This is a genomic window from Candidatus Bathyarchaeia archaeon (assembly GCA_041447175.1).
Classification (GTDB): Archaea; Thermoproteota; Bathyarchaeia; order Bathyarchaeales; family Bathycorpusculaceae; genus JADGNF01.
Genome location: CP166960.1, coordinates 2,354,961 through 2,470,303 on the forward strand (window position 1 = coordinate 2,354,961; position 115,343 = coordinate 2,470,303).

The 115,343-nt window shown below is 49.0% G+C and carries 115 protein-coding genes and 2 tRNA genes (2 of these 117 cut by a window edge); 54 read left to right on the top strand and 63 right to left on the bottom strand.

Features of this window, described 5'->3' with window-relative positions:
- The 3 genes from cdhD to ACBZ72_12165 form a co-directional block, all read left to right on the top strand.
- Window positions 1-390, top strand: the 3' portion of a protein-coding gene (cdhD, locus tag ACBZ72_12155; protein XES76910.1) for a CO dehydrogenase/acetyl-CoA synthase subunit delta. It extends 846 nt beyond the left edge of the window; only the last 390 of its 1,236 coding nucleotides appear in the window; its start codon lies off the left edge, out of view; it ends in the stop codon at window positions 388-390.
- 13 nt (window positions 391-403) lie between these two features.
- A complete protein-coding gene (gene acsC, locus ACBZ72_12160; protein XES76911.1) occupies window positions 404-1,822 on the top strand; it encodes an acetyl-CoA decarbonylase/synthase complex subunit gamma in 1,419 nt (472 codons plus the stop codon).
- 344 nt (window positions 1,823-2,166) lie between these two features.
- Complete coding sequence (locus tag ACBZ72_12165; GenBank protein XES76912.1) at window positions 2,167-5,007, top strand: PQQ-binding-like beta-propeller repeat protein; 2,841 nt, start codon at window positions 2,167-2,169, stop codon at window positions 5,005-5,007.
- A 306-nt stretch (window positions 5,008-5,313) separates the two neighbouring features.
- On the opposite strand, the gene ACBZ72_12170 is transcribed toward ACBZ72_12165, so the two are convergent.
- Entirely contained in the window at window positions 5,314-6,162 is an 849-nt protein-coding gene (locus ACBZ72_12170; protein ID XES76913.1) for a hypothetical protein, read from the bottom strand.
- Between the two features lie 34 nt (window positions 6,163-6,196).
- Window positions 6,197-6,685: a 4Fe-4S dicluster domain-containing protein gene (locus ACBZ72_12175; protein ID XES76914.1), complete on the bottom strand. Its 489-nt coding sequence runs from the start codon at window positions 6,683-6,685 to the stop codon at window positions 6,197-6,199.
- Between the two features lie 140 nt (window positions 6,686-6,825).
- On the opposite strand from ACBZ72_12175, the gene ACBZ72_12180 reads away from it, so the two are divergent.
- Window positions 6,826-7,008: a CooT family nickel-binding protein gene (locus ACBZ72_12180; GenBank protein XES76915.1), complete on the top strand. Its 183-nt coding sequence runs from the start codon at window positions 6,826-6,828 to the stop codon at window positions 7,006-7,008.
- Window positions 7,009-7,061: 53 nt separating this feature from the next.
- Here ACBZ72_12180 and ACBZ72_12185 read toward each other — a convergent pair whose 3' ends face one another.
- Window positions 7,062-7,676: a DUF116 domain-containing protein gene (locus ACBZ72_12185; protein XES76916.1), complete on the bottom strand. Its 615-nt coding sequence runs from the start codon at window positions 7,674-7,676 to the stop codon at window positions 7,062-7,064.
- Window positions 7,677-7,727: 51 nt separating this feature from the next.
- A complete protein-coding gene (locus ACBZ72_12190; protein XES76917.1) occupies window positions 7,728-7,907 on the bottom strand; it encodes a hypothetical protein in 180 nt (59 codons plus the stop codon).
- Window positions 7,908-8,133: 226 nt separating this feature from the next.
- On the opposite strand from ACBZ72_12190, the gene ACBZ72_12195 reads away from it, so the two are divergent.
- From ACBZ72_12195 to proS, 3 genes are all read left to right on the top strand, one after another.
- Window positions 8,134-8,748 (top strand): methylated-DNA--[protein]-cysteine S-methyltransferase, encoded by a 615-nt coding sequence (locus tag ACBZ72_12195; protein XES76918.1) that lies wholly within the window; start codon window positions 8,134-8,136, stop codon window positions 8,746-8,748.
- A gap of 85 nt (window positions 8,749-8,833) precedes the next feature.
- Window positions 8,834-9,946 carry an ATP-NAD kinase family protein gene (locus ACBZ72_12200; GenBank protein ID XES76919.1) on the top strand — a complete coding sequence of 371 codons (1,113 nt, stop codon included), beginning with the start codon at window positions 8,834-8,836 and terminating at the stop codon, window positions 9,944-9,946.
- A gap of 74 nt (window positions 9,947-10,020) precedes the next feature.
- Window positions 10,021-11,463 (top strand): proline--tRNA ligase, encoded by a 1,443-nt coding sequence (proS, locus tag ACBZ72_12205; GenBank protein XES76920.1) that lies wholly within the window; start codon window positions 10,021-10,023, stop codon window positions 11,461-11,463.
- A gap of 7 nt (window positions 11,464-11,470) precedes the next feature.
- On the opposite strand, the gene ACBZ72_12210 is transcribed toward proS, so the two are convergent.
- Window positions 11,471-13,282, bottom strand: coding sequence for an aldehyde ferredoxin oxidoreductase family protein (locus ACBZ72_12210; protein XES76921.1), 1,812 nt, complete (start codon window positions 13,280-13,282; stop codon window positions 11,471-11,473).
- Window positions 13,283-13,537: 255 nt separating this feature from the next.
- Between ACBZ72_12210 and ACBZ72_12215 the strand changes: the two genes are divergently transcribed.
- Together ACBZ72_12215 and ACBZ72_12220 are read left to right on the top strand one after the other, a co-directional pair.
- Complete coding sequence (locus ACBZ72_12215) at window positions 13,538-13,879, top strand: nascent polypeptide-associated complex protein (protein XES76922.1); 342 nt, start codon at window positions 13,538-13,540, stop codon at window positions 13,877-13,879.
- Window positions 13,880-13,930: 51 nt separating this feature from the next.
- Entirely contained in the window at window positions 13,931-14,866 is a 936-nt protein-coding gene (locus tag ACBZ72_12220; GenBank protein ID XES76923.1) for a carbohydrate kinase family protein, read from the top strand.
- A 23-nt stretch (window positions 14,867-14,889) separates the two neighbouring features.
- On the opposite strand, the gene ACBZ72_12225 is transcribed toward ACBZ72_12220, so the two are convergent.
- Complete coding sequence (locus ACBZ72_12225; protein XES76924.1) at window positions 14,890-15,864, bottom strand: Lrp/AsnC family transcriptional regulator; 975 nt, start codon at window positions 15,862-15,864, stop codon at window positions 14,890-14,892.
- Between the two features lie 501 nt (window positions 15,865-16,365).
- Here ACBZ72_12225 and ACBZ72_12230 point away from each other — a divergent pair.
- The 3 genes from ACBZ72_12230 (at window position 16,366) to ilvE (ending at window position 19,463) form a co-directional block, all read left to right on the top strand.
- Entirely contained in the window at window positions 16,366-16,575 is a 210-nt protein-coding gene (locus ACBZ72_12230) for a hypothetical protein (protein ID XES76925.1), read from the top strand.
- A gap of 14 nt (window positions 16,576-16,589) precedes the next feature.
- Window positions 16,590-18,491, top strand: a complete 1,902-nt coding sequence (locus tag ACBZ72_12235; GenBank protein XES76926.1) for a threonine--tRNA ligase — start codon at window positions 16,590-16,592, stop codon at window positions 18,489-18,491.
- A gap of 84 nt (window positions 18,492-18,575) precedes the next feature.
- Window positions 18,576-19,463: a branched-chain-amino-acid transaminase gene (ilvE, locus tag ACBZ72_12240; protein XES76927.1), complete on the top strand. Its 888-nt coding sequence runs from the start codon at window positions 18,576-18,578 to the stop codon at window positions 19,461-19,463.
- A 32-nt stretch (window positions 19,464-19,495) separates the two neighbouring features.
- Here ilvE and ACBZ72_12245 read toward each other — a convergent pair whose 3' ends face one another.
- From ACBZ72_12245 to ACBZ72_12265, 5 genes are all read right to left on the bottom strand, one after another.
- Window positions 19,496-20,701 (bottom strand): aminotransferase class I/II-fold pyridoxal phosphate-dependent enzyme, encoded by a 1,206-nt coding sequence (locus ACBZ72_12245; GenBank protein XES76928.1) that lies wholly within the window; start codon window positions 20,699-20,701, stop codon window positions 19,496-19,498.
- A gap of 103 nt (window positions 20,702-20,804) precedes the next feature.
- Complete coding sequence (locus tag ACBZ72_12250; protein ID XES76929.1) at window positions 20,805-21,095, bottom strand: hypothetical protein; 291 nt, start codon at window positions 21,093-21,095, stop codon at window positions 20,805-20,807.
- A 3-nt stretch (window positions 21,096-21,098) separates the two neighbouring features.
- Window positions 21,099-21,272, bottom strand: coding sequence for a hypothetical protein (locus tag ACBZ72_12255; protein ID XES76930.1), 174 nt, complete (start codon window positions 21,270-21,272; stop codon window positions 21,099-21,101).
- Window positions 21,273-21,470: 198 nt separating this feature from the next.
- The gene (locus ACBZ72_12260; protein XES76931.1) at window positions 21,471-21,626 is read right to left on the bottom strand and encodes a hypothetical protein; all 156 of its coding nucleotides are present in this window, start codon (window positions 21,624-21,626) and stop codon (window positions 21,471-21,473) included.
- A gap of 228 nt (window positions 21,627-21,854) precedes the next feature.
- Window positions 21,855-22,412 carry a flavodoxin domain-containing protein gene (locus tag ACBZ72_12265; GenBank protein XES76932.1) on the bottom strand — a complete coding sequence of 186 codons (558 nt, stop codon included), beginning with the start codon at window positions 22,410-22,412 and terminating at the stop codon, window positions 21,855-21,857.
- Window positions 22,413-22,534: 122 nt separating this feature from the next.
- Between ACBZ72_12265 and ACBZ72_12270 the strand changes: the two genes are divergently transcribed.
- Together ACBZ72_12270 and ACBZ72_12275 are read left to right on the top strand one after the other, a co-directional pair.
- The gene (locus tag ACBZ72_12270; GenBank protein ID XES76933.1) at window positions 22,535-22,987 is read left to right on the top strand and encodes a bacterioferritin; all 453 of its coding nucleotides are present in this window, start codon (window positions 22,535-22,537) and stop codon (window positions 22,985-22,987) included.
- Window positions 22,988-23,015: 28 nt separating this feature from the next.
- Window positions 23,016-23,201: a hypothetical protein gene (locus ACBZ72_12275; GenBank protein XES76934.1), complete on the top strand. Its 186-nt coding sequence runs from the start codon at window positions 23,016-23,018 to the stop codon at window positions 23,199-23,201.
- Window positions 23,202-23,208: 7 nt separating this feature from the next.
- On the opposite strand, the gene ACBZ72_12280 is transcribed toward ACBZ72_12275, so the two are convergent.
- The 4 genes from ACBZ72_12280 to ACBZ72_12295 all read right to left on the bottom strand — a co-directional run bounded on the left by ACBZ72_12280 (window position 23,209) and on the right by ACBZ72_12295 (window position 27,410).
- Complete coding sequence (locus tag ACBZ72_12280; GenBank protein XES76935.1) at window positions 23,209-24,357, bottom strand: hypothetical protein; 1,149 nt, start codon at window positions 24,355-24,357, stop codon at window positions 23,209-23,211.
- A gap of 110 nt (window positions 24,358-24,467) precedes the next feature.
- Entirely contained in the window at window positions 24,468-25,814 is a 1,347-nt protein-coding gene (locus tag ACBZ72_12285) for an FAD-dependent oxidoreductase (GenBank protein XES76936.1), read from the bottom strand.
- A 14-nt stretch (window positions 25,815-25,828) separates the two neighbouring features.
- Entirely contained in the window at window positions 25,829-26,236 is a 408-nt protein-coding gene (gene gcvH / locus ACBZ72_12290) for a glycine cleavage system protein GcvH (GenBank protein ID XES76937.1), read from the bottom strand.
- Between the two features lie 88 nt (window positions 26,237-26,324).
- Window positions 26,325-27,410: an inositol-3-phosphate synthase gene (locus ACBZ72_12295; protein ID XES76938.1), complete on the bottom strand. Its 1,086-nt coding sequence runs from the start codon at window positions 27,408-27,410 to the stop codon at window positions 26,325-26,327.
- Between the two features lie 506 nt (window positions 27,411-27,916).
- Here ACBZ72_12295 and ACBZ72_12300 point away from each other — a divergent pair.
- Together ACBZ72_12300 and ACBZ72_12305 are read left to right on the top strand one after the other, a co-directional pair.
- On the top strand, window positions 27,917-28,291 hold the full coding sequence (locus ACBZ72_12300; protein XES76939.1) for a hypothetical protein: 375 nt from the start codon (window positions 27,917-27,919) through the stop codon (window positions 28,289-28,291).
- A 9-nt stretch (window positions 28,292-28,300) separates the two neighbouring features.
- On the top strand, window positions 28,301-28,684 hold the full coding sequence (locus ACBZ72_12305; protein XES76940.1) for a DUF120 domain-containing protein: 384 nt from the start codon (window positions 28,301-28,303) through the stop codon (window positions 28,682-28,684).
- Between the two features lie 7 nt (window positions 28,685-28,691).
- Here the strand turns inward: ACBZ72_12305 and ACBZ72_12310 are convergent, their stop codons facing one another.
- Complete coding sequence (locus ACBZ72_12310) at window positions 28,692-30,185, bottom strand: acetate--CoA ligase family protein (protein XES76941.1); 1,494 nt, start codon at window positions 30,183-30,185, stop codon at window positions 28,692-28,694.
- Between the two features lie 89 nt (window positions 30,186-30,274).
- Window positions 30,275-31,150: a coenzyme F420-0:L-glutamate ligase gene (locus tag ACBZ72_12315; GenBank protein ID XES76942.1), complete on the bottom strand. Its 876-nt coding sequence runs from the start codon at window positions 31,148-31,150 to the stop codon at window positions 30,275-30,277.
- A gap of 154 nt (window positions 31,151-31,304) precedes the next feature.
- Between ACBZ72_12315 and ACBZ72_12320 the strand changes: the two genes are divergently transcribed.
- Window positions 31,305-31,652, top strand: coding sequence for a hypothetical protein (locus tag ACBZ72_12320; GenBank protein ID XES76943.1), 348 nt, complete (start codon window positions 31,305-31,307; stop codon window positions 31,650-31,652).
- Between the two features lie 71 nt (window positions 31,653-31,723).
- On the opposite strand, the gene ACBZ72_12325 is transcribed toward ACBZ72_12320, so the two are convergent.
- The 4 genes from ACBZ72_12325 to ACBZ72_12340 form a co-directional block, all read right to left on the bottom strand.
- Complete coding sequence (locus ACBZ72_12325; GenBank protein XES76944.1) at window positions 31,724-32,482, bottom strand: hypothetical protein; 759 nt, start codon at window positions 32,480-32,482, stop codon at window positions 31,724-31,726.
- Between the two features lie 333 nt (window positions 32,483-32,815).
- Window positions 32,816-32,992: a hypothetical protein gene (locus ACBZ72_12330; protein ID XES76945.1), complete on the bottom strand. Its 177-nt coding sequence runs from the start codon at window positions 32,990-32,992 to the stop codon at window positions 32,816-32,818.
- Between the two features lie 197 nt (window positions 32,993-33,189).
- On the bottom strand, window positions 33,190-34,482 hold the full coding sequence (locus ACBZ72_12335) for a deaminase (protein ID XES76946.1): 1,293 nt from the start codon (window positions 34,480-34,482) through the stop codon (window positions 33,190-33,192).
- 149 nt (window positions 34,483-34,631) lie between these two features.
- Window positions 34,632-34,709 (bottom strand) — tRNA-Glu (locus ACBZ72_12340).
- Between the two features lie 428 nt (window positions 34,710-35,137).
- On the opposite strand from ACBZ72_12340, the gene ACBZ72_12345 reads away from it, so the two are divergent.
- Window positions 35,138-37,906, top strand: coding sequence for a PQQ-binding-like beta-propeller repeat protein (locus ACBZ72_12345; protein XES76947.1), 2,769 nt, complete (start codon window positions 35,138-35,140; stop codon window positions 37,904-37,906).
- A 164-nt stretch (window positions 37,907-38,070) separates the two neighbouring features.
- On the opposite strand, the gene ACBZ72_12350 is transcribed toward ACBZ72_12345, so the two are convergent.
- Window positions 38,071-38,580 carry a hypothetical protein gene (locus ACBZ72_12350; protein ID XES76948.1) on the bottom strand — a complete coding sequence of 170 codons (510 nt, stop codon included), beginning with the start codon at window positions 38,578-38,580 and terminating at the stop codon, window positions 38,071-38,073.
- Window positions 38,581-38,665: 85 nt separating this feature from the next.
- Window positions 38,666-39,946, bottom strand: coding sequence for an HD domain-containing protein (locus ACBZ72_12355; protein ID XES76949.1), 1,281 nt, complete (start codon window positions 39,944-39,946; stop codon window positions 38,666-38,668).
- Window positions 39,947-40,026: 80 nt separating this feature from the next.
- On the opposite strand from ACBZ72_12355, the gene tmk reads away from it, so the two are divergent.
- Window positions 40,027-40,626 carry a dTMP kinase gene (gene tmk / locus ACBZ72_12360; protein XES76950.1) on the top strand — a complete coding sequence of 200 codons (600 nt, stop codon included), beginning with the start codon at window positions 40,027-40,029 and terminating at the stop codon, window positions 40,624-40,626.
- Here the strand turns inward: tmk and ACBZ72_12365 are convergent.
- Both ACBZ72_12365 and ACBZ72_12370 read right to left on the bottom strand, forming a co-directional pair.
- Window positions 40,623-41,057, bottom strand: coding sequence for a hypothetical protein (locus ACBZ72_12365; protein ID XES76951.1), 435 nt, complete (start codon window positions 41,055-41,057; stop codon window positions 40,623-40,625). The two genes, tmk and ACBZ72_12365, sit on opposite strands and share 4 nt — an antisense overlap.
- A gap of 82 nt (window positions 41,058-41,139) precedes the next feature.
- Window positions 41,140-41,499 carry an Sjogren's syndrome/scleroderma autoantigen 1 family protein gene (locus tag ACBZ72_12370; GenBank protein ID XES76952.1) on the bottom strand — a complete coding sequence of 120 codons (360 nt, stop codon included), beginning with the start codon at window positions 41,497-41,499 and terminating at the stop codon, window positions 41,140-41,142.
- Window positions 41,500-41,577: 78 nt separating this feature from the next.
- Here ACBZ72_12370 and ACBZ72_12375 point away from each other — a divergent pair, with 78 nt between their 5' ends.
- Complete coding sequence (locus ACBZ72_12375; GenBank protein ID XES76953.1) at window positions 41,578-41,856, top strand: UPF0147 family protein; 279 nt, start codon at window positions 41,578-41,580, stop codon at window positions 41,854-41,856.
- 116 nt (window positions 41,857-41,972) lie between these two features.
- Here ACBZ72_12375 and ACBZ72_12380 read toward each other — a convergent pair whose 3' ends face one another.
- Entirely contained in the window at window positions 41,973-42,365 is a 393-nt protein-coding gene (locus ACBZ72_12380; protein ID XES76954.1) for a hypothetical protein, read from the bottom strand.
- 183 nt (window positions 42,366-42,548) lie between these two features.
- Between ACBZ72_12380 and ACBZ72_12385 the strand changes: the two genes are divergently transcribed.
- The 7 genes from ACBZ72_12385 to lysS all read left to right on the top strand — a co-directional run bounded on the left by ACBZ72_12385 (window position 42,549) and on the right by lysS (window position 49,315).
- Complete coding sequence (locus ACBZ72_12385) at window positions 42,549-43,451, top strand: hypothetical protein (GenBank protein XES76955.1); 903 nt, start codon at window positions 42,549-42,551, stop codon at window positions 43,449-43,451.
- Window positions 43,452-43,549: 98 nt separating this feature from the next.
- Entirely contained in the window at window positions 43,550-44,938 is a 1,389-nt protein-coding gene (locus tag ACBZ72_12390) for an NAD(P)/FAD-dependent oxidoreductase (GenBank protein ID XES76956.1), read from the top strand.
- Between the two features lie 3 nt (window positions 44,939-44,941).
- A complete protein-coding gene (locus ACBZ72_12395; GenBank protein XES76957.1) occupies window positions 44,942-45,688 on the top strand; it encodes a hypothetical protein in 747 nt (248 codons plus the stop codon).
- A 74-nt stretch (window positions 45,689-45,762) separates the two neighbouring features.
- Window positions 45,763-46,299, top strand: a complete 537-nt coding sequence (locus ACBZ72_12400) for a hypothetical protein (GenBank protein XES76958.1) — start codon at window positions 45,763-45,765, stop codon at window positions 46,297-46,299.
- 1 nt (window position 46,300) lies between these two features.
- On the top strand, window positions 46,301-47,281 hold the full coding sequence (locus tag ACBZ72_12405) for an SPFH domain-containing protein (GenBank protein ID XES76959.1): 981 nt from the start codon (window positions 46,301-46,303) through the stop codon (window positions 47,279-47,281).
- A gap of 13 nt (window positions 47,282-47,294) precedes the next feature.
- Window positions 47,295-47,639 (top strand): hypothetical protein, encoded by a 345-nt coding sequence (locus ACBZ72_12410; protein ID XES76960.1) that lies wholly within the window; start codon window positions 47,295-47,297, stop codon window positions 47,637-47,639.
- A gap of 71 nt (window positions 47,640-47,710) precedes the next feature.
- Window positions 47,711-49,315, top strand: a complete 1,605-nt coding sequence (gene lysS / locus ACBZ72_12415) for a lysine--tRNA ligase (protein ID XES76961.1) — start codon at window positions 47,711-47,713, stop codon at window positions 49,313-49,315.
- A 63-nt stretch (window positions 49,316-49,378) separates the two neighbouring features.
- Here the strand turns inward: lysS and ACBZ72_12420 are convergent, their stop codons facing one another.
- The gene (locus ACBZ72_12420; protein XES76962.1) at window positions 49,379-51,982 is read right to left on the bottom strand and encodes a PQQ-binding-like beta-propeller repeat protein; all 2,604 of its coding nucleotides are present in this window, start codon (window positions 51,980-51,982) and stop codon (window positions 49,379-49,381) included.
- Window positions 51,983-52,260: 278 nt separating this feature from the next.
- On the opposite strand from ACBZ72_12420, the gene ACBZ72_12425 reads away from it, so the two are divergent.
- The 3 genes from ACBZ72_12425 (at window position 52,261) to ACBZ72_12435 (ending at window position 56,915) form a co-directional block, all read left to right on the top strand.
- Window positions 52,261-54,735 (top strand): PQQ-binding-like beta-propeller repeat protein, encoded by a 2,475-nt coding sequence (locus ACBZ72_12425; protein XES76963.1) that lies wholly within the window; start codon window positions 52,261-52,263, stop codon window positions 54,733-54,735.
- 186 nt (window positions 54,736-54,921) lie between these two features.
- Window positions 54,922-56,673, top strand: a complete 1,752-nt coding sequence (locus ACBZ72_12430; protein ID XES76964.1) for a hypothetical protein — start codon at window positions 54,922-54,924, stop codon at window positions 56,671-56,673.
- A gap of 62 nt (window positions 56,674-56,735) precedes the next feature.
- Window positions 56,736-56,915, top strand: a complete 180-nt coding sequence (locus ACBZ72_12435) for a 4Fe-4S binding protein (protein ID XES76965.1) — start codon at window positions 56,736-56,738, stop codon at window positions 56,913-56,915.
- A 121-nt stretch (window positions 56,916-57,036) separates the two neighbouring features.
- Here the strand turns inward: ACBZ72_12435 and ACBZ72_12440 are convergent, their stop codons facing one another.
- Entirely contained in the window at window positions 57,037-58,464 is a 1,428-nt protein-coding gene (locus ACBZ72_12440) for an asparagine synthase-related protein (protein ID XES76966.1), read from the bottom strand.
- An 86-nt stretch (window positions 58,465-58,550) separates the two neighbouring features.
- Here ACBZ72_12440 and purB point away from each other — a divergent pair, with 86 nt between their 5' ends.
- Window positions 58,551-59,888, top strand: coding sequence for an adenylosuccinate lyase (purB, locus tag ACBZ72_12445; protein ID XES76967.1), 1,338 nt, complete (start codon window positions 58,551-58,553; stop codon window positions 59,886-59,888).
- Window positions 59,889-59,891: 3 nt separating this feature from the next.
- On the opposite strand, the gene ACBZ72_12450 is transcribed toward purB, so the two are convergent.
- The gene (locus tag ACBZ72_12450) at window positions 59,892-62,123 is read right to left on the bottom strand and encodes a DEAD/DEAH box helicase (GenBank protein XES76968.1); all 2,232 of its coding nucleotides are present in this window, start codon (window positions 62,121-62,123) and stop codon (window positions 59,892-59,894) included.
- Window positions 62,124-62,372: 249 nt separating this feature from the next.
- On the opposite strand from ACBZ72_12450, the gene ACBZ72_12455 reads away from it, so the two are divergent.
- Genes ACBZ72_12455 through ACBZ72_12470 form a run of 4 tightly spaced genes read left to right on the top strand, consistent with a single transcriptional unit; the run spans window position 62,373 to window position 65,614 of the window.
- On the top strand, window positions 62,373-63,596 hold the full coding sequence (locus tag ACBZ72_12455; GenBank protein ID XES76969.1) for a cysteine desulfurase family protein: 1,224 nt from the start codon (window positions 62,373-62,375) through the stop codon (window positions 63,594-63,596).
- Window position 63,597: 1 nt separating this feature from the next.
- Window positions 63,598-64,104: an iron-sulfur cluster assembly scaffold protein gene (locus tag ACBZ72_12460; protein XES76970.1), complete on the top strand. Its 507-nt coding sequence runs from the start codon at window positions 63,598-63,600 to the stop codon at window positions 64,102-64,104.
- Window positions 64,105-64,106: 2 nt separating this feature from the next.
- Window positions 64,107-65,345, top strand: a complete 1,239-nt coding sequence (locus ACBZ72_12465; protein ID XES76971.1) for a cysteine desulfurase — start codon at window positions 64,107-64,109, stop codon at window positions 65,343-65,345.
- The gene (locus ACBZ72_12470) at window positions 65,345-65,614 is read left to right on the top strand and encodes a hypothetical protein (protein XES76972.1); all 270 of its coding nucleotides are present in this window, start codon (window positions 65,345-65,347) and stop codon (window positions 65,612-65,614) included. The genes ACBZ72_12465 and ACBZ72_12470 overlap by 1 nt, the downstream gene beginning before the upstream one ends.
- Window positions 65,615-65,623: 9 nt before the next feature.
- On the opposite strand, the gene ACBZ72_12475 is transcribed toward ACBZ72_12470, so the two are convergent.
- On the bottom strand, window positions 65,624-67,099 hold the full coding sequence (locus ACBZ72_12475) for a GNAT family N-acetyltransferase (protein ID XES76973.1): 1,476 nt from the start codon (window positions 67,097-67,099) through the stop codon (window positions 65,624-65,626).
- A 170-nt stretch (window positions 67,100-67,269) separates the two neighbouring features.
- On the opposite strand from ACBZ72_12475, the gene ACBZ72_12480 reads away from it, so the two are divergent.
- The 4 genes from ACBZ72_12480 (at window position 67,270) to ACBZ72_12495 (ending at window position 71,031) form a co-directional block, all read left to right on the top strand.
- Window positions 67,270-68,721: a hypothetical protein gene (locus ACBZ72_12480; GenBank protein XES76974.1), complete on the top strand. Its 1,452-nt coding sequence runs from the start codon at window positions 67,270-67,272 to the stop codon at window positions 68,719-68,721.
- Between the two features lie 190 nt (window positions 68,722-68,911).
- A complete protein-coding gene (locus ACBZ72_12485) occupies window positions 68,912-69,271 on the top strand; it encodes an acyltransferase (GenBank protein XES76975.1) in 360 nt (119 codons plus the stop codon).
- A gap of 4 nt (window positions 69,272-69,275) precedes the next feature.
- On the top strand, window positions 69,276-70,076 hold the full coding sequence (locus ACBZ72_12490) for a glycosyltransferase family 2 protein (GenBank protein ID XES76976.1): 801 nt from the start codon (window positions 69,276-69,278) through the stop codon (window positions 70,074-70,076).
- 70 nt (window positions 70,077-70,146) lie between these two features.
- Window positions 70,147-71,031, top strand: coding sequence for a glycosyltransferase family 2 protein (locus tag ACBZ72_12495; GenBank protein XES76977.1), 885 nt, complete (start codon window positions 70,147-70,149; stop codon window positions 71,029-71,031).
- Here the strand turns inward: ACBZ72_12495 and ACBZ72_12500 are convergent.
- From ACBZ72_12500 to ACBZ72_12510, 3 genes are all read right to left on the bottom strand, one after another.
- Window positions 71,028-72,068: a DUF354 domain-containing protein gene (locus tag ACBZ72_12500; GenBank protein XES76978.1), complete on the bottom strand. Its 1,041-nt coding sequence runs from the start codon at window positions 72,066-72,068 to the stop codon at window positions 71,028-71,030. The two genes, ACBZ72_12495 and ACBZ72_12500, sit on opposite strands and share 4 nt — an antisense overlap.
- A gap of 184 nt (window positions 72,069-72,252) precedes the next feature.
- Window positions 72,253-72,750, bottom strand: coding sequence for an HAD family hydrolase (locus ACBZ72_12505; GenBank protein ID XES76979.1), 498 nt, complete (start codon window positions 72,748-72,750; stop codon window positions 72,253-72,255).
- The gene (locus tag ACBZ72_12510; GenBank protein XES76980.1) at window positions 72,750-73,823 is read right to left on the bottom strand and encodes an ATP-grasp domain-containing protein; all 1,074 of its coding nucleotides are present in this window, start codon (window positions 73,821-73,823) and stop codon (window positions 72,750-72,752) included. The genes ACBZ72_12505 and ACBZ72_12510 overlap by 1 nt, the downstream gene beginning before the upstream one ends.
- 194 nt (window positions 73,824-74,017) lie before the next feature.
- On the opposite strand from ACBZ72_12510, the gene ACBZ72_12515 reads away from it, so the two are divergent.
- Together ACBZ72_12515 and ACBZ72_12520 are read left to right on the top strand one after the other, a co-directional pair.
- On the top strand, window positions 74,018-74,476 hold the full coding sequence (locus ACBZ72_12515; GenBank protein ID XES76981.1) for a hypothetical protein: 459 nt from the start codon (window positions 74,018-74,020) through the stop codon (window positions 74,474-74,476).
- A gap of 112 nt (window positions 74,477-74,588) precedes the next feature.
- Window positions 74,589-74,666: transfer RNA gene (locus ACBZ72_12520), tRNA-Val, on the top strand.
- Window positions 74,667-74,673: 7 nt separating this feature from the next.
- On the opposite strand, the gene ACBZ72_12525 is transcribed toward ACBZ72_12520, so the two are convergent.
- The 7 genes from ACBZ72_12525 to ACBZ72_12555 all read right to left on the bottom strand — a co-directional run bounded on the left by ACBZ72_12525 (window position 74,674) and on the right by ACBZ72_12555 (window position 81,105).
- The gene (locus ACBZ72_12525; protein XES76982.1) at window positions 74,674-76,737 is read right to left on the bottom strand and encodes a glycoside hydrolase family 99-like domain-containing protein; all 2,064 of its coding nucleotides are present in this window, start codon (window positions 76,735-76,737) and stop codon (window positions 74,674-74,676) included.
- A gap of 105 nt (window positions 76,738-76,842) precedes the next feature.
- Window positions 76,843-77,619 (bottom strand): DUF2110 family protein, encoded by a 777-nt coding sequence (locus ACBZ72_12530; protein ID XES76983.1) that lies wholly within the window; start codon window positions 77,617-77,619, stop codon window positions 76,843-76,845.
- Window positions 77,616-78,149: an HDIG domain-containing metalloprotein gene (locus ACBZ72_12535; protein XES76984.1), complete on the bottom strand. Its 534-nt coding sequence runs from the start codon at window positions 78,147-78,149 to the stop codon at window positions 77,616-77,618. Before ACBZ72_12535 ends, ACBZ72_12530 begins: the two co-directional genes overlap by 4 nt.
- Window positions 78,142-78,654, bottom strand: a complete 513-nt coding sequence (locus tag ACBZ72_12540) for a transcription factor (protein XES76985.1) — start codon at window positions 78,652-78,654, stop codon at window positions 78,142-78,144. The genes ACBZ72_12535 and ACBZ72_12540 overlap by 8 nt, the downstream gene beginning before the upstream one ends.
- Before the next feature lie 91 nt (window positions 78,655-78,745).
- Window positions 78,746-79,288, bottom strand: a complete 543-nt coding sequence (locus tag ACBZ72_12545; GenBank protein ID XES76986.1) for a tRNA (cytidine(56)-2'-O)-methyltransferase — start codon at window positions 79,286-79,288, stop codon at window positions 78,746-78,748.
- Between the two features lie 12 nt (window positions 79,289-79,300).
- Window positions 79,301-80,557, bottom strand: coding sequence for a GTPase HflX (hflX, locus tag ACBZ72_12550; protein XES76987.1), 1,257 nt, complete (start codon window positions 80,555-80,557; stop codon window positions 79,301-79,303).
- A 23-nt stretch (window positions 80,558-80,580) separates the two neighbouring features.
- Entirely contained in the window at window positions 80,581-81,105 is a 525-nt protein-coding gene (locus ACBZ72_12555) for a multiprotein bridging factor aMBF1 (GenBank protein XES76988.1), read from the bottom strand.
- An 84-nt stretch (window positions 81,106-81,189) separates the two neighbouring features.
- Here ACBZ72_12555 and ACBZ72_12560 point away from each other — a divergent pair, with 84 nt between their 5' ends.
- The 5 genes from ACBZ72_12560 to ACBZ72_12580 all read left to right on the top strand — a co-directional run bounded on the left by ACBZ72_12560 (window position 81,190) and on the right by ACBZ72_12580 (window position 85,959).
- On the top strand, window positions 81,190-81,651 hold the full coding sequence (locus ACBZ72_12560) for a PUA domain-containing protein (GenBank protein XES76989.1): 462 nt from the start codon (window positions 81,190-81,192) through the stop codon (window positions 81,649-81,651).
- 334 nt (window positions 81,652-81,985) lie between these two features.
- Window positions 81,986-83,101 carry an ABC transporter substrate-binding protein gene (locus ACBZ72_12565; protein ID XES76990.1) on the top strand — a complete coding sequence of 372 codons (1,116 nt, stop codon included), beginning with the start codon at window positions 81,986-81,988 and terminating at the stop codon, window positions 83,099-83,101.
- Window positions 83,102-83,110: 9 nt separating this feature from the next.
- Window positions 83,111-84,058, top strand: a complete 948-nt coding sequence (locus tag ACBZ72_12570; protein ID XES76991.1) for an ABC transporter substrate-binding protein — start codon at window positions 83,111-83,113, stop codon at window positions 84,056-84,058.
- Between the two features lie 59 nt (window positions 84,059-84,117).
- Window positions 84,118-85,149 (top strand): FecCD family ABC transporter permease, encoded by a 1,032-nt coding sequence (locus ACBZ72_12575; protein ID XES76992.1) that lies wholly within the window; start codon window positions 84,118-84,120, stop codon window positions 85,147-85,149.
- Window positions 85,150-85,959: an ABC transporter ATP-binding protein gene (locus ACBZ72_12580; GenBank protein ID XES76993.1), complete on the top strand. Its 810-nt coding sequence runs from the start codon at window positions 85,150-85,152 to the stop codon at window positions 85,957-85,959. It begins immediately after the preceding gene.
- Window positions 85,960-86,385: 426 nt separating this feature from the next.
- Here ACBZ72_12580 and pgk read toward each other — a convergent pair whose 3' ends face one another.
- The 4 genes from pgk to ACBZ72_12600 all read right to left on the bottom strand — a co-directional run bounded on the left by pgk (window position 86,386) and on the right by ACBZ72_12600 (window position 93,254).
- The gene (gene pgk, locus ACBZ72_12585; GenBank protein XES76994.1) at window positions 86,386-87,618 is read right to left on the bottom strand and encodes a phosphoglycerate kinase; all 1,233 of its coding nucleotides are present in this window, start codon (window positions 87,616-87,618) and stop codon (window positions 86,386-86,388) included.
- 81 nt (window positions 87,619-87,699) lie between these two features.
- Entirely contained in the window at window positions 87,700-88,722 is a 1,023-nt protein-coding gene (gap, locus tag ACBZ72_12590; protein XES76995.1) for a type I glyceraldehyde-3-phosphate dehydrogenase, read from the bottom strand.
- A gap of 349 nt (window positions 88,723-89,071) precedes the next feature.
- On the bottom strand, window positions 89,072-90,346 hold the full coding sequence (locus ACBZ72_12595; GenBank protein XES76996.1) for a cation diffusion facilitator family transporter: 1,275 nt from the start codon (window positions 90,344-90,346) through the stop codon (window positions 89,072-89,074).
- 313 nt (window positions 90,347-90,659) lie between these two features.
- Window positions 90,660-93,254, bottom strand: coding sequence for a PQQ-binding-like beta-propeller repeat protein (locus tag ACBZ72_12600; GenBank protein ID XES76997.1), 2,595 nt, complete (start codon window positions 93,252-93,254; stop codon window positions 90,660-90,662).
- Between the two features lie 134 nt (window positions 93,255-93,388).
- Here ACBZ72_12600 and ACBZ72_12605 point away from each other — a divergent pair, with 134 nt between their 5' ends.
- Window positions 93,389-93,973, top strand: a complete 585-nt coding sequence (locus ACBZ72_12605; GenBank protein ID XES76998.1) for a TrmB family transcriptional regulator — start codon at window positions 93,389-93,391, stop codon at window positions 93,971-93,973.
- Window positions 93,970-94,221 carry a hypothetical protein gene (locus ACBZ72_12610; GenBank protein XES76999.1) on the top strand — a complete coding sequence of 84 codons (252 nt, stop codon included), beginning with the start codon at window positions 93,970-93,972 and terminating at the stop codon, window positions 94,219-94,221. The genes ACBZ72_12605 and ACBZ72_12610 overlap by 4 nt, the downstream gene beginning before the upstream one ends.
- 50 nt (window positions 94,222-94,271) lie before the next feature.
- Here ACBZ72_12610 and ACBZ72_12615 read toward each other — a convergent pair whose 3' ends face one another.
- The 4 genes from ACBZ72_12615 to ACBZ72_12630 all read right to left on the bottom strand — a co-directional run bounded on the left by ACBZ72_12615 (window position 94,272) and on the right by ACBZ72_12630 (window position 97,989).
- Complete coding sequence (locus ACBZ72_12615; GenBank protein ID XES77000.1) at window positions 94,272-95,480, bottom strand: glycosyltransferase family 4 protein; 1,209 nt, start codon at window positions 95,478-95,480, stop codon at window positions 94,272-94,274.
- Window positions 95,480-96,103 (bottom strand): glycosyltransferase, encoded by a 624-nt coding sequence (locus tag ACBZ72_12620; GenBank protein ID XES77001.1) that lies wholly within the window; start codon window positions 96,101-96,103, stop codon window positions 95,480-95,482. The genes ACBZ72_12615 and ACBZ72_12620 overlap by 1 nt, the downstream gene beginning before the upstream one ends.
- Before the next feature lie 13 nt (window positions 96,104-96,116).
- A complete protein-coding gene (locus tag ACBZ72_12625) occupies window positions 96,117-96,368 on the bottom strand; it encodes a hypothetical protein (GenBank protein ID XES77002.1) in 252 nt (83 codons plus the stop codon).
- A gap of 73 nt (window positions 96,369-96,441) precedes the next feature.
- A complete protein-coding gene (locus ACBZ72_12630) occupies window positions 96,442-97,989 on the bottom strand; it encodes a DUF5752 family protein (GenBank protein XES77003.1) in 1,548 nt (515 codons plus the stop codon).
- 337 nt (window positions 97,990-98,326) lie between these two features.
- Here ACBZ72_12630 and ACBZ72_12635 point away from each other — a divergent pair, with 337 nt between their 5' ends.
- The 4 genes from ACBZ72_12635 to ACBZ72_12650 all read left to right on the top strand — a co-directional run bounded on the left by ACBZ72_12635 (window position 98,327) and on the right by ACBZ72_12650 (window position 100,614).
- A complete protein-coding gene (locus tag ACBZ72_12635) occupies window positions 98,327-98,491 on the top strand; it encodes a hypothetical protein (protein ID XES77004.1) in 165 nt (54 codons plus the stop codon).
- A 127-nt stretch (window positions 98,492-98,618) separates the two neighbouring features.
- On the top strand, window positions 98,619-99,095 hold the full coding sequence (locus tag ACBZ72_12640) for a hypothetical protein (GenBank protein ID XES77005.1): 477 nt from the start codon (window positions 98,619-98,621) through the stop codon (window positions 99,093-99,095).
- Between the two features lie 10 nt (window positions 99,096-99,105).
- On the top strand, window positions 99,106-99,582 hold the full coding sequence (locus ACBZ72_12645) for a hypothetical protein (protein ID XES77006.1): 477 nt from the start codon (window positions 99,106-99,108) through the stop codon (window positions 99,580-99,582).
- A gap of 126 nt (window positions 99,583-99,708) precedes the next feature.
- On the top strand, window positions 99,709-100,614 hold the full coding sequence (locus ACBZ72_12650; GenBank protein XES77007.1) for a cation diffusion facilitator family transporter: 906 nt from the start codon (window positions 99,709-99,711) through the stop codon (window positions 100,612-100,614).
- Between the two features lie 4 nt (window positions 100,615-100,618).
- On the opposite strand, the gene ACBZ72_12655 is transcribed toward ACBZ72_12650, so the two are convergent.
- Window positions 100,619-101,980, bottom strand: coding sequence for a TldD/PmbA family protein (locus ACBZ72_12655; GenBank protein ID XES77008.1), 1,362 nt, complete (start codon window positions 101,978-101,980; stop codon window positions 100,619-100,621).
- Window positions 101,967-103,352, bottom strand: a complete 1,386-nt coding sequence (locus ACBZ72_12660; protein ID XES77009.1) for a metallopeptidase TldD-related protein — start codon at window positions 103,350-103,352, stop codon at window positions 101,967-101,969. The genes ACBZ72_12655 and ACBZ72_12660 overlap by 14 nt, the downstream gene beginning before the upstream one ends.
- A gap of 71 nt (window positions 103,353-103,423) precedes the next feature.
- Here ACBZ72_12660 and ACBZ72_12665 point away from each other — a divergent pair, with 71 nt between their 5' ends.
- Entirely contained in the window at window positions 103,424-103,570 is a 147-nt protein-coding gene (locus ACBZ72_12665) for a type II toxin-antitoxin system RelE/ParE family toxin (GenBank protein XES77010.1), read from the top strand.
- A 24-nt stretch (window positions 103,571-103,594) separates the two neighbouring features.
- On the opposite strand, the gene ACBZ72_12670 is transcribed toward ACBZ72_12665, so the two are convergent.
- From ACBZ72_12670 to ACBZ72_12680, 3 genes are all read right to left on the bottom strand, one after another.
- On the bottom strand, window positions 103,595-104,902 hold the full coding sequence (locus ACBZ72_12670) for an endonuclease Q family protein (GenBank protein XES77011.1): 1,308 nt from the start codon (window positions 104,900-104,902) through the stop codon (window positions 103,595-103,597).
- Between the two features lie 138 nt (window positions 104,903-105,040).
- Window positions 105,041-106,225 (bottom strand): hypothetical protein, encoded by a 1,185-nt coding sequence (locus ACBZ72_12675; protein XES77012.1) that lies wholly within the window; start codon window positions 106,223-106,225, stop codon window positions 105,041-105,043.
- Between the two features lie 196 nt (window positions 106,226-106,421).
- Window positions 106,422-106,880 carry a hypothetical protein gene (locus tag ACBZ72_12680; GenBank protein XES77013.1) on the bottom strand — a complete coding sequence of 153 codons (459 nt, stop codon included), beginning with the start codon at window positions 106,878-106,880 and terminating at the stop codon, window positions 106,422-106,424.
- 218 nt (window positions 106,881-107,098) lie between these two features.
- On the opposite strand from ACBZ72_12680, the gene ACBZ72_12685 reads away from it, so the two are divergent.
- Window positions 107,099-107,914, top strand: a complete 816-nt coding sequence (locus ACBZ72_12685; protein ID XES77014.1) for an NAD(P)-binding domain-containing protein — start codon at window positions 107,099-107,101, stop codon at window positions 107,912-107,914.
- Between the two features lie 169 nt (window positions 107,915-108,083).
- On the opposite strand, the gene tsaA is transcribed toward ACBZ72_12685, so the two are convergent.
- From tsaA to hisD, 10 genes are all read right to left on the bottom strand, one after another.
- Window positions 108,084-108,566 (bottom strand): tRNA (N6-threonylcarbamoyladenosine(37)-N6)-methyltransferase TrmO, encoded by a 483-nt coding sequence (tsaA, locus tag ACBZ72_12690; protein ID XES77015.1) that lies wholly within the window; start codon window positions 108,564-108,566, stop codon window positions 108,084-108,086.
- 93 nt (window positions 108,567-108,659) lie between these two features.
- Window positions 108,660-109,688, bottom strand: coding sequence for a radical SAM protein (locus ACBZ72_12695; protein ID XES77016.1), 1,029 nt, complete (start codon window positions 109,686-109,688; stop codon window positions 108,660-108,662).
- Between the two features lie 84 nt (window positions 109,689-109,772).
- The gene (gene amrS, locus ACBZ72_12700; protein ID XES77017.1) at window positions 109,773-110,828 is read right to left on the bottom strand and encodes an AmmeMemoRadiSam system radical SAM enzyme; all 1,056 of its coding nucleotides are present in this window, start codon (window positions 110,826-110,828) and stop codon (window positions 109,773-109,775) included.
- A gap of 84 nt (window positions 110,829-110,912) precedes the next feature.
- Window positions 110,913-111,251, bottom strand: coding sequence for a phosphoribosyl-AMP cyclohydrolase (hisI, locus tag ACBZ72_12705; GenBank protein ID XES77018.1), 339 nt, complete (start codon window positions 111,249-111,251; stop codon window positions 110,913-110,915).
- Complete coding sequence (gene hisF, locus ACBZ72_12710; GenBank protein ID XES77019.1) at window positions 111,248-112,051, bottom strand: imidazole glycerol phosphate synthase subunit HisF; 804 nt, start codon at window positions 112,049-112,051, stop codon at window positions 111,248-111,250. The genes hisI and hisF overlap by 4 nt, the downstream gene beginning before the upstream one ends.
- A 2-nt stretch (window positions 112,052-112,053) precedes the next feature.
- The gene (gene hisA / locus ACBZ72_12715; protein ID XES77020.1) at window positions 112,054-112,779 is read right to left on the bottom strand and encodes a 1-(5-phosphoribosyl)-5-[(5-phosphoribosylamino)methylideneamino]imidazole-4-carboxamide isomerase; all 726 of its coding nucleotides are present in this window, start codon (window positions 112,777-112,779) and stop codon (window positions 112,054-112,056) included.
- Window positions 112,780-112,784: 5 nt separating this feature from the next.
- Window positions 112,785-113,390 (bottom strand): imidazole glycerol phosphate synthase subunit HisH, encoded by a 606-nt coding sequence (gene hisH, locus ACBZ72_12720; GenBank protein ID XES77021.1) that lies wholly within the window; start codon window positions 113,388-113,390, stop codon window positions 112,785-112,787.
- Window positions 113,390-113,965, bottom strand: coding sequence for an imidazoleglycerol-phosphate dehydratase HisB (hisB, locus tag ACBZ72_12725; GenBank protein ID XES77022.1), 576 nt, complete (start codon window positions 113,963-113,965; stop codon window positions 113,390-113,392). The genes hisH and hisB overlap by 1 nt, the downstream gene beginning before the upstream one ends.
- Before the next feature lies 1 nt (window position 113,966).
- The gene (gene hisC / locus ACBZ72_12730; GenBank protein XES77023.1) at window positions 113,967-115,082 is read right to left on the bottom strand and encodes a histidinol-phosphate transaminase; all 1,116 of its coding nucleotides are present in this window, start codon (window positions 115,080-115,082) and stop codon (window positions 113,967-113,969) included.
- Window positions 115,079-115,343: the 3' portion of a histidinol dehydrogenase gene (gene hisD / locus ACBZ72_12735; protein XES77024.1), read on the bottom strand. It continues 1,052 nt past the right edge of the window; the window shows 265 of its 1,317 coding nt (coding positions 1,053-1,317); the start codon falls outside the window, past its right edge; the stop codon is at window positions 115,079-115,081. Before hisD ends, hisC begins: the two co-directional genes overlap by 4 nt.

The window sequence follows — 115,343 nt, forward strand, 5'->3', positions numbered from 1 at the left end:
TTCTTGGGCAAAGAAGACATAGTTATGGACTTAACCACGGCGGCTTTGGGCTACGGTTTGGATTATGCTTTCACAAACATGGAACGCGCTAGGCTCGCAGGTTTGATGGGCGACGTTGAATTGGCTCACCCGATGTCTTCAGGAACCACCAACGCTTGGGCAGCCAGAGAAGCTTGGCTCAAGATGGCTCCTGAATGGGAACCCCGCGAACTTCGAGGTCCCCTCTGGGAAGTCACCACCGCTCTGACGCTTCTGCTAGCAGGTGTGGACCTGTTCATGATGATGCATCCAGCCGCAGTAAAAACCCTCAAAGACGTAACTAAAAACTTGGTAAACGGCGGAAAAGTCGACGCAAGCAAATTTGCCGACTGGCTTTCCGTCAAGGCATAAGGAGATGCAAACGATGAGCAAAAAAGCTTCAATAAAAGAACTCAGCCCAATAGACGTATACAAACTCCTGCCAAAAACCAACTGCAAAGAATGCGGCCAAGAAAACTGCATGGCTTTCGCCACAAAAATGGTCAACCGCGAAGTAACCTTAGACGCCTGCAAACCCCTGCTAAAGAAAGAAAACGAGAAATCCTACCTCAAACTCAAAGACCTGCTTAAACCCGCAGTTAAAGAAGTCATTGTTGGCGTTGGCGAGAAAGCCAAGAAACTCGGCGGCAAACTCGTCATGTACCGACACGAATTCACCTACACAAACCCCACCGCCCTTGCCATCGACGTAACTGACGAAATGCCTGAAGCCGAAGTCATCAAACGCGTCCAAAGCACCGAGAACTTCAGTTTCGAATACATCGGCAACACTCTAAAACTTGACATGATTGCCATCCGATGCACCTCTGGCGACGCAGAAAAATTCAAAGCCACCGTCAAGAAAGTCTCCGAAACCACCGCCCTGCCCTACATCATCTGTACTCTTAGCGCTAACATCGCCGAAGCAGGCTTAATGGCTGCTCCCAAAGCTAACCCGCTTCTGTACGCAGCAAACAGCGAAAACTGGAAAGACATGGCTGAACTCGCGATGATGTACCATTGCCCGCTGGTTGTCTCCGCACCAAACGACCTGAACATGCTTGTCTCTTTGGTGAATACCCTCACTAACTACGGCGTAACTGACTTGGTCTTAGACCCCGGAACCTTTGCAAATGAAGGCTTAGCCACCACTATTAACAACTTTACAATGCTGCGCAGAGCCGCGTGTAAAGCAGGTGAAGCCCTCGCTGGGTACCCCATGATTGGAGTTCCAATGGTTGCTTGGGTTGGCAAAGACGGCGCCGCAGACGAAATCATCAAGTGGAAAGAAGCATACTTGGCTTCCATGTTGGTGGTTCGCTACGCCGATGTAGTCGTAATGCATGGCAACGACGGCTGGTCTCTGCTGCCTACTACAGTGCTGCGTCAAAACATCTACACCGACCCACGCAAACCCGTCGCAGTCGCACCGGGCCTTAAGGTGTTCGGCACCCCCGACGAGAACTCGCCAGTGATGTTCACCAGCAACTTTGCCCTGACCTACTACACTGTTGCCTCAGACATTGAAAGCAGCAAGCTCAACGCTTACCTTATCGTCGTGGAAAGCGAAGGCTCAGCCATTGACAGCGGAGTCGCAGGACGCAAACTCACCGCCGACCGCGTAGCCGAAGCCCTCAAAGAATCAGGCGTCGAAAACAAAGTCAAACACAAGAAACTCATCATCCCTGGCAAAGCATCCAGAATCAGCGGCGAAATCGAAGAGCTCACAGGCTGGAAAGTGCAGGTCGGACCACGCGACAGCAGCGAAATCCCCAAGTACCTCACAGAAAAATGGCAACCCTAAGCCATCTCACCTTTCCTTTTTGTTTTTGTTACTTGTTTGCAGTTTTCAGTTGTTTTTTTCCAACAGATTTAACCGAAATGCGTCCAGTACGGTTGTTTGATGATATGTGCAGCCTTAAAACCGTAAACCTTTTCTTTCTCTGTCTTTAGCGTTCTGCTCTGTAACCTGCTTCTTTTGGTTTGGTGTGCCCCCGATGGTTAATTCACTTTGGTTGGCTAACCTTGATTATTTTTCAAAATGCCGAATGAATATGTTATTCATGCCAAGTGTTAAATTTCTATTACGTTGAATTGTAGTCATCGAAAAATAATTGTCGATGATTTACTGAAGAGAGAGATACTTAAATGAACATAAATAATTTTAGAAAACTGTTGGTGGCGGCAGTAACGGTGTTACTGTTGTCATCAATGTTTGTATTCGCAGCAGACCTAAAGACGGCAAACGCAAGCGACCCGCCACAGAGTATCCAAACATGGACGTTCGTTGCAGTCACAAACGACCCCATCGGTATCGGCCAACAGATGGACATAGTCTTCTGGCTCAACGCTTACCCACCAACCGCTGTAGGACAATCAGGTGACCGCTGGACCTTCAACGTGGACGTCACAAAACCAGACGGTTCAAAGACAACCCTTGGGCCAATCATTTCTGATCCTGTAGGTTCAGGATACGCACACTTTACCCCTGATCAGGTAGGCACATATTCCGTGGTGGCTAGATTTGCAGAAAAAACGATAGATGGAACACCAAACGGCTTTGCACCTGGCTACAACCCAATGAGTTTTGGCTATTCAAGCATAAACGACACCTACCTTGCTAGCACCAGCGACCCCGCAACCTTCGTTTGTCAAGAAGAAGCAATCCAGCCATGGCAGGAACCTCCAATTCCCACTGGCTACTGGACTACACCCGTTAACGCCATGAACCGCGGCTGGGAATCCATAGTCGCCAACTGGCTAGGTGGAGCAGCACAAAACAACGGGCCAACCGCTAACTTTGGCTGGGGCAAAGCGCCTGAAAGCGCCCACGTCCTCTGGACAACACCCATGTGGTCAGGCGGAATTATGGACGCAAGATTTGGCGACTCCATGAACTACGAGACAATCCACTACGAAGGCTTAAGCTTCAGCCCAATCATCCTAGACGGCAGAATCTACTACAACGTACAGTCACTACCCCGAGAAGGCTGGTACTGCCTAAATCTCTACACTGGCGAGACAGAATACTTCCAGAACACCACAGGACCAATAAGCGGAGTAGGCGGAGGATTCGAACTCACAGGAGCAATCCAAGAAGGAGCACTGAGTTTCGGTCAAATACTCAACTATCAGTCGCCAAACCAGATGGGTGGCTACCCATACTTATGGAGCACTCCTTCGTCCAACTCCTTCGGAGGTGCCACCAGCCAAACGGACTGGAGAATGTATGACGCTTACTCTGGTAACTACATCTGCAGCATAGCCAACATTACATCACCACTTATAGTCGACGGACAACCAGTAATGACCATGGGAATGATGGGTCCCACACCAGTAATGGTTGGAGCAACAGGTTTCCAAGTTTACGGCAGTGATGGAAGTATCTGCTACTACAACATCGTCAACGCTGGAACTGCGGCTGAACCACAATACCTCCTGCAAGTCTGGAACAGCACCAAAGCTATCTCGTACAAAGCAGACCAAGATGCACTAGAAAGCGCCAACAACGCGTATTGGATGTGGCGACCGTTCCTTAACTACACCTTCGACGGGTCCCAAGGCTTCACTTTGAACGTACCAACAGTTGATTTGACTGGTGCAGGAAGCTTACAAACAGTCCGTGAAGGCAAATACGTTATAGGCGGAACCGCGGGGATGAACAACGGCACATTCGTTCAGGAAGGACAAATGTGGGCGATAAGCCTTACGCCAGGCGAGGAAGGCAAACTGCTCTGGAACGTAACCTTCACTCCACCAGTGAGCAGCGTACCCTCTAGTGCTACCGGCATGTTCGGAGGTGGTGTCATGTCCCTGGCAGGTGGAGGATTGTTCGGAGGCGCTTCAGGAGTGGACCCCGAAGACGGCGTGTTCCTGTTCCAGCAGACAATGACTAGACAATGGTGGGGCTACAGCCTCGAAACAGGTGAAGAGCTTTGGCATAGTGAACCTGAAGACCAATGGAGCTACTACGGCATGAGTTTTGACATCTACAACGGCATGTTGCTTTCTTCAGGAGGCGGCATGGCTGGCTCAGAACTTAGAGCCTACAACATAACCACCGGCGAAGTTCTTTGGACATATGTACCTCACCAAGTCGGCTTCGAATCACCCTACGGTCTGTACCCAATCAGCATCTCATGCATCGCTGACGGCAAAATTTACCTCTATTCCCGTGAACACCACCAAATCGGCAACCTCTGGAGAGGCACAACCCTACGATGCATCAACGCCACCGACGGGGCAGAACTTTGGCAACTGGCAAGCTGGGGAAGCGGATACGTCTTATCCAACGGCTACCTAGTAGGATGGAACGCCTATGACAATCAAATCTACTGCGTCGGCATTGGACCTAGCGCCACCACAGTCAACGTACAAAACGACGTCGTAAACAAAGGCGCCACAGCCTTCATCAAAGGTACAGTGACAGACCAAAGCCCTGGCGCCGTAAAGGCAGCAACAACATTCGGCTACCTAAATGGCGTCCCAGCAGTTTCCGACGCTGACCAGCAAGGATGGATGGAGTACCTCTACGAGCAACAGGCTTTGCCCGCAGATGCTAAAGGCGTTAAGGTGCACTTGACGGCAATTGACCCCAACGGCAACACCCAAGACATCGGCTACGCAACAACTGACCTCGGCGGCAGCTTCGGCTTCCCGTGGGTTCCCCCAGTGGAAGGCACCTACCAAGTCATGGCAACCTTTGAAGGCAGCAAATCCTACGGTGGTTCATATGCCACAACTCAGTTTGAGGTGTTACCCGCCACTGTTTCGCCAGCAGTCACTGTACAGCCAACACCAACTATGCCTACTCAACCAACTTCAGCACCTACCTCAGCGCCTACACAGCAAACTTCGCCTTCGCCCAGTGAAGCTCCACAACCCGCAACTATCGCAAGCACCCCAACCCTGACCTACATCGCCATCGGCGCAGCAGTCATCATCGTTGTTGCAGCCGCAGCAGTGCTGGTCTTAAGACGCCGAAAATAAACGGTAAAACAAACAACTTCCCTTCTTTCCTTTTTGAAAACATCATTTGTGTCTGATAAAGGGGCTGAGTAGACTCTGGAAAATATTTTCCCATTTGCTTGTTGGGTCTTCACTCTTCTCTTCTAAATTGTTCCAGAGCCCCAGCAACCCCTCTTCAAACTTCCACTATGCATACTTCGACAGAAAAACTGCGGTGTAGAAGGTAGACGAATCTATTTGCCGCCTATTTGGATGCTATTAGTAATTCGATGCAGAAACGATAGAGGGGAGGGGTCTACGCTACTGACAAAGCCACAACAGATGGGGTTATTTGATTTTGTCGCCGATTCTGGTGCGCAGCATAGCTAGACCCAGTCCGATGAAGGGCAGGGTCCAGACGTCAATCTGCATCGCCGAATCCAAGTTGCCGCTGGTAAACGAGTAAGCCACATAAACTGCATAGTAGACTCCAATCATTACCAAAGACAACCCAAACCACCAAACGGACTCACCCTTGTTTTTAGCCAGAAAATACGCCCCTGGAACCGCAAACACAACTGCCAAAGACATAGCCGTTAACGAAACCAGAAAACCCCACGACGTTGCGCCTCGCAAAAGGAATTCGCTGCCGATTACGGCGATTTGGTCAAACCAGCGAAACACGCTGTTAAACCACAACGCCGCAATGTATGCTACGCCTGCGATGCCTATCCACTTGAGCATCTGGGTGCCTTTGCTGTAGTCGCGAACCTTAAAACTCAAAATCAGCAACGCTGACCCCGCAAACGCTGCCTCCAACAGGTACGCCGCGCCCAGAAAGTTCCAGCCTAACCCCAGCCACCACAACCCCGACGGAAACAGCAAAATAAAATATGTTCCCTCCAGGAACAGGGCTGCTTCCACTAGGCGTTCAAGCTGGACCTGTGATAAGTTGATGCCGCCGCCCCAAACTGTGAAGCCGACAGCCATGGCGAAGATAACGGCGCAGAAACGAGAAATGAGCCCTGCAAAGGAGGATATGAACATGCCTAGGTTGCCGTTGTAGATGTCGGGTTTTCCTAAGAGGACATTGTAGAGGTGTTCAAAGTTTGAGGGCAACAGGAAAACCACCCAGATAAGCAGGGAACAAAAGCTTGCGAAGACAAGAATTTTGAGGTTACGGCTTGCGGTGACCACTGGTTAGGTTCTCCAAGTTGTTTATGGTTTTGGGTTATTTTTTGTTTCCGTACCTCTGACAAAAAGCGTCACCAGACGGAAAAACCGAGCATACGCGTTGGGCACGTTTTTTGGCGTTTGCCCCATTAACCAAAACCATAATGTCTCGGATTTTGCTAAACGACTCTGTTTTTCCGTCTTCCCGTTTCCGCGTAACCTTAATGCAGTCATCGACCATGCAGCTTAAAACGCACGCGTCACAGTGCAGGCATAGGTCTTCGATTACTTCCACGCCGCTGTTGCTCCAGTAAAGCGCGTTTGTGGGGCACACTTTTATGCACAGTTTGCATTGACCGCCCACACAGGTGTATTTGTTGATGGTTATGGTGCCTTCGGGGTAGCGGTCTTGGTCTTTGTATTTGGTGGTTTCCAACAGTTCTTGGCGTTGGGTTTTCTGTGGCGTTTGCGGTTTTTCTTCTTCCTTGGCTGGTGTGCTTTCGGAAAGCATGTCAAATATGTCTATGGTGGAAGAATCTTTCGGCATCTTGGTTAATCCTTAGGCTTATCCGTGGTTAGAGTTTATGCGTTTGCCGAATTATAATTACTTATCCCAACAAACTCTTAGGAATCTTCGTGCAAAGCCCTTATACAGCCGTTCGTCCAAATCTAAACGTGGTGAACCTCATGTGCGAGTTTAATGTAGTCCTAAATGGAAAAACCGAGTTTAAAGATGTGGTTTACGCCAAATCTGAAGGCAACAACGTTGTAGTCAAAAACGTGTTAGGCGAAGCCAAAGAATTCCAAAACTGCGTCATAACCGAAGTGGACGTGAACCAAACAAAACTGGTTTTAACCCCAACTCCTTAAAACACTTTTTACCTTTAGCTCAAATCCACGTTTTCTGTTTATTGCTCGTTCGTTCAAAGGGTCTTCTTTAGTGTACTCAAGTTGAAAACGGTGTTGGAGCAACCATTCTTCAACAGCGGAACTGATTGACCCGTCACATCCATACTTGTCAATAACTCCATCGACATCTTCACCTCTTCTCCACACGCCACACCCACAACACCTTCATACTTATGTGTCTTTAGAATTTTGGGCACACAGGAACCCCCAGGCAAAACATAAACGTCGTAGCCTTTCTCCTTGGCGATTTGGCTGGCTTGGTTTACGTCGCAGTCTGGGCTGCATTGTGCACAGACGTAACTGGGTATGCTGCTGTCAAAAGTGGCTTTGCAGCGGCTATCCATGTATTTACGGCTGCAATGCGGTAGGAAAAGTGCCCTCTTTTTAGTTTGAAGAAACTTGGTTCTTTGCATCAGGTTCAATGCTTGAATGTCAATGAGGTCCTGAATGAGAACCAGTGAGTCTTGAAAGTCAAGCCCCGTTGCTTCTTGGATTTTAAATTTGCCGATGATATCTTTGAGGGTATTGATGAAAACCTTGTGAACCCCTCGCTCATAGCTGGCTAAGGCTATTTCTGCAAAAAAGCGATGTGGCGTTTTTGAGATGTCAAAAGTGAACTTGTAGGGCATATTTAAAGAATGATTTCTCGGGTTTAAAAATATCTCTGTAGCTTTGTGTTCTTAATTTGGATTCGTTGAAAGCTGCGTTTTCTGCACATTTTGTAGGGAAACTTTTTCTTTTGGGAGGTCCTCTAAAAGTTCATGCAGTGCCTTTGCTTCTTCCCGCATTTGACCAACTTCCATTTCTAAGGTTGCGAGGCGTGATTCGGCAGTTTTGCGCATTCCTTCAATTTCAACCATTAAACGTGCCCTTTCCGCTTCTAACGCCTTAATTTTTTCCCTCAAATCCCTCAGTGTCAACTTGAGCTCCTCTCTTATGCGTTCTATTCGTTCTATTCGGTTTTTAACGTTTGCTGCTGGCGTTGCTAAAAATCCCCGTTCTTTATGCTTCTTTAGTTTAGGTGGGTTTTAAAATTTGGGGTTTTTCTGCACAAAAGTAATGAACCTGATTTCTGTTTGTTTATGTATGGCTACTATGCCTGTAGACCTAAGCATTCTTGAAATTGATGGCGTCTGGTTTGCGGCGGCACTGGACAGGCAGCATGTTTTAGCCACAAGCTTTAGCCACGACAAAACCAAGACCCTGCAAAAATTGGCTCAAAGTTTACCCAAAAGCACGCAGCTGCACGTTACCTCTGGCGTTTGTGGGTTGGCAGGAAAAGTCTTGGCAGCCATGGAGCAGGTCTACGACGGTAAATCAACCGCAGAAGACCTTGCTTTGTCGTTGGAGCGTTTGCCCGAATACACGCAACGTGTGCTTCGAGCCGTTAACCGAATTCCCGCGGGGTATGTTGCTTCTTATGGTGGTGTGGCTGAGGCTGTGGGTGGAGGTGCACGCGCTGTTGGAAACGTTATGGCTTCAAACCCCTTTGCGCCTCTTATTCCCTGCCACAGAGTTGTAACCTCAAGTTTGGGGCTTGGTGGTTATGGAGGAGGTTTGCGGGCGAAAGTGGAGCTTTTGATGCGGGAAAGGCGCGGGTTTGCCCAGCCGGCTGAGGTTGTGGTTGATGGTGGTGGGGTTTTGAGGGTTTTTCCTGTAGAGTTTGTGCTCCGAAAACTCGAGAAGCAAACTCTTGTTTAAGACTCAACAACCATGCCCCAGAGTTATAGGTTGGTTGGGTCAAAATGGTTAAAAGTTAACTTGCAAATCTTCAAGTGAGCAACAGATGCGTATAGGCTTTATCGTAAACCCCATTGCGGGTATGGGCGGCAGAGTCGGCTTGAAAGGCACCGACGGGGTTCTTCAAAAAGCGCTCGCTAAGGGGGCTCAGCCTGTTGCACCTCAACGGGCAAAGGAGTTTTTGGAGGCGCTCAAACAGCGCATGGGCAACTACCAAATTGATGTGTTCTGCTGTCCCGCAAACATGGGCGCAGACGAAGCTCAAGCCGCAGACTTGTCCTTTCAAATTTTACCTATGACTCTTGGTGAAGAGACCAATGCATGTGACACGGAAACCGCGGTCAAACAGCTACACCTGGCAAACGTAGACCTCATTGTTTTTGTTGGTGGAGACGGAACAGCCCGAGACATCCTAAACGCCTCTCACAACACAGTTCCCGTGCTGGGCGTTCCTTCGGGCGTGAAAATGTACAGCGGCATATTCGCCGTAAACCCAAAAGACGCGGCAGAAGCCGTTGTGGCGTTTGTAGAGCACCGCGCCGAACTTGTGGATTTTGAGATCATGGATGCCGACGAGGAAGCTATCCGCAATGATGTTTTTGACGTGAAACTGTACGGTTATCTGAAGGGGCTTTCGATTCCTGCATTAGTGCAGGGCAGTAAAGAGGTTTCGCCCGAAACGGTTGATGAAAAGGCGCAGCAAAAAGCCATAGCCCGATACATCGCCGAGGAAATGCCCAAAGACGCCATCTTAATTCTTGGACCAGGAACAACCGTGGAATCCATCGCCCAAGAGTTAGGTGTGAAAAAGACGGTTCTGGGCGTAGACATTTACCATGATGGCAAGGTTGTTTTGGATGCTGACGAGAAAACCCTGCTGGAAGCCGTCCCTGATTGGGATAAAACTTGGCTTGTTTTGTCGCCAATAGGGCATCAAGGCATCTTGCTGGGCAGGGGCAACCAGCAAATCAGCCCCCAAGTAATCAAAAAGGTTGGCAAGAACAAGATGCTCGTAGTGGCAACAATAGGCAAATTGCGGGGCATCGAAGGCAAGGCGCTTAGAGTTGACACGGGCAACACAGAAGTGGACAGCCTGCTCAAGGGCAACATTCGCGTGATAACCGATTACCAGATGGGCGTACAAATCCCAATCCAATAACTTATGGCAGCAGTTTGGAGTGTTGCTGCGTTAGGGTTATATTGCTGCTAAACGAATCAACTCTGAGACCTAAAATGTCAGACGTTGGAGTTACAGTCAAAAAAAGCGAAGACTTCTCAGAATGGTACACAGAAGTCATTCTAAAGTCAGGCTTAGCTGACTACGCCCCCATCAAGGGCTGCATGATTATCCGCGAAGACGCCATCGCCATGTGGGAGAACATCCAAGAAATCCTCAACAAAAAAATCCGCGCCACAGGGCACCGCAACGTGTACTTCCCCCTGTTCATCCCTGAGGGCTTCCTTAAAAAAGAAGCCGAACACTTCGAAGGCTTCACACCCGAAGTTGCTTGGGTCACGCAAGGCGGCGACAGCCCACTGGAGGAGAAGCTGGCAGTGCGACCCACGTCTGAAACCATCATGTACGCAACCTTCGCCAAGTGGATCCGTAGCTGGCGTGACCTGCCTCTCAAAATTAATCAATGGTGTAATATTGTGCGGTGGGAAACCAAAGCCACCAAACTGTTTCTGCGCACCCGCGAGTTTCTCTGGCAAGAAGGCCACACTGCCCACGCCAGCAAAGAGGAAGCCGAAGCCGAAGTCCTGTATGCCCTCCAAGAATACCGCGACATCATGGAAAACTACCTTGCAATCCCCGTGCTTGTCGGAGTGAAAAGTGAAAGCGAAAAATTTGCCGGTGCCGACTACACCACCGCATTAGAAGCTATGATGCCCGACGGCAAAGCGTTGCAGATGGGAACCAGCCACAACCTTGGACAGCATTTCGCGCACGTTTTCGACATCAAATACATCGGCGAGGACGAAAACGACCACTTGGTCTGGCAGACTAGCTGGGGCATCACTACTCGAACCATCGGTGCCTTGGTCATGATTCACGGTGATGACCGTGGACTGGTGCTCCCGCCCAAAATCGCCCCTATTCATGTGGTTGTTGTGCCTATCCCCTACAAGGGCGCTGAACCTGCCGCGATAGTGGCTAAAGCCAAAGAAGTCGCCGACAAACTTACCCAAGCTGGCTTAACGGTAATTGTGGATGACCGACAGGAGTACACGCCGGGCTGGAAATTCAACCAGTGGGAACTTAAAGGCGTACCCGTCCGCATCGAGATTGGTCCCCGCGACCTCAAACAAGGCCAAGTTACTCTGGCAAGGCGCGACACCTACCAAAAAAGCTTTGTCAAAGAAGCCGAAGCCATCTCAGCCGTGCAAACCCTGCTACAGGACATCCAGCAAAACCTCTTCGAAAAAGCTCAGGCAAATCTTAAGCAGCAAACCACCGCCGTCAAAACCTACGAGGAATTCAAAGCCACGGTCGCTGGCAAAGGCGGTTTTGTTAAGGCGGCGTGGTGTGGCAACGCAAACTGCGAAGCAAAAATCAAGGAGGAAACAGGCGCCACGGTCAGGGTGATTCCCTTCGAGAAAGAAACGCCCCAGACGGACTGCATATACTGCGGGCAGAAAGCCAAAGATGTAGCTTACTTTGCCCGAAGCTACTAAAACCCTTTTAATGGGTGAGTTGCTGGGCTACCTCCGACAAACCCAGCCTCTCCAAAGTCGCCTCTTTCGGAACCCCCTTTTCGTTCCAGCCCCGTTTGGCATAGTAGTTTTGCAGCAGTGCATCATATTTTTGTCGGTTCAGCTTTTCGCCCGCCAGTTCACCTTCTGTCAAGGCTTCCTCGAACCACCTTGCAGGCGGAACATCCATCTGGCTTGACCATTCCCCGTTGTGTTCGCGTATCCAAAAAGCCCGAACCAAGTTAAAAACCCGCTCCGAAATCAAAATGAACTTCTCCCATGAGTAGTCTTGCCCTGTGGCGGAGTGAAGGAATTTGGGGTACCATTCGCGGTCAAGCCCCAAGTTAATCATCGGAAAACGGCAAACGCCAAGGCACTCAAAGATACCTCGCAGGTTCTGGGTGGCAACTAAATGTTCAGCTTTCTCTTCCCCATAACCCAAACGGTCATGTTGCGTCTCCCAAGCCAAAACCCAAGCGTCCTTGTGGTGCGCTCCGATGGGGCTGGTTCCGTACGCTAAAGCCATCTCAGGCGCGGCGCGGCAGTCATATGCGCTCACTTCTAACCCCTTCACATGCATCGCCCACCGCGCGGAGTCTCCGCCGATTTTTGCTGCGGCTGCCCGCACGCCTTCAGCCAGAACCTCTCCTAAGCCGCGCCGAAATGCTATGTCTTCGCAGAGGGTTTTTGCGTGCTCAAAGTTGCCCCACCTATAATTCTGGGGGATTAAGCCTTTCTGTGAGGCTTCCATGGCAAACCCAATTACGCTGCCCAAAGAAATCGTGTCTAACCCAAACTCATCTGCGATGCGGTTTAAGGCGGAAACCTGCGCCAAGTTGCCTAAACCGATGTTGCTACCCAGCATCGCAATGTTCTCGTAATCCAGCTCGGACTCGCAGTTTTGGGCGTCTTTGACGACGTTGCCACAAGTCATGTTACAATTGGGGCACCCACGATTCGCTACCTTAATTGCTTCAGCGGCGTAACCGTTGATTTTCTCAGCTTCAGCAAACGTGCCCTTTTGGTAGTTGCGGGTTGGCAAGGCACTGTTGATGTTTGCCCAATCCATCGTGCCCAACGTTCCCACGCGTTTCCACGTTTTATAGTTGGGTCTGGTGAGAATTTCCTTAAACCCCGCCCTCCCCTGAGCCTTAAGCTCATCAGGATAAGCCGCCTGAAGCGTCCTTGAGCCTTCTATGACCAGTGCTTTAAGGTTTTTTGAACCCATAACCGCGCCGATGCCCGGTCTGCCGCCAGCCCTGCCCTCCTGCGAAACAACACAGGCAAACTTGACAAGGTTCTCTCCGCCCTGACCAATCGAAACAATGCCCCCTGTCCTACCGTAAGTCTGCCTTAGCTGACCTTCGGTTTCAAAACTGTTCTTTCCCCAAAGCTCTGCGGCATCTAAAAACTCCACATCGTCATCACAGACGTGCAGGATGGTGGGTTTTTCGGCTTTACCCTCGGCGATGATGGCGTCGTAGCCTGCCTTGCGAATTTGAACTGCGGCAAATGTGCCCAAGTTGCCATCGCCGTACCCGCCTGTCAAAGGGCTTTTTGATGCTACAATCAGTTTGCCGCTGTTGGGCAACGGAAACCCCGTTAGGGGTCCAGTGGCGAAGATGAGTTTGTTTGTGGGTGAGAGGGGTGGTGTTCCGGGGGGAAGGGTGTCCCAAAGGATTTTGGCTGCAAAGCCTCTGCCGCCCATGTAGTCAGAAGCAAAGCTGTTGCTGTAAGTTTCCACTAAGTGGGTACTGTTACTTAGGTTGACGCGTAGGAATTTGCCGTTCCATCCAAACATGTACGTTGCCTCAAAAGGTCCCTTGACAGTTAAGGGATGTGGGGAAATAAAAGTGTGCTGAATAACAAAGCGGGTTTCCCCAAAGGGACTCGCTACTTGTCCTTCCACAAACAAGGCATATCTCATGGTGTTTTGTGCTGTTTACGTATTGCTGCCTTAGGAAGTTTGCCGAAACAACAATTGAGTTTACAGCTAAAGTTAAGTATATGAATATCCAAAATACACTTCTGTTGAGGCAACTATATGCAGCGACGCATGAACCCTAGAGACACAAAACGCATGATGCAACGCATGGGCATGAACATGCAGGGTGTCGAAGACGTTGAAGAAGTAATCATCCGTACCCCCTCAAAAGAAATCGTTATCGAAGCCCCGGAAGTTGCCATAGTAAACCTGCAGGGACAAAAAATCTTCCAAGTAGCCGGCGGAAAAGTCTCTGAACGTGCACCCCAACACCAAACCCAAGCTGCTGTAGTCTCTGAAGAAGACGTGCAGCTGGTCTCAGGACAAACGGGCAAAAGCCTTGAGGAAGCCCGCAAAGCCCTCATAGAAAGCGAAGGTGACTTGGCAAAAGCCATACTGCTGCTGCAGTCCTAACCGCTAACGCGGTTTTATCCACAAGCACACGCTGCAAATTTAGGCGAAAACATGACCACAAACAAACCTGAACTTGCAGTTGTTGGACACTTCTCAAACGACCTTCTCAAGCTTCCCTCCAGACTGGAACCTTACACCGTGCTAGGCGGCGCTGTTGCTTACTCTTCTATTGTGGCTCAACGATTAGGCACACAGGTTTTGGTGATTTCTAAGGTAGGCTCAGATTTTCCTCCTGCATATCAAAGCCAACTTCTTAGCGAAGGCATAGACCTCTCAGGAGTCACCACTGCAGAAGAGGCGCGCACAACAAGTTTTGAGCTCACCTACAATGCAGACTTGTCAAGCCGAACGCTAAAACTAACCCGCCAAGGACCCCCCATCACCCTCAATGACCTCCCCCGCGCCTTATACGCGAAAGTGATTCACTTAGCACCCATAGCCGCAGAAATCTCCTACCCCGTCGTGGCGCATCTGAGGCAATGCTGTACCTGCCTATCCATTGACCCGCAAGGCATGACCCGACGCTTTGACCAAAACGGAAACGTCACCTGCGCCGCACAGATAGACCCGCGCATCCTGCCCCTAGTTGATGTTTACAAGTCATCTTTTGAGGAGCTTACGGCTTTGACCCAAGAATCCGACCTTGTAGCCGCCGTAAAAAAGATGCATACCTTAGGTCCCGAACTGGTCGTTGTTACTTTGGGTTCGCAGGGCGCAGTGCTATCAGTACACGGCAGAATCTCGTCTGTTGCAGCGTATGGGTCAAAGTCGGCAGTGGACCCGACAGGAGCGGGAGATGCCTTCATTGGCGCCTTTCTCTCGCAGCACATCCGACAAAAAACCCCGTTTTGGAGCGCATCTGTGGGTTCTGCTGCGTCTTCGCTGGTGGTTGAAGGCGTTGGAACAAACTTTTCCTTAGACCCGACTCAGGTAAATCAACGAGTTCACACAATTCAAGAAAAGAGACCTGCACGTAGTGCCCTGTAAGCTCAATACTGCTTTTATGCGGTTTAGAAGGTTGATATATGTTGCCCGCTTGTTGGCCACTTCGGCGGAACCCGGCGTGTTGCAGTTTCCATTTTGGCGATGTTGGGGATTTTGGCAATTTCTTCTTGGATTTCAAACTGCTGTTTGGTGTCTCTGACCATGGCGGTTACGTGGAGGTCAAAGTCTCCGCTTGTCTTTATGATTATGATAACATCGGGAATTTTAGTTAAGATGTCTATCACGTCGGCGTTTTGTTTTTGGAAGGCAAAGGCTATGCTGAAATCAAGGTTTGCCTGATACCCCAACTTTTCAGGGTTTATCTGGATTGAAACCTTCATGGCTCCGCTTTCAACTAGCTTTTGGTATCTTCGAATTACCGTGTCGGTGGAAAGCCCCAGCGATTGGGCGATTTTTCTAAACGACATTCGGCCGTCTTGAGAAAGTTTGTCTGTTATCTGCTTGTCTATATCGTCAGCGACAAAGGATTTCTGATTGTGGGGGATTTCTTGTGGTGGAGACTCAAAAACGGGTTGCCCCTCCTTTGGGGTGTATAACCGCAGGTTTTCAGGGTTGTTTTTCACATCTAACCAAAGGTCTGAACGCAGTTCAATAACTGAACTATGGAGCCTAACCGTTTCCTTGATTTGGTCTAAATCTTTGAGGTTTTTTAAGCTTGCAATAAGCCTTATGTTATATCTTGAATTATACTGTCGAATGGGCGCCAAATTAGGGATTTTTCTAACCCGCTCAAAAATACTTTCAACATGCTGCGATTCAACATTTAGCAGCACCGTCGTAACTGCGAGGTTTCCAAAAGCCGCAGAGTCAACTTGCGTTGTTGCCCCCGCAATGATGCCTGCTTTCTCCATTTTTGTGTAACATTTCCAAATTTTGTTTTTTGAAACGTCACATTCTTGGGCTATTTCGTCAAAGCTTTTCCGTCCGTCCCTGAGCAGGTCTTTGAGAATTTTGGCGTCTATGTCGTCAATTTTTAACAAAGCTCATCTGGTTAGAAATTTATGTGCACTTGCGATTTAAGCTTTCCGACAATTTAGCCATTTTTGGCTTGATTTTAAACATTTTGTCGGCTACCTGAGTTTTTCTTCACAACCCTTATATTCAAAATTTTATTCATTTTCATTCCACCAAATTTGGAGAGAGACGAGGTGAAAGTCTCCTTTTTTGGCGTAATGCCAGAAAGGGAGACCTAACAGGGGCTGAGTGGGCTCTGGGAGCGGTTACCTGATCTTGCTTGTCGGGTTTTCAATCTCCTATTTAGGGCAGAGCCCCAGCAGACCCTCCATTAGGTTCCAACAAAGAGTCGGGATTCGTCTTCATATCTTTTTGCTTAAAAATTTTAACTATTTATTAGAGTATTCATTGTTTTCCATTTGCCGTGTTTTTTTATCCTGCTTTGGGCGCGGTGGATTCGCAAGACCTATTAGGATTATGGCTATATTGGTAAACAGTCTCACTTATGTTGAGCTAGGTGTTAAACGTTGGGTCGTATCGATAAAGGCATGAAATGCAGCATTGGCGGCTGCAGCCGAGACGCAGAGAGGTCAATTCCGGTTGATAAAGCCAAGTCTGCAGGCTTAAAGGTGAATACAGCCGAAAAACGCGCTTACCTTTGCCACGAACACTATAAAGAATACAAGAAAAAATCAAAGAAAGATAAGACTCTTGAAAAATGGCGCTATGGCGCATAAGGACGTGAACAAAAATGCGCATTTTGCAGTTGCACTCTAATTTTATTACTTACACTCCTGTTCAAAAAGAAATCCAGACCGCTGAAGAAGCTGAAAAAAAAGAAAGCCGCGTGGAAGAAGTCGTAGTGCTTTTCACTGCCATCGAAGAAGGCGACACAGTTGACCTTGGGCAAAAAGCAATCGATGATGTCCGCGCGTTTTTGGGAAAACAGAAAACCAACCGCATCCTGATTTATCCGTTTGCGCACTTAAGCAGCAACTTAAGTAACCCCAACGAAGCCCTCAAAATCATAAAAGCCATGGAAGCCAACGCCAAAGAAAAAGGCATTGAAACTTATCGGGCTCCTTTTGGCTGGAACAAACAATTCACCATCTCAATCAAAGGGCATCCCCTAGCGGAGATGGCGCGGACATACAAAACAACCCCCGCTACGGTGCAAATGCAGCCTGAGAGCGCCCCCGCAACGAAGAAAGAGGAACCCGTTTCAGCAGCGTTGAAAGCCGAAGACAAAATGCAGTCCTTCTGGCATGTTCTCTTGACAGATGGCTCCTTGGTGCCCGTTGAAGAGTTCAAATTCAAAGGACACGCAAACTTGCAAAAATTTGCCACATACGAAATCAAGAAAGCCCGTGCTGTTAGCCAGATGCCTCCTCATGTACCGTTGATGAAGAGGCTGGAAATTGCCGACTATGAGCCAGGCAGTGACCCCGGCAACATCCGCTGGTACCCGAAAGGGCGCATGATAAAGTCACTGTTGGAGATGTACGTGACTCAGCGTGTGGCTGCTTACGGTGGAATGGAAGTGGAAACTCCAATAATGTATGACCTCAACCACCCAAGCCTCGCGAGTTACTTGAACCGTTTCCCCGCCCGCCAGTACATACTCAAATCTGAAGACAAAGAGCTCTTCCTGCGGTTCGCCGCCTGCTTTGGTCAATTCCTCATGGCGCATGACGCCCAGTTCAGCTACAAACAGCTCCCCATCAAACTCTATGAGTTAACTCGCTACAGCTTCCGCCGAGAAAAAAGCGGCGAAATCGTCGGCTTAAAACGCCTCCGAGCCTTCACCATGCCCGACTGTCACGCCATTTGCGCCGACCTCGAGCAAGCCAAACAGGAATTCAAAATCCGCTTTGACTTATGCATGAGCGTGCTAGAAAACATTGGTCTGGTCAAGGACGACTACGAGATCGCCATGCGCTTCACCAAGGACTTCTACGCCGAACACAAAGACTTCATAGCCGAAATCGCCGCTAAGTTCGGCAAACCCATGTTGGCAGAGGTTTGGAACGAGCGGTTCTTCTATTTCGCCCTCAAATGGGACCTCAACTTCGTGGATAATCAAGACAAAGCCGCCGCACTATCCACCGACCAAATCGACGTAGAAAACGCCAAACGCTACGGCATCACTTACGTTGACGAGAAAGGCGAAAAACAGTTCCCGCTGATTTTGCACTGCAGCCCAAGCGGCGCCATCGAACGCGACATCTACGCACTGCTGGAGAAAGCTTACCGCGAACAAATGAAAGGCAAAGCCCCAATGCTGCCCGTGTGGCTATCACCAACACAGGTAAGAATAATCCCCATATCCGACAAGTTCTTAGACAAGGTTGAGGAACTTGCCCAGAAAATCGAAGCAGCCAACGTCCGCGTAGACATTGATGATAGCGCTTCGACGCTGCAGAAGAAAATCCGCGCGGCAGAGCAGGAATGGGTGCCTTACATCGTTGTCGTTGGCGAGAAAGAAGTGGAGTCTGGAAACCTTTCAGTCCGGGACCGCGAAGTGCGGGGCTCCCAGCAGACCTTGACGGTTGAGGAGCTTATCGCAAAAGTTTCGGCGAAGACTACGGATAAGCCGTTTAAGCCTTTGCCGTTGCCACGAAACCTTAGCAAGCGTCCACTGTTTCACGGTTAAGTAAACGATTTCTATAGTTCATTGACAAAAGCTATAAGAAATCAGTATCCCATATGGGAAACCCCCAGTTCCGAGTGAACAACAATGGAGCAAGAATTGCAAATCTACATAGACGGAAAATACTACCCAAAATCCCAAGCAAAAGTCAGCGTCTACGACCACGGCTTCCTCTACGGCGACGGCGTCTTCGAAGGCATCCGCGTCTACAACGGTGTAGTCTTTAAACTAACCGAACACATCCAACGGCTATACGATTCCGCCCACGCCCTCATGTTAAACATTCCGCTATCGCCCCAAGAGATGACGCAAGGAGTGGTTGAGACGGTGCGCAAAAACCAGCTAAAAGACTCCTACATACGGCTGGTCGTCACCCGTGGTATAGGCGACTTAGGCTTAGACCCCCGCAAATGCCCCCACGCCTCTGTAGTAATCATAGCTGACCGTATCGTGCTCCACGACGGCGAAGCCAAAACCAAAGGCATCACAACCATGGCTTCCTGGGTCCGAAGAAACCCCATTGATGGCGCCTCTCACGAAGCAAAATCCCTCAACTACCTCAACAGCATCATGGCCAAAATCGAAGCTAACATGAGCGGAGCCGACGAAGCCATCTGTATCGCTCCCAATGGTTGCGTCGCCGAAGGTGTAGGTGAAAACCTGTTTGTCGTCAAAAACGGCAAAATCTCCACACCCCCCACATCAACTGGTGCATTGGAGGGTATCACAGCAAAAGTTGTTGTGGAGTTGGCTAAAAAACTCGGTTACACCGTAACGGAGGAAAACCTCACGCTTTTTATGCTGTTTAATGCTGACGAGCTGTTCTTCACGGGCACCGCTGCAGAAATCGTACCCATCAGGCAAGTGAACTGGCGCCAAATCGGCAACGGAACCCGCGGCCCAGTCACAGAGAAACTGATGAATGAATTCCGCAACGTAACTCGTGACCCAGCACAGGGCGTAGCCGTCTACTAAACGCTAAATCCACTTCGACAAGCGCAGTTTCTTTATTTCTTCTTTTTCATGAACCGCTCTAACTCGTTAAACGCAAACTCAAGCGTCTCAAGGGGCGGAAGGAACACTAACCGCGCATGTCCTGCACCATAAACCGGGTCAAAACCTGAACCATTCACAATGAGCACACCCGTTTCTCTGAGCAGCTCAATCACAAACTCAAGGTCAGTTTTCCATCTTGTGCCGACGCCCTGGACCTTGGGGAAAATGTAGAAGGCGCCCTGCGGTTTGGTGCAGCTTAGACCTTCAATTTCGTTAAGACGCTTCCACGAATAGTCTCGGCGCTCCCGCAGTTTCTCAACCACACCCTTGATGTGGTCTTGTGGTCCGTTTAGGGCTGCAGCGCCTGCCTTTTGCACGGGCGTGTTGGCGCATAGGCGGATGCGGCATTCTTTTTCGATGCCTTGCCTAAGTTCGTCGAGTTCGCCGTTTTTGCCCTTAAAGTACACGTAGCCTAAGCGAAGACCCGTCATTTGGTAGGCTTTGGAGAAGCCGTTAAACCCGACGACTGGCACATCTTTGGCGAGGCTGGCGGTGCTGACAAAGCTATTCTCGTAGGTTATCATGTCGTAAATTTCGTCTGACAACACCAGCAGGTTATGTTCTGCCGCGACGTCAAGCATGTCTTGGACCATTTTTCTTCCGTAGACGGCGCCTGTGGGGTTGTTGGGGTTGATGATTACTAAGGCGCGAGTTTTCTTAGTGATTTTTTTTCGCAGGTCATCCACGTTAGGCTGCCAGCCCTCCGCCTCGACAGTTTCATACGCCACCGGGGTGCCTTCGAAGAAGCGGGTGTAGGAAATGTATGGTGGGTAAGTGGGGCCTGGGAAGAGAATTTCATCGCCTCTCTCCACGAGGGCTGCCATGGTCATTTGGATGCCTTCGGATATGCCTTCGGTGATGAGGACGTCTTCGGTTGTGATGTCTACCTCATTGACGCGTTTTTCTTTATTGACCACTGCTTCTCTAAGCTCAGGAAGTCCCTCTGACGGTGAGTAATAGTTGTTGTTTTCAAGGACCGTTTGGCATAGGGCTTCTTTGACGTGTAGCGGAACGGTAAAGTCGAATGCGGCGGGGTCACCGATGTTTAATCCATAGATTTTTCTGCCCTCTTTAACTAGTTGCTCCGCGTAAGGCATCACGTCGCGTATGGCATATTCGATGTTTGCGGCTCGACTGGTGACTTTAATGTGCGCCAAATTTTGAACCCTTCAAGAAGCCACAAATAAGCTACTTGCAAAATAAACATTGCGAGAAGAAAAAGCAAATGCCCATCGATATCGAAGGGCACAAAGTGGATAACTATTTGGGTAATTGCGGTTTTTTTCTTACGTTTTCGGTGCGGGTTTTTTTTACTAAGCCAGATTCCTTCTCCAAGGAACAGAACGGTGGCACGCCTTCAAACCAAACTCCGGTCTCACTTGCGTTATCAGGCAAAGCAGGAACGGTGCTGTTGAGTGTTTGGTCTGCGCTAAAGGCGTGTTCCTCATCAGGAGTAAGAGGTCCATGCATAACATTGTCGTATTCCTCGCCATCCCAAGTGGTTGCCCAATAGGTTTGCGTGATGCCAAGCAAGCGATCGGGGTACGGCATAGACTACCATGAGCCATCTATCCAATAGCGACCTTCAGGAATCCAGGTAACGTTTACCCATTTGCCGTCGAGATAAACGCCGTCAACGATGCCGCCGAAGAGGTGAGTGCGGAACCAGCAGTTGTCGGGGTATGTGACTGTGCCGTATATTTCACCTCCCAGAATTGACTGCTGCACCGAGATTTCCTTGGCAGCGGCGAATGCGATATCATATATTGTTGCGGGTTTGTCTGAGAGGTTAGTGAAGTTGAGGACGACGGTGTAGTCAACGTTTTTGGAAGGGTACGTTACGTTTACGAGGTTGCCTAAGTCATATCCTGTTGCGTTGGGATATTCTGTGGTGTTGTGTAGGTAGTCGTAGGGTGTAAAGTTGGCTTAGACGATGTTGACGCTGAAATCCGCCTTGGGGCCTTCTGGAACTCTAGGATAAGTATGCACGTCTATAGGAACTATAAGCATAGGCGAAGCATAAGCTACCCCTATGCCCAACGCTGAAAACGCTACAAGAGTTAATTCCACGCTTGATCTCATGGTCTCACCTGAACTTTACTTCTTAGAAGCTGCTCTTAGCTCTGTTTACCGAACACTTCTGTTCGAATGCCCGAAAACATAACCAACGCCATTAAAACTACGCCTTATCGGCAGAGGGATATACGGTTTTCCTGAAACAAAAACCCAAACATCGTTTTTCCTAACTCTCTTTCTTAAAACTACAAAAGAAACATGATAACCCTAACCGTGTAACATCCGCGCATCAAGTTACTGTTGTGCTTTTTGGGCGAGCTCTTTTGCCCAAACACGAATTTCTTCCCAATCCCGAATTTCATACACGCCCTCAGGCTCCTCTTTAAAGCCGTCCTTCTCTAACTCTGACCGAATCATTCCAAATGTTCGGCGGAAAAGGATGTTCATCTTATTGAAGTCTAATACGCCACCAAAAAAGCCCAAAGCAATCGGCTGCAAACTATACTTGTCCACTTTGTCTTCAAGCCCCATCTTGTGGATTTTTTCGACATCCTCGGTTTTGCCTTCCCGCTCTGACACCATTTTCATTGTGGAAACAAACAAAGCCAGCTTCTTCTCTGCAAGCTCCTTGGCGTGTTTTTTGAGGAAGTCTTCAGCTTCACCGGTCCATTTACCCATCTGCAACCCGCTGCCTACCACGACGAGCTCGTATGATGTAATGTCTTTGATTTTCTCTTTTTTTGCGTTGGCAACTTTGACGTCAAAGCCTTCTTCGTGCAGGATTTTGGCGATTTCCTCGGCGTTTTCGGCTGTGGCTCCGTAGCGGGTGCCATAAACAATTAGCGTTTTCATCTTGCTTCCCTTTTGTTGTATTGGTTTGTTTTGGTTAATTAAATTGCCTGTTGAGCTTGTTTAACTGTTCACTTATATACTGAATTGCGTATTTTTTACCTATACTTCTAAGGTGAATTGTTGTGACTTCTCAAAACCTCTTAGATTTTCTAAACAAAGCAATAGCCCGTGAACTTCAAGTTAGCATCCAGTACATGTGGCAACATGTCCAAGTCACGAGCCTTGATGGAGCCGTCATGGAAGGCATATTCCGCAAAGTTGCCATCGCCGAAATGAAACACGCCGAAAAACTTGCCGAACGCCTAGACTTTCTTGATGGTTTACCGACAACTGAGCCTGAACCCGTTTTTGTAGGCGGCAGCCTTCTAGAGATGCTTACTCAAGACCAGCAGGATGAGGAAGAAGCCATAAACCTCTACAAACAAGCCATACAGGAAGCCGCAAAAGAAGGCGACTACACCACAAGACGCCTGCTGGAGGAAATTCTTGCCGAAGAGGAAGACCACGTAAACACGTTTGGGAAGCTCTTGGTAGGCATGACCGAGCCCTTCACCCAGCCTGGACTCACTCAGTAGGCTAAACCCGCGCAAGGAGAAGACAGCTATGGAAAGCGAATTTGAAAAACAACTCAGCAACCTCCAGCTGGACAACGCAACAAAAACTAAAGTCCTGCAGCTTATTACGACTGCGGGTACTGAGTTCCCCTGCCTTTCTTGTCCCTCCAAGGACGAGTGCGGCAGCTTTAAATGGTTCACAAAATGGTTCGGCGCAGTGCGGCCCCCGCAGTGAAGCTGGCTTAGCGTGTGCTGTTCCACCAAATCAGCGTGTCGTAGTGGTCTCTGCCAAACACCTGCGTCCAAGGTGAGCCGACTAAAATGTCAAAGTCGTCTCCATAGGTCTGCACTAAGCCGTTGACATCCTCCCATATCCGCTGGCTGTCTTCGTCGGCGCTCCAGACGCCCCAGATGGTGTCCTGCGGGGTTCGAAAGCCCCACCCATAATTGTCTGGAACCACATACGCGACCCGTTCAGTGTTTGAGGACGTATTATGAGGGTTAGCCACCACGTAATCCCTAAAGTCCCTGATGACATCCAAGTGTTCTTCCGTCAGCAGTCCATATGGTCCTGTCTGGGGAAAGTTATAGACAAGCACGTATCTGGCGCCTGCATCGTAGGCTGTCACCATATCTTGGTAAAGTTCAGATGGGGACTCAATGTAGGGCGGGTTCTCATAGGTCCAAGTTATCATGGTGCCCCACGTTTTGTTATGCATCTCAGCTGCTCCGCGGCACTGCGCAATGTTAACCGCCCGCGAGTTGTTCCAGCCAAACTGGCACAGCACAACATCGTAGCCTGCCTCATAATCATACCAGTATAATGCGTAATCTGAGGTGAATAGTTTGTCGGTTTTTATGAAGTCCCGCATCTGCAGGTACAGGTAGTAAACGTAGGTGTTGGCGGCGTCGCGGTAATCGTAGGGCATGGTGGTGTTGTCAAACTGTCTAAAGTTGCCCCGGTCCAGCTGGTTGCCGCCTGGTTCATCCCACAGATAGTAGCCCACAAACTTCTCTCCGTATCGGGCTTTAGCTTCAGGCATCCACGTTATCGGGTTGTAGGTGAAGTTTTTGGTGAACGGCGAGGGGTAAACCGTGAAAACCAAAAAACTCAAACCCTGCTGGTAAGCGTAATCGGCAACTACTTCAAGACGGGTCAGGTTCTCGGTAACCGCCAAGTTCGTGAAAGCAATCAAATTGGTATAATCTTTCACTTTGTCGATGAGCAGTTTGGTTTCGGCGACGCTTCCATCCGCGGTGACGCCTAAAAAGAAGTCCTCAGGCAAACGCTCCGACGTTGCCTTGCCAAATAACCCAAAAGAAGCAACCGTGGCTAAGGAGGCAGAAAGCAAAATAACTAAGCAGCCTAAAACAAAGGCAGTGTTATTCAACTTTGGTTGTTTACCTAGCGACATCACTTATAATGCGGTAACCCGCCATAAAAAGTAACCGAAAAACAACAAAAATTGTTTAATAAAAAGAAAAGAAAGAAAAATTTGGTTTATCTAAGTTTCATTAGGACCATTTCTGCGGCGAGAACCATGGGTTCCCAGGTTTCGTTCAGCGGTGGCGCGTAGGCTGTGTCTGCTTTGGCAAGTTCACGCACGGTCATGCCTTTCTGGATGGCAAAGCTTAATGCGTTTATGCGTTGGGTGACTTCTTCTCCGCCGACCACTTGCCCGCCGATGATGCGTTGGCTTTCTTTTTCGACAACAAGTTTGACTTTGATGGGTTTGGCGCCTGGGAAGTAGTCTGCCTTGGTTTTGCTGCTGATGGCTCCGGTGACGACTTCGATGCTGTTGCGTGCTGCGGAGGTTTCGGTTAAGCCTGTGTTGCCTGCTTCAATCTCAAACAGGCGAGTGACGGCTGAGGCTAAGAGACCTGTGAACTGTGAGTAGCCGCCTGCAGCGTTTGTGCCTGCAACTTTGCCGTGGCGAACCGCGATTGTTCCCAATTGGGCACACATGGGGCGGTGCGTGATGATGTTGGGGGCTTCAGCGCAGTCACCTATGGCGTAGACGTCTTTTGCGCTTGTTTCCATTCGACTGTTGGTTTTGATTGCGCGTGTTTCGCCCATAACTATGCCGGCGTCGGCTGCAAGTTTTGTGTTTGCGCGGACACCAAAGGCGCTTATGAATAGGTCAGCTTCAATTTTTTCTCCGCCCGCCATAATTGCCGTGACTTTGTCCTCGCCAAGGAATTCTTCGACGCCTTTGCTGGTTAGGATGCGCATGCCCTTCTCTTCAAGATGTTCCTGTACAAGCTTTGCCATGTCTGCATCAAGCAGTTGGGGCAAAATCTGTGGTAACATTTCAACCAAGGTCACTTTGAGACCCTGTTCAATCAAGCCCACACCGACTTCTAAGCCGATTAAACCTGCGCCCATGATGACGGCGGCTTTTGCACCTGCCTTAACGGCGGCTTGAATTGCTTCTCCATCTTCAATGGTGCGAAGGCTTAGAATGCCTTGTTTTTCGCGTCCTTTGATGGGTGGCAGGAATGGGTCTGCACCTGTGGCTAAAACTAAGCTATCGTAGGTTAGGGTTTCGGTTGAGCCTTCTTTGGTGGTGTAGGTGACAGTTTTCTCTTTGGTGTTTATAGCGGTGACTTTGGTTTCGCATTTGAGTGTGAGCTTTAGCATCTGGAAGTATGCGGGTGGATAAACAGTTAAGTCAGCGAATTTGGCAATTTGTCCCCCGATAACAAAAGGCAAGCCACATCGGCTGTAGCCCGCGTTTTTCTCTTGGTTTATGAGAACGATTTCGGCTGTGCGGTCTTTTTTGCGTGCGGCAGAAGCTGCTTCTACACCTGAAGCATTTGCACCTATGACTATGATGCGTTTAACCATCTAGAAGCCTTCATTTAACTCTGGTTCTTGTGCCACTCAACCGCGGCGTTAAAGTCCATCAGGTTGGCAAGCTCTGCCTGCAAATTCGCGGGCTTCACTACAACCAGCCAGCCTTTTTCGTAGGGGTCTTCGTTGAGCAATTCAGGTTTAGACTGGACTTCCTCGTTAACTTCCTCGATGGTTCCAGTGATTGCTGCAACAAGGTCGGAGACGGCTTTCACGGACTCTACAGTGCCGTAGGGTTCGCCTTGTTTGACGTCGCCACCGGCGCCGGGGAGTTCGGCATAGACGATTTCTCGCAAAGATTTCTGTGCGTAGTCGGTTATGCCCATGCGGACTTTGTCGCCTTCAATTTTGATCCATTCAAAATCTTTTGAGTAGTAGAGGCCTTCTGGCACTTCGTATGCTCCAACTTTAACCATGTATTGCACCTTCTAACTAGTAGATACTCTGGAATGCTTCGACGCTTAAAAGTCTTCACAAGTAAGAAAACGAAAAGAAATCTGGCGTTTAACGTTCTCGTTTGCCTGCTATCCAGTCCTCGGTCATCTGCCGCGCCACGGAGTCAGGCACCTGAATCGGCGGATGCTTAAACGCGTAAGCCGGCATGCTCAGCAGGGCACCGCTGATTTTGCGATCCAACGCAATTTTTGCCGCCCGAATCAAATCAATGACGACGCCAGCGCTGTTTGGAGAATCCTCCACTTCCAGCTTCACGCTGATGTTTATGGGGCGGTCGCCAAACTTTCTGCCCTTAAGGCTAATGTAGCAGATTTTCTTGTTACGCAGAAACGGCACATAATCCGAAGGGCCAATCCTTGTCGGCAACGCATAGGGCACAAGGCTGGTGACGGCTTCGGTTTTACTGATGCGCTTGCTTTTGAGGCGGCCTTCGACAGTCATGTTTTGGAAGTCTGTGTCTCCGCCTAAGTTGAGTTGGTAGGTTTCGTCCACGATGACTCCGCGGTCAAGGCAAAGCCGCACAAGGTTACGGTGCAGGATAGTGGCGCCGACTTGGCTTTTAATATCATCGCCCAACACGGGTAAGCCTGCCTGCTCAAACTTCTTTGGCCACTCCCCCGTTTTGTCTGAGCCAATGAATTCAGGCATGCAGTTCACAAACGCGCATCCCGCGTCTATGGCGCATTGTGCGTAGAAACGGACGGCGTCATGACTGCCGACTGGAAGGTAATTAACTAGGACTTGGGTTTTGGTGTCTTTGAGGGTTTGAACGATGCTTTCTTTGGTGGTTTGGCTGTCGTCGTAGACGTTGAAGGTTTCCCGCATGTGCGGTGCTACCCCATCCAAGATTATGCCCGGCGAAACCGTGACGCCTAAGTGGGGTACGTCGCTGAATTTTTCGCACACGTTTGGCTTCATCCAAATGGCTTCGGAGAGGTCTTTGCCGATTTTATCTTTGTTCACTTCAAAAGCCGCGACGAACTTGAGGTCGCTGATGTGGTAGCCGCCGTAGTTGACGTGCATTAAGCCGGGGACGGTTTCGGACTCTTTAGCGTCTTTGTAGTATTGGGTTCCTTGAGTGAGGGCGCACGCACTGTTGCCTACGCCTATGAGTGCTACGCGGATTTCGGGCAAGGGAGTTTACCTTCTGTGTTGATGGCTAACGTAGGTCTACGCTATAACTTTTTCCTATTGCAGCTTTCTGTTCTCTGTTGTTTCCTCTTTATAGTTGGAACAAAAGTTAGAGTCCATGTGGTTTGGATTTCTTTAATTTGCTTAAAATGCGGGGCATCTGATATGCAGACTGCATTTAACTGGGCTGCGATGGCGGCAATCATGCTGTCGCCCATTGACAGGTTGTATTTCTGTCGTAGCTCGTGGCTCTGTATCTGTACCTATGAAGTGTGTGCTTTTAGCTCTCCCCAAAGAACACATCGTTCTTCCAAAATAACAGTGCTGTCCAACTGCAGGCAGGGGCTTGTCGTTCTTCATTTTTCGGCATTATTCTTGCCGTGTTAAGTCCTTAACCTTAAGTCAGCTAAAGAGGAAAAAGAAACCTGAATTTTGGTTATCTCTCAAAACGCATGACAAGGTTAAAAGGGAGAATCCATTTAACTAGTTTGTAGGTTGATTGGATTCTTATGAGCCTAAACGAAAGCAACGTAACAATCAAGTATGAACCTTTCAAAGAAATTGTGATAATGGAGCAGACCCGTTTCACTTCCCCCGATGACATGGCCCGCTTTACTTCCGTGATTGCAGGCGGCAAACTTGCAGGGCTTTACTGGGCGGAAGGCGTCGTTTTCCTGTATTTTCCCCTGCCCCCCTCCAATACAGCCGTCGCTCGTATGCTCATCGAAAGCGGCAAGGTCTACTGGACCTTTGTAGGTTTCGCTTTGATGCCTCATTACCTTTCAACGATTGAAACCAAAGAGAAAATGATTGTTCCCGTAATCAACATCTCCACCAACCCCCTGCTTAGCAAAGTTGCCCGTTGGCTAAAAGAACAACCATAGGCATCGCTCTTGGGTATTCTCACTTTTAACGGAAAAGCTACCACTGGCGCAGGTGAAGGCAAAAAATACCTCGCCCTTCCCTGGGTTAAAGAACAGATAAATCAAACCTTAGGTTTTTCTCCCTACCTTGGCACCTTAAACCTCACCTTAACAAGGGCAAGTCTCGCAAACAAGAAACTGCTCAAAAGAAGCGAACTCAAAATCCATCCCGCAGAGGGATACTGCTTGGGGTTGCTGTTTCATGCTTCAATCCACGGGACTCCCTGTGCCGTTGTGGTTCCTCAGGTTGACAGTTACCCCGAAAACGTTTTGGAACTTATCGCCCCCGTGAACCTGCGGGAAAAATTAAATCTTAAAGATGGCGACGAGGTCGCCGTGTCTGTTCAGGTTTAAAAAAGAGTTATTTGTTTTTCCTTTGCAGAAACTCTTCTATGTATTCTTCCGCAGCATCGTTTCTTTGCAGGTAGGTGCCGTAGCTGACAAGGGCTCTCATGGCGCGAGCAGCATCCTCAGGAGACGAATACGCGGGTATGCCTAAACGGTCAAATCGACTGCGAGTGTATAGCGCCATTTCTGTTTCGCCGATGTCGCACATAACCAACGGTTTAGTGTATTTGCTGGCAACTTTTGCCACGTCATCAATGTATTTCTCACGCAGCCCCGGCATGTGGTGAAGCCCTAAAAAGATTATACCATCAATTTTGGGGTCTTGGAACATAAGGTCCGCAGAAACCACAAATTGTTCATCAGTGACTGAGCCTGTGAGGTCAACGGGGTTGTGTGTTGCGGCAATTTTTAGAATGGAGCCGTTGGCTTTGAGTTGCTCAAATTTCTCAAGGGTTTCCTCTGAGAAGGTGTCAACTGTTAATCCCTGAATTTCCAGCTCGTCCACCGTCATGACTCCCGGGCCTCCTGCATCGGTAAGTATGCCAATGTTTTTGCCTAATGCCGGTGGCTGCATGGCGAGGACTTTGCCTGCATCGAAAAATTCTTCCATATCTCGGGCGCGAATAACTCCTGCTTGTTCAAAGGCTGCAGCGTATATTTTGTCTGCGCCTGCGATGGCTCCCGTGTGTGAGCTTGCTGCGCGGGCGCCGGCTTCGCTTTTGCCTGATTTAATCACGACCACGGGCTTTTTGGTGGTTACTTTTTTGGCGACTTTGAGGAATTCTCTGCCGTGTTTGATATCTTCCACATATGAAAGGATGACGTGGGTTTCTTTGTCGTGAAGCATGTAGTAGAGAATTTCGTAGTCTGTGACATCGCATTTGTTGCCGAAACTGACAAATTTGCTAACCCCCATTTGGCGCCCTGTTAAATAGTCTAATGCGGCAACACCAAAAGCGCCGCTTTGGGTGAGCATGGCTATGTTGCCTGGCATGGGGCGAGGTGTAGCTACGACGTCTTCGCCGGTGGTGAGGACTTTGGTTTCAGGAAGGAAAAGTGAGTCCACTCCGGTTTTGGAGTAGTAAACGCCCAAACAGTTGGGACCTAAAAGCCGTATGCCGCCTTTTTTTGCTGCAGCGACAACTTGGTCTTCAAGCTCTTTGTTGCCGACCTCTTTGAAGCCTGCACTTACAATGATGGCGGCTTTTACTTTTTTGCTTGCGGCTTCTTCCATGATGCTTGGGACGGCTTTTGCGGGAACGATAACAACAATTAATTCGATGTCACTTGGGATGTGTTTTAGTGTGGGGTAGCACCTAAAGCCCAAGATGGAGTCTTCCCCAGGGTTAACGGGGTATAAGTCTCCTTTGAAAACGCCCCGTAGCTTGTTTGTGGCAAAGTTCTTAAATATGACATGTCCAGCTTTGTCCGCTTTTTTGGTTGCTCCTATAACGGCTACTGAACAAGGGTTGAAAAATGCGTCTAACTTCTTTGTCATTTCTTCCATGGCTATCCCCGCTGGTCGGTTAGAAATTAGGCTCTGTTTTTTATGCTTTACCCTTCAAAAATCTACTATGTTAATGCTTAGTGTTAATTCTACCGATTCTGCTGTCGCTTTATTCTATTCTGACTGCGTGCTAACCTTACAATCACAATCGGCTTATGCTTCACCCGCCCAAGCATATCCCACGTCACGTCGGTCTCAGAAACTTTGAATCTAGCCGCCATATCCCAAACCGTAGCTCCCGAACCAGGACCCCGCGCGCGGTCAGCCACATTCGCAATTGTCAATGCATCCTCAGCCGAAAGCTTCCCTCCAGCAACCGCAAGAGGAGTTGGTCTTCTTCTAAGCCTAAAAAACCTGCCTAAAACATAGGCAACGGTGTCGCCACGGCTTTGGATGCCTTGCATAGGGCTTGGACGAGGGGTGAAATGAAAATTTTTAAACGTGTACGTTTTGTCTGTGTCTGTTATTACCACCGCTACTTTTTTGCCCAGTTTCTGGAAAATTTGCTGCTGAATTTCTTCTGCTACCTGATTGGCGTTTTTCAGGGGCAGACAAACCAAGGAGTAGGGCAGGTTTGAGCCGTCTATTCCGCCTTCTGAGCCAAACATCAACGCTTGAGCAAACCCCCCATATTGAAGGGCGACTTGTTTGTGTCGACTGCCCTCCTCTGACGGATACTCTCGTAGTCTGCGCAATAGCCTCTGCCCAAAGTTGCAGACTACCCCAATGAAGTAACCCCACGCCAAATGCATCCAAACGGTCGCCAAAACTTTCGCGGTGATGCCGGGTTTCACGATGCTTTCGTCTAAAATGTTGTTCGTTGCAGTTGAAACCGCCTTTTCAGAAACCACAACAAAGTCGCCGTCTGAGACTTTATGTTCTAAGGCTTTGATAATTTCTGGCAGGTAGTCGGTGTTCGGTTTCCAATACTTGGTGGTTAAAGGTAGGGCGTAGTATCTGGTCATACGGTCACTTTAAGCTAAAGCTACTTTTTTGGTTTAGTTATTAAAGGTTAAGGCAAAGTTTAACCTGAGCTTAACAGTGGCTTTCCGAGCCGAGTAAACAGCGGAATCGTATGTTTTAAAAGGAAAGAACACCCTGTAATCTGTGGTGGCACCCTTGCTGTTTGGACACAAAAGCAGCAAATTGCAGGTTGACTTAGGCGATTTAGAAGGGCAAAGCGAAAACCTAGCAACGTTTTTGAGGGCACATCTCAAGGTGGACTCTGTCCCCAAACAAAACAAGCTTCTTATCCAGCCAGAAACAACCGAAACCGCAGAGCTGCAGCGTGTAGTGACCAAATTCATTTATCATCAAAACCTAAACGTTTCCCACTGGGTTTCGGTTGACGGGAAAACCGTTAAAATCAACAGGTTCAAAGGAGTCAAAAAACCCGACAAAACAGAGAAGCACGAAAAAAAGAAAAATGCACCCCACCAAACGCTCCCCCAAAGCTGGGGTCTATAGTTCCCCTTCTTGCTTCGCCCTGTCTGTGGCTATTGCTTTGTGTGTTGTGTCTGGCTCTTTAGCTTGGACGTTTACGTTATTAATGTGTGAACTAAAAGCAGCAAGGTGTAGATTCCCGCACCCGCCAAGAAGAGGGCTAAGCTTTGCTTTTTTAAGGCGGATGGGACCTCATTTTTCACTGAATCATACAATATTACCCCCGAGATTAGGGCTAACAGCACGTAGGCTTCCGAGAGCCTTTCTGGGTAGAGCAGCGAAATCGCCCAGCCAATGAAGGGAATCACTGCTGCTACATAACGTCCTCCTTTTAGCTGCAATCGTTTGTAGTGTTCAACCATGGAGTCATTGGCGATAAACAAGTGCAAGGAAACCGCAAACGTGTAAAGCAAACCTCCAACAAGCCCTGCTTGAAACTCAAAAATCAACACAAAACTCAATATGGAATTAAGGAACGCAAAAATTGCAAAGTGAATAACAAAAAGGCTTTTTGTTCCTTGAACTTCTCGAAATTGCTGCTTAGTTGATGCCTGAATTTTTCCACGTGACTGCTTTGCCAAATGCTCCAAGACAAAGAAAATCAAAAAACCCACAAAGACCAAAAGAAAAATCGCATCCTCATAGAAGGCAACCAGTTGACTGCCTCCGGTGATTTGCTTGAGGTATTCTCCAGCTTGTAGCAGGTTAGGTAGTAAGTCTAAGAAAACGTAGGCTGCGGCTATGCCTCCGAAAAAGGATAGTGTTTTTGCGCGGTAGTTTTCGGTGGCGTGGTGAAGTTTGTAGGCGAAAAGGTTAACGAGGGCAAACGCTGTGGCTGCAAGTAACGCGTACAAAGCGTAGGCGGGAATGTTTAGGTAACTGATGCATTCGCCTCCCGTTCATGAAAACAGGAAAAATGAACCCACTTTAACTTTGTTGTCTTCAGCCAAAATGCTGCCAAAAACAAACCCGGATGCAGAGTGTGATTGGAGTGTGGTGCTCCGGCTAGGCTTCGGAGCATAGTCTTTGGCTCGAAAGTCTAGACTACTAGACTGATTCGGAAGTAAAAAACCCTGAGGAAAAAGCAGGAGACAGGTCAACTATAAATCGTACAGAAGTTGAAACTGTAATTTCCATATCAGGAAGCCTAAAACTGTTAATCATAACTTATTTAGTTCTTATTTCTTCTACCGAGTCCTGCTTCTTAATTCGACTGCTTTTATCAATTTTGGAGTTAAATCGTTTATTTCGCGGTACTGTTTTGCAGTGATTTTTGTGACATAACCGCAGGTTAGGCATGTTGCTTTTTCCCGGTTGGGACATAAGTCAAGGGTCCAGCATCCGCATTTTGGGCATTTTTCCATATTTTCCACTCCACTTGTTAAGTATTGTTAGTTGAATTTTTAAGTATTTTCTAGAGTAGTATTAATGAATCAATGATTCTTTAACGAGGAACAAACCGTCTGAAACCCTGAAAAACAAGATTAATTGACAAAAGTATTGTTTTTCATAAATGAAACTTGTGTACTTTAATCTGTTTTGTGTAAATCAGAAACGCCCCTTATTTTTTGGTCTGTGAATTGGCTTTTTTACTTTTTTTCATTTCACTTTCTTTTTCGCTGCGCCACGAACCAAAAAGCTTGAAGTATGCTTTTGCCTTTACTCCTTCAAATTTGTCTGCTAAAATTTCTCTACCTTCCTCTTTTGCACTCTTTAATAGTTTTAGGGCTGCCGTATCGGGATACGATTCTACGTAGCAGAAACTCCCTATTCTTGAGTTAAGAATCTTCTCAGTGCAAGTTAAACATGGAAAAGTCGTAACGTAAAGCATACACCCTGACAAATCCGCTTTCTGGGCGCTCAGCAAGGCTTTTTCCTCAGCATGCAAAGCCGTACATCTTCCCATTGCTCGGTCCTTTATGATTTCTTTGGCTAGGTTCTTTCCGCAGTGAGGACATTTATACGGAAATGTGAGTGGGGCCTCTAGCTTCTTAGTGCACAGCGGACAAGCTTTGAATTTTATCATTACGCTTTCGATATACTGGTCCCTGAAGCAATCTCCGAATTGTATATAGCACGGTTTGAGCGGATCACTATTCTCATTATATCCTATGCTCACAACATTCTCATTCTGGTCAATTATAACTGCCCCAACTTGCCTCTTGAAGCAATTTGATCTAAGAGACGCTGCGTAAGCAATACTCATATACGCTTCTTTTTTGCTTGGTGAACGAAGTTTTTCTTTTTGAAAAAGACTTATAGCATCTTTGAGTTTTCCTTCAAGTCTTTCGGCAAATTCGATCTGGGATTTCTTAGACTCGTTGTCATTCCTGATTAAGAAGTCCGCTTCGTCGACACACATAGCGACTTGTTGTCCATATTCAATATCATTTTGATTTTTGTCTCTCTGATCTAGCATCCTAAACTCGTCATGCGAAATGGTTTTGTTTTTGGGGTTCTTCTTTATTCGTTTCCATCTATCGTCTTCCGTACAGTCAACTGCAATTAGATAGAACTCCCGAAAAGTCTCTCTTAAAAACGCTACTTCTGACAAGTTTCTAATACTATCAAAAACAATGTTCTCGCTCTGTTTATTTTCTCCGACAACTTTTCTGTAAGTCTCTTCGGCTAAAATTTGAAGTGTTTTGGTTTTTCTCAGTTCGTTTCCAAATTCTTGCAGATCATATCGGTTTGCGTTTTCTGCTGCCTTTGGGTCATGTTTCGCTTCATTATATTTTTCTCGTAAGGTTTCTGAAAGAGAATATGATTCGAATCCAAAAGACCTTCTTAGAATTCCAGTCACTGTGCTACAACCACTACCAAATGATCCCGTAATTCCAACTGCAATCTTCATATATTGCAATTATTGCAAAATAACTCTATATTAGTCTTGCCACATCATGTTCAATTCAAACTTAATGGTCAATAAATAGTTCTGTGGAGTCTTTGTGACCCGTTTTAAAAAAAGTTAGTTTTCTTCAAACATTCCTGAAAGAATGTTTGTGGTGCTCCGGCCGGGATTCGGACCCGGGTCTTCGGCTCGAAAGGCCGGAATACTTGACCGGACTATACTACCGGAGCTCATGTTGCCACTGTTACGCCAAGCCTTCAAATGCTACTTTCTCTTTCTATATATAGCTACTGAGTCTTTTTTGTCGGAGTACACATATTCAAATCCTGCTTCTGTTAATTTACCTTCCCCTTCCGTAACGGGAAATTTTGCGGCTCCGTTTTTCTGCCCTTCTCGCTTGACGACTCAGTTTCAACATTGAAACTTCAACTGCGTATTTATACTTCATGCTTTTGCGTACCCCCACCCATATGTTCGGCGGTGAAGTGTTCATTGTAGGTCTTATGACGCTTACTGTTTTAGAAACTATGTTTTGGATAAAACAATTTGTGTTGATTGTTGCTTAATATATGGGGGTTTTGTGGGTAGGGTTTACACTAACAAGATGTTTTAAGCAATAAAAGTAGTCTTTCTAACCATAAGTTAGGAGAGTTAGACGATGAAAATCAAACAAAAAACAATTCCTGTCCTTGCCCTGATATTGCTTCTAACCATCTCGGGCATGATGGCGGGCATACAAACAGCCACCGCGCATGACCCACCCTGGGAAATTCCAACGTACACTTACATTTCTGCAAGTAACAACCCGATTGGTGCAGGACAAACGCTTGTCCTTGTCTTCTGGGCAAATGCTGTTCCAGTGACGGCTCAAGGGACGTACGGAGACTTCTGGACTTTTGACGTGGATGTCACCAAACCTGACGGCTCAATTGAGACTTTGGGGCCATTTGACTCGGACCCCGTGGGTGGTTCTTATGCCCTGTACACCCCTGACCAATTGGGTGAGTACACTTTTGTGGCTAACTTCCTTGAACACACCATTACTGGTCAACCTCTGGATCCAAGGCTCAACACTACTGAGCAGTACAACTATGCTTACTGGGGAGACATTTACTTAGCCAGCCAAAGCAATCCTCTCACTGTTACGGTGCAACAGGAAGAAATCACCTCATGGAGTGAGACACCTCTACCAGACCGTTACTGGACAAGACCAGTTAACAACATAAACCGCGGCTGGAACGTGCTCTTGGGCAACTGGCTCTCAGGCGCAGCCCAAACAAACGGACCAACCACAAACTTCTGCTATGGCTCCGCTACAGAAAGCGCACACGTACTGTGGGCTACTCCTATGTGGTCTGGCGGAATCATGGACCAACGGTTCAACGACGAAGGCTTCAACGGAGGCCACTATGAAGGCATACAATTCAGTCCGCCGATTATCCTCGACGGTAAAATCTTCTACAACGTCAACACCTACCCCAAAGAGGGTTGGGTTGCACTTGACCTATACACTGGCGAGCAGCTATTCTTCCACAACACCACTGGACCCGTAACTGGTATGGGTGGAGGTTTTGACTCTGCGGGGTCGGTTGCGGGCGAATCTTTGGCTTTTGGACAAGTCTATGCGTACGAGTCGCCTAACCAGCACGGGGGCTTTCCCTACCTGTGGAGCACCACCTACTACAACGCTACGACAGGGCAAATTCAGCCTAACACCTGGAGTATGTTTGACGGCTACACTGGTAACTACATCTGCAGCATAAACAACGTGCCCTCTTGGGCTGCAAGCGGAGGCTTCTTTGCCAGCAGCGCAGCAGTCTATGGGCAAGACGGAAGCATACTCCGATACTACATTGCAAATCTTGGCACACCTGCAGACCCCAACCTTTACCTGCAAGTCTGGAACACCAGCCAAGCAATAATTTACCCAACCTACGGTAACACCAGCCAAGTCATCACGGCATCTAACGCTTACTGGATGTGGAGACCCACCTTAAACTTCACTTTCGACGGCAACTATGGCTACACCCTAAACGTGTCAATACCCAACGTGCAAGGCAGCCTAATCACCGTACGCGAAGGCCAATACGTAATCGGTGGAGTTAACGGCAAAGTCAACGACACCTACACTCAGGAAGGCAACCTGTGGGCACTAAACCTTGATCCAACAAAAGGCGAAATCGGCTCTTTGCTATGGAACATAACCTATCTACCACCAAAGAACGTGCCCGATTTAGCTGCAGGCACAGGCTTCTTTGCCTCTGGCGTCAGCTCCCCCACCGTAGACCCTGAAGACGGCGTATTCATCTTTAACAACAGAATCCTGCTGACTTGGTACGTATACAACTTGACGACAGGGGAACCCATCTGGACAAGTGAACCCGAAGGCGACTTCAACTTCTATGGCATGTACAGCAACATATACGAAGGAAAACTCCTCTCTACAGGCTACAGCGGCGTAGTAACCTGCTACAACATCACCAACGGCGACGTCCTCTGGAAGTACACCGCTGAACAGGAAGGCTTTGAATCACCCTACGGCAACTTCCCCTTGTATATTGCTGCAATTGCTGACGGTAAAATCTTCACGGTTTCGGGTGAACACTCGCCTAGTCAGCCTTTGTGGCGCGGCTCCTACATCCGTTGCATTGACGCAGACACTGGTGAGGAGGTTTGGAAGATTCTCCATTGGGGTGCTGGCATCGGCGGAGCACACCTGACTGGTGTATGCGTTTACATGGCAGACAGCTACGTGGTGGGGCTTAACCTCTACGACAACCAGATTTACTGTTACGGCAAAGGTTCCAGTGCGACCTCTGTTAACGTGCAAAACGATGTTGTCAGCTTAGGCAGCAGCGTGCTCATCACAGGTACAGTTACTGACGTGTCGCCTGGAGCCAAGAACAAGATTGCCAGCGGCGAATTTACTACTGTTCCCGCAGTTTCTGACGAAAGCCAAGAAGACTGGATGGAGTACATCTACGCACAGCAGGCTAAACCCAAAGACGCTACTGGTGTTCCAGTGTCTTTGTACACTTTAGACCCTAACGGCAACGATATCCATATAGCAGACGTAATCAGCGACGCCAGCGGCGGCTTCAAATACCTATGGACCCCTGATGTCCCCGGAGAATACACGGTTACAGCAACGTTTTGCGGCTCCGCGGCATACTATGGCTCAGAGGCAACAACATACGTCGGCGTAACTCCCGCATCTGCCGCCCCACTCGTCACCCCAACACCAACAATTCCAGGACAAACGACACCGCCAACTTCAACTCCAACACAACCCGTTTCCCCCTCACCTAGTGAGGCGCCCCAGCCAACAAGTGACGGTGAACCTACAACAACCTACATAGCCATTGGTGTAGCCGTGGTCATAATCGTTGCGTTAGTAGCGGTTCTGGTTCTGCGGCGCCGTAAATAAACACCCTTTTTTTTCCTTTTTTGAAGAAACGTGCCGCCAAAAAGACCGAAAAGGGCTGAACCGGCTATCTTCAACTCATGTTAAGCTTTCTTCTTTCTATGAACGTTTGAGCCCAGAAAACCATTTTTGTACACTACCAACCGCAAAATTAAATCCTAAACAGGTCATTTGGGTGCTTCTTTTTCCTTAAACAGAAACCCTGTTATCTGCTCAACCAACTTGCTTGTTGACTGCAGTTTATCTTCCACGTTGATTACGCGTTTTTCTAAGTCGTTGGATATGATTTTGCCTTCAATGCGGTTGGCGGAGCGGAACATAAGCATCACCCTGTAGACGTCAGTTATGGCTTTTTCCTGCTCTTCGGCTGATGCAGGCTTAATCCCTGCGCAAATTAAAAGTAAATCGACATAGTGTTCTTTGATTTTCAGTTCCTGATTTACAGAGGGATCCGTGGGGAAACCAATTGCCAACGGGTTTTTTTTGCTAAGTTCCGCGGCTGTGGGAAAATGAATAATGATGTCTCCTCTTATCCAGGCGGAAACAAATTCGGTTACGGTGCGGCGCACATCTTTGGGCGAAAACAACGCGGCGGAGCCTTGACTTTGCTTGCTTTTGCGGATTTTTACTCTAATGATTTTATTTTTTTCCACGTTTTCTATGCCTTTTTTTTCCACTTTATGCGCCCCCACGTTGAAGTCTTTGTTCTGGTGTTCTTTCCGTCTAACCGTGAATTAAATGTTTTCGATGCTTAACAACCTGTTAATAGGATATTTTGGCTGTTGAGGGTATTTTTCCCAGAATTTTTGCGGTGGCTTTTTCTACGCGTTCGCGGTTCTGCAGGTCAGTGTAGACCCTCAGGATGTTGATGAATCCTTTCAGTGTTTCAAAAATTTTTGAGATGTCGCTCATGCGGTAAAGTGTTTTTGCTCCTCTGCTATTCCTGCTAAAGACCGGTATTTCCATGTTCTCCATTAACGCGCTGTGATGATAGGGCACCGACGGCACCGTGGGCACATCAATGATAACCGCTTCTGCTTCAACTCCTGCTTCTTGGGCTATCTCTGCTTGAATTTGCTGACGGTACGCGTCGCGGCTAAATATGTTTGAAATCATGGTGTCTTTATCGTAGAAAGTGCGTTCGTAAGCGCATTTAAGCATGCTTCGCCGCTCCAAATTCTCGATTATCCCCTTAGATTTTGCGCATTTCTTGACGGCAGCCCAAACCGTGTAGTCATCCATCGCCAAATACTCTTCAGGCGTTTTAAACGAGGTCAACCCAAGCTCCTCGTTGGCTTTCTCCATGGCGGTGGCTAACATTATCTGTGCTGCTCTGCCTACGCGGTGGAAATATATGCTTTTGAACGATTCAATCCGCGCAATGATGAAGGATTCCAATGCCGAAAGCGCACCAAGCTCCACCGCCAAGTTTTCCCCAAAAACGTCCAAAGCGTGGATGAGCCTGAAAACGTCTATGAAACCGTACTCGGCACCAGTGTGGTAAGTGTCCCGCACGATGAAGTCTTGTTTATCAACGTCGACGGCGCTGCTAATTATTTGGTCTAAAAATGCTTTTCCCTGAGTATGCAGTTTGCCCACGGCCAGTTTGCCGATTTCTTCAGGTCGATAGCCCATCTTGCCAAGTTTGTCGGCTACTTCACTTTTTTCAACAATCCACGAGGTTATGTCTTCGTGAGTTTGGTCTAAGTCCCTGACAAGCAGATGCTCAAACACATGCGAGAATGGTCCATGCCCCACGTCGTGCAGTAACGCAGCTAGCCGTGTGCCCTGCGTGTCCTCGTCGTTTACAACGTGGCCAATGTTGGGGTTCTCCAAAACTTTGCCAGCAAGGTACATAACGCCCACACAGTGCTCAAACCGCGTGTGATTTGCTCCGGGATACACGTATTCGGAGCCAGCAAGCTGTCGCAGTCGACGAAGCCGCTGCATGGGGTAGGAGTCAATTATGTTTTTTTCTGCCTGAGTGATGTAAACGTACCCGTGAACGGGGTCCTTGATTTCGCCCCAGTAAGCCCTAGACATGACTTTTGCTCCCGCTGAGAATATTATTTATGCTTCTACCCATTAATGCTTACCCATAACCCTTAAACAAGCTGACCAAAATGAACCCAAAAGGCGCTTTCATAGTAATCGAAGGTTTAGACGGCTCAGGAAAAACCACCCAAGCAAAACTCCTAACCGCTGAACTCCAAAAAAAGTACCCTGCCATCTACACTGCTGAGCCCAGCCACGGAAAAATCGGCAAATTCATTCGCAACCAAATTCTATACGGGAACAGCCGCCCTCCAACCCATGTGGAAGCTCTGCTTTTCGCCGCTGACCGTCTTGAACACGTGGAAAACGAGGTGGCTCCAGCCATAGAGCAGGGTGTGGTAGTGATTTCTGATCGTTACGTTTACAGTTCTTTGGCTTATCAGGGAAGCGCAGGTTTGAGCATCGAATGGATTGAAACCATAAACCAGCACGCCCTAAAACCTGACCTCGCTTTGTTTATTGATGTGGACCCTGAGGTTGTGCTTAAGCGGCTCAAACGAAAAAAATCCGTCATGGAAAACCTTGAAACTCAACAAAAAGTCCGCGAAGTCTACCGGAAATATGTCCAAAACGGCGCCTTAAAAAGTATAAACGGCGATAAACCTAAAAAAGAAGTTGCCCAGCAAGTTCTTTTGACAGTTCGGTCTTTCTTGGAGAAACGGTTTTAGCTTTTTTCGAGGCGTTTTAGGCTTTTTCTTTTTGCTGTTTTGTTAACTTGGTGGTATATGAATTCACACAGGTCTTGGGGTGTGAGGTATCTTGGTCCGCGTTCATGGAAAACAGTGATGTCTATGGCGTCTTTTTCGGCAAATCCCAATCGCAGCATGTAGTAGTCAAATTTTAGCGGCGTCCTTTTTCCGTTTCCCGTTTTGTAGTACCGTATTGAGCAGAACCAATCCATAATTTGAAGAGTTGTCTTGTTCAGGGCGTTTTGCAGTTTTTGGTTTTCGTCTTCATTAAGGTAGACAAAGCCTGTCTCGTCAGCGATGCCGAACTCAAAAATTACACTGCCGCCAGGAATTGTTGGGTTGCCTGCTTCCTCAAAATTGAAATTGCAACCGTTGACTTCGTGGAAGACTTGGGCAATTTTTTTCTGCATTTTCTTTCTGGAAAATGAGGACGCGAAGGTTTCAGTGTGGTGGATGGTTAGTGGAAAGTTTTCGTATAACCCAAGCATCGGTTTAGCTCTTCATGCGTTTAATCTTCTCAAGGCTGGTGAGAAGTTCGGTGAGTGCGTTTGTGAGTTTTCCCAGTTCGTCTACGTCGTTTGTTTTTTCGATTTTTTCTTGCAGGTCTTGAACTTTTCTTATGAGTGTGGCTTCAAGTTTATCCATAGCCGTTTTGGTGCTGGATGGGGCTGCTGGTTCTTGTCCTTCTTTAACTATGACCACTTTTTTTTCGTCTTTACCGCACCATAATGTGCCGTCTTGTAGCCGAAAAAGTGGTGCAGAACAGTTTGGGCATGCCATGTCTGTTAAGGTTGCGCCTTGTCGAAGCAAATCAGCCATGCGTTTTATGTATGAATCGTTCTGGTTTTGCATTAACCGTAGACCCCAAAGTAAATAGGTACCAATGCTTATATAGCTTGATTACTGCGACATTCCAGTTGGTGCCAGTTTATGGTGCGGAAAAAGAAAACTGAAGAGTACGAGACGCGAATTAATCAGGCTTTAATGGTGCTTGGGGAAGTCTCTGAAGACAGTACAACGCCTCGAAACATTAGGCGTGCTGCGAAAGATTCTATGAATGCTCTGCAAAGCGGAGAATATACGCCTGCCGTGCGGGCCTCAAACGTGATTAGCATATTGGATGAGATTCTGCAGGACCCTAACATGCCCGCTTACACAAGGGTTAAACTGTGGAACATAATGAGCCTCATTGAAGCCATAAAAGACTGAGCCTTTTTTCTCAACCTTTAAAGCAGTTAGTTCCCTTTTCCCTTTGTTTACCCAATCCGCGGTTAGTATTATTGGTGTATGTTTTTGTTTTCTGTTCTTTTTGGAATAGCTGCTGTTTAGCTTGCTTTTTGAAGTGGGTAACTGCTTAACGCAAGTATTCCCCCAATTATCCCCAGTACTAGTCCCGCTATGAAGCCGCCGCCAGCTGAAATGCTTAAGACCGAAAACGCCACAATGGTGATTCCTCCCTGCCTCGCTAACGTAGGACTTTTGGCTAGGAACGCTCCATAGATAACAACCAGACCCACCACGATTGAGTTTATTCCTAAAATTTTGTAGTCCGCTCCTGAGAGGGCATGTTTACGAAATTCGCCTATCCCTAACTCCAATCCCCATTGGCTGCGGATTAATCGTAATGCTCCTTGAATCAGTATCAGAGATCCAGAAGCCGCTGACAGAACAAAAGCTTCCTTTACCTGCCTCTGTCTATGAACTAGCCACCCCTGCATACGCCTCAAACCCACTAGATAATCTAAAAATATGCCTTTTAATCATTTTGAACCACAAATCCTACTCCTAAGGCTATTTAGAGGCGCTTGGGGGGAACAACCAAAGTATAAAAACTCCTTTACCCTCTGGCTATACCCGAATAAGCTGCGTGTTTTGGCGGTTAAATGACTGGGCATTCCAGATTGGGCAAGCGTCTTTTCATTGTTGGCGTTGTAGTGCTGCTTGCTCTCAACTTGTACACTTTCATTGTTGCTTATCCCCAGACCTACACTCCCAGCCCCGGAATTAACACCTCGGGAAGCATACTGGCAAAAGATTTCTCCGCGTATTATGTGAGTTCTTGGAGGCTGTGGCACGCGCCTTCACAAATATACACCAAAGGCGCAATAGGCGAAGGCGAACCCGCCATACAACCATACCCTCAAACTTACAAGTACCTGCCCTCTTTTTCTTTGACGCTTTCCCCTTTGCTTTTGTTAGATTATCAGCAGGCGCTTTTGGTTTTTGATGTTTTCCAGTTCATGCTTCTGCCTTTGGTTGCTTTTTTCCTTTATCATTTACTGAAAAGTAAAGGGCTGCTGATTGCCTTTGCAGTTACAATAATTGCGCTGTTGATGCCTTCGCCGACGCCCAACTGGGGCTTCTCAGCCATCTACTATTGGCAGTGGGGCGAAGGGCAAGCCAAAGTTTTTGGCACCTTCCTACTTTTGCTCAGCCTGTACCTTGGAAGCCGCGGCAAGCCCTATTTGTCGGGGTTTTTTTTGGCGTTTGGTTTTTTTGACCCGCGCTTTGGCTTGTTAGCTTTGCCTCTTTTTGTAATGTACAACCGTAAAAACCTCAAAGCCGCCGCTCTCAGTTTAGTGGCAACTTTATGTATCTCTAATTTGATGCTTCTATATCCCGGTATGGCTGCAGGTTTTTTGCGGATGGTCTGGGATTCAGCAGTAACCACGCCCCTTTACTACTACGCGTTTATTCCCCTATTCACCTTGGTTTCCCTTACCATTTTAAATTTCAGAGAAATCGTTGCTGCTTTTACTTCCTTAGGCTCGCAGTTCAGACTTAAGGCTTCCAAAAAAGTTTAACTCACTGTTTAGTTTGTTATCTTACTTGCTTTTCGTATTTGAGCTTCGTTAAAAATATATGCTAGTGACTGCATCTAAAACAGGGCTCCACGGAGTTAATGCCATTGAAATACGACGTAATAATCGTTGGTGCCGGACCAGCAGGAATATTCTCCGCATTAGAACTAACTCAAAAAAATAACCTCAACGTTCTAGTTGTTGACCGCGGACAGGAAATTGATCAACGAAAATGTCCCTCAAGCCGCGGTTTAGAATGCCACCATTGTGAACCTTGCTCGATTCTTTCAGGTTGGGGTGGCGCTGGCGCTTATAGTGACGGTAAACTTACCTTATCCACTGAAGTTGGTGGGTGGCTTAATCAGTATGTGACTGAGCGAGAACTTCAAGAGCTCGTCAAATACGTTGACGATGTTTACTTGAAATTTGGTGCAAGCAAAGAAGTCTACGGCGGAGACGTGGATGCAGTGGATGAAATTGAACGCCAAGCAGCCGCTGCAAGTTTACGCTTGATTCGGCAAGAAGTTCGCCACATGGGCACCGAAAAATGCGCCGACACCCTGCGTATGATGCGCAGAGAACTTGACGAAAAAATCACGTTCATGCCTAAAACCGACGTGAAAGGGCTCCTCATCGAGAACCACGCCCTTAGAGGCATCGAAACCTCAGACGGCGAAAAAGCCACCGGAAAATACGTGATTGTTGCCCCTGGTCGGGGCGGAGCAGAGTGGCTGCAGACTGAAGCCCAAATCCGCGGCTTAAAAACCGTTAACAACCCCGTTGACGTGGGGGTACGCGTGGAAGTTTCCGCAACCGCCATGGAACGGCTCACCAAAGTGCTTTACGAACCCAAGCTTGTTTACTACAGCAAACTTTTTGACGATATGGTTCGAACCTTCTGTGTTTCACCTTATGGCGAAGTCACAACCGAATCCTACGACGGCGTTTTGACTGTCAACGGCGGAAGCTACGCTGAACGAAAAACCGACAACACAAACTTTGCGGTTCTTGTGAGCACCTCTTTCACGGAGCCCTTCAAAGAACCCATCGCCTACGGCAAATACATTGCCCGCCTTTCTAACTTGCTCAGTGGCGGGGTTATGGTGCAGCGTCTGGGTGATTTGGTTGCTGGACGAAGAAGCACTCCTGAACGATTAGCTCGAAGCGTCGTCACGCCCTCACTAAAGAACGCCACCCCTGGCGACCTGAGTTTCGTTTTGCCCTACCGTTATTTGCAGGACATCCGCGAGATGCTGCAGGCGTTGGACGTTATCGCGCCTGGTGTGCATTCACGGGATACTCTGCTTTATGGGGTTGAAGTGAAATTCTACTCTTCACATCTGCAGTTAACGAACTCTCTGGAAACCAAGATTCCCAACTTGTTCACCATCGGCGACGGCGCAGGCGTTACTCGCGGCTTGATTCAAGCTTCCGCCTCAGGCGTTATCGTAGCAAGGGAAATCCTGAAACGTGAGCATTTGAAGGCATAAACCATGGATGCGGTTGCCCAGTCAATCAGATGCAGCCACTGCGGTGCCCCCGTAAAATTTGACCCCGGCGAGTTAATTGCAACCTGCACTTACTGCGGCTTCACAACCGTCATAGAAACTGGACAAGCCTTCACCTTCGAACACAGCCTCATACTCAACAAGTACGACCCTCAAGCAGTTGAAGCGCCGATTAAGGATTGGATGCGCGGGGGCTTCTTAAAACCCGGCGATTTAGTACGGAAATCCAAGCTGACCGAAAAGAATCTGGTTTACTTGCCGTTTTGGGTGGTTTCGGTTGAAGCCAAAAGCGTCTACAAAGGCATCTTTGAACGCATCACGCCTGCAATAGTTAAAGAAGGTACCTTAACCAAGGAGTATGATTGGCTGGTTTTGGCGCGGGAAGCCTCAGTTTTTCCTACTCGCGAATACAAGGTTCCGCTGGCGGGCAAGATACCTTACGATTTTAGGCGAATCGAAGGTTTCGCTAAGATTTTAAACAGCGAAATTACTCGTGAAGACGCGTTGGAGCTTGCCCGTACTCAAATTGACACACGCCACCGGTTTTTGCTTCAAGAAGATGTTGACCGCGTTATTGAATTAAAAACAGATTTGGACCTTAAACAAATGGTTTACCTCCACGCACCCATCTGGTTTACACAGTACGAATACAAAGGTAAACTCTACCGATTAATTGTTGATGGCGCGACGGGGGCTGTGGTTAAAGGTGACATTCCATCCATAAGATTTTAAGGGTGGTTTCTTTTAAATTACTTCAACAGACTTCCCTTGTTATCAACGTTTATTGAACGGCGGAGGAAAGACAGGTGAGCGAAAAAAAAGAATTATATTCAGACGTAAAAGGCCAGATGCGTCTCTCAGAACGCATAGCCGCATTCATCCCCGGTTTTCGAGGCTATAAGGAAAAGGAGCTGCGTCGGGAAAGCGATAAACTGCTTAGAAATCATCTAAGCCTAAAGCTTTCCACCGCTAAAACGGACCTCAGAGATATATTTCAAAAGTTATCTGACCGCCGTTACTTCGACGTTTTAACCGACATGGACCGGTTAGTAGCTAAAATGGACCGTGTTGTCGGAAAAATCAATCATGCCTCATATGGCTACACGGGCTTTTTTGACGCCGTGAAAGTAAACGAAGAAGCGTTGGACCGCATGATAACCTTTGATGATAATCTTGTTGACGAAATCGAAGCTGTAACTTCAGCAATCGCCGCGTTCAAGGCTGACTTGGCAAGCGGCGAAACCAAAAACATCAAACCCCAAATCCAAAACGTCACGGCTAAACTGGAAGGTTTAGAAAACACGTTTGACCAACGTGAAGAAGTAATTTTAGGAGTGAACTAACATGCCGCAAGTTATTGAATGGCAAAATGCAGGCTCCGAAGACATCGTTTGGCGTTACCCCAAAGAAGACCTCACATGGGGCGCCCAGCTTGTTGTCCAAGAATACCAGATGGCTGTGTTCTTCCGAGACGGCAAAGCCTACGACGTATTTGGTCCTGGAAGACACACACTCACAACGCTAAATCTGCCCCTGCTGACTGGGCTGTTGACTCGGTTGGCTGGGTTTGGCGGAAATAAACCCTTCAAAGCTGCGGTCATCTACATAAGCACCCGTCTCTTCGCTGGCAAATGGGGCACACGCGCACAAACCACCGAATTGGCGCCATTGCAGGTGTTTGGGCAGTTCTGGTTCAAAATCGAAAACGCCTCCCTCTTTGTGAATGAAGTTGTGGGTGGACAAAACGCTTACACAACCGCCGAGGTTAACAATTACCTGCGGGGTTTTCTAAATGAAAAAATCATCGATGAACTTAGCCACTACGACTTGATTACAGTGTTTACGCGGCTGGACGAGACCTCAATTATCGTCAAAAACACGGTGATTGACTACTTCAAACGTGTTGGTATCGAAATGACTGACCTGCGCTTTGAAGGCATAGACACCACGCCCGAATATCGTGAACGTCTTTTTTGGCTTAAAACAGGCAAAACCGCCCCAGAAGATGTCTTGCGTATGGAGACCGTTAAAAACGCCGCTGAATCGCTGGGCAAGTCAGGTGGTGGCGGCGCAGCTCTGGGCACGGGTATGGTGCTTATCCCGCAAATCATGACGCCTACAGGAACACAAGCAGCCCCCGCTGCAGCCTTGGTCATATGCCCCAAATGCGGCAACAAGGTTCCCGCTACCAGCAAGTTCTGTCCTGACTGCGGAACGTCCCTTGCACCTCCAGCAGCAGGCGCAATTAACTGCCCGAAGTGCGGTAAGTCGATTCCTGCAAACTCCAAGTTCTGTCCTGAATGTGGACAGCAAATATCTTCATAACGGAGGCATAACGATGGCTGATGATAAACGGTCGCTGTTAACGGTTGGCACTTTCTTTATTGCATTAGTTGTGGCTCTTGTTCTTTACGCAGCAGGCGCAATGGCTTGGACGCTGATTCCACCCGTGGTTCTGGTGATTTTCGGTGTCTGGGTGGTTGTCTTGGCGGCTATGCAAAACGCAAGCCCCCAAAAGTACGCGCGTGGAGCGTTCAGTACGTTTAGTTTGGGTGTACTGTTAGCTGTGGTTGGCGGCGTCTGGGTGATGATAGGGTATGGCTTAAACTGGGTCTACTCGCTGGCGTTGGTGCTACTGGTAATGGCTGCTTTAGTAATCGCCGCGGCGCTAAAACGGAAATAAAGTTTCTGAGGTTTTTCCTCTAAACATTTTTTTATTTCATCACGTAGTCATTGTGCAGAAGGCTCACACTTATGGCTGAAAAGATTGTCGGACGCGGCACATGGTACGACCTGATGGCAAAAAAAGTAATCGACCGAGAACGCAAACTAGGCAGAAGCACAGAGAAAATCCGCACAGAAATGGGTTTAGGCGCCTCAGGGTTTCCGCACATAGGCAGTTTAGGCGATGCCGCACGTAGCTACGCCGTCACCTTAGCATTGAAAAACATGGGTTACACCTCGGAGTTGGTGGCTTACTGCGACGACAAGGATGGACTGCGCAAGGTTCCCGCGGGTTTATCCAAAGACCTGCTTGAGAAGTATTTAGGGTACCCAGTTTCCAGCATACCTGACCCCTTTGGTTGTCATGAAAGTTTTGGCAAACACATGAGCTCGTTGCTGTTGGAGTCCTTGGACAAATGCGGCATTGAATACCGCTACTACAGCGCAAAAGAGGTTTACGAGAAAGGCATCATCTTGCCCCAGATACGAACCATTCTGGCAAACGCACAGAAGGTGGGTGAAATCGTCAAAGAAGAAGTGGGACAGGAACGCTACACCGAGCGACTGCCGTTTTTCCCTGTCTGCGCCAACTGCGGACGCATATACACCACAAACGCTTACCAGTTCGAACCCGAAACCGACAAGGTCCTCTACAAGTGCGAAGGGCTCGAAATCCGCGGCAAACTTATCAAGGGATGCGGACACGAAGGCGAAGCCGACATAACCAAAGGCGAAGGCAAACTGACTTGGAAAGGCGAATTTGCCGCCCGCTGGAAGGCACTGGACATTCGGTTTGAAGCTTACGGCAAAGACATTGCCGACTCGGTGCGCATCAACGACCGCATCAGCCGTGAAGTGCTCTGCTTTGAGCCGCCCAGCCACGCCAAATACGAAATGTTTCTTGACAAGGGCGGCAAAAAAATCAGCAAATCCGCTGGTAACGTGTTTACGCCGCAGGTCTGGTTCCGTTACGGTAGTCCTCAGTCGCTTTTGCTGCTTATGTTAAAGCGGTTTGTGGGCACCCGTTCGTTGGATGTTTCCGACATCCCCGCATACATGAATGAGCTTGATGGACTGGAGGATGTTTATTTTGGCAAAAAAGCTGTCAGCGAAAAAGACCTTGCTAAGCTGAAGGGGCTTTACGAGTATTGTTGGGTTGCAAATCCGCCTGCCCAGCCCAGCGTGCATGTTCCTTATAATTTGCTGGCGTTTTTGGCGAAGATGGCGCCCAAAGAAAACCCTGACGACTTCATCGCTGAAAAGCTGCAGAGCTACGGTATCCTGCAAAAGAGTCAGTCGCTTGAGGATGGATTAAAACAGCGAATAGCTTATGCGTTTAATTGGGCTGAGGATTTTGAAGAAATCAAGGAGACACAGGTGACTTTTTCAGCGCAGGAAAAGCAAGCCATCACCGCATTAGTTTTAGCCTTGGCAGACAAGGAGGACCCTGACGACATTCAAAACGCCATCTTTACTGCCGCCAAATCCAACGGGCTAAAACCCCGCGACTTCTTTAAGCTGCTCTACACTGTGCTTATGGGGGCGCCTCAGGGACCACGCCTTGGACCTTACGTGTTGGCGATGGGTAAACAGAACGTAGTTTCGGCGTTGCAGCGGGTTCTGAAAAAAAGCTGACCTCCCTTTCTTATTTTAGTGTTCAATGGTTTTAAAACAAAAAAGAAAGGGAAAGTTGTTTGTTTATTTGCGTCTTCTTAAGAGTAGGGCTGCGACTGCAACAACAGCAATAACGACGACAGCGGCGGTTACGATGTAGATTGTTTCATAGGTCGGTACCGCTTGTGTTGCGGGCGCAGGAGACGGGGTCTGTGTTGTTTGCGACGTAGTGGGTGCATTTGTTGGCGCAATGGTTGCTGCTGGGGGCGTGGCAGTTGGTGCGGTTGAAGCTGATGGGGCGGCTTCGGTGACGTGTATTGCGGTTTCAGCGTCGGACATAAAGTAGGCGCCGCTGCCTTCAAACGTGGCAGTTATGATGTAGGTTCCGGGAACTGGCGGTTTATACGGAAGCACAAAGTTGCCTGCTGCATCGCTGGTGACGTAGCCTAAGTCTTGGGTGTTGCAGTTAGGGTCAACTGCGGTGAGGTGTACAGATACTCCTGTGGCGTCGGAGGGTTTGGATTGCTGCTGGTAGAGGTATGCCATCCAGTCGCCCATGTCTTCATCAGAGATTGCAGGGGTTCCCGCGGCGGGTACTCCAAGGCATGTGTTGCCAGGGGATTGGTCGGTGACTGTGCCTTTGATGAGTACAGTGCTGCCTAAGCTGACAACATCGTTTTGCACTTCAACAGAGGTCGCACTGGAACCTTTGCCGTAACAGTAAATCTGTCCGTCATAGCTGTTGTAAAGCGTCATGAAGCCGTCCGCGATGGCGATGCCGTTGTAGACGTAAAAGCCAAGCGAATCCCACACCAAGTCTCCCGTGGAGGCGTTGACACAGTAGACTTTTGCGCCTTTGAAAAGCGGTGGGTTGTAGGCGTGACCGGCAGTCACGTAGACTTTGCCGTCCGCGATGGCGATGGGTGAGTTAAGCGGCCATGAACCATACACGGTGTCTACGCCGCTGTCTCCCGCATAGAACTCCCAGAGTTTGGCTCCCGTCTTCACGTCAAACGCGTACAGGTATCCCCCATAAGACGCAGCGTAAAGTGTACCATCAGCGATTCTTGCCTGCCAAGAGTAACATCCAAAAGCGTTGTGGTATGGTTCGGTGGGGCCCCAAAGTTCGTCGCCAGTGTATATGTCATATCCGTACCAGGTCATAGTTTCAGGATGGAACTCCGCGTACACGCCATCGCCTGCTGGGCTGCCTTGAAGCGTGTTCCATGAGATGGGGCCTGTGCGGTTGACCGCCCACATTTCGTGTCCATCTTTGGTGCTGTAGCCGATTTCCATTTCCCAATCGTAGGGGATGGACCAGGAGCCCACGGTGGTTGCTAGAATGACATCTGGGGTGATTTTCTTTATCGATTGGTAGGTGGTTCCTCCTGAACCGGGGATGGTTTGGTTGTAGGCTGCGATGGTTACGTTCCATTCAATGCCTTTTGTCCAGTCCATGGTGGTTTGCATGAATGGTCGCCACTGCCACACGTTGCCTCTTTGCAAGACGCCTGGCTGCTGATAGTGCATGATGGCTTTGGTTGAGTTCCAAAGTGATAGCCAACCATTCTGGCCATTCATAGTGTATACCAAGAGTTCTCCGTTAGGACCATAAACCGTAGTGCCCGTGGATGCGTTGACTAGGCAGAATATTTGGTTGCCTGTAGCAGGGTCAAAGACGTTATATGTGCTGCCCGTTTGCCATAAGTAGGGTATTATGCCGAACTGGTTGGGCGAATAGTAATCAAATTCTTGGCCAAAGGATATGCTGGTATTGTTCTGCCACCACAGTTGCTCTCCAGTACGTAAATCAATGCATGCAACGCCGCCAATGCTGGCGGAGGTGCTCAAGGGTAGGTTGATGAAGAGTCTTCCGTACATGATTATGGGCGAGCCGAATTTGGTTTCGTATGCTAAGCCCGTGTAGTAATTCCAGTCTGGGCATGTGCCTCCATTGACGCCCCCAAAAGCAAGTGGGTAAGTCCAGACTATGTGTGCGCTGTCTGGTCCGTAGGTGTAGGGGTTGTAGCAGTTGCCATAACCGTCGTAGGTGCTCATTAACCAGTCGCCTGCGATGGTTGTCCATTCTGGGTTCATGCCGCTTATTGGACGTTGCCAGTAATTGTTGGTTGGCAAAGGTGTGGAAGGCCATGGTTCAATTGGGTCTTGTTGGACTACAAGCTCGATTTCTTGGGTTTCGCTGGGCAAGTAGTAGTCGCCGACGGTGGCTGCGTTGTTGGTTCCAGTAGGTGCGGGATTATCGCCTGCTATGACTTGACCGGGGAAGATGAACTGGAACTTGTATGTTCCTAAGGCTTCGGGGTCAAAAGTCATGTAGCTCGCGCCCACATCGTCAGAGCGGAACGGTCCATAATTCTTAACAGAGCCGTCAGGTGCGGTGACTTTGACGGTCATGTTTTCCCATCGGTCACCAAAGGCAACGTTTGCGGTTGGCGGAACCTTGTCTAACCAAAAGGTTACGTACACGGTTTGGTCGATGCCGACTGGGTTGGGTTCAACGTTTAGAAACGCGTATGTGGGTACATTCCATGGAGGGTCATGCGCGGAAACTGTAGGCATTGCAAACATTGTTGTCGAGAGAGTAATCAGCAGAAACAACGTAGCAGCGGCTGCTCCTTTTCTTGAAGATAACTTAAAATTCTTGTTTCTGAGCTTTTGTATATTCATTTTCTTCTCTCCTAATTTCTCGTGGTCGCTATCTGTTGAACGTGCTATATAAGATTTAGCAGAAAATATGTTCCGAACGAAAAATTTTGTATTATTCGCGCTTGAAGTTTGCTTTTTTTGTTTCGTTGGGGGTTTTCGTTCTGGTAAACTGCGCTACAAGGCTCACTTTTCGATGTTTGTTGCTGCAGCTTTTTTGACGCTCCATGAATACAGTGCCAAGTTTTATAAAGTCATCCAAAAATATACGTTAACTACTTTAAATAAAACGGAGAGAGAAAATGAAAAACCTGACTAAACAAACGACAGTTGTTGCTATTTTGATTCTGTCTCTTTCTTTGTCTGCTTGTATGGCTGGAACTTCCGTTACCAACGCCACTCTGGATATCGATACCTATTGCTTCCTAAGTGTTGCTCCTAACCCCACAGGAATTAACCAACAAGTTACCGTTGTAGGCTGGGTTAATTGGGTCACTCCAACAGCATCTGGTGCCCAAGGCGACCGCTTCCGCGACATAACTGTTACAATCACCAAACCCGACGGCAGTACCGAAACTCAGGGTCCCTTCGTGGCTGACCCGATTTCCAACATCGGCTTCTTCTACACTCCCGACCAACTCGGCACATACACTCTGCAAATGCACTATCCTGGTCAACAAATCACTGGTATAGACCGATACGGCAACAACGTTGATAACTACTACAAACCTGGGCAAAGCCAACCTGTTTCTTTGCTGGTTCAGCAAGAACAAATTCAACCTTACCCTGAATTTGAATTACCTTCAGGGTATTGGGAACGCCCCATAAACTCTGAAATGAGAAGCTGGGGAGCAATCGCAGGAAACTGGCTGATGGCGGGCTCTAACAACGCCGCAAGCAACGGGAAATTTAATCCCTACACTACCGCACCACGATCTTCTCACGTACTATGGACACTACCAATTGCTGATGGTGGCCTTGTAGGAGGCGAATTAGGAGACAAAGACTACTACACCGGCGTCCAATACGAACACAAGTTCAACCCGCCCCTGATAATCAATGGGAAACTCTACTACAACACACCTGACCCACCCCGATACGGATACAACTGTGTGGATTTGCGGACAGGCGAAATCCTATGGTTCAAAAACAGCACCTCGGCACAGCAGGTAACCGGCGGCTTCTACAACTACCTCAACCCCGGCGTAAACATGGGTCAAATCCTCGAAGTTGACACCCCCAACCAGCACGGCGCAATCCCCTACCTCTGGCGAACCAGCGGCAGCACTCTGGGACAAACAGCCCCCTCATGGTCTATGTATGACGCATTCACTGGCAACTGGATACTGGACATAAAGAACCCGCCCAGCGGAACAACCGTTTTTGGACCCAACGGCGAAATCTTGGTCTACCAGCTGAACGCAAACGGCAAATGGTTAGCCATGTGGAACTCAACTGCCTGCATCCCACCCCCAGATAACGCAAGCACCGGCGCTTGGCAGTGGAGACCCCCCGTGGGTTCAACCCTTGACGGCAACAACGGCTGGCAATGGAACGTAACCGCAAACGTGATTGCTGGATCAAGCATCCGAAAAATCGGTGAAGGCAGCATCCTAGTGCAGGCCGCGGACACAACAGTGTTTCCAAACTTGATAACTTCCTTTGGCTTTGACACAAACGGAAACATGAAGTGGGGACCAAAAACTCACACCATCGCCAGCTTGACTTCTGGTCCAATGAACGACGGTATATGGGTAGAATACGAGAAGGAAACCCTCACATGGTGTGGATACAGCATGGATACAGGCGACAAGGTTTGGGGACCAAATCTGCCTTTGACTAATGCGTGGGCTATGTACATGTCTGGCACGGGCAACTTAAACGTCGGCGGGTACGGCAAATTCTACTGTATAACCTACGACGGAGCCATCCATTGCTACGACATAAAAACTGGAACCAACCTTTGGAACGCAGAAAGCGACAATCCAGGGCTAGAAACCCCCTATGGCACCTACCCAATGTGGAGCGGCGTAATCCTTGCTGGCGGCGTAGTTTACTCTGGTAACGGTGAACACTCCCCTGACACCCCGCTTTACCGAGGCGAAAAACTCTACGCAGTTGACGCAACTTCAGGCGAAAACCTCTGGAACCTCACAGGCTGGTACGAATACGGCGCAGTCGCAGACGGTTACTTAGTGATATACAACTACGGCGACGGTCGCATCTACTGCTTTGGCAAAGGTCAAACAGCAACCACAGTCTCAGCGCCACAAACTGTTCAACCCCAAGGCACGCCAATCCTGATACAAGGCACCATAACCGACCAATCCCCTGGCAAAACCAGCTTGGGCGTTCCGATGGCTGGAACCCCTGCAATCGCAGACCAATACATGGATGAATGGATGGAGTACCTGCTGATGCAGCATCCCAAGCCCGACGCAACTGGCGTGCAAGTGCATTTGACGGCTATCGGTCCAAACGGCAACACCGAAGATTTAGGCTATGTTACAAGCGACTCTAATGGTATGTTCAAAAAGATGTGGACTCCACAAGCAAGTGGTGAATACACGGTTGTAGCCAGTTTTGAGGGTTCTCTTTCTTACTGGGCTTCATCCTCGCAAACAGCTATCGGTGTAGGCGGGCCATCAGATGGGTCATCCTCCTCTGCAACTGTTTCTTCGGCAAATTCTTTGCCTCCTGAAGCGTTCTATGCAGTTTCCGCTTTGCTGGTTGTGCTCATCATAGTTGTGGCCGTTCTCATCGTGAGGAAAAAATAGAGTCCACCCCCTCTCCTTTTTTTGTCTATTTAAACGCCTTTTTACAGCCGCTGTTTTTCTATAAGATGCATCTTCGTTTGTCCTAATTACACGAAAGTCTAAATATGTCCAGTGCTAACCATGGTCTAAAAGTAAATAAACAAGGTCACGTTAAAGTAGAGAAAACTGATGTCTTGAGGAATTCAGATGAAGAAAACTGCCGTAGTCTTTGCGTTAATTGTTCTCTCAATGGTCATTATCTTGCCTTTTTCCCTCAACCTTCAAGAAGCTAACGCCCAAACCTCAACCTACACAATACAGGATGTGGAGCATAATGTTCGGGTTCTCTACTCGGGTCATGTTGTGATAACCGAGAAAATTCAGCTTTCAGGTTCAGCCCCCAGCACATTTGACCTTGGGCTTCCATTTCGATACGGCTCTTACCTTCTTCAAGGCACAGCATACGACAGCAACAACAATGCTCTTCCTGTAACCCTTGGTGTTCAACTGCAAGGTCAGAGCGGCTTTTATGGGGTAAGTGTAGCCTTACCCTCGGGGACTTCGGCGTTCACCGTGTTTTTTGTGTTGTCTAACGACGCTTTGATTACAACATCAGACGGGTACACCCTTGACTTCCCAGCATACTTGGGTTTCAGCCAACCAGTTTCCAGCTACCACGGAAACCTCACTTTCCCCTCGGGAGCGTCAATAGTTGGCATTGACAAACTCGACGGCGTAGTCAACGCTACAACATACACCAAACAAAACCTCCCCGCCTTCACATATTCCCCCGCAACCGCCAGCATCTCTGCCTCAGCTGGCGTCATTCAAGAAGTAAACATTCTCACCCTAACCCGTCAACTTAACATAAACCCTGCAGGCGACGTAACCTGCACCGACACCTACAAAATCGACAACAATTCCACCCGAAGCATAAACTCTTTCCTCCTCAACCTGCCCCTTAATGCCTCCAACGTGGTTGCACGAGACGAATTTGGGCGGCTTCTGTCTGCTTCGGTTCAGCAATCCAACAGCCTCGTGTTGGTTTATAACGTTACATTGGAGGCTCCAATTGGCATCGACACATCCAACCTTTTGATCCTAGATTATTCTTTACCCAGCATTTCCCCAACGCAGCCCTCCGAATATGTTTTGGACGTGGACCTTTTTCCCTACTTCAATTACTATGTTGACGCCGTTTCCGTGACTGTGACTCCTCCTGAAGGGGCAACCATTACTTTTCCAGAGCTTTCTCAGCTTGGGGCTTCTGCTGGCTTACTGCGGGGTACCTTCCAAGAATCCGTAACAATCAACAAAGCGGGGGTCAGCTTCATTAACAGCGTGGTATCCTCCGATGTTGTTTCTGTAGCCTTCACTTATAATTCTCTGTGGATTGCTTTCCGTCCAACCACTTGGATGTGGGCAATTGGTCTTGTAGGCGCAGTGTTTGTTGCAGTTTGGACACGACCCAAAACAAAGGTCAAAAGAGTCGCTGCTCCAAAGGTCACTTTGCCAAAAGCTCCTGTTGGCGTAGCTTTAAGTTCAGAGCATCTGCAGGATTTTGTTGAAGCCTACGAAGAAAAACAGAAATTAAACCGTGAGCTAAGAGCACTTGACGCCCGCGCTCGACACGGCAGAATTCCAAGACGCCGATACAAAGTGCAACGTCGAACCTTAGAGCTTCGCATCGAATCCCTCATGCACACAATTGTTAACGTTAAGGCAATTCTGAGCAGTGCAGGAGGAAGCTACGCTGAAATTGCTCGACAAATCGAAGCTGCCGACGTGGAACTTAACGAGGTTGAATTGAGCCTGCAGACCCTTGAGGCGCGTCATGAATCTGCTGAAATTTCGCTGGAAACCTACAACAGACAGCTATCTGAGTTGGAGCGGCGTAGAGACAAAGCGGACGAGGCAATCAGCGGACTCCTCTCAAGGCTACGTGGAGAACTGCAATAACTCACCTAAACGCTTTTATCCCTCTTTTTAGCTTTTGATAAAAATTAATAGAGGTATGAAACATGGTAAAAATCGTAGTTGACGATAAATGCAACGGATGCGAAACCTGCGTAAACACCTGCCCAGTAGGCGTTTACGAAATGAAAGACGGCAAATCTACACCCGTCAAGGTTGACGAGTGCCTCGTTTGCCGCGCATGCGAAGCACAGTGCCCACAAGGTGCAATCCAAGTCATCGAGTAGGCGCCCTGTAACGGTCCAAACGCGTCCGCGTTGGTTAACGCTTCCCTGAGGCAGTTAACTGACTCTACCTTTTCTTTAACTGGTTTCTCTTCTTGCTTTTTCGTCTAATCTGCTTTTTGTTTCAGTTTTTTGTTTCAAGAAACAGCTTGTTTATGTATTCAGCTAAGGTTTGGTTCTGTTTCTTAGCTAACCGTTTGAGTGCGTTGCTGATTCCTGTGCTGTACTGCACCGCCTTCTTGGGCTTCTCAACAATGCTTTTTGGTAATCCGCGGTTTTCCGCGGTTTTCCTCAAAACCAGCTTCCGTAACGTGTCGGCTTTGTGCTCAAACTTTAGCTCCGTGGGCAAACGCATCGCAAACGCAGCGACTTGCATGGAGGCAAATGGCAGCCGCAACTCCACCTCATGCGCTCGGCAGATTTTTTCATCCCGCTCAATGTTGCTTTCATGAATGACTGCCACATCGTGGAACATGGTTTGCCTAACCTGCTGGTTTCCCTGCTGCAGGTACTGCGTGACGTAGCGTTGGTAGCCTCCGAAAAGCTCATCCGCTCCTTGACCAGCAAGCATCACCCCAAAACCTGATTTGGAGGCTTTTTGTGCGTTCCAGTAAAACGGTACCCCAACGCTTGCTTTGATGGGGTCAGGCTCCTCAATGAGCCCCACCACTTTGGGGATGACCTCTTCTAACTCGGCTTCCGTAAATAGATGAACCTGCAAGGGCAACCCCAGCTCTGCCGCTGCTTTTTTGGCTTCTTCCGTTTCAGGCTGATCCACTAAGCTCACGTGAACCAACTGGACTTCCTCAACGCATCGTTTAGCCAAGCAGGCAACCAAACTGCTGTCCAATCCACCCGAGAAGGCGACTGCCACACTTTTCTGCCCCAAAACCCTCATACAAACCGAATCCTCCAGCAGCCTCTGCAGTTCCTCCGCTGCTTGGTGCATGGTTATGGGCTTGGGTTCGGCGAAGGCTAAGGTTTGGACGGGTTTAAACACAAACCCTTCAGGGGTTACAGTTCCTAAGTGCCCCGGCGGAAACGACTGAGGCTTCTGTATGCCCAGTTTCCAGAGGGTTTTGCGGTTAGAAGCCAACGCCGCTACTTGTTCTGTTTCTCCAAAGTATAGAGGTTCCACACCTACAGGGTCCCTCGCTGCCAGAAGCTTTCCAGTTTGGGCTATCAAGATGGAAAAGTCCCCTTCCGCTTCCCTTAGGAACGCCTCCGTTGCTGTGCCGATGCCCATTTGAGTTTTTTCTGGAAAGTATTTTTCTAGTGCTTCTTTGGTGTTGGGTGCGTATGTTCTGCCTTCAAAGGCAAGGGTTGCGTCTTTGAGTTTACGCATCTGCTTTTCTGGTTTGTTGCTTGTGGATGCTGCCCCGATAGCTACCGACGAATTTATCCCTTGAACTGCCTCTTTGCCCGTGGCTACTTCGTGGGGTGTTGCCAAAGTAAACGTTTTAGCCTCAGAGTAAACGTTTTTTAGTGCTTCCGCAACTGTCGGTGCCACGTTTTTGCCTGTTTTGTCCAGAACTGCCAGTGTGGTCTTCATTTTTACCCTCCATCAACAGGGTTCACTATACGGTTTGGTAAGACATTAATGTTTAACCTGCATAATCACTGTAGGAGACATACACCTTGCCAATCTTACCCATAGATACCGGTCGCTACGGCACCCCCGAAATGCTCACCGTATTCCAAGAGGAAAACCGCGTCCAAAAACTGCTCGACGTAGAAGCAGCTTTGGCTTGGGCACACGCCGAAGTCGGCGACATCCCAAAAGCGGACGCCCAAGAAATCGCCTCCAAAGCCTCCACCCAATTCGTCAAAGTGGAGCGGGTTAAAGAAATCGAGAAAGAAATCAAACACGACATCGCCTCGCTGGTGCGGGCTTTGGCGGAGCAGTGCGGCTCCAGCGGCGCCTATGTGCATCTGGGTGCGACCAGCTACGACATAGTGGACACCGCCAACGCTCTTCAGCTCAAAGACGCAGTGGGAATCATCGAGAAGCGGCTGGCATGCTTGAAGGTGATTTTGCAGGAGAAGGCTGGACGTTACAAGGCAACGGTCATGATGGGGCGCACCCACGGGCAACATGCGCTTCCGATTACGTTAGGGTTCAAGTTTGCCGTCTGGGGCTACGAAGTCCAACGGCACCTACAACGGCTTAGCCAATGCCGCGAACGCGTCTTGGTGGGCAAAGTGAGCGGCGCCGTCGGCACACAAGCAAGCCTTGGTGACAATGCGGAACGTATCCAAGAAATCGTAATGAACCGCTTGGGCTTGGAGGCAGCAGAAATCTCCACGCAAATTGTGCAGCGTGACCGCTACGCCGAACTCGTCTGCGACTTGGCTTTGGTGGTTTCTTCGCTGGATAATTTTGCAACTGAAATCCGCGAGTTAGCCAGACCTGAAATCGGCGAGCTCTTCGAATCTTTTGAGGCAAAAAAACAGGTAGGCAGCTCCACCATGCCCCACAAGCGGAACCCTGAAACCTGCGAGCGCGTATGCGGCTTAGCCCGCATCGTACGTAGCCTCACTATCCCCGCGCTTGAGGATGTGACGACTTGGCATGAACGTGACCTCACCCAGTCCTCGGCAGAACGTTTCATCTTGCCTGAAACCTGCATACTCACCGACTACCTGCTCTCTCTTATGATTGGGATTGTGTCGAATTTGCGGGTGGACGAGGCGCGGATGCTGCAGAACGTTGGCATAACGCAGGGCAGATGCATGTCTGAGTCCGTCATGATGGCATTGGCACGCAAGGGTATGAACCGTCAGGAAGCCCACGAGTTCCTACGTAAACTCACCATCGTCAGTGAACTGGACAAGAAGCCCTTCCGAGAGGTCCTTTTGGCGGATGTGTTTGTGCATAAGACACTTAGCTGCGAAGAAATCGACGCTGCCCTTGACCCAAAAAGCTACTTAGGAACGGCAGTGAAGCAGGCAGAAACCTTTGCGAAGGGCAGTTAAAAGTTAAAAGTCAGATAGCGACTTTTGCTTCCACTCTTCTACCTTATCCATCTGTTCCCACTGGTCTTTTTTGACAAAGCCGCCGACCTGTGCCTTAATCTTCTTGGCAAGTCTAGGCCCAATAGTGGGCAAGTAAGTTAGCTCGTCTAACGAGGCGCGCTTGACATCCTCAACGCTTTGGTAGCCTGCGTTGAAGAGCACTCTGCCGCGGGTGCGTCCCACGCCCTCCAGCTTGACGATGGGCAGCAGTTCTTTTTTGATGCCTTTGGCGACGCGCTCATTTAACTCGTCAATTAGGGGCAGTAGCTCTTTGTGTTTAAGCAGCTCCGCCAGTTCCTGCGTGGCGTGGAGTAGCCATTTGCCGTTTTCGATTATACGGTACAGGTCGCCGGGTTGTACGCGGTACTTGTTCATGAGTTGTTCTTCGCTGGTTTCCTCAATCCACGCGTTGAGAATCATGGCGGTTTTAAGTTCGCCAAGGTACTCTTGGAAGGCGATTTGGTCATCCCACTCGTTAGGCGGCGGAACAAAAAGCTCCTCTCGGTGCTGTTCAGCTTGGACGGCTATGATTTCGATTTCTTCACCGTAGGGACGCATAACGGGTCCCATGTCAGGCGTGTGTGTGATGAGGTGTAGCATGCTTAGTTCGGTGACCCATTCAGGCTTGTTTTTGAGGGCTTCACGGATGGTCACAGCGGAAACAGGGTCAATGTAAAGCTCACTGGTACGTTTGCCCAGCGGCGTCGCATACAAGTTCCCCTTGTCCAAGTACAGCAGCTGCTCGTCGAAGAGGTACTTGAGGATGTTGGCTATGACCGTTTTGATGGCTTTCATGCCGTACTGATGCGCATAGAACGTTTTGCCAAAAAACTCAAAAACGCCGTTTTCCGTGTGTGCAAAATCCGACGCCACCGTCGCCAAAACGTGTCCGCGCAGGATTTTCTCCACCGCCAGCCTGCTCCAGATGCGTTCGGGGCGGGCGAGGATGAAGTTTTCCAAGAGATAGTCTTCTTCGTCGGCGTTTTTGGCGATGAGGATGGATTCGCCGTTTTTGTCGTATTTTGGTCTGCCCGCGCGTCCTGCCATCTGTTTGTATTCTAAGACGCTGATGGGGTAGTAACCGTAGCCTGCCTCGTAGCGGCGGTAATCTTGGACAATGACGACTCGGGCGGGCAAGTTCATGCCAAACGCCAACGTCGGCGTCGCAGCCAAAACCTTAATTCTGCCCTGCCTAAACAGGTCCTCAATAATTTTGCGGTGCGCCCCAGCCAGCCCCGCGTGATGAAAAGCTGCCCCACACCTAACCAAATCCGCAAGTGTCTCGCTAAGCTGCGTTTTCTCGTCAGCAACCCGAATTCTTTCCGCTTCATGCTCCAAGGTTTTTTTCGCAAGTTTGCTGAGTTCTTTGCCTGTCTGATCCGCGATTTTTTTGGCAATTGAAGCTGCGTTCTTGCGGGTGGAGGCAAAAACCAACGCCTGCCCCCCAGTCTTCACCGTGTTAAGAGCTAGGTTTACGGTGTCGTTACTGGTTTTGCGTTCGATTTTGCGGGCGTCGCCGTCTTTGAATTGGATTTCGTCGTGGAGCAGGACGCCTTCTTTGAGGTTGACGGGGCGCCACTCGGTGATGACGTATTGGGCTTTGAGCCAAGCGGCGATTTCGTCCACGTTACCCATGGTGGCGCTTAAGGCAAGGACTTGAATGTCAGGGTTGACCTCCATAAGCCTAGCCAACACAACCTCCAAGGTGGGACCCCGTTCCGCCTCGTTAAGCAAGTGCACCTCGTCAGCCACAACCAACCCGATTTCGTCCATCCACTTGGCACGGTGCCGCAGTAGGCTGTCGGCTTTTTCGTTGGTGGTTATGATGATGTCATACCTGCCCATCCATGGGTCGCCACTGTCAAAATCGCCCGTGCTGATGCCGACGCTAACATGTTTGCCGTCGGGTTTTTTGAGTTTGGTGTAACGTTGGAAGTCGTCATATTTTTCGCTGGCAAGCGCCCGCAACGGCGCGAGATAGACGGCTTTACCTCCACGTTCAAGGACGTGTTTGAGGCAGCAAAGCTCGGCGACCAACGTTTTCCCCGATGCAGTGGGGCTGGCAAGCACCAAGTTTTTGCCCTGTAGGGCTCCCGCTTCGACGGCTTCCTGCTGCGGCGGGAAAAGCTCCACAATTCCGCCCTGCAAGATAAGCTCCTTAAGCTGTAGTGGGATGTCGAGTTCGGCTACTTTCAAGTTTGTGCGCCACAAATGGGTTAGTTTGTGTTTGAATTTATGGTGAAGTGGAGGTTAATAGTGTTTTTTCGCTAAAAATGCCTCTTTTGCCTTTGGTTGGGTGCTGGTTTTGTGTAGTTGGTTGATGCTTTTGTATACAGAAATATGCTGTTTCTTTAGCCTTTTTTGTTTTGCTAAGGTTTTTTTAGTTGTTCTGCAGTACACTAAGGTATAAGCCCGTAATTTATTCTTCTGTATGGACGTGATTGTGTGGTAGAAAACGTTAAAGAACTTCTCAAACTTCACGAAGGCATAAAACGTGAAGTTTACCTTGACAACGAAAACAGCACCGCGACACCGCAGGAAGTCCTCGACGCCATGCTTACTTACTTCAACAAACAAGCCTACGGCAACCCAACCCTCACCCACAAACCCGGCTGGGAAGCCTTCACCGCCATCATGACCGCCTCCCAGCAAATCGCCAACACCCTCGGCGCCAAAGTTTTGGAAGAAATTAACTTCACGCCCGGCGAGACCGAAGCCAACAACCTCGCCTTGACGGGTGCTTTAGCGGCAAATCCGCAGAAGGGCAAAAAACTTGTCATCAGCGAAATAGAGCCCATAAACGTCCTCAACATAACTGACCTGCTCAAAAAGCAGGGCTACACAACCACCAAAGTCCCCGTGGACCCCGAAGGCACCCTTGACTTGGAGAAGCTTAAAGAAGTCGTCGACAAAGACACCGCCTTGGTCAGCATCCATATGGTGAACAACGAAATCGGCACTATCCAGCCCATCAAAGAGGCTGTTGACATCGTCAAAGACCGCAACCCCGCCGCCATCTTCCACACCGACGCCTCCGACGCCTACGGCAGAATCCCCTTTAACGTGCAAGACCTCAAAGTCGACATGGCAACCATCAGCAGCTTCAAAATCCTCGGTCCCCGAGGCACTGGCGCTCTCTACATTAATGACAGCATAAACGTGGAGCGCATAATTGAAGGACCCATCGGCACCCAGAAAATGTGGCCCGGCATCGAAAACACCCCACTCATCATGGGCTTTGCGAAAGCTTCTGAACTTGCATTCAGCACCTTTGACGCTAACGTTGCCAAGATGCGTTCTCTGCGGGATAAGCTGGTGGATGGCATTTTGGGTTCGATGACGGATGTGAAATTTAATGGCGCAAAAGGCGATAAACGCAGCCCTGACAACGCCAACATCAGCTTCCTGCGTTGCGAAGGCGAAGCGCTCACCATTGAGCTCAGCCTCAAAGGCGTGTACGTGTCCAGCGGCAGCGCCTGCAGCAGGCGGCTTCTGCAACCCAGCCACGTTCTCGTCGCTATTGGGCGGCACTTCAGTGAGGCTCATGGCAGCATCCTAATGAAGACCACACGGTATCATACAGAAGAAGATATTAACCATGTCTTGGATTCGATTCCTAGCTCCGTGGAGCGAATCAGAGGCATAGTGGGCTCAACAGGAGTTGACTAACATGTCACGTGTACCCCTACCTTACAACCCCAAAGTTCTGGACTTATTCCGTAACCCCAAAAACCTCGGCAAAATGGAAGACGCCTCAGTCGTGGCGGTCGCAGGCAACCCTGCGTGCGGAGACATGGTTACCTTCTACCTCAAAATCACCCCCGACGAAGTCATCGAAAAAGCCACTTTCGAAAGCTACGGCTGCGCCGCCAACATCGCCACCAGCAGCATCGTCACCGAAATGATAAAAGGCTTAACCCTCAAATCCGCCTGGGAAGACATCACCTGGAAGAAAGTCACCGAGGAAGTCGGCGGCTTGCCCAGCATAAAATTCCACTGCGGCGTCCTTGCGGTGGGCGCGTTAAAGCGGGCAGTGAGGCTCTACTACGAAAAGAAAGGCTCAGCCCCCGACTGGCTGCCTAAGGACCACACGTTTGAGGAAAAGCAAGCCCTAGAAGAAGAGGAACTTGCAAAGATGCTCTCCAAACGGCTCAAGACTGAGGAAGAGAAAAAGTAAACATGTTTGACCCCCACAAGGTTCGAGCCGATTTCCCAATTCTGAAGCGGAAAATCAACAACCACCCCCTCATCTACTTCGACAACGCCGCAACAACACAGAAACCCCAGCAAGTCATCGACGCCGAACGAGACTTCTACGAAAACCACAACGCCAACGTCCACCGCGCCGTACACACGCTAAGCCAAGAAGCAACAGAACTTCACGAAGGCGCACGCGAAACAGTCTCCAAATTTCTTGGAGCCAAAGAATCCGCCGAAGTCATATTCACCCGAGGCACCACCGAAGCCATCAACCTTGTCGCCTACAGCTGGGGACTACCCAACCTCAAAGCAGGCGACGAGGTGCTGTTGTCGATGATGGAGCACCACAGCAACATCGTCCCCTGGGAACTCATAGCTAAAATTACAGGAGCCACCGTAAAATACGGCAAAGTCCACCCAGACGGCACTTTAGACATGGCGGATTTTGAGGCTAAATTTTCCAAACACACCAAACTTGCCAGCCTTAGCCAAGTCAGCAACGTAAGCGGCATCATAAACGACGTTAAACAAGTCGCCAAAGTTGCCCACGAACACGGCGCGCTCATGCTTGTCGACGGTGCCCAATCTGTGCCTCACATGCCCGTGAATGTGACCGATTTGGATGCCGATTTCTTGGCGTTTTCAGGACACAAGATGCTGGGGCCAACAGGCATCGGTGGGCTTTACGGCAAGAAGGCGTTGCTGGAGCAGATGGCTCCCTTTGAAGGAGGCGGCGAAATGATACGGGAAGTCACCATAGACCTGCAGACGGAACGTTGTGGCATAAGCTGGAATGACCCGCCATGGAAGTTTGAGGCAGGTACCCCAAACATATGTGGCAGCGCCGCGTTGGCGGCAGCCATCAAGTACCTGCAACGGTTGGGCATGGAAGAGGTTTTCCGTCACGAAAAAGAATTAACCGCCTACGCGATGCAGCAGATGCTTTCCTGCTGCACCAAACTCAAACTTTACGGAACCACGGATGTTTCCCTCAAATGCGGCATCATGCCTTTTGGTGTGGAGGGCTTAAGTAGCCACGACGTCGCCCTCTTCTTGGATACTTACGGCATTATGATACGCAGCGGCTACCACTGCGCCCAGCCCCTGCACCAGATTTTCAACTTGTCCTCCAGCGCCCGAGCCAGCTTTTACATCTACAACACCAAAGAAGAAATCGACCGCTTCGTAGAAGTGTTAAAGGAGATTGAGCAGTTCTAATGGCAACCTTGGACGATTTCGTGGGGCATGTGGAAGGAACCTGCGGCGCAGAAAAAGACGTCATCGTCACTTTCCGCTACGAAAAGAAAGAACAAGCCATCGCAAACATCCTCAAACGTGCCACCCTCAAAAACAGCCTCCAAGGCATAATCTACGAACTCACCTTTCAAGGCATCTCATTCCGCCTCTACAGCAGCGGCAAAGCAATCTTTCGCAGCGTCAAAAACCGCGAAGAACTCAACAAACTCCTAAGCGCCCTGCTCCTTTAACCCTTGAAGTTACCGCCTTTTGATTTTTATCTTGGTACGGCTAACCCAGTTAAACACGGGTATGAGCGGGCCTTTAAGCGCCTGCGGCAGCGCATCTTTTGCCTCTTTATGCAGCCCCAGTTTAGCCGCCCAACGCCCCTTCTTGGTCAGCGGCACATAATACCGCGTCAGGTTGTATTTGGAGAAGCCGTTGTTTTCTTTGAACATGTCAAGGGAGGGGTGGTTGCCCATTCTGCCATACATGAGCCACGGCACGTTTTTTTCTGCGCAAACCTCCACCGCCTTTGCCACTAAGGCGTTGTTTAAGGCTTTGTCCCAGTGTTTTTGAAGCGAAAGAATCTGCGCCATAACCGTCAGCTGGTCGCCATGGACAAGCTGCACAAACCCCACAACCTCCCCCTCAAGCGACTCAGCTATGAAGGTGCTGTTTGTGGCTGAACGCACCAGCGCTTTAACATGCTCTAACGGTATCCCATAATGCGAAAACGCCCTGCCTTGACGAATGGGAGTTTCATTGTAAATCTTCCATATGCCCTCTGCTAACTGCTCTGTGGGCTCCACCACTTCGGTTTGTACGCCGCTTTTTTGGGCTTTGCGGACCATGTTGCGGGTTTTCTTGCCCACTTTAGCCAGCCACGCCTCGTAGGGAATTATCTGCAACAGGGCTATGTTGTCTTCCGCTTTCAGCCAACTGCTAGAAGGCTTGTTTAGTGGACTGCACCATTTACGCTCCACAAACGTAAACATGTCTGCGTCGCGGTCGACGATTTTCCCAAAAAACCCGCTTGAAATGGGCGCGTCTTTGATGTATTCGTATTGTTCTTGGTACTTGGCGACTTTAAGAAAGCCCTTCTTTTGCACCGCCAACCCTTCAAGCTCCCCATCCACCTCCAGAAGCGTTTTGAGGGTTTCATAGTAAGGTCCTCGGTGATTGAAGGTTCCCCGCTCAAACAGCCACTCAGGATGCACATGCAAAACTTCCCCTTTGGCGATGCTTTCCAGTGCAGCTTTCACCGCTTGCTCAGTGGGTTTAGTGTGGCACAACAAGTCTAAGCCCAAGGTGGGGAAATCGTAAAACGACTTCAACGGGAACCCCGCAGGGATAGGCGCTCTTGCTTCCCAGAGTTTACGCTTCCACATCAGACGCGCAAGCAGTCGGGCAGTTCCGTGCACCGTGTAGTACTTCACTTTTCGCCCTGTGGCTTTTTCCAAGTTTTCCCATTCAACATACGGTTTAGTGGCGACATGCAATGCAACTTCATGCCTCTCAGGGTGCAGGAGCGAGAGCAGTTCCTTGTCGGGGATTGTGTAGGGGGTGAAAAACCAGTATGCCCTGACCTCTTTTTGGGATTGGTTAACCATCTTTGCGATTATCTTGGCGTTTTTGTCGTAGTTTTTGCTGGGAGGTAGGCTGAGGGCTGTGAAGAGGAAGCTTTGCATCCGCGAAGGGTACGGGTAATCCACGTCCAGTCTGATTTTTATCATGGCGCCTCAGGTGTCGTCTCTAACAAAAAGCTAAGTTAGATTATATAACGTTTGGTTTGAAACCAGCCCAGAAATTGCTTGCTTTTGTGGTGTTCTCGCTGAAGAACACATTGTTCTCCAAGAAGAGTTAAAACTATGAACATGTCTAATTGCTTGGGTGATCAGGCAATATGAAAAATTTTTTCTTAATTGTTCTCCTCGTGTTTTCCCTAGTTACCTTCGCCGTTTCAACACACTTTTTACCCACAGCCGAAGCTGAGAGTTCTCAAATGTTTTTCACCGATGACTTCGAAGGTAACACCATAGATCCAGCGAAATGGATTGTCCAAGAAAACCTAAACATCTCCAGCTTCCCAGCTTACGGCGGGAGCATAAAAGTAAACAACAGTTACGTGTCTCTTGCAAGCAACGGTTCAAGCTTTCCTATTATAACCAGCGCTCTTAACCCATTTCCAACAACTGGAGATTTTGCTTTAGAATTCGACATAACCTACGACCAAGTCAGTGGCTGGGGCAGCGGCTTGTGGGTTTCCCATGGCTCATTCGAGCCTGTCTCAAAAGAAACGGTGTATGCAAACATTTTGCAGGTTTGGGCTGATACTAAAATCGGCTTTAATGTCTTCTTCTTCGAAAACGTAACCTACAAACAGGACTTATATTGGAGTCCATTTGGCTACGACACGAAGCCACTTACGATAAGATTAGATTTATCCCACGGCGTCTACAGTCTCTATCTGAATGGCTCTCTGATCGCAACTCATGAGTCAACCTTACGACCTGACACAATAGGTTTTGGTCATCCACCTGCCTTTTGGATTCCTAAAGCTATTGGCAACTCTTTGATTCCTGAATCTGTTAGCACCTCTTGGTCTTCCTTTAAAATTGGGTCGGTGAGAGTTTTGCCTCCGTCCCAGCTTTCAATCTCTAGTGATGTATCGGCAACAAGTGTCGGCAACAAAATCAACATAGAGGGCGTGTTGACTAATCCTGAAAACCAGCCTATAAGTGGCGCGATGATAGTGGTGTCCTGTCTCATACCTGACGTGGCAGGTTATGTGCCCGTAACTACCTCAACAACTGACCTTCAAGGTGGTTACTCTGCAACTTGGATGCCCACCGCCACAGGCGCCTTCACAATTAAAGCTTCATGGTCAGGTGATGCAGCGTATGCAGGGACCTTTGACGTTAAGAACGTTAGCGTCGTCCAAGGGGTCGGTGAAACTTTGTTCTTGGCGGAATCCAATTCCACTCTCTCGTCGCTGTCTTTCAACTCAACTTCAAACGAGATAGCTTTCACGGTAAGCGGCTCTTCAGGAACCAGCGGGTACGTAAGATTCGTAATCTCAAAATCAATTATCGAGAACATGACTGCCTTTGGCGTGTTTATTGACGGAGTGCAGGTTGACTGCAATGTTTCTTCAGCAGGTGATGCGTGGCAACTGTATTTTACTTACCCCCATTCTACGCATGCCGTAACAATTAAGATGCCTGTCTCTTCTGTCCCCGAGTTCCAAGTTTGGGTACTTTTTCTGCTGTTTTCAGTTTGCACGATATCCTTTCTCCTTTATGGCAGAAAAAATGGCGGAAAAGTCGGCTTACCATCTGAGGGGAGCCTTTTTTGAGCGGTAACGGGCTGTTCAATCGAAATTCTTATTTCGGCAAACAACCTTATCGAATATGTACTTTGCTGAAACAATATGCGGGGCGCATTGTTTTCGAATGATAATTAATTCCAAGGTTCATCCTTCAGTTAAAATTTGGCATCCTGAACTTGTAAACATATACGACTCATACATTGGTGAAAATACGAAAGTGGCAAGTTTCGTTGAGATCGGTGGTGCTCGAATCGGCAAATGGTGCAAAATCGAAGCTTTCTCCTTTATACCCCCGGGCACGGTGATTGAGGATTACGTTTTTGTTGGTCCTCATGTAATAATAACAAATGACCGTTATCCAGACGCGAAAAGGGACACTTGGAACTCTGAGCCTGTCACAATCAAGAGGGGAGCCAGCATCGGTGCTGGTAGTGTAATTGTGGCTGGGGTGACAATCGGCGAGAATGCGTTAGTTGGTGCGGGGAGCGTTGTTTCTCGTGATGTTTCTGGTGAGACCATTGTTTACGGAGAAAAAGCGTATCCACGCGGCAAAATAAGATGCGACGCTGAGTTGTGAGCGGATGACTGAGCCCCTGGTAAGTTTAGTTGTTGCCACGTATAATTACGGCAGATATTTGCCAGAAACTATTGAAAGCATTCTGAAACAATCCTACAAAAACCTCGAAATCATAGTTGTAGACGACGGTTCTACTGATAACACAAGACAAGTGGTGAAGCAGTATCCCGTCAGATACATCTACCAAGAAAATCATGGGCCTTCTTACGCGTTTAATGTTGGTATAAGAATTTCCCATGGAAGGTTCTACATAACTCCTGGTGCCGATGACAAATTACATCCTGATTATGTGGCGCTTTGCGTTAAAGAAATGCTCAAAAATGACAGTGTAGGCTTCGTTTGGACGGGTGCACAGGAATTTGGTTTAACATATGAACTGAGGTCACCTAATCCGCTACATAATACCTTAAGTATTTACCGAGGGCCTGGAGGGCAACTTGGCGCTGCGCTGTTTCGTCGGAAAGCCTTTGAAGATGTGGGAGGCTACGATGAAACTTTGACAGTTTATGAAGATTGGGATATAGCCATCAGGATGCTTAAACGGGGCTGGAAAGGTTGTCCCATAATGTTGCCTCTTTATTTTTGGCGTAGACATGGCGTGAGTCGTAATACGCGAGCTGAAAGAGACAAGCTTCTTAAAGTGTTGGAAAAAAAATATCCCCACTTGAAACTTTACAATAGACTTGCTCGATTTCAGGATTTTTTTGTGCTTTGCTTCTCAGACCCCGGCGAGTTATGTAATCGTTTGTTGCAAAAATTCCGAAAGACACAATCAAAATTGAAGCAATACTCTCTCGGTCGATGATCCCGTTGGGGAAAAGCTATTTTTATGTAAACCTTCAACTACTCTCACTGGACCTTTCAGGCGAATAATATTGGCTAAAGTTGATTTGGTCATGTGGACCAAAAACGGGGCAAAAACCCTTTCCCCGGTTCTGAAACGAATCAACGCAGTGATTCCCCCACAAAACGTGAACAGGCGAATTATTGTAGATGACCAAAGCACCGACGGCACCCTTGACATAGTCAAATCGTACGGTTGGCAAGTCGTCCCCAACCAAGGAACAGGCATAAGCGACGGCGCCAACACCGCCCTCAAACACGTTCAATGCGAATATTTCGTGAGTTTTGAGCAGGACCTGCTTTTATCTGAGGATTGGTGGCGCAAAATTCCGCCGCTGCTGGAGAACCCACAGATCGGGGCGGCTTCGGGGATGCGGTTTGCAAGTCAACCCCGCGGGGTCATGCGGTTGCAGCAGTATGTTGCCCGCAAGTACCGTGGAGAAGAACAGTTGTCTTCTTGGCTTCGGGGCAGGCAGAATGCGGCTTTCACTTTAGGCAGCACCTTAGACAATACCATCTACAAAACGGAGGTCATCCGTTCAGTAGGCGGTTTTCCACTGGTGAAGGTGAACGCTGGCGTGGACACAACTTTGGCTTACCGGTTAAAGCTTGCAGGTTATTCTTGGGCAGTTAACTATCAAGTCCAGTCGGTTCATCTACGCGGCGGCTTGCGGCATGAGTTAAGCCACCAGTACTGGTATGGGACTCAGTCACGGGAGATTTGGCAAAAGGTTGAGCATGAATCCCAGCAGCAGGCGCCGATTTCGCGGTTTGGCATTTTTTACCGCTTTGCCATTTCCCCCTTCACAGGCTTGTTTGTGGCATACAAGATGCGGGAAGCCACCATAGCCTACATCCATCCCCTGATAAAATTCTATTACCTAAAAGGCTACTTGGAGTCTGGCAAACGCCACTAAGCCGCCTTGCCCCGTTGCATGCAAAGCTCAACGTAACGCGTCCAAACCGGTAGGGGCGACTCAAGCTTAGCCAACATGGTTTTTGTGTCCATTTTGTGCTTCGGGGGGTTTTGCAGGATTTTTTTGGCTGTTCGGATAATGCGGTTGGTGTTTTGGCTGATTTGGATGGGGAACCCCTTCTTGTGAAGGTATCGTGCTTGCACATCCCAGAAATGGAAATTAATCGTTGGAATCCCTGCCAACGCGGTTTCTCGGCATGCAGTGCCCCCGCTGCCTACCATCAAATCCACATACGGAATTAGCTGCGCGGTCAACACGGGTTTGGGTGATACCCAGACGTTGGGGATTTCTCTGAGTTTTTCTCTCTCCGCTTCGTATCTTGGCAGGCAAACGACGGTGGCGTGCTTGGCGAGTTCTCGGATGAGCCGTTGGCTGTCAACTTTGACCTCTTTGCAGTAGCTGGCTTGGTACTCGGCGTCGCGGAAAAGCACCACTGGCTTTTTGCCGCTGAGTTCCTCCAGAAACTTGGGTTTCTTAAACTCTGTTTTTAGCCACGCGCACTCTTCCAGCCCGTCGTAGTGGATGATTTGGTTTTTGGCTATGCCAAACTTGCTCCATGATTTTCCAAAGCATTGGGGCGCCACCAACCAATCTACAATGGGTGACACAAGCTTAGCTACATGGTACGCAAAGACGGTGTCGTTGGCGTAAACGATGGGTATGCCCAGCCCAAAAGCCGTGCGGATTGCTGCCACATCGCCGTGAGCCCAAAGCACCTTCGGGTACCCTACCTTGTCAAAGAGTTCCAGAAGCCCGAGCATGCGGTTGGCGTCGGCGGCAAGTTTCTCTTTGGGGTTAGTGCCATACTCCCCAATTGAGTGGTAGGGCACGTTGAGGGCGTCTAGAAGGTCAGTGGTTTGGGTCTGCTTTTTGGCAGTAACAAGCGTTGAGTAACCTTTCTCGTGCAGGCTGGGTAGCAGGCTGTGGATGACGATGCTGATTTTGGGGGTTACGGTGTCTAACCAAACGTCAGGCATAACTGCTCGTTAAGGAAGGGCACAACTTGCCGTAATAAATTTTGTCCAATAAACGCACTATGTATAGTAACAAGCCCCGCTTATTTGGTGTCTATTTGGATGCTAATATTGATTCGATGCAGAAACGATAGAGGGGTAGTGACCAAACGGTTTCTTGATTACGGCAGGCAATGAATGGTTGCTGTCACGGTTGTTTTACTCTTCTGAAACTGCAGCCCACCTTCTCAGCGGCGGCGGTGTCGCTGTCGGTGTTGCCCACAAACAAAACCTGCACAACAGAAACTCCCAGCTTCTCTGCAGCCATAAGCAGCTGCTCGGCGCGGCTTATACTGTCCTCCCGCGTGATTACCACATCAAAATGGAGCCCAAACGGGCCCAGAATTGCTTTGACGGCTTTTTTGCCCTGCATCGTAACCAGCGCCCGAGGTTTGCCCGCCTGTTCCCTATACGCCGCCATACCCTCAGCGCAGGGAGTGATGTCTTTGACTACTGCCAACTCTGCCCTGTCCCAGGCAGCAAAAACTTCCCGCCTTGTTTGTGCATCTGCTTGCGAGATCACATCCACCAGCGGACGCACCACATCCAAACGCATTATGCGTTTAAGCTCGTCGAAGAGGGCTTCCCAGTTAATGGGCAAGCAGACCAAGGTGCCGTCTAAATCAAAAATTGCTGCGGTTGGCATTAGTGGTACATGGCTCCCAAAACTTTGCCGTCTTTGACCAGCCTTGCGGGGGCATCCATATGCCTAACCCAGTACAAGTCCGCGGGGAGCACGTTGTAGCGGGGCATCTCTGGGATGGTTTCTTTGAATGCTAGCCGAGTGTACAGGTAGGGGATGTTGGCGCAGTAGTCGTTGCGGAGGGTTTTGCTGGCGTAGCTGAAAAAGAAGCTGGTGGTGAACATTCTGCCGGGGTTGATTTCGGTCACGCAGGGGGTTCCTGCTGCGTTTTCTTTTAGGTCCACGCTGGCAATGCCGCTGAACTTGGAATCAATGGACAGCACAGCCTCGGTGCCTATTCGGTTTACTGCGTCATCGTGAACGGTGCGCTGCACAGCAGGGGTTCCCGTGATGCCCGAAGGCGCCAAGTACGCGTAAATGTACTCCAGCCGCTCCCGAGCCATCGACGTGACCAGTTCGCCGTCTTTCCAAAGGCTATGAAACGCAATGTTTCTGCCCGGCAGATGCTCCTGCGCAATGAAATCCCAATCAACCCCGCGGCTACGCCAATACTCTATCCACGCTACGGCGGTTTCTTTGTTGTCTGCTGGGGTGCTGCCTTTGCCTCCCGCCCCGTGCCGTGCGCGGATCCAAATGGGGCTACCAAACGTCTCAAACGCCTCGTCGATGTCGGAGTCACTGCGGGCTTCGAGGGTTCGGGCGACAGGCACATCTTTTTGTTTCCAGACTTTGGCGGATTGTAACTTGTCTTGGCAGGCTTTCACGGCATCCTTGGAGGGCAGGAAGGTTGGTGCGTCGAGTTTTTCGCGGTTTTCCGACACCGCCTCCACTTCGATGTCGGGTTGGGCGTGGAGGAACTCGATGTGTTCTTTGTGTATGATGTCGTTTAAGGCGTCGATGTAGGCTGGGTCTTTGGCTCTGGGAACCAGTTGTCGGGTGTCGGTTATGGCTAAGTTTAGGAAGTACTCGTTGGAGTCGGTGCCCACCAGAACTGCGGTTTCGGGTGCTGCCCGTAGGGACATTGTGAAGTTTATGCCTGCGGGTCCGCCTGCGCCTGTACAGAGGATTCGCTTCAAATAATCACCCTTTTATTCAAACCCGGTTTGCTTGAGTGTGTTGCATTATGAATGCTCGCCGATTTAATATTTATTGCCAACACATGCGGAGAACCCGCAAGAAACGTATCTGGGAAAACATGGTGGGAGATGTTAAGGGCGTTGCATAAGGTTAATTAATTAAGTTTCGGCTGGAAATAAGCGAGGAATTTGTTTTGTCATGGGAAATTGTTGACAAAAATGTTCTTGACAAAATCAAGCAGCAAAAAGAGTTTGAAGACCAAACCGCCAAAAAACTCACCCCCCTCTACGAGTCCGCTCAAAACCCCCTTATCAAACTGTTCCTGCACTGCATAATCCTTGACACCATGAAGCACTCCGAAACGTACCAGATGATTGTTGACCTAAACGACACTGCAGTTATGGGCAAAGAAAGCAAAGGGCTCGGAAAAGAAGAATTAAGCAGCCACATCAAAGAAGAAGCAAAGATGCTAAAGCAGGCACAGGAAATCAGCGAAGTCATCAAAGACAAGAAAATCAAGCAGTTGGTTCTCAACATCCTTGACGACGAAAAGAAGCATCACAAAGCGCTTAAGAGTATGTTTGAGTTGCTGGAGAAAGAATCCGCAGAGTGGGACGCCTACCTTTACGACCTGATTGAAGGCTTCCCCTAACCATCTTTTCTTTACGTGTCTGCACATTTTGAGCTGGACTTATTCAACAAAACTTATGAACCAGAAGAGAATCCAATACAGTAGCTTCCCTGTTCAGGGGGGCAAATACTGTGGGCCGATCGTCTAGCCTGGTTAGGACGTTGGCTTTACGAGCCAAAGGTCGCCGGTCCGAATCCGGCTCGGCCCACCACAATTGATTATTTGGGTTCCGCTTGGCAAACTCTGTTTTGTTTGGGTTTAGCGAGTTTTAAGACCAGAATTGTCATCGTGACAGCAACAATCCCAAGTAGAGTTACCCAAAATGAAAGCTCAGGTATAGGCGACGGTTCAGGGTCTAAAGTTTGGTTTTGCCTAAACGTAGACAAAGCACCTTTGATTGCTTCCAAGAAGACTGTTCCAGAAGTGGTTGAGGATTCAATTTGGGTTCCTTCCAGCCACTCATTCCACGAAGTAACCATAACAAACCCCAAGCTAGAACTCGTATTGTTCAACGCGGTTTGCAGCATCTGCTCAAAAGAAGCTGCACTTGGCGGCAAAACTGCCCACGGCACACTTGCGCCAGCATTCTGGGTGTTGTTAAAGCCTGGGTACGCATTTGGAACAAACCCTATGCCCACGGTTTCCATCGTTGAGCGCCATTGAGGATAACACGTTTCTGCATCTGCCAGAAGTTGACTCCAGTTTTCGGCTTTGTCGTCAAAGTGGTAGCTGGTGGTGGCGTTCAAAAAGTAAAACATTGGCGAATCCGCGTCGGGCGGTGCGGGACCTCCGTTCAGGTCGCCAATCAGGTACAGGTCAAACCCTTGAGATTTTGCTTGTTGCCGCGCACAATCCAAGAGCGCCTGCGTTTCGTTTTCGCCGAGGTTTTCGTAGAGGTAGGGCAAATTGTAGAGAAAAAGCACGGGTGCGCCGTCAACTTTTAGGTAGCTGGGGTTACAAAAGTAGTTTTGGGTAGCGTAGGCAAAGTCGTCCAAGAAAATTGTGGAAACGTTTTTTGCGTCAGCCAAGGCGTTATCCAATACAAGGACGGTTTCATAGAGCAGGCAGAACTTAAACCCGCTCATACAGGGCGCTTTCAACAAGCCATTTCTGAGGTTCTGGTCGATGAGGGCAAAGTCGCCGTCGTGCCATGTGCCCTGCCCAATCCACGACGCCGCAAAAAAGCCTACGCCGTGCCGCTGTGCTAACTGAATTTGCTGGTTGGCAATGTTGGGGTCGTTTGAGTTGTAGTAACCTGAGTATGGTGTGCCCTTGACGTTTTCCGTCCAGTGGTTGTTGGAGGGGATGCCCCACCATGGGTAATAGTAGGCACCCACCATGCTGGAGGCGTCAGCAAACTGCACTTGGGCGGATAAGGCATAAAACACGGGTTTTCGAGTTCCATCAAGAGCGATCAATCCAAAACTGTTTTCTTTCAGAGAGTTTTGGATAGTTTCATCATACATTTCGTACCAGAAAATTTTGTCGGCATCCGAATGTAGGGGGACGAAGTTGTCTTGGAGCCATTTTGCTTGGTTTGCCTCCGTGTATTCTGAGGCTCCACTGGAGGGCCTGCCGTATTCGGTGACCCAGAGGGGCTTGCCGGTGAGTTGTTTAGCGGCGGCTAGGGTTGCCAAATTGGATTCAACATCGCCATAGAGGTGGACGCCTTGAATGTCAACATAGTTTGCTGTGTCGCCGCAAGCGTATAATGCGTTTATGCCCCAGTTGCCGTTTGGAGTTAAGCCTGCTGCAACCACCGACGCGTTTGAGTGGCTTTTGATTACGGCATACGCGCTTGCCAGCAGGTCATGGTACGCCTGGGGGGTGAAGTATGCTTGTGGGTATTGGGGGCTGTTGGGTTCGTTCCAGATTTCCCAGGCATCAACATACTTGGCGCAGGGAGTTTGCATGATGGAGGTTACGTTGGTTTCCCAAGTGGACATATTGACGGGCTGGTTCTCTAGGGTGTTGCTGTCAATTATGGCTAACACGCTTATGTTGTTAGCGTGCATTGTTTGCATGAAGTCTACCATTTTCTGTTCAGCTACCCAGTCGATTCGGACCCACTTCACTCCGAGGTCAACAAGGTCTGCAACCACAGTTGTGGCGTTGTTGAAGCTGGTGATGTGCATGCATACCTCAGCCTCAAAAGAAGCAGAGGCGCAGTCAAGTGCTGCGTTAGTGGTTTGTGCATGTCCCCAATTTCCAATAGTCAAGAAAGAAAAGAGAAGCAAGAGCAAGCAAGCCACTGAAAGCGTTGGCACCGTTTTCTTGGACATGTAATCAATAGGTGTCTCTTGTGTTGTTGGTTTAATAATTTGCTACCGTAGAATACACAGCTACATTTTAAGGTAAAAAACTTGTTTCAAAGCAGGGATGAAAAGTTAGGCTTGTGGTTTTTCTGAAAACTCAACCACACGCTTAGGATTAAACACTGTGAACTTTGCTTTGCGAAGGCGTCTGCCTAAGCGCCCGATTAAGCCTGTAGCGTCTGTGCCCAGCTTACAAACCAATGCGTACTCAAACATGCCCAGCGCTTCCGTTTCGATTACGTCTCGGTTAAGCCTCTCCTGTCCAACCGCTACGTTGAGCTCATTTTTAGATGCTCCTAGCACTATAAGCCGGTCTAGTAGGGAGTCCCGCCACTGCATCAGCTTGTGCACTTGGCTGGGTTGCAGGTCGGCTTTGAGCTGGCTGTTTTTTGCATCCACTTCTAGGATTTTGATTTCAAGGGGGCGGTTGTCGCCGATGCCCCATAACTCAGCCAGTTTCTTAAGCGAAACCTCCTTCCCGTCCGCAAGGGTTGCTTGAAGGCGGCTAAGTGGTATGGTGGCGTATGCGGGTTTAGGGTCAAAAATCCCTACATCCAAGGTTAGCTCCGTCGAGTTTTTCTCCAAGCCCGTTACGTAGCCTTTTTGGGCGGCGAATTTCTTCACGTTCTCCAAGCTGACGGGGCAAAACCCGCCTGCTTCCCGCTCCAGCAGCTTGGTCGCGATGGTTTCGTCTTCCCCTGAAAGCTCCAACTGAACCCATCTGCTCGCCTGCGTGCCCAAGATTTTGGCTTCCACGCTTAGGTCGCCCAGTAGGTCTTCGAGAATTAGGGTTAACTGTTTGAGTTGGTGGGAATTGTAGATCGGCGTGGAAAGGGTAAGGGTGGTCATGGGTTTTCTCCTATAATGGCGGAGATTTCTTTGTGGATTTTTTGGACGCGGTCAGCGGCATCATTAAGGTTGGCTGCCCTGAGTTTGTCCACGGTTTCTTTGATGGGAACGCGTGTATTGTCTGTTTCCACCAGTTTGTCGGCGTAAGAAACAATCTTCTCCTCCAACGAGACAGGCATGTAGCTGCGTTTAGGCCAGCCCAACTCTTGAGCTTCTTTGTCGGTAACGCCGCCGCCCACATGCCGCTCAATAATGGTAACCACGGCATCAGGCAGACCCAGAGTGTGGGCGATTTCGGCGCCTGCCACCACATGGTCCACCGAATGGGTTTTGGAACGACCCACATCATGCAAAAGAGCCCCAATCGTCACCAGTTCCACATCCACAGAATACCCTTTCTTCTGGCATGCCTGCGCTGTTTTTTCTGCAAGCTTGGAGACAGCTTTGCAGTGGGCAATAACGCTTTTTGAGCAGCCCGCATCGTGGAGAATTTTGAGCGCTTGCTCCCGGGAGGGAAGCTGGCTACTCACCCAATTCCTTCCTTAACTGGTCAACTTTCTCAGTTAGTCTAAAAATAAGACGGTCATTATCAGAATGCACCAAGGCTTTGCCGCAGACGCCACAGTGGAAAACCGCCTCCACCGCTTCCTCAAAGGTCACCCGCCTACATCCCGACGTGTTGCAGTAGTAAAAATCGTGATTCACTTCATACTCCAGCCGCACGGTGAGTTTTTCGAGCACGCGGCGTTTCTGGCTTAAAATAAAGCCCTCCAACTGGTCGGGCTGCAGTTTCCAATGAAAAATGAACCATCCTGTTTTGGGGTCACGGGTTCGCCTCAAACTCACCAAGGAGTGGTCGTAGAGTTTGTAGAGAATTTTGCGAACCGAGTTAAGACGGATGCCGGTTTTGTTAGCTATTTCGTCGTCGGTGATTTCGTCGACGTTTTTGAGGTTCTCAATTAGAGTAACTGCCTCTTCTTCGCCAAGAGAAGTCGCCACCTTCATCAATGTTGCGTCGTCAATGGTAGATAACATAGTCTGGTTCCTTGAACAGTATAATATACTTGCGGGTCTCCCATAAAACTCTTCTTAATAAAAGCCGCAAAAACTCCATGCGCCTACAGCATCAGACCACTTTTTTGCCGTGTTCTTGAGGAATAACCTTCATTTTTGCGTTCTCAAACGGTTTGCCTAATGCCTCACCCAAAAAGAAGCGGTCGAGAAATATGGCAAGGGCAGCACATTCCGAGTGGGGCTGATTGCCAACAGCCACGTTGAAGTCGGAGACTTCAGGGGAGTAGAATTCTCGGGGTACTTTCTGGCTGCCCACAAGCACCAACACGTCCTTGCCCAAGTCGCGTATCCGCTGCATCACATCACTGGTTTGGATGTTTTCACCATACACCGTTAAATGAACCACAACACCACCGCGGCCTCTCCAGTCCCGCACCGTATGCTGCCATTTGGTTCCCATCTCAAAAGAGAAATCGCCACCCCACGTAGCGGAAACCTTCTCCACGGTCTGCTTAATTTTCTCATCCACCGCGTCAGAGAGCACAAACCCACCGGCACCCAACGCACGGGAAGCCAACGCCACATGACTAGTAAGCCGCACATCCCTCTGGGGTCGGTGTCCCCACCTCAAAACAACAACCTTCACGTCCGGCACCCTGTTTCTCCTCTATGTGGGTTCAAGGTTTATTTCGATTTTTCCCTGCAAGGTTTCTACACGTTTTCGCAATTTCTCGGCAAACTCAGGACTAGCTTCAAGTTGAACGTCCACGGTGTTGTCGTTGTAAGTGATTTTCTTCACATCGGCGCCTTTGTGAACCCACGAAACCAGCGACATCGTCTCTTGAGTCATGGGCACCCAAAAAGCAGCCGCCACATAACCCTCTAGCCGCCTTAGAATCTCTTGCTGTAGCTGGTCAAAGTTGGTTTTAGATTTTGCCGATATAAGCAGGGGGTTCTTGGTTTCTTCCCGAAGCGCCTCAAGTTTCTGTTGGGCTTCTTGGGGGCTTAAACAGTCAATTTTGTTAAGCAAAGTCAGCATCGGCAGCCCTGAGGCGCCTATGCGGTTGATGGTTTGTTGGCAGGTTTGGTTCTTTTTGCGTACAGTTTCTAAGGGCTCGCTAATGTCCAGCACCAAAATGAGTAGGTCAGAGTAGACGGTTTCTTCCAGCGTGGAAAGAAACGCCTCAACCAATGTATGGGGTAAGCGGTCGATGAAGCCCACGGTATCCGTGAGTAGAAAGCGGCGTTTGGAAAACTCAATCAGTCGTGTTGTGGTTGAAAGCGTCGTGAACAGGGCGTTGTCTACTTCAACGGTTGCTTCTGAGAGAGCATTGAAGAGGCTGCTTTTGCCCGCGTTGGTGTAGCCCGCCAACGAAACCGAATACAACCCCAACGCGGTGCGTCGTTCGCGGTGCAGCACCCGTTTCTCTCGGATGTGCCCCAGCTTCTGCTGAATGGTGTGCACTTGCCGTTTGATGGCTTCACGGTAAATCTCCGCCTCATAAACACCGATGCCCATGAAGCCCGGCTGCTCCCCATGTTTAGTGAGGCGCACTTTTTCTTTGGCGTGTTTTAACTCGTTTTTCAGGGTTGCCAGTTGAATCTGCAGTTTGGCTTCGGTGGTTGTGGCGCGTTTATTGAAAATTTCCAGAATAAGTTGGAAGCGGTCAATGATTTCGACTTTGGTGGCTTTCGCCAAATTATACGCCTGAATCATCCGCAGGGCATTGTCGAAGATGACTTTTTCGGCGCCAGTTTCCTTAACAAGGTCTGCGAGTTCCTCAACTTTGCCTCTGCCTATTTGGTATCGTGCATCTGCCCGCCGCGTCTGTTCAAACTCCGCCACCACATCATAGCCCGCGGATTGAGCAAGCCGCCGCAGCTCGGGCAAGCTTGAGGCTTCACGGTTTAGGCGGCGCTGCACTATGATTGCTTTCGTTTGGTGGGTTACTCTCCCTTGCTTTTCTTGCTGATTTTGATGGCGTCGCCTAACGTGAATTCCCGGTTTGCAGCTTTAGGAAGGGAAACTTTTTCTTCAGCGACAGGAACCAGCAGCTTAATCTTTAGCGTGTGCTCCAGCTTGGAGACCAGTTGGTCAGTGGGCGCCATTTTTCCTGTTTCGATTTTGCGCAGTACGGATTCTTTTTCGTTTATCTTCTTGCCCAAGTCTTCGTGGCTCAACCCAAGTTTTTCGCGGGCTTGACGGATGACTTCAGCGTAGTCTTCCGCAATTTCTTGGGCGGTGTCCACTCGGGCGATAATGACTTTTTTCTTAATCGGAATGGGTCTTCGTGTTGGAGCGCCCTGCCCTGAGAAGGCGGGTTGAGGGATTACCGCGGCTGGTTTGGGCGATTCGTCCCACTCCACTTTTCCATGTTTAGCGCAAGCTGAGCATACAGTTAGTTTAGCGCCTTCAATTACTACACGCATGGGTTCTTCGCGAATTTTGCGTCCGCAGACTTCGCATCGCAATGAATCGTTCACCTGTTTCTATTTTGTATTACCCAAGGTTTATACTTGTCGAACTAAAACAGCTACATTCACGGTGAAACCGTCGTGGAGAATCCTCTAAACCGTATACGATGCATCGCGGACTACCAATTCGGGCAAGGCACAGGAGACCAGCTGTTTCCTGACGATGTTGAAATCCAGTATTCCCCCGCCACAGGCAGAATTCGCTACGTAAACCTTAACGGAGAAAGAATTGCCACCCTGCGTCCCACCGACAGCTTCTTTTCGTTGAGCGTTAAAGCCGCCGCAAAACTAGCAAAAAGCAAACCTGACGCCCAATGTTTTGTCACGGTGCGGCAGGACATAGCCAAGTTTGTGGCCGACGGAGGAGACGTGTTTGCCGCCCACGTTGTAGCGGTAGATAAAGAGGTCCATGCTAAGGATGAAGTTATCGTCAAAGATGAAGAGGGCAACGTGGTGGCAGTCGGACGAGCATTTCTGTCAGCAGAAGAGATGCATGCTTTCAAAGTAGGCGTAGCCGTTAAAGTAAGGCATGGAAACACGTAAGCCCACAAGTTTTGGAAAAAGTGAACATGCCTGCTCTGTCTTAACTCAATGCAGGATTTTGCATAGTTCCCACTTGGTGAATGAGCAAAGGTCGCTTCTGGCAGAACCTATAGCGGGATAGGGGTAGGTCAGAGGTAGTTAACCTATATTCATGCAAACCATTGCACAACAAATGACTGCCCCAAAACATTCCCGAAAAAAGTAGGTGCTAAAAGAGCAAAAAGAAAGAAAGGGTTTTTAGATTTTCTTTGTTTTGTGGCATTTTCTATGGCAAAACACCAGCAATGCTTAAATCAACGATGGGTATTGCTGTGCACATCGTGGAGTCAAGCAAATGAACACAAAATATCTGGCTATATCCTTAGTAATTATCATTGTATGTGCTTCCGCAATAGGGTTGGTTTGTTATTCTGGTAACAATTCGTCGTCACCTTCACCATCCCCATCACCCACTCTGTCTCCAACTTCCTCTTCCGTTCCAACAACAAAAACAATTGTTGATGCCGCGGGAAGAAGTGTGACAATTCCGTACACTGTAGACAGAGTGGCAATGAATAATCCTGTCATGCAAACTTTGATACTAGCACTGGGTGTTGAAGATAAAGTAGTTGAATGCAAAAGTGTATTGCCAAGTGCATGGTGGGAAAAAATACAGCCCTCGGTTGCAAACATACCTACCGCCTTTAACGGTAGCAGCCTTAACGTCGAACAACTATTGGCTTTGACTCCCGATGTCTACATCACACCTTACTCCGACACAAACATTGCTGCGGTCGAAGGTGTAGGAATACCTGTCGTAGAAATTGACATAGACAACTGGGCGGGGCTGCAACAAAGCATGTTAATCTTGGGACAAGTTTTCGGAGACAGCGCAACAGCCAAAGCTGAACAATTCAACACCTACTTCGAGAATACAATAAACGAAATTAACTCAACAATATCCACGTCTTCTACGGGCACTTCTCCATCCGTAGCCTTTCTATTCTTCTACGTTCGAGATTCAGTAATGAACATGATGGCTTTTGGCTCCGACACTCAGCAAGGTTCATGGATAATTGTAGACGGTGGCTCAAACGCAGTTGATTTTGAGGGTGCAAAGGCAATTAACATGGAAACCGTCTTGAACTGGAACCCGGAAATAATCGTGTACACTGCCCCATCAGGAACGCCGATGAACTTAACAGTCATGCAAAATGATTCATTGTGGAGCCAAGTAAGTGCCGTTCAGAACAGCCAAGTTTACTTCTGTCCTGAAGGATTGTGGACGTGGTCAGGGACATCCGTAGAATCCGCCTTAATGGTTCAATGGGGCGCAAAACTGCTGCATCCAGACTTATTCCCAGACCTCAACCTATCAGCTGAAACGATGTCTTTCTATGAAACATTCTATGGGTACTCCTTGACAGAAGTTGATGCCAACAACATTCTTTCCCATTCTTCCCCTTCTTAGAGTGGTCAAATGAAAAGTGAAAATTCAAGAAAAATAGTGGACATGAATGGGCGAGTCGTAGAAGTTCCTAAGAGCATAAAACGGGTTGCTGTTTCGCGCGCAGTTCACAATATGCTAATGCTGATTCTTGGCTCAGGGGACAAAATTGCCGCAACAGTGAAACACGCCCGTACACCCCTATCATTGAAAGTCTATCCCGCCCTCGCAAACAAACTATTTCCTTTTGAAAAAGGTAAAATTGACACCAACGCACTCAAACATGCCCAAATTGACGCCGCAATAGTCTCCACAAATGACCATACAATTGAGCATTTGGAAGCCTTAGGTGTCCCCGTTTTGACTGTTTACCATAGAAATCTTGAAGACCACATGCGAGTGGTCGAATTCTTTGGCAACGTGTTAGGCGAAGAAGAATCACAAAAAGCTGCCCAATATCGCACCTATTTAAGTAACAAAATAGAAAAGATAACTTCCACCCTTTCCGTTATTCCCACAGAAAAGCGTCCGAAAGTTTTTTTCGCCAACTCATTTGACCCAATAATGACTATAGGAAATAATCATCCTCTTAATGACTGGCTAGTGAAAGGAGGGGGAATAAACGTGGCTACAGGCTTTGACGATGCCAAATATGTCTCAATTGAACAGGTTCAGCAACTGGACCCAGACATAATTGTAATTCCTACTAATTTCAAGAATGTAATCCTTAACAACTCAGAATGGCAGAAGCTTAAGGCAGTGCGAAATAACAGGATACTTGTGGGGCCTTATGGATTGTATCCGTGGGTGGCGTGTGAACCGGAAATGGCTTTGCAGTTGCAGTGGTATGCCAAGCGGTTATATCCCGACAAATTTGAGGACATTGATATCGAAGAAGAAACGCGGTTTTTTTATAAGACGTTCCTACGTTACAATTTATCTCCTGACGAGATCAATGAAATCCTAAATCCAGCAAACTAAAAGAGGGAACAGTGTTGTTAAAAAAAGCGCCTAACAGGACGGGGGTTTGGCGTTTTTAATTGGCAACAAACAAACAAAACTTTCTGTCGTCCAGTAAGGCTAAACTGCTGGTTCTAATTGCTTGTCCACTTATTGTTTTCTTCGTATCTCTTTTTTTGGGTGTCTATCCAGTTTCTCCACAGGATGTTTTCCAAACCCTTTTTTCAGATATCTTTCGCACTGAAAACACTGTGCCTCTTGTAAACGTATACGTAATAAATCTTGTTAGGATACCGCGAGCCATCCTAGCCCTCACCATCGGAGCCGGTTTAGCTATTGCGGGGGCATCTAATCAGGGAATGCTTCAAAATCCCTTAGTCAGTCCCGACATACTAGGTGTGTCAGCAGCAGCAAGTTTTGGAGCAGTCCTCGTTATCCTCCTTGGAGGCAACACCGCTCTTTTACAGATTTCAGCATTTAGCTTTGGTTTACTAGCGGTAGGTTTGACGTACCTGCTCAGCCGAGTTTACAAAACAACTCCTCTGTTAATGCTTGTCCTCTCTGGTGTTGTGATTTCTGCTTTTTTCTCTGCATTAATCGGGATAATTGAATATGTAGCGCCTCCCAACACCAAACTTCAGCCCATTGTTTTTTGGTTGCTTGGGGGCCTCACGGGAACAACATGGGATACTCTTGTGCCTGCAGTTCCTTTAATGGTGGTTGGAATTGTTGGGCTTCTTTTAATCAGGTGGAGAATCAACCTGCTTGCTTTGGGTGACGATGAGGCGCGCTCATTGGGGGTGAGAACGGAACGTTTGAAGGGTATCATTATTATCTTCTCAACTATTACGGTTGCTGCAGCAGTAACTGTAAGTGGACTAATCGGCTGGGTTGGCTTAATCATTCCTCATATTGGTCGAATGCTGGTTGGTTCAGATCACAAAGCGCTGCTTCCCGCTTGTGTATGTATTGGTTCGGCATATTTGCTAGTTATGGATGACCTCGCCCGCACTCTTACCTCAGGTGAGATTCCGCTGGGGATTCTTACAGCTTTGCTTGGTGCACCCTTCTTCTTAATCATTCTTCGTAAAACTAAGGGAGCTTTGAAGTGATTGGAACCTAAGCTACAAGTAAAAGATGCCGCTTTTAATTATGGTAAACGAACAATCTTTAGTGGTCTTAACTTAGACGTCCGTTCGGGAGAAGTTGTTTGTGTTCTCGGTCCCAACGGATGTGGAAAAACTACGCTGATGCGTTGCATGAATGGGCTTCTAAATCTAAACAAAGGGCATATTCTTTTAGACGGACAAAAACTTGATTCTATGCCCTCTGATAAGGTAGCAAAGGCAATTGGTTTTGTTTTTCAAGACCACAACCTCACGTTTCCTTTTTCTGTTTTGGAAGTTGTTCGCATGGGACGCGCCCCTCATTTGAGTTTTTTTGCTTCGCCATCCCAAGTTGATACCGAAATTGCAATAGACGCTTTAACGACAGTAGGGTTGCTGCATCTACAAGACAAACCATACACTCAAATTAGCGGCGGAGAGCGCCAACTTGTTTTCATCGCTCGAGTTTTAGCGCAACAGCCTCAGGTTGTTTTGATGGATGAACCTACTTCGCATCTGGACTTCAAAAATCAAGTCCTTGTTCTGAGGATGATTGACAAGTTGGCTGCACAGGGTCTGACAGTCGTAATGACTACGCATCTTCCTGACCAAGCAATACTTTATTCAAGTAAGGTGGCTTTGATGAATAGCGGCAAATTCATTGCAACAGGAGAACCCTCTAAAGTTATGACGGAACAGAACATTGGAGAAGTCTACGGGATGAAGGTGCGTATTTTGCAAGCTGAAGACCCCGTTACCGGCGAAGTGCTCAAGTTTGTGGTCCCAGCCCAAGAACGTTTCTCACTATCCAACTAACCAAAGGGTAACCATCTGTAATCAAGTGCCGAAAGCATGAATTAAAGTCTGCTCAAAAAAAGCTATTGGATTGAAGTTAGGGGCTGAGTGGGCTCTGAAGAACTTAAAGCTCCACTTGCTGTTGATTTTTCACTCTTCTCTATCACTCCTAGATTGCTTTCCAGAGCCCCAGCAAGCCCTCCCAAAATGCCTTTGAGACACATTTTGACGACGCGTTTTCGGTCGAACTTTGGAAGGCTGCCTGCCCTTTTGTGACAAAATTTGACGTTTCCCGCCGTTCCCTGTCACATCCCGCCTATCCCCGACGCATGTTAAGCCCATTTCCGACGCAGAAACAAAAAAACAGCCCAAAACGGGCTCTGCAGAAAGGTGGGGGAGAGCAAAAGTGCAGAAAAAGAAAACACAAGAAAAGGGAAGGAAGGGGGTTTAGATTTTTTTGGTTGCGGCAGCGTTTTCTAGGGCAACAACGCCTGGAAGCTTTTTGCCCATCAAAAACTCGATGAGTGCTCCGCCTGCGGTGCTGATGTAGCCGATTTTGCTGCTTAAGCCGTATTCGTTGATGGCTGCGATGGTGTTTCCGCCGCCTGCAAGACTGAAGCCTTCTGAGTCTGCGATGGCTTCAAAGACTTTTTTGGTGCCGTAGTTAAACTCGGGGTTTTCGTACACACCCATTGGACCACTAACCACAATGCTTTTGGCGTCTTTGATTATGGTTGCAAAGCATGCGACGGTTTTGGAGCCTAAGTCAAAAATGCTGTACTCGGTTGGCAGCTCCGAAACCGAAATTTCTTTGCGTTTGCCCTCCACGTCCAACGCGACGTCGGTGGGAATCACGATGGCTTTAGGATACTGCGCCAAAAGCTCCTTAATGCCTGGGATAAATTGTGTCAGGTCCTTTTTCTCCAGAAACGCCATTGTTTTGGCACCCAAAGAAACGCCTTGCGCCGCCAAAAACAGCTGCGAAGTCACACCGCCAACCAAAACCTTGTCTGCGATGCCGTTGCTTAGCACGTACTTGCTAATTTCCAAGCTGTCATCAGCTTTCGCTCCACCCATAACGTAGACGCATGGGTGCTCAGGCTTCTCCAAGGCTTTCGCCAAGGATTTGAGTTCGCGCTCCATGATTCTGCCAGCTGCCGAAGGCAAAACCGCGGTGAAGCCCACCATCGAAACATGTCCGCGGTGTGCTGCAGCAAACGCGTCATTCACAAACAAGTCCGCCAAAGGCGCAAGGTTCTGCACCAGCGGTGTTTGGGCGTGTTGTTCAGGCGTGCCGTTTTTGGTTTCGCCGTCAAAGCTGCGCACGTTCTCCAGCACAAGGATTTCGCCGCCTTTAAGCTCCTTGATGGCTGCTTTGGCTTTGTCGCCGTAAACATCATCCACATAATTCACTGTGCACCCCAAGATTTTGCCCAAAATTTCAGCATGCTGCTTTAGCGGGGTGTAGTCGGGGTCGCCTTTTCTGCCTTGATGTGCTAAGATGACGGTTTTGGCGCCTTTTTCGGCAAGTTCTTTGATTGTTGTTTCTGCGTGCGCCTTGATGCGTACGTCGCTGTTAACGTTTTTGGTTTGCGGGTCAATTTCGCTGTTAAAGTCCACACGGACAAGAACCACTTTATCTTCCACGTCAAAATCATCTAAAGTCTTATAGTTCGCCATGTCAATACATCCCAAATTCAGTTCAGGTTTATTGAAAAAAGAAAAGGAAAAGTTGGTTTTAAAGCTTCAGATGCACCGCGTCTATAAGCCAGCTTTTGCGCCGACCATTTCGATGAAGTCAACCATGCGGTTGCTAAAGCCCCACTCGTTGTCGTACCACGAGAAGACCTTAACAAAGTTGCTCTTTTCGCCCATAACCATGGTTAACCCTGCATCGAACACGCTGCTGTAGGTGCTGTGCAAGACGTCAGTGCTGACAATTTCGTCTTCAGTGTACTGGAGAATGCCCTTCAGTGGACCAGACTCAGCGGCTTGTTTCATGGCAGCGTTGATTTCGTCTTTGGTGACCTCTTTGCTCAAAACTGCAGTCAAGTCGACAATGGACACGTCAGCGGTTGGAACACGCAAAGACATACCGTTCATTTTGCCGTTGCATTGAGGCAAAACTAAACCGATGGCTTTTGCTGCGCCTGTGCTTGTGGGAATGATGTTTATTCCGGCGGCGCGTGCGCGTCTGAGGTCTTTGTGGACTAGGTCCTGAACTTTCTGGTCGTTGGTGTAGCTGTGGGTGGTGCTCATGAAGGCTTTCTCGATGCCAAAGTTGTCAGCGAGAACTTTGCTTATAGGAGCAAGACAGTTAGTGGTGCAGCTGGCGTTGCTGAGGACCTGATGTGCGTCTGGGTTGTAAGTTTCACTGTTAACACCCATAACTATGGTTACGTCTGGGTCTGGGGATGGCGCGGAGATGAGAACTTTTTGGGCTCCTGCTTGAAGGTGTTTGGATGCATCTGCACGTTTAGTGAATAAGCCTGTGGACTCAACTGCAAGGTAAACGCCCAAGTCTTTCCATGGCAGGACGGCGGGGTCTCTTTGGCTGACGACCTGAAGGGTCTTGCCGTTAACGACCAAGTCTTTGCCTTGGACTTCGACGGTGCCTGGAAAGCGTCCGTGGACACTGTCATATTTGAGCAGGTGTGCATTGGTTTTGGCGTCTGTAAGGTCGTTGATGGCGACAAAGTCGATGTTTGCGTTTTTCTCAAGAGCTGCGCGGTAGAGAAGTCTGCCGATTCTTCCGAATCCGTTAATTCCTACTTTTATTGCCATACTAAATCACCATTTTATTCCGAGTTTATCAGAGATTTTTACTTAATTAATTTTCCGACCCAACAACCCCAGACAGAAAACAGTTAAAAGCGTTAGTTGCCAAGCATGCTTCCGCTCTACACCCTTACCCCTCAGCTTTTTTCAGGCTCAGATTTGGGCTGCTTTTTCGTTTTTTGACTGTAAAACGGGTTTTTGCGGCATATAAAACGTAAAACGGCTTTAATGCAATTGGTTAGGTAAAGCTTGGTTTTGAAACGTGCTAACTTTGAACTTTAACCCTAAGGCAACTATGTTCGATGTTTTGAAAAAGAGAGGTTTAGCCAGATAAGAAGAGTCTCCAGATGACTGGTTACAGTTCGCTTTGGTGGTACTTGACTGTGCTCAACATTTTTTTAAGATACGCTTTACCCTTCTCGGTCAATGTGAACACGCCTTCTTTTTCCTGCAAGTACTCTTCATTCAGCAATGGCGTCACCAGCTCCGAAAAGTTGTTTTCAAAATCAAACCGTTTCCCCATGGTTAACTCAGCAAACAAGGCAGGCACAAACTTGGGCTTGAACGTTCGTTCCAGCGAGCGGATAATTTCGGGTTTAGTGTGCAGTTTTTCTTTTTGTATTGCGTAAAGTATCCAGTTGCGGAAGGTTTCCCTGCGTTTTATCTCGATTTGCTCCTCAAACGGCAGCTTAAACTGGTCAAAGTCTGGTTCTTTCCCTTTCATGGAGTTTATGGCTTGCCGCATCAAAGCCACACCGTTCAAACTGATTTTAAGTGCTATAAATCCGCCGACGACTGCGTCCACCCAGTATACCCCAAAAAGGGAGAACACTGCACCTGCAATAACGGCGATGGCTGAGTAGACACTGTTTTGGCCGTCGATAGACTGGGAAATTAACGCAAGGCTTTTGTTTCTGCGTCCCACAAGCCGCTGATACATCGAAAACGTAAATGCAGAAAGCATCGCGATGCTTTCTACGATTATTACCATGTATGGCTCGGACATGGGCAGGAATGTACCGTTTATGTTCTGAATGATGGAGTTTGCTGACGCGTAGAATAGGGATGCGGCGGTGGCAAACATCAACACAAGAATGACGATGGTGCCGAACATTTCTTTCTTGAATTTGATGCCTAACCAGACAACACCCGCAGAGGCAGTGTCCACAGAAGTGTCGGAGCCGTCGGCGATTAACCCGACACTACCCCCAAAGAGCCCCGCGGTTAGCTTCAAAACAGACAGGAAAAAGTAGGCGATTATGGTGTTTCTTGCTGTTGCTTGGGGCGTCAGAACATGTTTTTCAAGAATGTGGGCTCCTCGGTCAATGGCTTTTGCGGTGTCTTCGGCTTTAGCTTTGCCTGCCTCTGTTAAAACGTATTTGTTGTCTTGAGTTAGGTACACGTATTGTTCTTCAACGAGTGTGTTGCACGCGGTGGGTAAGTCAACTTTGCGTTTTCTGCGGCGTTTCTCTCGGCGTTCTCTGATTTCGCTGGGAAGACTGTAATAGGCATTTAAAGAGGAAGCCCGTTCCTCCAATTCGTTTAGGGTTGAGGGCCCTTCGTTAAGCAAAACCAACAGTATTATTCGATGAACATTGCCAAAGTCGTGGTTACCCCAATTGTTCCCCAATACAGTTACCTACAGGTTAAAAATTGCATATGTCTCAATTTTTAAACTTTTCACTCTGCAAACTGCGTTCCTGCCAATTTACAGGAAAAAAATACGAAAAATGAACACAAACAAGTTATGCCCAAAACCGTTTATGACGCCGCAGGGCAGCTTTGGACAAGCTAGCGGTTTACTGGGGCTCTGGAGGGGGAGTGTCCTAGGAGAGAAAAGAATTAAAATCCAAAGTTGAAAATAGTGTCTCCAGAGTCCTCTCAGCCATTCTTCGACGCTTAGTTTGTCCCAAAAAAGGAGAAGGGCAGTTTGTATACTGCATTTATTTGTTTCTTCTTAGGGCAATTGCTGCTGCAACGACAATTGCGACAATGACTGCTGCTGCAATAGTAATGTAAACGGCTATGGGCGTTTCACTTGCTGGTTGTGGAGCGGTTGACGGGGATGGCTCGGCTGTCTGTGTGGGCGTTAATGGAGCTGAGGGGGAGACTGCTGTTGTTGGTTGCGAAGTTGGCGGAGGTGAAAGCGATGGAGAAACTGGAGCTTCCGAAATGGCAAAAGAGGTTGCTCCGTAGGATTTGAAGTATGAGCCTGAACCGTCAAATGACGCCTTCAAAGTGTAGACTCCGGGAACAGGAGGAGCCCATTCTACCGCAAAGTTGCCGTCCATGTCGCTGGTGACTGTGTCGATGTCTTGGGTGTTACCGTTGGGGTCAACTGCTGTCAGATGCACAGTTACACCTGTTGCTTCCGTTGGTTTTGGCTGCTGCATGTAGAGGTACTCCATCCACTCACTCATGTCCGCGTCAGAGATTGCAGGTGTGCCTGCTGCAGGAATTCCAAGACAAGTCTGGCCTGGAGATTGGTCGGTGACGGAGCCTTTGATTAAGATGCTGGTGCTGCTGCCTATGACTGGTTCATACGAGACGGTAGTTGCGGTTTGACCTTTTCCGAAGCAGTAAATTTGCTTGTCATAGCCGTTCTCAGTTACAAGGTAGCCGTCTGCAACTGCCGGAGCGTTTGTCCAGCCGTCTTGCATCCAACCTAAAACGCTGAAAACTTCTTCTCCTGTGGTTGCGTTGATACAGTACAGTTCCGCGTCGGCAAATTGTGGTAAAACTCCGTGTGAGTGTCCTACTGCGATGTAGACTTTTCCGTCTGCGATAGTGAAGCTCCCCAGGTCAAAGGGCCAAATACCGTATATTGTTTGTACTCCGCTGCTTAAGGCTGCAAAATCCCACAGATGCTCTCCAGTTGTTAGGTCGTAAGCGTGTAGTCCATCAAAGCAAAGCGAATAGAGGGTGTTGTAAGCTATTGCGGATCCGGTGTTGTAGACGCTCCATGCATTAGAAGTTGAGTCAGTTGGACCCCACAGTTGTTCTCCTGTAAGGGCGCTAAAACCATACCATGCTTGCTGTTCCTGGATGTATTCAGTGTAAACGCCTTCTGCCATGGGTCCTTGGAGGTTGTAGTTGTTTGAGCCAGGGATAAGGTGGGTTCTGTTTTGAATCCAGAGTTGTTCTCCTGTTTGTGCGTCATAGCCAATTTCAAGCCGCGTGCCTGGAGCTGCATCCCTTGAGGAAACCGCCAAAATCATGTCGGAGCTTACTTTAGCAATTGATTGCCCCGGTATTGGTTGAGCTAAGGTTACGTTCCATTCTAATCCGTTTCTCCAGTCGGTTGTGCTGCCAGTGACAGGTCTCCAAGTGCGGTAGCCGGGTATAGTTGTTGATGTTGGGACTGCTTTGGTTGAATTCCACATAGCCAGCCAGCTGTCACCCATGAGGTACATGAAGAGGGCGCCTGTTTTGTCAGTGGTGAAAGTTGGCGATGAAGCAGAGGCATTTGCTAAGTTAAGTATCCAGTTTCCAGTGAAAGCGTCATACATGGACCAAACAGAGCCAAATGTGTTCCAAAGGTATGGAATACCGCCATACTGGTTTTCGGTGATATAATTGAGCACTTGCCCGTTGGTTATTCCAGGCCAGATTATACCTCCAAGTGTACCTGTGCTGATTTGGGGGTCGGATTGTTGTCCAGTGCTGTTTTGGTACCAGAGTGTTTCGCCAGTTCGTATGTCTACTGCTTGGAATCCATATTTGGGTGGGCTTGCGGTGTTGTAGTATAGTACGCCGTTTATGATTACTGGGGGAGTAAATTGTGCCTCGTAAGAGTTACCTGTATAGTACGTTGGGGGGTCACTATATTCGCCGCCTATTACGCCGCCAAAGCCGTTTTCTTTTGTCCAAACGATATGTGCAGTGTTGGGTGCTGCGGTGTAAGGGTTGAAGTTGCCATAGTTGGACATTGAATTAAATGCTCTGGATCCAAAAGAAGCGGAGCCTAATCCCAGCCAGTTTCCTGAAAATGTTGTCCAGAGAAGATTTTGACCGTTTATGGGGCGCTCCCAGTAGGTGTTTGCATCAGGGAGCGGTGTGTTTGGGTATGGTTCAATTTGTTCCTGTTGTACAGTTAACGAAACTATGGGGCTGTCACTGGGATTGTAATAGTTGCCGTTCTGGCTTAGTTGCCCGGGAAAGTGGAACTGAAAACGATATGAGCCGACTTCAGTGGGGATATAACTGAAATATATCTGTCCGATAGCATCGGAAGAGTAGGGTCCTTTGGTCTCGGTTATCCCCTCAGGAGTTGTGACCGTCACAGTCAAATCTTCCCATTGTTCACCTGTAATCCCGAAAGCGGTGGGTGGCGGCAGAGATAGCCAAGAAACAACAACGACGGTTTGACCTACGCCAACGGGGTTAGTTGAAAGAGCAAGAAAAGCGTAGGTGTCATAATTTGCGGCTTTTACTGTGGGTATGTTCATGAGTAACGCAGGGGAAGCGAGTATCAGAATCAAAGCAGCGGTTAGAAACAACGGTTTATTTTTTGTTTTGAAATTGAATGTTCTATGCAAATTTCTCTCTCCATATTTATGTTAGGTGCATAGGTTTGAGGACTTTTAAAAAATGGCGAGTGCATACATGCACTAACACAAAACTTAAGTCATGAACTTTTAAATTAAAACGGAACATATTTGGAGAGAGATATGTGACTGCCCAAGAAGATTGTTATGAGGTTTTAACAAAACTTGGACTTACCAAGCTACAAGTTAGGGTTTACTTAGTCCTCAACAAACTCGGCAACGCACCCATAAAAACAATCTCAGAAAACACTAAAATAGATAGAGCACACACCTATCAAATAATCGCTAAACTCCAAGAAATGGGGTTAGTTCAAAAAATAATTGCAAATCCAAACCTGTTTAGGTCTCTTCCCTTACGAGAAGGAATTCAAATTCTATTTTCACGTAAAGTCGCGGCGTTTAGGGAATTTGAGGAAAACACGAAAGACCAGATTAAAAAAATCAATCGGCAAAAGGTGGCTAAAGTAGTTCAAAACGAGGAACCCCAAATCGTTCTGACCGAAAGCAAAGAAGCGAACAAGCGAATATTTGTGAAGCTTTTTAGGAACATTAAAAAAAGCTATGACGGCATTTTTTTATGCCCAGAAAACTTTTGCCATTACCTATTGAATGTTTTAGATGGAACCGATTCAACAACTCAAAAACTGCTAAATCGAGGGATAAAATTTCGCCTTATAGTTTGCAATGTTGGAGAAAAAAAATTTCAATGAGAATATTAGAAACAGTTGAAAAATTGAACCAAGAAGGCGGGTTTAAAATTAGATACACGCAGTCTTGCACGGCTTCGCAGTTTGGTATAATTGATGAAAAAGAAACCTACATGTTCACGGGTCCATCGTCTGAATTGTGGGATAAAACAAGTTTAACCTCAAACAACCCCGTTATAGTGGCTATGGCACAAGGATACTTTAATCAAATGTGGCAAGTCGCACAAGAAAAAAAAGAGCAAAAAACTTGAGAACGCAAACACAATTTAGGCAACTTTCCCATGGGCGTTTTCCAATTGTGCTATGCCCAGAAGCTTTTGCTGTACTCACCCAAGACGGCTTGGTACATGCCAAGGGTTTGCTGGGCAATTTTGTCCCAGTCGTACTTTTCCAAGATTTTCCGATACGCATTTATCCGAATGGCGTTGGCGAAGGCGTCGTCGGTGAGGATTTTGGTTATCCCCCACGCCAATGAGTCCGTGTTGTTGGGGTAAACCTTAATCCCCGTCGTTTCATGCTGCACGATTTCGCTCAGCCCGCCCGTGTCCGAAACCACCACCGGGCTCTTTGCAGCCATAGCCTCCAACGCCACGATGCCAAAAGGTTCAAACAGCGAAGGAACCACCGACACATCAGCAACTTTCTGCAGCTTAAGCAGACTCTGTTCATCCACAAACCCAGTGAAGAGAACCTTATGTTCCAACCCCATGCTTTTAACGATGTTACTGAGTTGTTCCTGCATGTACCCGGAGCCGACAATGACAAATTTAGCGTTTACTTTGGAGAGGATTTTGGGAACGGCGTTGATGAGGATATGGATGCCCTTCTCGTAGACAAGGCGCCCCACGTAGAGCACGATTTTTTCCTGAGGCAACGCAAACTGCAGCCGGAAGCTGGCTAAGTCTTGTTTTTCTAAGCCATTGTAGATTTGGGGGTTTACGCCGTTGGGCACCATGGACATCTTGTCAGGCGGTAACCCGAACGCCCACCGTACATGCTGCATCATGTAGTCGCTGCAGCAGATGACTCGCCAAGCTTCGTAGGTGAGCCACGCCTCGGTTTCATGAATCATCCGTTCCGTGATGGCGTGTAAGCCGTCGCGGCGTCCGATTTCGGTGCTGTGCATCGTAACCAGCAAAGGCTTACGGAAAATATGTTTTAACCCAATACCCGCCGTGGCAACCAGCCAATCATGCGCGTGAAACACGTCTATAGGCTGGGAGAGTTTGGCGGCTATGGCGGCGGCTTCCCGCTGCATGTTCAAATTCATTAGGAAAACCCAGGTGGCAAAGTCTGGGGAAGGCGTTTTGTAGCTGTCAATACGGTAAACTTCCACATCGTCGATTGTTTCGTGGGCAGGGGCGCCGGGAAAATCGCATGTGACCACATGAACTTTAACGCCGATTTTGGCAAGGCTTTTGGAAAGGAAGTAGATGTGAGGGGAGATGCCTCCAATGACTCGGGGGGGAAACTCCCAGCTAAACATCATAACGTTAAGTCGCCGCTTCATTAATTCACGGAGCCTCCCGCTACCGCCCTGTAGGTGTTTAGAACGTCTTTTATTAGAGAAGCTGTCCCTGAAGAAACGACGGTGATTTTTTCTTTAGGCACTTTGTAAAGCCGCATGATTTCGTTTTTCATCCATTCGGATTTTGCAGTTATTTTTTCGGCTTCGTAAAAACCCAGCCATTCAATGCCACGTATGGACATGTTGAAGGGTTCGTTAGCTCCTGGAGAGCGGTGGTCTTCGAGGCTCTCCACCGAATACACAAAGGGGATACCCAAAGCGTTTTTGAGCGCAACTGCAGCGGGTATGAAATGCCAGTCGTAAACGTCGATAAGGTCAATGTGTTTGCCTGTTTGGTAGTAAATGTTTGCGGCTGCCCGCTCTACCTCCTGATTAAGGGTCAAGTCCCAAGTTAGAAGGCTAACGTGTGAAAGAACAGGGTTGGCTACACGGGTGACTTTTACCCCGTTTGCCTCGGTTGCGGTGCCTGTTGCGGCGTCGTAGTAAGTAACCACGTAGGCGTCCACTTTGTTTTTGACTAGTTGCGTCGCTAACCCGTTCACGTATTCCGAAAGTTTGCCCACTGTCCGTGGCGGGTATTCCCAGCAGAAGATAACGACGCGCACAAGTTTTTCCTCACTAAGTGAAAAGCGCACAGACCTTAATTATGCCCTTAGGCGTAAGGTAGTACCGTTTTTTGCCCTCATTATCCTGAAAACTTTCAGCGAAGCCGCGGGTTTTGTAGTCGTCAAGAATTCGTTCAATTTCGCCGGGGTCACGCTGCAAAATCCTTGCCACCTCTTCGCCTTGCTTAGCTAAGTCCGCGGCGGTGGCACAAAGATTATGCAGGGTCTGCAAGACTTTATCTGGAAACGGAAGCTCTTCACGCATATTAATTACTCCTCTATGCACTTAGTAGTCTAAATATTTGCCTTATAAACACATGCACGCCCATTTTTGCACACTAAAACAGTTTCGTGTCCTTCTGCACCTGCGCATTGACTTTACTGTATTGCTTTTTGACTACGGCGACAAGTTTTTTCCTGAGCACCTCACCGTTCACCTTCGAACCCTGCACCGCAGTCAGTTGCGCCTGTAGCGTTTCGTCTTGGAGCGAATGCGCCGCCCAACTTGAAAAGTCTCCGCGGCTGTTGTGAAACTCTAATGCCTTCAAATCCACGGTTTGCAGCGCTTGCAAGAAGCCCTTTAGCGTCCACGCCATGGTGCCAGTGTAGGCTTCCTTGTTTGCAGCGGTGCTAAACAGAAAGGGCTCGTTTGCCGCCAGCGTTTGGAGCCGAACGCGGTTTTCAAAGTCTAACAGGGAACTTTCTGCCGCAACAAACGCGTTAATGGGTGATTCGTAGGGACTGAAGTAGCTGTGGACCTCTCCGGGTGCGCCGCCTCGGGCGAACATGTAGTAGAGGTGGTCGCTGGTTTGGAAGTTCCGCCAAAGCCCCAGCAGTTCGGGGTCGCCTGACTCGTGAATTAGGGGTTCGAGCCGTTTTAGGTTGGTGTAGTATGCCCACTGCATTGCGTTGCCAAGCCAGCCGCTGCTGTCTCGGTCCACATCCGCCCACGAGACTGTGCCTTTGGTTTCGGAAACGTCCACTTCGCCTTTGGAATGGTATTTCTCAACCACCTCGCTGGGTGTAGCCAGCTTCAGGTGGGGCCATTTGAGGATTTCTTCAGGCAAATGCCGCAGGAAGCTATGGATGCCTGTTTCGGGCCAGTGGTGTTCGCCGAAGGTTTCGTAGTCGGGGAAGATGTTGATGAAGTCGCCTTTAGTGTCCGCCAGCCAGTGGGCGTATTTATCAGCGGTTAGGGGCCACTCACTCCACCACCGTGCACTAAAACGAAAACCAACATCGTCGGTTAGCTTGTAGTTGCGCAGCAGCAGGCGAATGCGGCGGCAGCCTTTGGGGGTGTAGAGGTAGTTGGGGCTGTTTTCGCCAAGGATTTTTTCCACGCCCTCCGTGTAGATACCTGTGTAGCCGAGGTTTTCGATGATTTTGGCGATAGAGTTGTTGTAGAGCAGTTCGGTGTTTTCAAAAACCTTCGGCGTGTAGCCTAAGAGGGTTTGGATGAGTTCACGGTGCATCCTCACCTGTGCCACAAACTCGTCTTTGTCGGGGTATAGGCTGGCAATGCTGTGGTAGTAGGTTTGGTTGAGGAATTCTACGCACCCTGTTTTTGCTAGTTGCTTAAAAGTTTCCATCAGGTCTGGGCTAAACATTTGGCATTGTTCAAGGAAGACGCCTGAGAGGCTAAAGGCAAATTTGGGGCGGCACCGCTCCCGTTTGTGTTCGTCAATTACGTCTAGCAGGGTCTGGTTGGATGGGAAGTAACATTTTTTGGCGGCACGCACAAAAATTTCCCTGTCCAACTCTTTGTCAAAGTAGTAGTTGAAGAGGTCTTCTTTTTTGGTGCGTCTAAAGACCTTGTTTTCCCAGAACAGGTTCTTTCTGAGCCTGTGAGGCTGATGAACTTCAAATACGAACACAATATCGGTCATGCGGTATGCCTCTCGTTACCCTATTACACGTGCATGGTTATTTCTAGTTTATCATTCCCGTCGCGAAAACTCAGCTACGGTATGTTTTCTTCCTGTTTCAAAGTGTTCTTTCGGAGAACAGCTTTGTTCTGTCGGGAGAAAAATTAGGGTCATCGGTAATACTGAAAGGGGTGATAAACGTGAGAACCGAAAAGAAACTAACAAAAAAGGTGCTCTTGTCTTAATTGGTGTACCTACACAAAGCGGTGATAAAAATGAAATTGAAAAGAAACTTGTGGCATGCAGCATTTTGTGTCTCATTATCGGCATTTCTTCAGTATCTCCCTTGCTGTTTCTAATGCAAGCCAGAGCCGAAAACACTGACAGCAATCCATGGTTCAATGTCAGCGTTCCCTACGCCTACTGGGCAACAAACAACCTACTCTTCCCGCCACCACACTCGGCAATGGGTCAGTCGCTCCAACAGTCAATGACCCACGCGGAAATGGGTATCCTCTTTTGACGTTAAACGAAAAACACGCACTTATTCTGAACTTTACACTGAACTCCGCAGCTAAAGACGACCATGCGGATGCGCGGATCGAATACTACCTGCTCACCATTTACTCCAACAATGGATTAAAGCTAACATGTCATATTTCATCGGCACCAGTAACACTGACGACTTCGACAAAGGAAACTCAAGATTCGGCTTTGCACTTAACGACTGGTTTGACGTCAACGGGAGAAGTCCCCACTTCGATGGTACCACATTTTCTGGAGGCATCTTGTTTAGCAACAACAGTCTGATGTTAAGCGGAGAGCCTCAGACCTTGCCAATCTCAGGCAGCAGTAGCGGTGCAGTCGGCGACAACAGCACGTCAAAACTGGTTGACGCTCTTAGGCAGGCACAGGTGCTGTATATCGATGTCAGCAGGCAAGGCTGGGTAACCTATCACGACAGCACCGCACAAGTCACATTGGCAAACACTGAAGTTCTGCAGCATATCCAACTCGATCGTTACGGCGAAGAAGGCTTCCTTTACAACAACTTTTTCGCGCCTGAAGAACTCTCGCAAATCGATTTGGCTTCTCCAATGGGAGCGCCACCAACACTAAAACCATAGGTGCAGCAACGTGGCTACGAATGAGCTTGAAGGTAACACGCTGAGCGTGTACGCATACGTAGCCAAGGAGGGCAGACCAGTTGGTACTCGAGACGTTACCCGCGGCGCCAACCTCAGCAGTCCCAGCGTAGCGCACAGGCATTTGCTCAAGCTTGAAGCGTTGGGCTTGATTCAGAAAAACGAGTACGGCGAGTATACGCTTAGGGAAAAAGTGAACGTCAACGGGTACGTGTGGGTTGGCAGAAACCTCGTGCCACGCCTGATGTTCTACTTCTTCTTTTTTATGGGTGCCTTCGGCGCAGAACTGGCGATAATAGTTTTAAGCTTTCTGGTTTTGGGTTCAACCATCGAGGTGAGTTTCTTTTTCTTGACGGGCATGACGGCGGTTGCTATGATTTTGTTTCTGACCGAAAGTATAAGGCTACACCGCAAGCTTCAACCTGCTTTTCAGACTGAACGCACAAACGAAAAGCAACAAATTAATTAGACGCCAGTGAGCGTCACAACATTTTTGATTAGTCCTAAGGGTTATACTGAAAAGGGCACTTTAGTGATTGGTTTGGGCTTTTTTTACAATTAGTCATATTAGCGGGTTGCGTTCAAAAGGGATGCAATGACGCATCAGCATCAGCCTAAGCCCGATTCCCTCTCTGAAATGCATGAGTACCGAGGCGTAGCCAAAAACCGCCTTGCCTTAGCCATGGGCATCACAGGCGCGGTTATGGTCTTGGAGGTATTAGGCAGCGTCATAACCGGCAGCTTAGCGTTGGGCAGCGACGCAGGCCACATGTTCACCCACCTGTTCGCTTTAGCAATAAGCTTTGTCGCCATAACCTTAGCCTGCAAAAAACCCTGCCACCACCGCACATACGGCTTCTACCGCGTAGAAATTTTGGCGGCGCTCTTCAACAGCATCTTTCTCTTTGCCGTAACCGGCTACATCCTGTTTGAGGGCATTGTTCGCCTGCTAAACCCGCAGCCAGTTGTCGGGTTTGAAATGCTCGTTGTGGCTTTGTTTGGGTTAGCGGCAAACGGGTTAAGCATCCTAATTCTGCGAGGCAGCGTAAAAAGTGACCTGAACGTTCGCAGCGCGTTTCTACACATGTTTGCCGACACCGCCTCTTCAGTGGCGATAATTTTTGGGGCAGTCATTGTTACATACACTGACTGGTACCTCATTGACCCTCTGCTGGGAATTGGCATTTCGGTGCTAATTTTTGTCTGGGCATGGGGGCTCTTCAAAGACTCCGTGAACGTGCTTTTGGAAACCGCACCCAAAGGCATGGACAGCGATGACATAAGTGCCACACTCAAAAAGCAGCTCCCAGAAATTACCCAAATCTCGGACATGCACATCTGGGAAATCACTTCCGACATGTACTCTTTCACGGCGCACATTCAAATCGCTGGCTTAGATTACGCAAAATCCAAAGAAGTTCTGGAAAGAATAAACAGGGTACTGGACGAGAAATATGGCATTCGGCACACCACTATCCAGCTGGAACCCACAGACAACTAATGCACTACGTTCCGATGACGCGAACGTTTTCCACCAGCAGCCACGGAGCCACCAACTGCCCCATCTTCCGCTCATTGCACCCCAAGGCAGCAACGTTCTTGAGTAACTCAAAGATGTTTCCCGCAAGCATCACACCCTGCGTTGCATGCTCAATTTTGCCTTTGCGGATTTTCCACGCGGGTGTTGCGACAACGGAGAATTCGCCGCTGACGGGGTTGCTGCTGTGGGCACCCTGCAGGTACGAAACCAGTAAGCCATCGTCAACTTCGCAAAGAAGCTGCTCGGCGGATTTGGTTCCGGGTAGGAGGTGGAAGTTTGTGGGTTCGATGCTGGGCGTGGAGAGGTAGCCTGCGCGTGAGGCGTTGCCGGTGCTTTCTTTGCCCTGCTTTTTGGCGGTGTAGCTGTCGTAGAGGAAGCCTTGGAGGATTCCGTCTTTGATTATTGGAGTTTTCTGGTGGGGGAAACCTTCGGCGTCGAATTTGCCTGTGCGCATCCCGCCTGCGAGCAAGCCGTCGTCGATTATGGTTATTGCGTCTGAGGCGACTTGGCTGCCGACTTTGTCTTTGAAGGGCGACTGGTTGCGCTCCACGCTGTCAGCTTTCACCGCGTTAATCAGCGTGTAATAGAGGAGTTCTTGGAGGGCGAATTGGGTGAATATGAGTTGGTAGTTTTTGGTTTGTATATGTTTGGGCTTTAACGAGGAGAGGGCGATGCGTGCGGCTTCTTTACCCACCCACTCAGGGTCCACACTGAGGCTGCGTTCCGAGTTGAATTCAAAGCATACGGGCGTCACCGCGTTTCCATCTTGGGCAAGCGTTGCCAAGCTGCATTCCACGGCTGTGCCCGCGTCAAAACCCAAAACACCATTCGAGTTAGCCACGGCGTTTGAGACGTAGCCTGCGCCTGCGCCGCCTTCAATGGGGAAAACCCGCTTGTCCGCTTCCACTGAGGCGTCAAGCATGCGGGAAGCCAAATCCACAAGGTCCTCCGAGCGGAGCGCCATGATTTCGGGGTCGAACATGTTTTTTGGCGTGGGGTAGGATTTCTTTTCGGGGAGCCCGTTCCAGTTTTTGTCGGGTTTATTTGCCTTGGCTGCCGCCAGCGCCTTCAGGATAACATCCTCAACTGCCGAACTGTCAGCGATGTTTGTGTATGCGAAGCCTATGGCTTTGTTCACCTGAACCCGTATACCAATCCCTTTATCGAAAATCTTTGAGGTCTTAACAATCTGTCCTCGTTCGATGCCGACGCTTGTTGCGTTACCATCGTAGGCGAAAGCTTCCGCTTCTGCCGCGCCTCGCTGTAGGGCAACTTTTACGGCGTTCTCTGCCAAAGCCAGCAGTTCGTCTTTGTTAAGCGCTGCCACCAACAGTCACCTCACTAACCCTGATGTGTGGACCACCATCACCTATAAACGCCGTCTGCCCTTTGCCACAGCGCCCCGAATTGAGCTGGAAATCCTTGCCCACCGCATCCACCTTAAGCAGCGTTTGCAACGTGTTGCCGCTAATGGATGCATCTCGCACAGGCGCGCCCAGTTCACCATCGATGATTTCGTAGGCTTCTTGGATGCCCACTTGGAAGGTACCGTCAAAGTTTGCTTGCCCCCCGCGAAAGCTCTTGAAAAAGTAGCCCTGCTTTATGCCTTCAAAAAGCTCCTCAAACGTGTGGTCCCGCGGCGCCATGTAGGTGTTGCGCATGCGGATAATGGGTTCTACGCGGAAATCCTCAGCCCGCGCGTTCCCCGTCGGCTTTGCGTTGAGTTTGTGAGCGGTTTCGCGATTATGCATCAGCCCTGCAACTACGCCGTCTTTGATGAGCAGGGTTTTCTGGGCGGGGACGCCTTCGTCGTCGTACTTGAAGCTGCCAAACGCGCCGCCTATAGTCCCGTCATCATAAAACGTGACCTGGTCAGAACCAATTTTCTTACCCATGTTCCCCGACAAGACGCCTCCTGCCAACGCCAAATCCGCCTCCGCCAAATGCCCAAACGCTTCATGCACAAAAACCCCCACCACGTTCGGACCCAAAACCACAGGAAACACGCCGCCCTTTGGGGGCTTGGCGTCCAATTGAGCCACGGCACGTTTAGCCAGCCGCTCGCCGATGGCTTCGGGAGGTTCTGCATCGAAGAGCTCATAGCCCGCTGTGGAGCCGATTTCTTCGCGGCTAAAAGTGAAAACGCCGTTTTGCTGGGCCGAAGCTGTTGACCTTGACCAAACGTAAAGCTTGTCCTGCTCGATGTAGGAGCCGTCTGTGTTGGCAAAGATGCTATTGCCAGTTAAATCCAAGTAGTCAACAGTGCAGCTTTTAATCTGCCCATCCTGCCCCATGGTGGCGCGGGTTAAGGTGGAAGCGGTTTTGATTTTTTCTTCAATGCTAATTTCTGAGGGCTTACGCTTTGGCTTTAATTCAACGCGGTCTTCGACGGCGGGGGCGTTTGCAAGCGCAACAGGAGTCTTAAGTCGCGCACTTGCCGCCTTCGCCATTGCACACGCGTCCGAAATGGCGTCCGCCAAGACTGCGGCGTCCATGGAGCCCACCGACGCGAACCCCCAAGCGCCATTCACTAGCACGCGTAGGGCAACGCCGCTTTCGATGCCTTGTTTGGCGGCTTCCACACGTCCCTCCTTCATGGTGAACATGGTTTTGGAGAGGCTCTGGGCGCGGGCTTCGGCGTACTGGGCGCTGAACTTGGTTTGAGCGGTGTTTAGTATTTTTGTGAGAAGGTCTTTCAAATAAGTTGCCTCCAAAAGGCGATTTGTGTATGACTGTAACTGTTGGGTGAAGGAATAAAACGGTTGCGTTAATGCCAAGGGTTAACCCATTGCGGCACCCGTTGGAGGGACTAAGGCGAGTGCACGTTGGGTCGTTTGTTCTGATTTTTGAGGCCATCGAAGAAATAAAAACGGTCAGGCTCATCACATACAAATATCACGACGAAGCCTACGTCTAAACTTTCAGAAACAGTTCTTGGCAGTTACCAAAAGTCAGAAAGCCCCGTTTGTTGCACCCGATTCCGCGGCGGCTTAAACCTTGAAGCCTGGGCAGACGGCCCTTGGAGAGGCGCGGCTTCTTTTTCGGCTGGGGGCAAGTCAAGTTTACCGTAGACGCCGTCGTAGCCCGGAATTACTGCCACTTTGCCTTCTCGGACATCCACTATTGTGTCAGCCATGCGTCTGTCAACTACCGTCGCCAAGTCTTCGCGGGATGCGTCAATGAGCACGGCGTATTCGTCGCCGAAGCGTTTGACGAGCGGACTGTAGGCCTTCCATACAGCTTGTGTGGAGGGTGAAGCTGACCCGACGACGGTGGCGATGATTTCGCTTAGCGGCATTAACCGCATAAACCCAGGCGAGGTAGCGCTTTGGTAGTCGGGGTTGCGGTCGGCAAGCTCCTCCACCCGCTGCTCCACACCCTTGGTAAGTTTCCGTCCACAAACGGGACAGATGCTGTTGTGCTTGCGGGCCTCCGCAGGAGAAAGCGATACATCACAGTTACGATGCCCCGTCCAATGATATTTGCCGTAGGCAGGGTCGGTTTCAATGGTGAACTTGAGTCGGCGTGTGTCTTTGGTTTTGATGGCGTCGATGACCTCGCGGTAGGTAACATGGTCAAGTTCGAAGACGTTGGCTTCCCTGCCCATGCGCCAAGGCCAAAAACTGTGGCTGTCACTGTTGGAAAGCAACGTGAAGCGGTCAAGGCTGCTCAGTCGCCAGTTCATCGGCGGGTCACTGCTCAGCCCCGTCTCCAACGCGTGAATGTGTCGGGTTTGGTCTTGGTAGCAGTCTTCGATGCGGTCAAACCCACTAAAGGCGCCAAACAGGCTAAACCACGGCGTCCACACATGCGCCGGAAAAACCATATTGTCACCCGAAACCCCCATGACAGCTTCGACAAGCTGCGGCGCGGTCATGTTTAGGAGGGGTCTTCCGTCGGCGCTAAGGCTCCCGTATTTGCCCAGTGCCTCGTTGATTTGCTCTGCCGCCTCCACGCTTGGAGTTAGGATTACGTGGTGGATTTTGCGGTTTTGGTTCTCGTAGTCAAAGATGGTGCAGACTTCGGTGGTTAACATAAAATAAACAGGCGAGTCTGTGTCGTCTGCCAGTTTGAATAAGCCTGAGTCTGCTTCAGGGATAAGGGTTTGGCGGATTTCGCTGAGCCACTGCGGATGCGTAAAGTCTCCTGTGCCCACCAGTTGCAACCCCTTGATTTTGGCGTACCGCGCAATCTCTTTGAGGTTCATTTGTTCGCTGGTGGCGCGGCTGAATCGGCTGTGAATGTGCAAGTCCGCGATGACTCGAATGTGTTTGTCCTCCCTTTTTGCCCAGTGAAGGGTTCTGCTGGTAGAAGCTGGGTATGGCTTAAAAACTTAGTTATAACGATGAGGCGCTCAAAAAAGAAAAAGGAAGTTGAGGGGCAGACACTAAGGACTGAAAGTGTAGCTTGTTTCAGTGATTGTGCCGCTTTGCCAGGTTCCTGTCCAGTCCACATTGTAGGGAGTTTGGACTCCTGTCTGCGTATAGTTGGCGGAAACCGTGTACAGGGGGTTTAGGGTCACTGGGTAGTCAAGAGTAACGGTCCATCCTGCAGCTCCTGGTGCCGATATCATGGTGGTGTATGCGTACTGTTCTGCACCGATAAGTCCAGTTTCCACTTTGCCGCCTGTCCACGTTAAATCCTGCATGAACTGCGCTGTTTGGTTATGGTTGAGTTTTATGTAGTTCATGATGGAGTCGCGGATTTGCTCCTGCGTCACGGGCACGTTTGAGCTGTACCCAGTTTCGTCAATGCAGCCGTCTTGCCATGTTCCGTTCCAGAAAACGTTGTAGGGTGTCTGGACGCCAGTTTGGGTGTAATTGATTTTTATGGTGTAGATTGGGTTAGGTACAACGGGGTAGGTGAGTTCGACGGTCCACCATGCGCCTCCAAGCATGCCGTGCTCAGTGGTGTACACGTAGTTCTCTACGCCTACAAGTCCTGTTTCGACTCTTCCGCCGTTCCAGCTGAGGTCCTGCATGAATTGGTCGGTTTCAACGTGAATTGCCTGTATGTAGCTTATGGCGTCGTTTCGTACTTGCTCCTGAGGCTGAGGTTCAGCCGCGTTTATGTTTGACAGGTAGCTGGTTTCGGTGATTGTTCCGTTTTGCCAGGTGCCGTTCCAGGATATTTCAACGGGGTACTGCACACCTGTTTGAGTGTAATTCACAGTGGCAGTGTAAAGTGGATTGGGGACTACAGGGTAGCTGAAGGCTACTGTCCAGCCTGCGCTTCCAGGGGCTCCAGTCATGGTGGTGTAAACATAGTTTTCTGCGCCTACCAAACCTGTTTCCACTCTGCCGCCTGACCAGCTTAGGCTTTGCATGTACTTTGCGGATTCAGGATGGTAGCATTCGATGTAGGTCATGATTTCGTCGCGAGCCGTTGTTTGGGTTGAGTCTTCAGGAGGCAAAACCTCCCCTAAGGGGAGCTCAGACGTTTGAGGCGTCGGGGTTGCAGAAGGGGAGGGTGTTGATTCGGGTTGAGTTAATGAAATGTATCCTACAGAACCGCCTACAATTACGATTACCAGAACGATAGCTATTCCAATCATTAAAAGTTTTTGAACCATTTTTTTCACCAATCCTTTTGTTTCTACATAGTCTATATAACAGTAGTTGTTGAGGCGTTGCAGGAATCGTTATGTTGAACAGAAATGACACAATTTCAAGTACGAAGCTTCTTGTGGCGTTGTTTGTTTTTTCATAAAAAATGCAAAAATAGTTGACTGAGAAAGCCCGTTTTTGCGGGGAGATTAGGAGAGGGGCCTACTGCGCAAAAACGTAGCTTGTCTCAGTCACGCATCCAGCTTGCCAGGAGCCTTCCCAGATTAGGTGGTAAAGTATCCCAATGACGCCGTTTGCGGTCGAATAGTCGACTGTGATGCTGTAGATGGGGTCTGCCACAACGGGGTAATGAATTGTCACGTTCCAGCCTTCGGCTTGGTAGGTGTAGGTTTCAGCGCCCAACAAGTTTGGCGGGGTGACTCTGCCACCGGTCCAATTAAGGTCACTCATAAACTGCAACGCCTCCGGATGGTTTTCTCCAATGTATGTCAGGGCGGCTTCGCGGATGTCTTCTTGAAGCGTGGGCTCGGGCACGTTTTCAGGTTGGTCCTGTGCTTGTTTAGGAATTTGTTGAGCATTAACGACGACCCAGCTAACGCCACCCACGACGGCAAAGATTGTAACGAAGACAATTAATGCTTTGATTTTTTCGTGTGCCATTTCTTTTCGCCGCTCTTCTTGTGGTTATGCGGTCTTATAGCGCCATGCCTTGGAACAATATGTACCAGAACCTGAAAAGAGTGTTCTAAACTTTTGAAAACAAAGAACCGTGGATTTTTTGATGGAAACCTGTCGGCAGTCTTTGCGGGTGGGCAAAAGCTTAAGAACGAAGCCACGTTGATTTTTCGAAGCGAAAACTTATGGGCTTGAAGATGAGCATGAAGGTTTGCGTGGTTGGTCTGGGGCAAATTGGCTTCCCCGTAGCACAGTACATTCACGAAAAAGGCATGCAGGTTTGGGGCTGCGACATAAATGAAGCAACAGTTGAACATGCATGCAAGATGGGGCAGTTTGAAGCCACAACCATTTGGACAGAAGTCCCCCCCGCAGATGTGTACATCGTTTGTGTAACCACCAGCCAAACAGGTGGTCACCCAAACTTGAAGGCAGTTTTTGATGTCTGCCAAAATATAGCCCAGAAAGCCTCATCTTCAGCACTGGTGGCAATCGAAAGCACCATCGTGCCCGGCACCTCCAGAAAAATCTTCACCGACATTTTCCACGGCAAAATAAAGCTTGTCCATGCACCTCATCGGTACTGGGCAGACGAACCCGTAGAGCACGGCGTCAACCAACTACGTGTCATCGGCGGCGTAAACGAAGAAAGCCTCACGGCAAGCTTAGCCTTCTATCGGGATGCGCTTGGGATTCCGATGCATGTTTGCTCTTCCGTGGAAGTTGCCGAGATGTGTAAAATCACTGAAAACAGCCACCGCTACCTGCAAATCGCATTTGCCGAAGACCTTAAAATGCTGTGCGCCCAAATTGGCATGGACTTTGAGGATCTGCGGGCGGCATGCAACACAAAGTGGAACGTGGACATCCCCCAAGCGCGAGACGGCATCGGAAGGCACTGTTTGCCCAAAGACATCAAATACGTCACCTCCCTCGCACCCAGCACGCTGCTAAACAGCGCCATGCAGGTGGACAAAGAATACCGCGAATGGCTAACCAAAAAAACCAGCAATCGCTGAGCACCGACAGGTTTCCGCTTCACAAAAGGTAAACTACGCTTTCTAATACCCTTCCTCTCTACGTTTTTCCAACGCCATGCCGACTGGACTGAAGCATCTTATCTGCGGACAGCCTCTACCTCTCTATCGTTTCTGCATCGAATCAATTTGGATGCCTAATAGGCGCGGGTTATTTGCAGAATCTGCCGTCATCCTTGGTTTGAGGCAGCTTGCTGATGTTCTGTGTGAACCAGCCGATTTTTGTTGCTGCGCGGTCGTCAAACTTGGGCACGTAGGGTTTGATGTCCAGCAGTGGGGTGCCGTCGACGATGTCTACGTCTTGGATGTGTAGGATGTTGTTTTCGATGCGGGTTAGTCTGACATTGGAGATGCCGATGGGGTTTGGTCGAGCGGGTGCGCGGGTGGCAAATATGCCGTGAAGGTTGTTGTCCAGAAACGGCTTAACCGTGAGTGCAGTGTTTGTTATGAGGTTAAGATGGTAAATTAGGATGATGTGGGAGAAACCCTCCAGATCTTTAAGCCCCTCCACGTATGGGGGGTAAACTTCTATGGTTCCCAGAATGTTTGAAGCCGCCGCCTGAATGGGTACATTTTTGGGTTCCTTAAACGGGGAATGCACCACCCCAATGGGCTTAAACGTGATGGCACTCATAAGCGTCCCTGACGATGTTGTTTCTTGGTGTTCTTGGCTTATAAGCAGCCCCTCAAAAAACTGGTTTCTGCATGGAATTTTAGTCTTTTTGCCTCATGTGACCAAGTTTTTCAAGCCCACGTTCTTGGCTAAACGCAGCGACTGTTTTCTTTCGGTTTTGGTTAAGGTTCGGCAAAGCTCCGGAATCTCATGTGCCCGCCATTGGGGTCTGTACTGAAACATCACATTCACCCTTGTGTCCGTACCCAAGTTCTCTGCAATCCACTCCAAAATCGGTTTCACACAGCAATCCAAATGGTTTGGCAAAACCAGCAACCGCACAATAAGTTCCCCGTACCTTTTTGCTTCCAAATGGTTAGCCGTGCATGCCTGCCAGTAGTTGGGTGCATTGGCGATTCTTTCGGCGCAGTCGCCCGGTCCATACTTGAAATCCAGCAGGTAAACATCCACAAACCCCGCCAACAACTGTGCCGTTTCAAAACTGTAGTAGCTGTTTGAATTACAAACCACTGGAACGTTTGCCTTGACATGTGTGAAGGTTTGGAGCCACTGAAACAGCCAAGGTGTCGGCTCCCCACCGACCAGGTTTATGTTTTTGCAGCCTTCACGGTGGAGTCGGTCAACTTCTGGGGCTAACCTTTGAGGGTTGAGCGTTTCCCCTTTTTCTTTCCATTGGCTGATGGTCCAGTTCTGACAATGCTTGCACTGTATGGTGCAGCCCATGGTGAATATTGTTCCTGACGGCACCAACTCAGGTTCCTCTCCCAGATGCGCAAAGATGCTGGAAACCGCCAAGTCGTCGCTGCTACACCCACAAAACCCAATCTGCCCCAAGGTGCGGTTCGTTTGGCATCTTCGGCTGCAAAAATGGCAATTCGAAAGAATTCTGCGTGCAATTTCGAGTTTCAGGTTGAAGTAGGATTTTTCAGGAGCACTAAGGCTATCGTAGCTCGAAGCTGCGTCGTTTTCTTGCTCTATCCTAAAATATTGGGCTGTTCTTTTTTGATGTTCCACCCAAAGCTTCTCTAAAGAGTCGTTGGGGTCAAATTCTGCGGGAACTTTTTGGGCAAGTTTGAATTTGGCGGGTTTCCTGTTTTGGACAACCGCAAAATATCTGCTCAAACTTGCCTTCATTGCAGGCAATCCTCATTGATTTGTGATTCTGCTTTTTTGGGCGCGCTCCCCTAACCTGCCTGTTTTGGTGTACTAGAACAGGGCGTAGGGGAACTGGGTGTTGCTGGCGTGCAGTTTGCCTTCGATGGGAATGGGGGTTCCGCATACGGGGCAACGCATATCCTCGGTAAGATTCCACTGGGTAATCTCAAAGCCGTAGCGTCGGATGACGGTTTCGTCGCAGGTTGGGCAAACCGTGTTCTCCGCTGCGTGACCCGGCACGTTGCCAATGTACACGTAACGTAAGCCAGCGCTTTTGCAAATCATGAAAGCTTCCTCTAAGGTCTCCACAGGCGTCGCGGGAATGGTGGTCATTTTGTAGTCGGGGTGGAACCGTAGCAGATGAAATGGCGTATCTGTGCCTAAATAGAACTTTATCCACTCCGCCATTTTACCTATTTTTTCCATGTCATCCCCCACCTTTGGAATAACCAAATTTGTAATCTCAATGTGAATGCCATGAAGCTTGAGTTCCTTGAGGGCTTCGTAAATGTGTTTCACGTCTGGCACGGCAGAGAACTCCCTGTAAAACTCCTCATCCCCGCCCGCCTTAAAATCCACCGTTGCCGCATCCAAGTAAGGAGCAATTTCCCGGATAGCCTCGGGAGTCATGTACCCGTTGGTGACAAACGTGTTAAACAGCCCCGCTTCATGTGCAAGTTTTGCCGTGTCAAGCGCGTACTCCATGTAAATCGTGGGCTCGGTGTATGTGTAGGCTATGCCTTGGCAGTGGTGGTCTTTGGCGGATTTTATGATGTCTTTGGGTGGGAAGTCTTTGCCGGCGATTTCTTTTTCTTGGCTTATCATCCAGTTGTCGCAGAATTGGCAGCGGAAGTTGCATCCCGCCGCGGCAATCGACATTACCGACGCGCCGGGGTTGAAGTGTGTGAGGGGTTTTTTGCCTATGGGGTCGATGCAGGCGGAGACGGCTTTGCCGTAGTTGAGGGTGAAGAGGGTGCCGCTTTGGTTTTTGCGGACCAAGCAGAATCCGGGGGCGCCGTCGGCTATGAGGCATCTTCGGGCGCAGAGGTTGCATTTGACTTTGAGGTCTGTTTCTCTTTTGTATAGGATGGCTTCGTGGAGTAACATGGGTTTCACCTGAGGTTAACAAGACGCCTGTTTATGGCGTGACCCGAACAAAAATAGGAAGGGTTTCCTTAAAAAACTATCAGTTCAGCATTGGAATTGGTTGAAGAAGCAGTTGTGGCTTCCTGTGTGGCACGCTGGTCCCGTCTGCTCAACCACATACAGTAGTGTGTCGTAGTCGCAGTCGGCGGCGACGCTTTTGATTTTTTGGGTGTGTCCGCTGGTTTCGCCTTTCACCCACAGCTCTTTTCTGCTTCTGCTCCAATACGTCGCCTTCCCCGTTTTGAGTGTGTGCTCTAACGCTTCCCTGTTAGCATAAGCCAGCATTAGCACCTCTTTGGTTTCGGCGTCCTGCACAACTACAGGAATTAAGCCGCCCATCTTTTTCCAATCCAACTTGCCAATGAGGTTTGCGTTTTCGGTCATGGTCTAACTGTCACCCCCATCTTGCGCAAATACTCCTTCACCACAGGAACAGGGTACTCGCTGTAGTGGAACACCGACGCCGCCAAAGCCGCATCCGCCTTGCCCTTGGTGAACGCCTCCAAAAAATGCTCAGGCTTGCCTGCCCCGCCGCTTGCAATCACGGGCACGTTAACCCGCTCCGAAATCGTCCGTGTCAGCTCCAAGTCGTAGCCGTCTTTTGTGCCGTCGCAGTCCATGGAGGTGACCAGAAACTCGCCTGCGCCAAGCTCCAGGGCTTTCTGAGCCCATTGAATGGCGTCAATGCCGGTGGGTTTGCGTCCGCCGTAAATGTAGACTTCAAACCAACAGTCTCCCTTTGCCGTCTCCACCATGACTCTGCCTTCTTGGGGGGTGTAGTTGCGTTTGGCGTCTATGGCGACGACGACGCATTGCTGCCCAAAAATGTCAGCTAACTTGGAAATTAACGTGGGGTTTTGGACGGCTGCAGTGTTAACCGAGGTTTTGTCTGCGCCGCTGCACAGGACCAGTCGAGCGTCGGATTCGTTGCGTATGCCCCCGCCGACGGTGAAGGGGATGTTAATGGCTTTTGCCACACCTTCGACTATGTCGCGTAGGGTTTCGCGGTTATCCGAAGACGCCGTGATGTCCAAAAAGACCAACTCGTCGGCGCCTGCATCCGAGTACCGCTTGGCTAACTCGACGGGGTCGCCTGCGTTTTTGAGGTTAAGAAAGTTGGTGCCTTTGACGACACAGCCGCCTGTCACGTCCAAGCAGGGAATTATTCGTTTTGCTAATGGCATTTTTAGTTCTCCTTTACGGTTTCTATTGCTTCTTTTAGTGTGAATCGCCCTTCGTAGAGCGCCTTGCCAACAACCGCTGCCTTGGCTCCGACGCCCTTGAGCGCGACTAAGTCGGTTAGGTTGCCTATGCCGCCAGCAGCAATCACCCAAGCATCCGTGCGTCTGCAGATGGCGCCCAGCGTTTCCAAGTCTGGACCCGACAAGGTACCGTCTCTGGTGATGGAGGTAATCAGGAACGATTCCACACCCAACTTCATATAGGCGTCCAGCGCTTCGGTGAGATTGACTGTGGTTGCGTTTGTCCAGCCCTCAACCATGACTTTACCTTCTTTGTTGTCAAGGGCAACAATGACGCGGTCGGGACTAAACTTTTCCTGCAACTTCGTGACTGCTGAGGGGTCCTTGAGCGCCAATGAGCCCAAAATGACATATTTTATGCCCGCGGAAAGTAACCGTTTCGCCGCTTCGACTGAGCGTATGCCGCCCCCAACTTGGATTGGTAGCCCTGTGGCTTTGGAGATTTCTGCGACGACGTTGAGGTTGTCGGGTTTGCCAAACGCGGCGTCTAAGTCTATTATGTGAAGTCGGTCTGCGCCTTCTGCCTGCCACTTTTTAGCTGCCTCAACGGGTGAGCCCATTTTGTCGTAGAATTTTGCCTGTGTGGGGTCGCCTTTGGTTAACCTGACCACTTTGCCCGACATTAAGTCAATTGCGGGAATAACCTGCACATTGGTCACCTTATGACGGCTTTGGCGAAGTTTTTGAGGATTTGCAAGCCGATGTCGCCGCTTTTTTCAGGGTGAAACTGGGTGCCATAGATGTTTTTGTCGGCAACTGCAGAGGTGAAGGTCTGGGCGTACTCGGTTTCAGTACACACGATGCTTTGGTCTACGGGCACAGGATACAGGGAGTGCACGAAGTACACGTAGGAGCCATCCTCAACGCCGCTAAAGAGTTCGTTTTCTTTGACTTTCTGGATGGTGTTCCAGCCCATATGCGGCACCTTCACTTGGCCCACCAGCCGCACGTTTCTGCCCTTAAAAAACGCTAAGCCTTCACCAGGTCCTTCGTCGCTGGCTTCAAAGTACAACTGCAACCCCAAACAGATACCCAGAATCGGCGTTCCCGCAGCCCCCGCATCCACAAGCGCCTCTTTGGCGGGCTCCAACGCTTTTGCGGCAGCGGTGAAATTGCCCACGCCGGGCAAGGCAATGGCGTCCGCTTCTTTGAGGTCTTTTGTCGGCGGAGAAATCTTGACATTTAACCCTGTTTTTTCCAGCGCGAATTTAAGGCTAAGCAGGTTGCCCACGCCGTAGTCTATTATGAGGACTTGTGGCACTACATTGCACCTTTGGAGCTTGGGATGCCTTTTCGGCGGGGGTCCATGGCTACCGCTTGCTTTAGGCAGAGGGCGAGGGCTTTTACTGCGGCTTCGGCTTTGTGGTGGTCGTTGCCGCCGTACTCCGTCCAGACATGAACATTCGCCGACAGCGAGGTTGCGAGGGTTTCGAAGAAGTGTACGATGTCTTCGGTTGCCATATCCTCGATTTTTTTGCCTTTCAACTTCAAATTAATCACCGCGTAAGGACGTTTGACCAAGTCTAAAGCGGCAAACGCCAGTGAGTCGTCCATGGGCACCGCTGCAAAACCAAACCGCACTATGCCTTCGCGGCTGCTTAAGGCTTTGTTGAGGGCTTCGCCTAACCCGATGGCTAAGTCTTCGATGCAGTGGTGCTTCAGGTCGCCTTGCACTTCGGCGGTTACGTCTATGAGGCTGTGTGTGGCAAAAGACATCAAGAGGTGGTCAAAGAAGGCAATTCCAGTGGATATGCTGCATTTGCCTTCGCCATCCAAATTCACCTTGGCGGTGACTTCGGTTTCCTTGGTTTTACGGTACACTTCGTCAGTTCTCATCTTAATCACCCATGTATTCACGCAGAGCTTTTAGGAGTTTTGCGTTCATCTCGGGCAAACCCACCGTGGTCCGCAAGCAATTCTCGTACTTAAGCAGCTTACCCAGCTTCTTGATGACCAACCCCTGCCGCAGGGCAACCTCGTAGATTTCCATGTAGGGTTTGGTGGTGTTGAAGAGGACAAAGTTTGCCTTCGAATCAAACGCTTCTATGCCCTTTATCTGGTTAAGGGCGTTTATGAGTTTTCCCCGCTCCGCACGCAACGCCGCCACCGACTCCCGCATCAAGCTGATGTTTTCCAGCATTTTCCTGCCCATGCTCAGCGAAACCACATTCACAGGGTACGGGGCAGGCGCCTTGTCTAAGGCTTGTGCCAACGCGGGGTTCGCAACCGCATACCCCAACCTTAAGCCTGCTAAGCTGAAGGCTTTGCTAAACGTCCGCAAAACCACCAAGTTGGAGTATTTCTTGATGAGCGGCACAACCGAGCAATCCGTGTACTCCACATAAGCCTCATCCACCATCACCAACCCCGGGAACTCTTCGATTAGCGTTTCAATTTCGCTCTGTTTTAGCTGGTTGGAGGTTGGGTTGTTGGGTGAGCACAGATAAAGCAGCCTAGTGTTTGGCGTAAAGACTTTACGCATCTCCTCCAAGTCTACGGTGAAGTCATCAAGCAGCGGCGCCTGAACATACTCCACGCCTTGGTATTTGACGCAGTACTTGAAAACGCTAAACGTGGGTGCAAACGTCACCGCACAGTCACCCTCCTTAAGGAAAACCCGAATGACCCGCTCCATAACTTCGTCGCTACTGTTGCCTACGGTTATGCATTCAACGGGAACTTGCAGATACTGACTGATTTTCTCCTTCAACTTGGCCTCTTCGTTCTGCGGGTAAATGCGAAAATCAACCTCCTCAGCCACCTCCTTCAGTAGCGGGATAACTTTTTCGCGTGGAATGTAGAGGTTCTCGTTGTAGTTGAGCTTCACAATGTCCGCTACGCTTAAGCCGTATTGGTCGGCGATTTGTTGGTTGGTTTTCTCAGCGCTGTAAATTTCAAAACTTTGCAGCCGCTCAAGCTTTTGTTCTAACCATTTTTTTCCTTGGGAATTCATGCTTCAAACCTCGCTTCTACTGCTTTGTTGTGATTGGGAAGCCGCTCAGCCGCTGTCAGGGCTTGGATTGTGGGTTTGGCTTTCTGGAGGCCTTCTTTTGTGCTTTCTACAATGTTGACTCGGCGAACAAAGTCCAGAACCGAAAGCCCCGAAAACGAAGCCCCAAACCCGCCTGTAGGCAGCACGTGGTTGGTTCCGCTGGCGTAGTCGCTCAACGCCACGGGTGAGTATGGGCCGAGGAGTATGAGTCCTGCGGTGGTG

Coding starts and splice junctions, on each gene's coding strand:
- hisF (XES77019.1), bottom strand. CDS start 112,051: ATGCCATTAGCAAAACGAATAATTCCCTGCTTGGACGTGACAGGCGGC.
- ACBZ72_12440 (XES76966.1), bottom strand. CDS start 58,464: ATGAAGACCACACTGGCAGTTCTGGACAAAACAGGCAAAAACGTGGCA.
- ACBZ72_12190 (XES76917.1), bottom strand. CDS start 7,907: ATGGTTGAAATTGAAGGAATGCGCAAAACTGCCGAATCACGCCTCGCA.
- ACBZ72_12410 (XES76960.1), top strand. CDS start 47,295: ATGGCTGATGATAAACGGTCGCTGTTAACGGTTGGCACTTTCTTTATT.
- ACBZ72_12165 (XES76912.1), top strand. CDS start 2,167: ATGAACATAAATAATTTTAGAAAACTGTTGGTGGCGGCAGTAACGGTG.
- ACBZ72_12315 (XES76942.1), bottom strand. CDS start 31,150: ATGACCAGATACTACGCCCTACCTTTAACCACCAAGTATTGGAAACCG.
- ACBZ72_12615 (XES77000.1), bottom strand. CDS start 95,480: ATGAAGCGGCGACTTAACGTTATGATGTTTAGCTGGGAGTTTCCCCCC.
- ACBZ72_12405 (XES76959.1), top strand. CDS start 46,301: ATGCCGCAAGTTATTGAATGGCAAAATGCAGGCTCCGAAGACATCGTT.
- ACBZ72_12480 (XES76974.1), top strand. CDS start 67,270: ATGAAAAATTTTTTCTTAATTGTTCTCCTCGTGTTTTCCCTAGTTACC.
- ACBZ72_12680 (XES77013.1), bottom strand. CDS start 106,880: ATGGCACACGAAAAAATCAAAGCATTAATTGTCTTCGTTACAATCTTT.
- ACBZ72_12185 (XES76916.1), bottom strand. CDS start 7,676: ATGCCCTACAAGTTCACTTTTGACATCTCAAAAACGCCACATCGCTTT.
- ACBZ72_12430 (XES76964.1), top strand. CDS start 54,922: ATGAAGAAAACTGCCGTAGTCTTTGCGTTAATTGTTCTCTCAATGGTC.
- ACBZ72_12355 (XES76949.1), bottom strand. CDS start 39,946: ATGTCTAGGGCTTACTGGGGCGAAATCAAGGACCCCGTTCACGGGTAC.
- ACBZ72_12505 (XES76979.1), bottom strand. CDS start 72,750: ATGCCAACCGCAGCAATTTTTGATTTAGACGGCACCTTGGTCTGCTTG.
- ACBZ72_12370 (XES76952.1), bottom strand. CDS start 41,499: ATGCAAAACCAGAACGATTCATACATAAAACGCATGGCTGATTTGCTT.
- ACBZ72_12220 (XES76923.1), top strand. CDS start 13,931: ATGACCACAAACAAACCTGAACTTGCAGTTGTTGGACACTTCTCAAAC.
- ACBZ72_12180 (XES76915.1), top strand. CDS start 6,826: ATGTGCGAGTTTAATGTAGTCCTAAATGGAAAAACCGAGTTTAAAGAT.
- ACBZ72_12260 (XES76931.1), bottom strand. CDS start 21,626: ATGAGATCAAGCGTGGAATTAACTCTTGTAGCGTTTTCAGCGTTGGGC.
- ACBZ72_12265 (XES76932.1), bottom strand. CDS start 22,412: ATGAAAACGCTAATTGTTTATGGCACCCGCTACGGAGCCACAGCCGAA.
- ACBZ72_12195 (XES76918.1), top strand. CDS start 8,134: ATGGCTACTATGCCTGTAGACCTAAGCATTCTTGAAATTGATGGCGTC.
- proS (XES76920.1), top strand. CDS start 10,021: ATGTCAGACGTTGGAGTTACAGTCAAAAAAAGCGAAGACTTCTCAGAA.
- ACBZ72_12275 (XES76934.1), top strand. CDS start 23,016: ATGGAAAGCGAATTTGAAAAACAACTCAGCAACCTCCAGCTGGACAAC.
- ACBZ72_12500 (XES76978.1), bottom strand. CDS start 72,068: ATGCCTGACGTTTGGTTAGACACCGTAACCCCCAAAATCAGCATCGTC.
- hisB (XES77022.1), bottom strand. CDS start 113,965: ATGAGAACTGACGAAGTGTACCGTAAAACCAAGGAAACCGAAGTCACC.
- ACBZ72_12425 (XES76963.1), top strand. CDS start 52,261: ATGAAAAACCTGACTAAACAAACGACAGTTGTTGCTATTTTGATTCTG.
- ACBZ72_12435 (XES76965.1), top strand. CDS start 56,736: ATGGTAAAAATCGTAGTTGACGATAAATGCAACGGATGCGAAACCTGC.
- pgk (XES76994.1), bottom strand. CDS start 87,618: ATGGCGAACTATAAGACTTTAGATGATTTTGACGTGGAAGATAAAGTG.
- ACBZ72_12475 (XES76973.1), bottom strand. CDS start 67,099: ATGATAAAAATCAGACTGGACGTGGATTACCCGTACCCTTCGCGGATG.
- ACBZ72_12235 (XES76926.1), top strand. CDS start 16,590: ATGCGCATTTTGCAGTTGCACTCTAATTTTATTACTTACACTCCTGTT.
- ACBZ72_12300 (XES76939.1), top strand. CDS start 27,917: ATGAGCCTAAACGAAAGCAACGTAACAATCAAGTATGAACCTTTCAAA.
- lysS (XES76961.1), top strand. CDS start 47,711: ATGGCTGAAAAGATTGTCGGACGCGGCACATGGTACGACCTGATGGCA.
- ACBZ72_12335 (XES76946.1), bottom strand. CDS start 34,482: ATGAAGATTGCAGTTGGAATTACGGGATCATTTGGTAGTGGTTGTAGC.
- ACBZ72_12460 (XES76970.1), top strand. CDS start 63,598: ATGTCACGTGTACCCCTACCTTACAACCCCAAAGTTCTGGACTTATTC.
- ACBZ72_12635 (XES77004.1), top strand. CDS start 98,327: ATGCAAGCCAGAGCCGAAAACACTGACAGCAATCCATGGTTCAATGTC.
- ACBZ72_12610 (XES76999.1), top strand. CDS start 93,970: ATGAGAATATTAGAAACAGTTGAAAAATTGAACCAAGAAGGCGGGTTT.
- acsC (XES76911.1), top strand. CDS start 404: ATGAGCAAAAAAGCTTCAATAAAAGAACTCAGCCCAATAGACGTATAC.
- ACBZ72_12490 (XES76976.1), top strand. CDS start 69,276: ATGACTGAGCCCCTGGTAAGTTTAGTTGTTGCCACGTATAATTACGGC.
- gcvH (XES76937.1), bottom strand. CDS start 26,236: ATGGTTAAAGTTGGAGCATACGAAGTGCCAGAAGGCCTCTACTACTCA.
- ACBZ72_12215 (XES76922.1), top strand. CDS start 13,538: ATGAACCCTAGAGACACAAAACGCATGATGCAACGCATGGGCATGAAC.
- ACBZ72_12345 (XES76947.1), top strand. CDS start 35,138: ATGAAAATCAAACAAAAAACAATTCCTGTCCTTGCCCTGATATTGCTT.
- ACBZ72_12200 (XES76919.1), top strand. CDS start 8,834: ATGCGTATAGGCTTTATCGTAAACCCCATTGCGGGTATGGGCGGCAGA.
- ACBZ72_12675 (XES77012.1), bottom strand. CDS start 106,225: ATGGTTCAAAAACTTTTAATGATTGGAATAGCTATCGTTCTGGTAATC.
- ACBZ72_12285 (XES76936.1), bottom strand. CDS start 25,814: ATGGTTAAACGCATCATAGTCATAGGTGCAAATGCTTCAGGTGTAGAA.
- ACBZ72_12465 (XES76971.1), top strand. CDS start 64,107: ATGTTTGACCCCCACAAGGTTCGAGCCGATTTCCCAATTCTGAAGCGG.
- ACBZ72_12525 (XES76982.1), bottom strand. CDS start 76,737: ATGTCCAAGAAAACGGTGCCAACGCTTTCAGTGGCTTGCTTGCTCTTG.
- ACBZ72_12665 (XES77010.1), top strand. CDS start 103,424: ATGCCAAGGGTTAACCCATTGCGGCACCCGTTGGAGGGACTAAGGCGA.
- ilvE (XES76927.1), top strand. CDS start 18,576: ATGGAGCAAGAATTGCAAATCTACATAGACGGAAAATACTACCCAAAA.
- ACBZ72_12630 (XES77003.1), bottom strand. CDS start 97,989: ATGACCGATATTGTGTTCGTATTTGAAGTTCATCAGCCTCACAGGCTC.
- ACBZ72_12685 (XES77014.1), top strand. CDS start 107,099: ATGAAGGTTTGCGTGGTTGGTCTGGGGCAAATTGGCTTCCCCGTAGCA.
- ACBZ72_12310 (XES76941.1), bottom strand. CDS start 30,185: ATGGAAGAAATGACAAAGAAGTTAGACGCATTTTTCAACCCTTGTTCA.
- ACBZ72_12625 (XES77002.1), bottom strand. CDS start 96,368: ATGCGTGAAGAGCTTCCGTTTCCAGATAAAGTCTTGCAGACCCTGCAT.
- ACBZ72_12390 (XES76956.1), top strand. CDS start 43,550: ATGCCATTGAAATACGACGTAATAATCGTTGGTGCCGGACCAGCAGGA.
- gap (XES76995.1), bottom strand. CDS start 88,722: ATGGCAATAAAAGTAGGAATTAACGGATTCGGAAGAATCGGCAGACTT.
- ACBZ72_12380 (XES76954.1), bottom strand. CDS start 42,365: ATGCAGGGGTGGCTAGTTCATAGACAGAGGCAGGTAAAGGAAGCTTTT.
- tsaA (XES77015.1), bottom strand. CDS start 108,566: ATGAGTGCCATCACGTTTAAGCCCATTGGGGTGGTGCATTCCCCGTTT.
- ACBZ72_12420 (XES76962.1), bottom strand. CDS start 51,982: ATGAATATACAAAAGCTCAGAAACAAGAATTTTAAGTTATCTTCAAGA.
- ACBZ72_12365 (XES76951.1), bottom strand. CDS start 41,057: ATGCAGAAAAAAATTGCCCAAGTCTTCCACGAAGTCAACGGTTGCAAT.
- hisC (XES77023.1), bottom strand. CDS start 115,082: ATGAATTCCCAAGGAAAAAAATGGTTAGAACAAAAGCTTGAGCGGCTG.
- ACBZ72_12210 (XES76921.1), bottom strand. CDS start 13,282: ATGTTTGGATGGAACGGCAAATTCCTACGCGTCAACCTAAGTAACAGT.
- ACBZ72_12540 (XES76985.1), bottom strand. CDS start 78,654: ATGTTATCTACCATTGACGACGCAACATTGATGAAGGTGGCGACTTCT.
- ACBZ72_12530 (XES76983.1), bottom strand. CDS start 77,619: ATGACCACCCTTACCCTTTCCACGCCGATCTACAATTCCCACCAACTC.
- amrS (XES77017.1), bottom strand. CDS start 110,828: ATGTTACTCCACGAAGCCATCCTATACAAAAGAGAAACAGACCTCAAA.
- ACBZ72_12250 (XES76929.1), bottom strand. CDS start 21,095: ATGCCGTACCCCGATCGCTTGCTTGGCATCACGCAAACCTATTGGGCA.
- hisI (XES77018.1), bottom strand. CDS start 111,251: ATGACCGAAAACGCAAACCTCATTGGCAAGTTGGATTGGAAAAAGATG.
- ACBZ72_12395 (XES76957.1), top strand. CDS start 44,942: ATGGATGCGGTTGCCCAGTCAATCAGATGCAGCCACTGCGGTGCCCCC.
- tmk (XES76950.1), top strand. CDS start 40,027: ATGAACCCAAAAGGCGCTTTCATAGTAATCGAAGGTTTAGACGGCTCA.
- ACBZ72_12330 (XES76945.1), bottom strand. CDS start 32,992: ATGGAAAAATGCCCAAAATGCGGATGCTGGACCCTTGACTTATGTCCC.
- ACBZ72_12640 (XES77005.1), top strand. CDS start 98,619: ATGTCATATTTCATCGGCACCAGTAACACTGACGACTTCGACAAAGGA.
- ACBZ72_12570 (XES76991.1), top strand. CDS start 83,111: ATGAAAAGTGAAAATTCAAGAAAAATAGTGGACATGAATGGGCGAGTC.
- ACBZ72_12650 (XES77007.1), top strand. CDS start 99,709: ATGACGCATCAGCATCAGCCTAAGCCCGATTCCCTCTCTGAAATGCAT.
- ACBZ72_12375 (XES76953.1), top strand. CDS start 41,578: ATGGTGCGGAAAAAGAAAACTGAAGAGTACGAGACGCGAATTAATCAG.
- ACBZ72_12470 (XES76972.1), top strand. CDS start 65,345: ATGGCAACCTTGGACGATTTCGTGGGGCATGTGGAAGGAACCTGCGGC.
- ACBZ72_12565 (XES76990.1), top strand. CDS start 81,986: ATGAACACAAAATATCTGGCTATATCCTTAGTAATTATCATTGTATGT.
- ACBZ72_12175 (XES76914.1), bottom strand. CDS start 6,685: ATGCCGAAAGATTCTTCCACCATAGACATATTTGACATGCTTTCCGAA.